Here is a 101,863-nt window from a genome sequence, read left to right as displayed (position 1 = left end):
CCAATATAATGCGCCCCACCCCACCCACCGACCCCATATGCTGTGTTATCGAGGACTTTTATCTAAGCCCATGGGGCAACCACCCCACCATTGCCCACCCAGCGCCTCATCCGTGGGGCAAAGTGGGGAATTTTGGCGCGGCACAAAAATGCCCCGGTTGACCCTCACTGGGCCAACCGGGGCGAACTAAATTAAAAAGCGCTAACGCTCCTCAAAGCGGCGACGGAAGTTTTCCTCCAACTTGCCGCTGACTCCACCACTGCGGGACGCGGACTTCTTTGCACGAGCGCTGGAATAATGCCCCTGGGCAGAATGCCCAGATCCATCTCCGCGCAGCATCCACACACCGGCGGCAAACATCACCAAAAAGCCCGCGATAGAAAGCACGATAAACCACAGGCTTTGCTGGGCGAGAGCAACTCCGCCGATAAGCATGCAAAGGCCAACGACAACGAGCGCTACGCCTCGGAGGGTTACCGCACCGCCAGATCCGCCGAACGACGTAGGCTCAGAAACGGAAGCGCCAAACTTAGGATCGTCAGCAAGTAACGATTCCTCAATTTCACGGAGCGTGCGCTGCTCCTGCTCGGAAAGAGACACTGTTCCTCCAACTAGGGATTGAGCTTCGGGCGGTGATAGTTCTATCTATACTAACGCCCAGAATAATCAGTATGTTCCCCAAAAGGTAGTGAGCGCCCCCACGGAGTGACTACGCAGCAAAAGTGCCGAAAGTAGTCCCTGCCTCACTTTCATCCAAAAATTGTGCAGCACGCTGCATGAGGCCATAAACATATTCCTCGCTCGGCGCTTCATCCAGCCCCGAAGACACGCGCGCACGAGTCCGCGAATACCCCTTAAAGGATTCAGCCCACCGCTTGTCTTCCACACCGACGAGCGCTAAACGATCCCATGCACTGGAGGGAAGGCGGCGGCGCCGAGCCACTACAGATGCAGCCACTCGTGCGCCAGCAGTACGTAGAGCCGATTGGTACGCCACCTCTAAGGCTTGATCAAATCGCCCCTCAGCCGCATAACCGCGCGCAGCGTCTAATAATTCTCGTGCCTGAAAGAGGAACCGTGCCCGCTTGCTACCTTCTCGCCCAAGAGAACGGGTACGCGTTGCCGAAATAATCTGTGCCATTGTCTTTGCCCCTAACTAAATAAATAACGTCGTTGAACTGCCCCCGACCCTAAGCAAGCCGCCAGACATTCCACCCTTGACAATAGTTCACGTGTTCGATTTGATCAACGTTAATTGCAGGCAACAACTTAACTGCAGCCCGCTTGTTCGATTCCCTATTGCGACTTTCGAAGAACGGAGTGAGCCTCGCTTTCCCTCCGCTACAGACATCTGGTGTCATAGGAAGTGTGAGCTTTGAAATTCGCCGCCTAACCCCGCCGGAATTCTCCCTGCTAGCCCCACAGTTGGTGGAAATCTATATCGAGGCAATGCACTACAATCCCGCGATCTTGCATAGCCGCATTTCAAGCTGGCGAAATGACCTAACCCGCCCCGGATTCAGCGCGCAGATTGCCACCCATGACAATGGCATCGTCGGCGTGGCCTATGGGTTCTTAGGTTCCCCAGATAGCTGGTGGGACGCTGAGCTACGCCGCGGACTCCGACTACAAGGCGGGCCCACCGAAGAGCAGTGGGACATTGTGCGCAACTACTTTGAGTTGGCAGAGATCCACGTCTTGCCGCAGTACCAGGGGCACGGCCTAGGCAGAAAACTATTAGAGGGATTGCTATGGAATGCCCCGGCGCGCTACGCCCTGTTGTCCACGCCCGAAGTACCAAACGAGGATAATGGCGCTTTCCGCCTTTATAGAGCCGCCGGCTTCTTCGATGTCCTCCGCTACCATCTCTACCCCGCCGATTCCCGCCCCTTTGCCATATTGGGCGCGAGCCTGCCGCTGTAAACCTCTGTTATTTCTTGCGCAGCCTAGCCGGTATCGTGTGGGGTGTGACTATGCAGAATATTCCTGAGCTTGCGGACATCCCCGGTGCGGTGCGCGAGGAACTCGCCACCTTTCTTGATCAACGCCGAGGGCAGGTGGCGGAAATTGGTGCCCCGGTAACCAAGGCCGTGAGCTTTTTGGAATCCTTCGTACTTGACGGCGGCAAGCGAGTGCGCCCTACCTATGCTTGGGCGGGCTACCTTGCTGCAGGTCGAGGAGAAGAAGAACCCGCGGCTATGCTCCGCGCGGCCGCCTCTTTGGAATTTATCCAAGCCTGCGCTCTTATCCACGATGACATTATCGATGCTTCAAATACCCGTCGCGGCAATCCTACGGTGCACCGGGGCGTCGAAAAGCTGCACCGCGAATCGGAATACTTGGGGGATCCAGAGTTCTTCGGCACCTCCGTGGCAATCTTGGTGGGTGATTTAGCGCTTGTGTATGCAGAAGACATGTTCCAAGATTCCGGCCTGAGTGCGGCCGCTTTGCACCGTGCCCGCAGCCCGTGGCGCGGCATGCGCACTGAGGTTATCGGTGGACAGCTCTTGGATATCTCTTTGGAGGCGGCAGGGTCCGAATCGGTAGAGCTTGCCAATTCCGTCAACCGCTATAAGACGGCCGCTTATACCATTGAACGCCCGCTGCACTTGGGCGCCGCCATCGCCGGTGCGAGCGAGGAACTTATCGCAGCCTTCCGCGGCTATGGGCACGATATAGGCATTGCCTACCAGTTGCGCGACGATCAGCTGGGTGTTTTTGGCGATCCCGCGGTGACCGGCAAACCTGCCGGTGATGATCTGCGCGAAGGAAAGCGAACCGAACTTTTAGCGCTAGCGCTCCAGCGCGCGGATGAGTCCGATCCACAAGCTGCTGCTACCCTGCGCAAGCTCATTGGCCACACCTCAGATCCCCAGGAGCTATCGCGCCTGGCCCAGATCATCGCTGATTCGGGCGCACCAGAAGAAATTGAGCGCCGCATCGATGCCCTAACGCGATCGGGACTGCAGCACCTGCACGCCGCGCAGGTGGATCCCGCGGTGACCGAAGCCCTAGAGCAGTTGGCGATCAAGGCCACTGCTCGCCGCAAGTAGGTTGTGCCGTGGCAAAAACGTACTCTTTCCCCATTCCACGCGCGCTGCCGCTGGGGCTATCTGCCTCCTGCATTTTATTGCTAGCGTCCTTTTCTGGCGGCGCCACCCGCAACCGCGGAGGACTCCTCGAAGCATTAAATATTGGCTTCTTGTCTTATGGGCACGGGCGCAATCTCGGCCTCGCGTTGTACTGGGTGGGCATTTTCCTCTTAGCCGCAGCGTGGGTGCTAGCTGGGCGCACTATCATTCGCCCACAGCTCAAAAATCCTCTCCCCGAGGGCGGCTTGCGCGACATCCAGCGCATCCTCATCGCCTGGGTAGCTCCCCTTTTATTAGCCGGGCCATTGGCCTCACGCGATGTGTATTCCTACCTCATGCAAGGTGCTATGGTTCGCGATGGCTTCGACCCGTATACCGAAGGTGCCGCCGTTAACCCCGGACCCTTCCTCCTTGAGGTATCACAAGATTGGCGCAATACCACCACACCTTATGGTCCCCTTCACCTGTGGATAGGAGAACTGGTCACCAGCCTGGTAGGAGATAACGTCACTGCAGGCGTGGTGATCTATAAGGTTCTTTCTCTGCTCGGGTTTATTGCCATCGCCTGGTCAATCCCCCGCATCGCCCGCAAACTCGGCGCGGATCCTGCGGTAGCACTGTGGCTTGGTGTAGCTAATCCAGTTATTATCGTGCACCTTATCGGCGGCATGCATAATGAGTCGCTCATGGTAGGGCTCGTGTCTATCGGCCTGCTAGCGGCATTGCATCAGCGCTTCCACGCCGCCCTCATCCTCGTGGGCACGGCCGTGGCTATGAAGGCAACTGCGGTTATTGCGGCACCGTTTATCGTATGGATGATGCTCCACCACTACGCTCCCAAGGGCTCCAGTAAGTGGCGACAACTTGCTGTCTTTGTGCTATCTGGCATCGCCGCAGTGGCAGAAAGCATCGCCGCAGTAGCCTTCATCACGTGGGTTTCCGGCACGTCATGGGGCTGGCTATCGCAGGTAAGCGGCAATTCCAAGGTGATTAACCCGCTGGCAGGTCCCACCTTGGCCACCGATATTATCTTCCCAGCGGTACAAATATTTATGCCGGATGCGTCCTATAACGCCATCCTGGCCGTCCTGCGCAGCATCGCCATGGCCTGCATGCTCATTGGGCTGGTGGCGGTGTGGTGGCTTTGCCGCAAGGACAACCGCGACGCCATTATGGGCACCGCGGCCGCGTACCAAGTTGCCTTTGTTTTCAATGCCGTGACCCTACCGTGGTACTACGCCTCTATCTTTACCCTGATGGGCACCTTCCGGCCGCCGCTCTGGCTCATCAAATTCACCACCGGCGTGGCCCTGTTTATTGGCGTCTCTTTCTCCGGCGATGGCAATCACCAGCTCTACAACTGGTTCTGGGTCATCGGCATGATTGTGGTGGCATGGTTTGCCACCCAGTGGATCTTTGAAGGCGTGCCTAAAAAGCGGCAGCCTGCGCGCGCCGAATAACCTCGCGGGCAAGGTGACCGTGCAGGGCATCGATCGGGCGGCCCGGCAGCGAGTCATCCTCGGTAAAGAGATGCTTGAAGATTTCGTCGTCCTTATAGCCGCCGTCTGTCAACACGGTAATTGCGGCGGTTACATGCTTGGCAATGACGCCCTTGTCGTTGAAGAAGGCCAACGGCACGCGCTTTCCTTCTGGGGAATCCCAGGCAATGAACTTTCGGTCCTGGAGCAGGTCATAAGCGCGCGTGATGGGTAGGTCTAGCTTTTCTGCCACCTGCTGCATGCTGAGCAGTTCTTCGTTAGCGAGCAAGGAATCGAGGGATTTTTCTTGGTTAGTCACGTTTTCTACTTTAACGCGGGCTAGATGATCGGCCATACTGGGAAGCATGACTAGGTTGGAAATTGGTGACGTTCTGGAGAATCGTTACCGGATCGATCGCCCCATTGCCCGCGGTGGCATGTCTACCGTCTATCGCTGCGTGGACATGCGGCTGGGGCGAGCGGTCGCGGCCAAGGTCATGGACGAGCGCTATTCCGATGACCCCGTCTTTATCAAGCGTTTTTCTCGCGAGGCTCGCGCCATGGCCCGCCTGCAGCATCCCAATCTCGTAGCTATTCACGATTTTTCCGCCGAAGGCGAGCCCATTTATCTCATCATGGAGCTCATCGACGGCGGTACGCTACGCGAGCTACTGGCCGAGGGCGGCCCCTTTCCGGTGCAGGCGGCCACCTCTACCCTTCGCAATGTTTTGCGCGGCTTGGAGGAAGTGCACTCCACTGGCCTTATCCACCGCGATATTAAGCCCGATAATGTGCTTATTACCTCGCACCACCGGGTAAAGGTGGGCGATTTTGGGCTGGTGCGTGCCACCAATGCCGAGGCTACCTCGGACATGATCGTGGGCACCGTGTCCTATCTCGCGCCGGAGCAGGTCACGGGCGAAGAAATTACACCGGCCTCGGATGTCTATTCAGCCGGCATCGTCCTCTTCGAGCTTCTTACCGGCACCGTTCCATTCTCGGGGGATACTCCCCTAGCGCATGCCACGGCCCGCTTGGATTCCGACGTCCCCGCGCCGTCCTCGCGGATTTCTGGGGTGCCCAAGCTTGTCGACGCCCTCGTGGCCACCGCCACCGCCCGCGATCCCCGCGAGCGCTTCGCCGACGCCGGAGAATTCCTCGAGGCGCTCGATGATGTTTGCCGAGAGCTCGATCTTCCGGACGTGACCATCCCAGTGCCAAGGAACGCTGCCGCGGCGCGCACGGCACAAGCACCCACGGATTTTTCGGGCACTGGAGCCACGGAAATTTTCGAACCCACCCGCAGCATTCCGCAGGGCGAAACGGAGCATCTCGACGGCGGCCCGACTGAAGTCATCCCGCCGCAGCGCCTTAGCTTTGAGACGAAACTGGATTTGCCACAGGCCGGGGCCGCTCCAGAACCGGAGCCGCAATCATTGTCACGCCCCCAGGCACAGCCGTATTCCGCGTCCGAGCCCCCACTCGAACCATTTGCGCCGGCAGCTGCCTCTGCGCCTGCACCGGTACCTGCTCCTGTCCCCGAGCAGCCGGTCCAAAGCGCACATGAAGAACCCGCCGAGCGTCCGCTGACCAACCGCAATCCGCTGTCACTAGTGCTGTACTTAGTAGTGGTCGCGATTGCGGTGGGCGCGGTGGCTATCGGCGGGTGGTGGTTCGGCTCCTCGCTCTACGGCATGACGCCGAACCTGTGGATTTAGTTACGTAGCATCTCCGCGATGAGGAAGGACAGCTCGAGCGACTGCTGCGTATTAAGGCGGGGATCCACGGCCGACTCGTAGCGGCCCGGCAGATCCACGTCGGTAATGTCCTCGGCGCCGCCCAAGCACTCGGTGACGTCTTCACCGGTGAACTCAAGGTGTACGCCACCCGGGTGGGTACCCAGTTCGCGGTGAACCTCGAAGAAGCCTTGGACCTCATCCACGATCTTGTCAAAGTGGCGAGTCTTGTAGCCATTAGAAGCGGTGAAGGTATTGCCGTGCATCGGGTCGGACTGCCATACCACCTTGTGGCCGGAGTCTTCCACTGCCTTGACAATGGCAGGCAGAACCGTGCGCACCTTATCGTGTCCCATGCGCGAAATCATGGTCAGGCGGCCTGGCTCGCGATTCGGGTCCAGCCTTTCCGCGTACTCCACGGCCTGCTCCGGGGTGACGCCCGGTCCCAGCTTGATGCCCACTGGGTTACCAATCATCGCCGCAAAGTTCACGTGGAAATCTTCGATGCCACGAGTGCGCTCACCAATCCACACCTGGTGTGCAGAGAGATCGTAAAGCTTGGTATCGCCGTTATTGTCCTGGCCCAAGCGCAGCATGGAGCGCTCGTAGTCCTTCAGCAATGCCTCGTGCGAGCAGTAGATATCGGCCGAGCGCAGGGTGTCATCGTGCACGCCACAGGCATTCATGAAGTTCAAGCCGTTTTCGATCTCCCGGGCCAAGTCCTGGTAGCGGGCACCAGCGCGGGAATTGCGCACGAACTCGCGGTTCCACTCATGCAGGCGGTAGAGATCCGCAGTGCCGGAAGAGGTCAAAGAACGCACGAGGTTCATTGCCGCCGAAGAGTTCGCGTAAGCGCGGATCATTCGGGCTGGGTCGTGGCGACGAGCCTCATCGGTCGGCTCCACGGCGTTGACAATGTCACCGCGGTAGTTCAGCAAACCATTGGAGTCCGTATCGGAAGAACGTGGCTTGGCGTACTGGCCAGCGATGCGGCCGAGTTTAACCACGGGAACGGATGCGCCATAGGTCAACACCACGGCCATCTGCAGCAGCGTTTTCACATTGCCACGGATATGCGGCTCAGTATTGGACTCAAAGGTCTCCGCGCAATCGCCACCCTGCAGCAAAAAGGCGTTACCCAAGGCAACGTCTGCCAGCTTCTTCTTGAGCGCCTCGATCTCGGGCGCAACCACGATGGGCGGCACGGACTCGAGAATCTTGCGCACGTTATCGGCCTGGGAAGTATCCCAGCTGGGCTGCTGCTTTGCGTCACGCTTGATGACGTCCTGGAAGACCTCGTCGATGCCGGCGGGCAATGGCGGAAGGTCTGGCAGAACGCCTTGCGGAATATCTACTGTCCAACTCACACTGCTATTTAACCATCAAGCGCCTATCGCGAGTTAGTTAAATTCTAGATATTAATTCTATTACCCTTAGACAGCGGAAGCACCTGGGCGCAGGCTCGGAACTTGGCGAGGTTATGGCGGGCGTCGACAAGCGCATCGTGATTGCCCTTAGGCACGGCCGGCAGGCTCGGTCGCCCTGCAAATTCCCAATACTGCTTCAGCTCGCGGGTATAGCGTGGCATGCGCTTTGGCAGTCCGGCCATATCGCCCCACAGCTGCGCCAAAACCACATGATCATAGGCGCCCACCCACGCCCACAGCTCTACCGGAGTTGAGCTCTGGGTCAGGAACTCGAAGACCTCCGCGCGAATGGTCTCCAGAGGCTTCCATACTGGGTCCCGCGGGCTGGGCAGCTTGGCCAGTACATTGTCTTTGACCCAAGAATTGGCCTTGGACGGATCGAAATCCGTAGACACGGCGTAGTACTCGCTGCCATTCTCACCGACGATGCCGATGGAGACCAATTCAATGGTTTGTCCATCTTCGATAAATTCGGTGTCATAGAAGTAGCGCACGTCTCCCAAGCCTAGTGCCGCCTAGTCTGCGGCGATAAATTGGCCCCTTAAAGAGACGGTTGTAGACTTCTGGCGTGAAGAAATCTTTGTGGTTTACTGCTTTGCCCTTGTGCCTCTCTGCCCTCGTGGCCCTTTGGTGGCTCATTGATATTCCGGAGCTTTTCTCCGGCCATTTTTCCACGTATTACCACATTGACCTGGACGTTTACCGCGAAGGCGGGGCCGGCTTTGGCAGCGACCTCTATTCCAAGGACTACCTCGTTGGCAGCAATCGCGATGTCTCTCTTCCCTTCACCTATCCGCCCTTTGCGGCGCTGCTCTTTGCCCCACTGAGCTGGATTCCCCTCACTGCTGCAAGCATCCTGGTTTCTATCGCCTCCTTTCTTGCGCTGTGGGGCTGCATAGCCTTGGTTCTGCGCGCCGTTGATTGCCCTGGCTGGGCAGGCTGGGCGCTGCTAGCGGCAATGCTTACGGAGCCGGTAACGGAGACCTTTAGCTTCGGGCAGGTCAACATCCTGCTCACCGCACTCGTCGTGGTCGATATCCTCTGGCTGCGCCCCGGACGCGGCAGGGGCGTGCTTACCGGCATCGCTATGGCGATCAAGCTCACCCCTGCGGTATTTCTCGCCGTATTTTTCGTCCGCCGCGAATGGCGCGCATTTTTCAGCGCCCTGGGTTCCTTTCTGGCAGCTGGGCTCATCGCCTTCGCCTGCAATCCGCATAGCTCCATCCAGTACTGGAGCGAAACGCTGCGCGATTCCAACCGCATAGGTGGACTTGCCTATAGCTCCAACCAATCCCTGCGCGGTTTCTTTAGCCGCCTAGTCCCCGAACACGCTGAAAAGCTGTGGCTTGTAGCCGTAGTCCTCGTCGTTGCCATCGTGTGGTTTGCTATGGAGCGCCTCTCCCACGAGAACCAGGCGGTACTCATGCTGCTGGCCGCTTCAGTATCGCTCCTGTGCTCGCCGGTGTCATGGTCACACCACTTCACCTGGCTAGTATTGGCGGGCGTGCTGCTAGTGGCGCGGCGCCACTGGGCGCTCGGGGCGCTGACGTGGCTGGCGCTTTTGGCCCGCGGCCATTGGCTCGTCCCCCATGCCAATGACCAAGAGCTGAACTGGGCATGGTGGCAGCACATTGTGGGCAATGACTACGCCATCGTTACCGCTCTGCTGGTTCTTTGCTCGCTACCATTGGCTCTACGACGGGCCGGCGCTTATCAATCCGCGGCGGAACCAGCGTCCAGCCAAGGATAGGGACCTTCCCGAGGACCCAGAGCGCTACCGACGCCGCAGCGGAGTAGAAGAAGCACATTCCGATCCAGAACCAGGTGTTTTCCATCGGCCACTGGCCAGCAAGGCTCACCACATAATCGCGGTGGGCCATGAAGAAGCCGTACCCCAGCGTCATGCCGATTGGGTGGGCCAAGTAGATGGGCAGGGTATGCCGGCCCACGAACTTTACAAAAGTGGACAGAGCCGGAACATGGCTAATAAGCACAGCACCAACGATGCCCGCTGGGGTTTCAAGTGTCTGCTCCGCAAAGCGGATCAACAGGTCTAGATCGCCTCGGCCAAGAATGTCCCCGCCTGGCAGAGGCCACTGCACCGCTACCTCGCCTTCGACGGCATTCCAGGTGTGCCGAATGGTAAGTCCCGCGATGTAGCTGATGATTGCCGCGCCATATGCCCACATAGAGCCCTTGCGGAAGGTGCCTTTAAAGGGTGCTTCGGCGGCGTCGGCAAACCGCGTAATAGGCCCGCGGAGATAGGCTGCACCGACGAAGATGGGCAAGAACATGATTGCCTTGCCAATAAAGTAATAATGATCCTGCCACGCTATAAACAGCAGCGGTGCAAAGCTCAGGCCAATGCCTGCCCACGCGGGCAACTTGCGTACGGCCCACAAAAATATATTGAAAAAGATAAGCGCGTGAATGAACCACGCCATGGTATGGCCCAGCAGCAGGTTATAGAGCAGATCCGTAAGCTGCAGATAAGGATCACCAAATACCCAGTGGTACTCGATGCGCTTAGTCCACAGCTCAACGGTCATCCACACCGTATAGGGCACGAGAAAAAACCAAAGGCGGCGGGTAAAAAGCTCGCTGAAAGAATAGCGAAAGATCTTGGTAGAGAAATAGCCGGATACGAGGAAAAACAAGGGCAGGCGGAGCGGGTCCAGCCACATGTTTAGGTCAGCCAACCACGTTAGCTCACCTTCCGGAACCACCAGCGTGACGTGCAAGAGCACCACGCCGATAAGGGATACGCCTTTAGCGGTATCTGGCCAAGCTAAGCGGGCCTTGGGAATAGTGATTACCTCCCCTTGTATTCGGCGCCGGCGGGGTAACCATGGCCGGCTTTAAGCGAAGCCTTCACATCGGAGGCGTACACATCAACATAAGGCTTATCGCTCAGCTCGGCCAAATCGCGCATCACAAAATCCGTGAAGGCGCGGATAGTCTCATGCTCGGCCGGATTCATCCCGCGCTCCTTGGCCCACTCATGCGGCCAAATGGGGTCTCCTACCCGCACGCCAACCTTAAATGGACGGGGAATCCACGAGCCAATGGGATTGGCCTTGCGCGAATTGATCATCGCAATGGGAAATACTGGCTGATTAGTCTCCATGGCGATGCGCGCCATGCCGGTACGGCCCTTGTACACACGGCCATCTGGGGAACGAGTTCCTTCCGGATAGATACCGAAGAGATCGCCGCGGGACAAAATACCCTCTGCGGTTTCCACGATGGCGTCGCCTGCGTCCTCGCTATCGCGCTCAATGGGGACCTGGCCTACCGAGGTAAAGAACCACTTTTGCAGGTTGCCGACAAGACCCGGAGTGGTGAAGTATTCCGACTTAGCCGGAAACGTGATCTGGCGCGGGCACACCAAAGGAAAGAAGAAGGAATCCATGACGGCCTGGTGATTCGACACCAAAATCGCAGGACCCTCAGCGGGGATTTTCTCGATGCCCTCGGTCCACGGGCGATTCCATACTCGCAGGGCGGGTCCGAAGAAGATGTGCTTAAAAGCCCAGTACCACTTGTTTTTCATCGCCAGGTCGTCCTTTGTTAGTTTTAACGGCCGCTGCGGGCCAAATCGGCTACGCCAATCATACCCGCTGCCGACCCTAATTCTGCGGTGGCAACACGTGCGAGGGGGCGATGCCCTGCCCCGACAATATCCTGCCCCATGGCTTGGGCAGCGCCCTCGAGATAGAGGTCCGCATCTTGGGATACGCCGCCGCCGAGCACGATGAGCTCCGGATCCAAAACATCAGCAACAATGGATAGGCCCTGGCCCAGCCACCGGCTGAAGTCTTCCATTACCGCTACGGCAAGCGGATCTCCACGGCGCGCCGCTTGGGTAATTTCCTTACCGGTGGGCTCAGCCGGCAGCGAGGTTTCATAGCTCCCACGCAAATCGGCGCAGGTATCCGGCAACGCGGTGCCGGAGGCATAGCGTTCCAAGCAGCCGCGCTTACCGCAGGAGCACTGCCGACCATTAGGGACTACCACGATATGCCCAAATTCTGGGGCGGTGCCAAACGCGCCGCGGTAGATGGTGTCATGCGTCATCAGAGTGGCACCGATACCTGTTCCTACCGCAAAGAAAACCCAATCCTCCGCTCCACGGCCGGCGCCAAAGCACCACTCACCCCACGCGGCGGAATTTGCATCATGCTCCAACCGCACGCGCATACCGAGCTTCTGCGAGAGTGATTCCCGCACATTGGCGTGCCGCCAGGGAAGGTGCGGGGCGAAGCGCACTACCTCGCACGTAGGATCCAAAAATCCCGCCAAGGCGAGGCCAACGGCGTCCACCTCATAGTCAGCGCGCAGCTCATTGACAATGCCCACAATATCCGCTTCCAGCTGCTCGGCGTCCATGGAAGTAGGAACCGTGCGGCTCGCGAGAATCTCACCCTCCCGAGTGATCACTCCGCCGCGCACGTTGGTGCCACCGACGTCGAAGCCGATAGTCAGATCGGCGGAGTTGTTCTTAAGCATGCATAACAGAATATACCGACAACCGGGTTAGGGTCACATCAAGACATCAGCTGCCGCAATCGCTGCCCCATTATCCGCCACGTCCAATTCTCTTCCACATGGCGACGCCCCGCCTGCCCCATGCGCAGCCTACGCTGCGGGTCGGCCAAGAGTGCTTTCAACGCTTCAGCTAGTTCCGGCACAGAGGCGCCCTTGACGACGATCCCCGTCTCCCCCGTCATCGTCTCCGGTGCTCCTCCGGAGTCTCCGGCGATAACTGGCAGGCCGCACGCTTGGGCCTCCAAATACACGATTCCCAAGCCCTCGACGTCTAACCCACCGCCACGGGTGCGTGCCGGCATGGCAAAAACATCCGCTGCGTGCAAAGCAGTCTCAATGCTTTCTGCTTCTTGGATCACTGCGTCCGGGCAGTACATTTCCGCCAGTTGCTCTAGGGCCGAGCGATAGCGTCCGCGGCCTATAAGCAGTAGCCGTGCATCCGGGAATTCTTCACGCACTAGAGGCATAGCGCGGAGCAGCTGGTCTTGACCCTTGCGCGGGACAAACCGCGAAATGCAGACGATGGTCGGCCCGCTGACCCCGAACTCTGCCTTCGCCGCTGCGCGTTGCTCCGGCGTGGCTGGAGAAAGGCCCTCCACGCTCACTCCGGAAGGCAGGTGCTCCCAGCGCGGATTCGGTCCAAATGGTCGACGCAACCGACGCAGGGTGTAGTCGGAAATATAGGTAATCACGTCAGCATGGTCACCAATGCGGCGCAGGCACTGCCGAGCCACGGGCACCATCGACCACCCCACTTCGTGTCCGTGCGTCGTAGCTACCACACGGGTGGCGCCCGCCTCTTTTGCGGCCTTGCCCATCAAAGCAAGGGGCGCGGCTGCACCAAACCAGACGATGTCAATATTTTCTGCGCGGATGATCTCCTGCATCCGACGCACCGTGGCGGGCGTCGGCAACATCACGCGGCGAGGCCAGCGAATGACCTTGTAGTCCACCCCAGCATCGAATTCCGCCGGCGATTCCTGGGTTGAGGCGAAGACCACGACGTCGCGCGGGTCTAAGGTTGCTACGAAATCGCGCAGGTAAGACTGAATGCCGCCAATCTTGGGCGGAAAGTCATTGGTTACCAGCAGAACGCGGGCCACTTAGTACCGCGCCGTTCCGGTAATCGGCATGGACTTTAGCGGTACCACCTGAACAGGCACGCCATAGGTAGAGGCATGGACTACCTGGCCATTACCGATGTACATGCCCACGTGAGTTACTCCCGGGTAATAGCCCACGATATCACCCGGCTGTAGGTCTTCCAGCGGTACCGATGTGCCACCGGCAATCTGAGCTTGGGACGTACGCGGAATGGACTTGCCGATCTGCTGATATGCCCAGAACATCAGGCCGGAGCAGTCAAACTGATCGGGGCCAGCCGCACCCCAGCCATATGGGGCGCCCAGCTTCGACAACGCTGCGGAAGCAGCGCCGTCTGCGACCTCGCCCAGATCCATATCCGGCTTATCAGATCCGCCGAACTGGCCTTCCCAAGCCTCGCGTTGCTGTTCATCGAGGGCGTCCACCTGCTTCTCGATGTCCTTTTGCTGCTTTTCCAGCTCCTCTTTCTCCTTGAGGAGCTCTTCACGCTGCTCTTCCAGCGCCTTCTTTTCCTCGCGCACCTTGGCAGCGGCGTCAGCAGCCTTATGCTTTTCCTCTTCCGCCATGGACGCAGCATTTGCCTTCGCATCAAGCGTGCGCTGGGCCTTGCGGGAAAGCGCGCCGAGGTAGCCCATGCGCTCTACGGCATCGGAAGGATCTTCCGCTGCCAAGGCCCCAGACACTGCCGAACGGGAATCACCGCGGTAGCGCGACTGTGCGATGCCGTTAACACGGTCCTGCTGGGTGGAAACATCGCCCTTCGCATCGTCCGCACGCGTTTGTGCCTCAGCGGCGGCCTGCTCAGATTCAGCAACCTCAGCCTGCTTTTCCTCGAGCTTGACCTCGAGCTCTTTTACTTCTTCATTCTTGGCAGAAACCTTGCGCGCAACTTCGCCAACGCGCTTTACCAAGGCGTCCACATCTTCGGTGGCGCTCTCCTGTTGTGGAGCCGCCTCCTGCGCAACAACCTGCGAAATCCCAGAAACCGACGAAACAGCAAGAGCCGCCACAAGTGCAGCTGCAGGAAGTACTCGTTTAGACACGTAAGGACCCTTAGACTAAGAAAATTTTAGAAATCGTATTAACTATAGCGGGTTTTACCCCCTAATGCACGACAAAGCCCTCCCCGCGAAGGGGAGGGCTAGATCCGCTGCTTCTTAGAAGCGAACTGCGGAGTGAATCGGCATGTAGTTCAGGTCGCGCTCCTGAACTGGGACGCCGGAGTTGAGGGCGTCGATGATGGTGCCGTGGCCGGTGTAGATACCAACGTGGGAAGCGCCACCGTAGTAAGCAATGATGTCACCCGGCTGCAGCTGATCCAGCGGTACCGGGGTACCGGCGGCAGCCTGTGCCTGAGAGGTACGCGGAATCTGCGTGCCAGCCTGAGCGTATGCCCAGCTGGTCAGACCGGAGCAGTCAAAGGCGTTCGGGCCGGCGGCGCCGTATACGTACGGGGAGCCGATGACGGAGCGTGCTGCAGCCAGTGCCTTCTGGCCAACGGTCTGCTGTGCCGGAGCGGCCTGCTTGTGGCCAGCTGCTGCGTAGTTGGTGTTCTGCTGGTTAGAAACCTTACCCAGGGACGGAACGTAGCGGTCGATGTTCGGAACCTGGTCAATGTTCGGGACGTTTTCCAGACCTGCTACCTCAAAGCGGTAGTCAGGATTAGGTACGACGACCTCTGCTGCCTGTGCGACGCCCGGTGCGACGACGGCGGCGGTTGCAGCCAGTGCTGCAGTAGATGCGATGCGACGGGTGTTCTTCATGCCCTGACGACGGTGCTGTGCCATGAGTAAAACTCCAAATCTTCCTGCGCGCCTACTCCCCTTGTAAAGGAAGCTCTGACCCTGGGGGACTAGCGTTCGTTGGGAATCCGTTCCTTTAGGATTTCCTCCGCTCGGCCCCTCAGTAGGAGGGGCCAGATGCGGCGCTGTAATTCTTCTGTTTAGATTGAGCACCTTTTCGGGCGGTAACTCAATGTCTCGAATAGGTTACGAAATCATCACAAGCAATGTCCATTCGCGACACCAAAATAACGTTTGTTATCGCTTCGTTACCTTCCGTTGACCTTGTCGAGATTTAACCTCCACACGGACGCTAGTTCCCACCAGAATTAGAGGCTTTAAGGTCACAAGCTGCACAAACGACAGAGGATGACAGACACCCGACCAAGAATTACCCTTACTAAGAAAACGCTTAACAATTAAGAGAATTCTAAATTGTGACTTTCAGCACTAAGACATTTTGGCAGCCCCTTCTTCCCCACCAATTGACTCCTCTACCGCACGCCTAGAGCCTAGTTTTCATCGCAACTGCGCCCCGCTTTGCCGCCTTTCCTTGCGGTGGTTCTAGCTAAACCGCTTTCCGACGCCCCCTAACGCGCTCAATCGACGAGCGAAACGTGCTTCCAGCAAACAAAGACTTCCGGCATCCACACCCATCTGAGCCCACGCACTAGGCTCCTAAAGCTACAAAGCATGAGAGAACCACTAACCACCGACAATTCGCGCACCAGAACACGTACTAAACCGACTACACAACAAGCTTCAGCAGCAGCCCTTCAAATGCTTCAAGATTCATAAAGACTCACAGAAGCGCAACAGCTCCCCCTTCAAAATCTCTTGTTGCAGCTAGAAGAATAAGGACTGGGTTCGGAATTGATCTTTACATACGCAAGACCCGCCCTTGCTCCTTTAATAGGAGCAAGGGCGGGTCTGTGAGCGTGTTTCGAGAAGTCCTCAGGAAAAGCGGTTAGATGCGGCCGTTTTCCTCGTCCTCACGGCGGTTAGCCTCGTTGAGGCGGCGGAACATCTCCGCTTCCTCGTCGTGGTTATCCGAGTGGATTTCGTGTACTCGGTGCATGAGGGCCGGATCATCAGGGCTGAAGGTGCCCTGAGTCTCGGAGTCCGCAAAGCCAAGCTGGTTGAGCTGCTTCGGCACCTGAGCGCCTGCGTACTCGAGCGGAACCGGGTGACCATCGGCGTCAACCGGGCCGAGTGGCTGGTGAACCTCAATGAAGGCACCATTCGGCATCTGCTTGATAACGCCGGTTTCAATACCGTGCTCCAGCACCTCACGGTCAGAGCGCTGCAGACCAACGCAAATGCGGTAGGTCATGAAGTACGCAATCGGTGGCAGCACGATGAGGCCGATACGACCAACCCAGGTCATTGCGTTCAGCGAAATCTGGAAGAAGTGTGCCACGTGGTCGTTACCACCGGACAGGGTAACCAGCAGGAAGAACACGATGGCAGCCGCACCAATAGCGGAGCGGGTAGGAACATCGCGCGGACGCTGCAGTAGGTTGTGGTGTGCATCGTCACCGGTGAACTTCTTCTCCAAGAACGGGTAAGACATAAGCAGGACGACCATGAGGCCACACAGCAGAGCTACCCAGAACGCGGAAGGAATGGTGTAGTTACCGAGGTAGAGCTCCCATGCCGGCATGACACGGGCAACACCGTCAGTCCACAGCATGTAAATATCCGGCTGAGAACCAGCGGAAACCTGGGATGGGTTATAAGGTCCAAGCGTCCAGATGGCGTTGATGGTCAGCAGACCAGACATCAGCGCCAGTACGCCAGCAACCATCATGCCCATACCAATAGCCTTGGTGGCGAAGACCGGCATAATGCGGACGCCAACCACGTTGTTCTCTGCACGACCCGGTCCAGGGAACTGGGTGTGCTTCTGGAACCAAACCATAATCAGGTGGGCTGCAATCAGGCCAAGGATGATGCCCGGAATAACCAGAACGTGCAGGATGTAGAAACGATCCAGCATCAGGTCAGACGGGAAGTCACCGCTGAAGATTGCCCAGTGCAGCCAGGTGCCGATAATCGGCAGGCCCAGGATGATGGCCGACATGATTCGCAGACCAACACCGGAAAGCAGGTCGTCCGGCAGGGAGTAACCAAGGAAGCCCTCGATCATGCCCAGCAGAATAAGTGCGCAACCGATGATCCAGTTTGCCTCACGCGGACGACGGAATGCGCCGGTGAAGAAGATGCGCAGCATGTGCGCAACCATGGACATCATGAACAGCAAAGCTGCCCAGTGGTGCATCTGGCGCACGAACAGGCCACCACGAACTTCGAAGGAAATATCCAGCGCGGTGGCATATGCGCGGGACATTTCTACACCGTTAAGCGGTGCATAGGTGCCGTCGTAAATGACCTTGGTGATGGAAGGGTCGAAGAACAGCGCCAGGTAGATACCGGTCAGTACAAGAATGATGAAGCTGTATAGCGCCATCTCACCGAGCATGAAGGACCAGTGGGTCGGAAAGACCTTGTTCAGCTGAGTCCTCAGCACGCCGGCGGCGCTATAGCGCTCATCCATGTTGTTGCCCATTTGGGCGAGTTTATTGCTCATTATGACTTACGCTCCCAGAATGCCGGGCCGACAGGCTCAATGAAGTTGCCCTGTGCAACGAGGTAGCCCTCGTCATCCACCGTGATAGGCAGCTGTGGCAGTGCACGGGCAGCCGGGCCGAAGACCGGCTTTCCGTAGTGCAAAGCGTCGAACTGCGACTGGTGGCACGGGCACAGGATTCGGTTGGTCTGAGCCTCATACAGAGAGGTCGGGCAACCGATGTGGGTACAGATCTTGGAGTAGGCGTAGTAATCGCCGTGGTGGAAGTCTTCCTGACCTTCGCGCTCGATTGCCTTCTGAGCGTCATTATGACGCAGGCGAATCAGCATGACCGCATTGCGGTTGCCGTGAATCGAGTGCATGTGGTGCTCGTAGACATCGCGCTCGGCATCGTACTTGTCGCCATCGTTAACGTCTTCTTCTGCCAGCGGGAAGACGGTCTCCATGCCGCCTGCCGCCAGATCCTCCGGGCGCACACGAACCAAGCGGGTAACACCCTTGGTGCTGTAGTGCTCACCGGTTTCGCCAGAGTGCTTCTCGGCGATAGTACCGGTGTCGCGCGCCAGGTAGAGCTTGACGCCTTCATTGTGCATGGTCCAACCGGAAGTCCACAGGGTGCCGTCACCGGCATAGTTCATATTGTGGCGAACCTTCCAAGGGTTCTTAATTGCGCCGCCCAGCGGAGCAATCACGGTAAGACCGAACAGAACGCCGGCGCCGCCCAACAGACCCTGAACGGTCTTGCGGCGACCCAGAGTGGAGGTCTTCCAAGAATCGTTCAGAAGAGCGGTCAGGGTACGGCGGTCAACTTCTTCGGAAGGACCGTCGTGACGACGCTGAACGGAAATCTCCTCAGGGAGAATCTTCTTAACGTACTGAACGATGGCGATGCCCAAGCCGCAAATTGCGAGGGCTGCAGTAATACCCAGCAGAGGGGTGTAGAGGGTGTGCCAAATGTGGCCCTCCTCCCCTAGCTGCTTGTACTGCCACGGCCAGAACAGGTAAACGCCGAGGAATCCGAGGCCGCCGATGACGGACAGGAACAACCAGATAGCAACGTTACGTCCAGCGCGCTTTTCAGCCGGGTCACCTTCGACTGGGAAGCGCTCCTTGCGGAACGCAACGGTGACGTCGTCGAGCTCGGTACCAAGAGCAGCGAGTTCATCGTTGCTCATCTTGTCGAGCTCAGCGTTAGTGTAATTCTTCTTCACATTGCTCATGAGCGCGATCCAATCCACATAGCGGCAGCGCACAGGGCGCTAATGCCGATAATCCACATTGCCAGGCCTTCCGCTACTGGGCCAAGACCGCCGAGGTCCCAACCTGCTGGGGAAGGAGTTTCCTTTGCAGACTTGAGGTAGGCAATGATGTCCTTCTTCTCATCTGCGGTGAGCTGGCGGTCGGAGAACTTAGGCATGTTCTGCGGACCAGTCAGCATTGCCTGGTAGATTTCCTGCTCGCTTGCCGGAGCCAGCTCCGGAGCGAACTTACCGGAGGACAGGGCGCCGCCCTGGCCGGTGAAGTTGTGGCAGGAAGCGCAGTTCATGCGGAAGAGCTCGGAGCCCTTCGCTACGTCTTCTGCCTGGATTTCGCCATTGTAGTTAGCACCACGCAGCGATTCCTGAGCAACGCTTCCGTCGTCGTCGTAGACAATGTCTGCGCCGCCGCCGTTGGCTGCAACATATGCAGCCAAGGCCAGAGTCTGCTGCTCGGTGTAGCGAGGAGCCTTACGCTCTGCCTGGGCGTCGTTAGACATCATCGGCATACGGCCGGAGTGCACCTGGAAGTACACGGAGCCAGCACCGATACCAACGAGGGACGGACCGCGACCTTCGATGCCCTGCAGATTGGCACCGTGGCAGGTGATACAAGCGGTGTCATAGATGTCCTTACCCTCTTGGACGAGGGCTTGGTCATCTTTTTCCGCCGTGGCGACCTGTGCGTCCGGGGTCAAGGCAGAAGCCAAGACGCCCGCACCGGACAGGCCAATCGCCAAAGCGAAGCCACCGGCAAGGGTACGCTTCGCCTTGCGGCGACGGCGGGTCTTCTTAGCCGCCGCAGTGGTCTGCTCCACTGCCACGGACTGCGAATTGTTATCCATCATTTTCCTTTAGATAACTCGAACACGGGAGGACTGTTTGGGGATCTTGGCCAGTGCTACTGGACCAAGTAAATAACGGTGAAGACGCCGATCCACACAACGTCAACGAAGTGCCAGTAGTAGGACACTGCCATTGCTGCGGTCGCCTGTGCCGGCGTGAACTTGGACTTAGCAACGCGCGCGAGGATGATTGCAAAAGAAATCAGACCCGCGGTCACGTGTGCAGCGTGGAAGCCGGTGATGATGTAGAACACCGAACCAAAGACGCTGGACTGCACAGTCACACCTGCGTGAATCAACTCGGTCCACTCAAACGCCATGATGCCCAGGAACACAACGCCCAGTACCAGCGTCACGGTGTACCAGAGTCGAAGCTTGTAAACGTCACCCCTTTCTGCGGCAAACACGCCGAACTGCGAGGTCACAGAAGAAGAAATCAGCACTGCCGTAATGAGGAAACCCATGGGCAGGTTGATATGAGCGGTGTGCTCCGCCCAATCGCCTTCCTGACCGTTAGCTCGCGAGGTAAACCACATCGCGAACAGTCCGGCAAAGAACATCAATTCCTGAGACAGGAACACGATGGTGCCCACGCTGACCATATTGGGTCGGTTCAGCGAGGCAGCACGTGGTGCTGTCATACCTTGGTTAGAAACTACGCTCGTCACAGTGGCTATTATGGCTGTTCTGGGCGCTAAAGTCACCTCGATTCCCCCCGCTTTCTCTATTCTTTTTTGATGCTTCGTCCAGCAAAAGGCCAGCAAGTCAGAGTCAAAAACTTCATTTTTCCAAACGGGAACTTTTCGCCCCGCTTTCCGACGCCCCATTGATGCAGGTGACACCACACGTCGGGCCCTACCCTGAAATTCCGAAGCACCCCGGCCACCCGACGCACCCACTTATCGATGCACCCGTCCGTGTACCCGAACCCCGCTGCCTGGAGAGATAAATCACACTCCACGAGCCCCCCAAACGCCCTGCTTTACAACTTTCGAACGACCCCCGCAAAAATCGGCTTTTACGTGCCAGAATGCAGAAGAAACGCTATCGCGAACATGCAGCAAGATCAGCCACGCCTCCCCCACCGGTAAAACTTTTTGAAACTCTCGGGAACTTTCTTGCGCCGCGAACGACGCTGGATCGCCAAAGCCCTCCTAGCCATGATAACTAGGAGGGCGGAGAAGTTTTAGGCAGGGATTCCCTTACATCAAGGAATTAGTGCTTTTCCTTCGGCAGGCCGTACTGCAGGGACAGGCCGGTGCAGGCTGCGATGAGGCAGACAGCGCCGAGGGCAATCAGCCAGAAGTAGAGGAAGATGATTCCCAAGCCAAGAAGGCCAATGGCGCCAGTCATAGCCAGCGGCCAGATGGAGCCTGGGGAGAAGAAGCCAAGGATGCCAGCGGCATCTTCAGTTTCTGCCTCTTCCCAATCCTCTGGCAGGACGTCACTGCGGTCATCAGTGAAGTGAAGGTAAGCACCCAGCATCATGCACAGCAGGAAGGCAAGGAACATGCCCACGATGCCAACCCACTCGGCACCGTAGAGGTAGCCATCGTCCTTAACGAAGGTGACGCCGAAGATGTAGACAATCAGCGAGACAAGAAGGTACGTCGCGATTGAGTAAAAGACTTTCGATGTTGCACGCATTGTGTTGTGTCCTTATCTCTTATGCCGCGGTGTTTACGTAGTTGTCGCCCTTAGCGGTGTCACGCTCGCCGGAGAACGGGTGGGTGGTTACCGCATATGGGTCCTGGCCGATTTCTTCCAGGGCTTCCGCGTTGGTGGCCTCTGGGTTGTCCTCACGGAACTTCAGGTAGGTGTTGAAGTCCTCCGGAGAGACAACGCGAATTTCGAAGTTCATCATCGAGTGGTAGGTACCGCACATCTCGGCACAACGGCCAACGAATGCGCCCTGCTTCTCAATCTTTTCCACCTGGAAGCTACGCTCCTGAGCGTTTGCCTCTGGGTGTGCGTAGACGTCGCGCTTAAACAAGAACTCCGGTACCCAGAATGCGTGGGACACGTCGCCGGAAGCGAGGCGGAACTCAATCGCAGTATCGGAAGGAAGAACCAGAACCGGAACCTCTTCGGTGGTACCGACGGTCTCAATCTTGTTGTAGTTCAAGTAGGAAAGGTCGCCCATGGACTTGCCGTGGATTGGGTTCGGGTTATCTACACCCTCAGGGTCGTGAGCGGTCTTCTCTGCCTCAGCCTGACGCTCCTTGTCGGCACCGTCGTAGTTCTCACCATTGACGTGATTCTCGGCGTAACCGAACTTCCAGTTCCACTGGAACGCAGTAACGTCAACGACAACCTTCGGATCCTTATCCAAGGCGGTGACCTTCTGCTGAGTCTGAACGGTAAAGAAGAACAGGCCCATAATGATGAGGATCGGGACGATGGTCAGAACCATCTCCAGCGGAACGTTGTACTGAATCTGGCGCGGGAACTCGCCCTTGCCATCCTTCTTTGCCTTCTTCGCGCTCCAGCGGAAGATTGCGGTGAGGAACAGGCCCCACATAATAAAACCAACGATCCATGCCGCAACCCAGACCCAAATCCAGAAGTTGTACATGGCCTCTGCCTCAGGGGTAATACCCTTCGGCCAACCGAATCCCAGGAGGTTCTCTACAGCAGTTGGCGCCTGAACGTCACAACCTGCCAGAGCGAGTCCACCCAGGGCAAGTGCGCCAGCTACGCCCGCCTTGCGGGCAAAGGTGCGCTTATTACGCTGTCCCACGTGTGTTCTGCCTTTCTGTCCACACAAAACTTCTCGAATACTCACAGAGCACTCTTACCCAATCAGAATAGAGGATAATTGCCAGATTCCCAGCCTGTTTAAAGGCATAAAAGGGCACCTAGTGCACTCATTTCATATTCCCTTTACGGTAGGTTACCGCCCCACCTGCACAATGTTCCAACCGCACCCCCAGCAGCCGCAGAATCCATGTGCGCCAATTCACAGGAATCGGACGGAACCATCATCCGAAAGTTCGCACCCCTATCGGGGAAGCTAATTCCAAGGCAGTCGGCAGGTTTCCTTAAGCCGTGGCGTGTTCTGGTTTCACGCTCTCTGGCCGTAAAGTGGGTGACTAGCAATAGACGCTTATTTATAAGGAGCAATCTTTTCATGTGCGGACTTCTTGGCATGCTCGCCGCCACAGGCAACGTAGATAAGTACGTTAACGCGCTGGAACGTTCCCTGCCCTGCATGCGCCACCGCGGCCCAGATGCGGCCGGCACGTGGCATGACGGCGATGCCGCCTTCGGCTTCAACCGCCTGTCCATTATTGACTTGGAGCACTCCCACCAGCCCCTCCGCTGGGGCCCAGAGGACCAGCCCGACCGCTACGCCATGACCTTTAATGGTGAAATCTACAACTACGTGGAGCTGCGCGAGGAGCTCAAGGGTCTCGGCTACACCTTCCACACCGAGGGCGATGGCGAGCCCATCGTGGTGGGCTACCACCACTGGGGCAAGGACGTAGTCAACCACCTGCGCGGCATGTTCGGCATCGTCATCTGGGATACCCACACCAAAACGATGTTTGCTGCTCGTGACCAATTTGGCATTAAGCCGCTGTATTACGCCACTACCGAGGCGGGCACCGTTTTCGCTTCGGAGATGAAGTGCATCCTTGAAATGGCGGACGAGATTGGTCTAGAGCTCAACCTTGACCGACGCGCCATTGAGCACTACGTCGACCTGCAGTACGTCCCGGAGCCAGAATCCCTCCACGCGAATATTCGCCGCGTTGAATCCGGCTGCACGGTTACCCTTCGCCCGGGCGAAGACGTTGTCGCCGAGCGCTACTTCAAGCCTCGCTTCCCTGTGCAGCAGGTAAAGCAAGGCGAAGAGCAGCAGCTATTTAACCGCATTGCAGAAGCGCTGGAAGATTCCGTCGCTAAGCACATGCGCGCCGACGTCACCGTGGGTTCCTTCCTATCTGGCGGCATTGACTCCACCGCTATTGCCACCCTGGCCAAGCGCCACAACCCGGATCTACTGACTTTTACTACCGGCTTTGAGCGCGAGGGCTATTCTGAGGTCGATGTCGCAGCGGAGTCCGCGGAAGCTATTGGTGTGGAGCACATCGTCAAGATTGTCTCCCCCGAAGAATATGCCGAGTCCATCCCGAAGATCATGTGGTACTTGGACAATCCGGTGGCTGACCCCTCGCTGGTGCCGCTGTACTTTGTGGCGCAGGAGGCCCGCAAACACGTCAAGGTAGTTCTTTCCGGCGAGGGCGCGGACGAGCTCTTTGGCGGCTACACCATCTACAAGGAACCACTGTCCCTCGCCCCGTTTGAGAAGATCCCTTCCCCACTGCGTCGCGGACTGGGCAAGCTCTCCCAGGTTCTGCCAGAGGGCATGAAGGGCAAGTCGCTGCTTAATCGCGGCTCGATGACGATGGAAGAGCGCTACTACGGCAACGCTCGTTCTTTCAACTTTGAGCAGATGCAGCGCGTTATCCCGTGGGCAAAGCACGAATGGGACCACCGCGAGGTTACCGCCCCCATCTACGCCCAGTCCGAGGACTTTGATCCGGTTGCCCGCATGCAGCATTTGGACCTATTCACCTGGATGCGCGGTGACATCCTGGTCAAGGCCGATAAGATCAATATGGCCAACTCGCTGGAGCTGCGCGTGCCATTCCTAGACAAGGAAGTCTTCAAGGTTGCCGAGTCCATCCCTTATGACCTGAAGATTTCTCACGGCACCACCAAGTACGCCCTGCGCAAGGCCATGGAGCAGATCGTCCCGGCGCATGTTCTGCATCGCAAGAAGCTAGGCTTCCCAGTGCCGATGCGTCACTGGCTGGCCGGCGATGAGCTATACGGTTGGGCCCAAGACACCATCAATGAGTCCCAGACCGAGGACATCTTTAATAAGAAGGAAGTTCTCGAGATGCTCAAGGAGCACCGAGATGGCGTTTCCGATCACTCCCGCCGTTTGTGGACCGTCCTGTCCTTTATGATCTGGCACGGCATCTTTGTGGAAAAGCGCATCGATCCGCAGATCGAGCAGCGCGACTACCCAGTCAAGCTCTAAGAGCCTTCCACACAAAAGGAGAGGGTGGGTGCCACTGGCACCCACCCTCTTTGTATTTCCTTCTCTTTAGTTGAAGGAATCGCCACAAGCGCAAGAGCCGGTGGCATTCGGGTTATCAATGGTGAAGCCCTGGGACTCGATGGTGTCAGCGAAGTCGATCTTGGCACCGGTCAGGTATGGAACGGACATCTTGTCCACAACGAGGTTTACGCCGCCTACCTGGTCAACCTTGTCACCGTCCAAGGTGCGGTCATCAAAGTAGAGCTGGTAGCGCAGGCCAGCGCAGCCACCAGGCTGGACGGCAATGCGCAGGGAGAGATCGTCGCGGCCTTCCTGATCAAGCAGCGCCTTTGCCTTTGCGGCTGCTGCTTCGGTCAGAATGACGCCGGTTGCGGAAGCTGGAGCGGTCATCACTTCTCCTCAATAAGTATTGGATTCGTTGCCACTACCCTACCCGGTTAGTTCAGGTGGGAAAAGGTAGCCCATACCTACAACACCATCTGGGCCGGGCCTATTCCCCTATTCACACCTAAACCTTGTAGTGTGAGGAACGTGAAACTCCCGTGGCAAAAAGATGACAAGACCTCCACTGAGCCTGCTCCTGTTCAAGCCAAGGCTCAGGCAGAAGTTCAGGAAGAGCCCCAGCGCAAGGGCTATACCCCACCGAAGGGTCGTCCTACGCCAAAGCGCTCAGAGCAAGAGATTGCGCGCGGCGTAAAGCGCGATCCCCATGGCATGTCCGATGCACAGCGTTACCAGCATCGCAAGGACATGAAGAAGTCCATGAGCAAGGACGAGTGGAAGGAATATAAGAAGAAGGAGCGCCAAGAGCGCCAGCAGGCCAACCGCGAGCAGCAGGCCCGCATGGCAGAAGGCGATCCGCGCTTCCTGCCCGCGCGCGACCAGGGTGAAGTGCGCGCCTATGTACGCGATTGGGTGGATGCCCGCCGCAGCCTGAGCAACTGGGTCATGCCGATGGCCCTGGTGCTCATCGTGGTCATGTTCTTGACCTACGCGGTACCCAGCATTGCGACGATAATCAATGCGGTAGCGATGGTTATCCTCGTAATCTTCGCCATCGAGGGCGTCATTTTGGCCCGCCGCTGCAATAATGCCGTGCGCGCCAAGTTCCCTGGCACGACCGAAGCCGGCTTTAGCCTTGGTTTTTATGCGTATTCTCGCGCCAGCCAGCCGCGCAAGTGGCGTATCCCGCGCCCCCGCGTGGAGCTCGGCGCTGACGTTTAGGGGGACTACTCATGGCCATTCCGCAGCCCGATAAGCAGGCACATACCGCACAGGACGCACAGCTCGCCCCTTGGGGGCGCCTGACCGACGCCGCTCAATGGCTGGCTGCTTGCCAAGACGCGGCACCTGCCCACGAGCCGCGGCGCGTGCGGGCCGTAATTTTCGCGGAACAGGAGACTCCCCTTCCGGCCGCTGAGACCGCTGCGCGTCGCGCCGAGGCCGGGCTGAATGTAGTCACCGTGACGGATTATTCCCAGGCCTACAGCCTTGGAGCCGCTACGGCAGATGCGGAAATTGATGCCGGGGCTGACCTCCTCATCCCCGGCGGCGAAGAGCTCGCCCGAGTACCGGCCGTAGTAATGGCAACTATGACGCAGACGGAGCCGGTAGTGGTCGTCGGCAAGCAGCGCAGCGTGGAAGACTGGAAGCGCGAGGTTTGCGCTATCCGGGACGCTATGTTCCGCGCCCGCAACCTCGAAGGCATGGAGCTGGTTGAATCGTGCCAGTCTGCGGTTCTAGCAGCCACGGTGGGGTTCATTGCCCGAGCCGCGGAACGCCGTACGCCCCTGCTTGTCGACGCCCCCTTGACCGCCACCGCCGCGCTCCTTGCCGAGCGCGATAATCCCGGTGTTAAGGAGTGGCTCTTCGCCACCACGCTGTCCACTGCCCCTGCGCATAAGTTGGCGCTGGAAAAGCTAGGGCTCCACCCCCTGATGGAACTGGGAATGGAGCCACAACCTGCGCTCGGCGCGCTCGCGGCGCTGCCGATGCTGCTCACCGGAGTGGAGATCGCCGCGGAGGCCTAAGCGGGTGACTACTTCACGAGAGTATGGAGCCAACCGTGGGTATCCTCCACTGCGCCGCGCTGGATTCCGGTGAGGTGCTCGCGCAGGGCCATGGTGATCTCCCCCGCTTCGTTGCCATTGACCTGGAAATCCGCAGAATCTCCCATTACGTGACCCACCGGAGTGATAACTGCGGCAGTGCCACAGGCAAAGGCCTCCGACATAGCGCCGGATTCGGCATCGCGCTGCCACTCTTCGGTGGTGATGCGGCGCTCGGTGACCTTGTAGCCCAAATCCTGCGCTACCTGCAACAGGGATTCGCGGGTAATGCCGGGTAGCAAAGAGCCCGATAGTTCTGGGGTTACAATCTCCGCGCTATCGCCAGAGCCATATACAAACATCAGGTTCATTCCGCCCATCTCCTCGATGTAACGGCGTTCAATGGCGTCCAACCAGACCACCTGGTCACAGCCCTTCTCATCTGCCTGGGCCTGCGCCAAGAGCGAGCCTGCGTAGTTGCCCGCAAACTTGGCCGCGCCGGTGCCGCCAGGGGCTGCGCGCACGTAGTCAGTGGACAGCCACACGGATACCGGCTTGATGCCGCCGCTGAAGTAAGAACCCGCTGGGGAGGCAATGAGCACGTAGCGGTAGGAATTGGCGGGGTGAACACCCAAGGAGACCTCGGTGGAGATCATAAACGGGCGCAGGTACAGTGCTGCTTCCCCGCCGGCTTCTGGTACCCAGTCCTGATCCACCTCCACCAATTGGCGCAGGGACTCAATGAAATCTTCCTGCGGAAGCTCGGGCATAGCCAAGCGCTCAGCAGAATTGATAAAGCGCTGCGCATTGTGGTCCGGCCGGAAGGTAGCGATAGAACCATCCGGCTGACGGTAGGCCTTGATGCCCTCAAAGATTGCCTGCCCATAATGGAAAACGTTGCTGGCAGGTTCCATGGTCATCGGTCCGTACGGGCGCACCTGAGCATCGTGCCAGCCCTTTTCTTCGGTCCAGTCAATGGTGACCATGTGGTCCGTAAAGTGCTTGCCAAAGCCGGGGTTGACGAGGATCTCGCTCAATTCTTCCGCGGACGTGGGGTTATCGGTACGAGTAATCGTGTAATCAAGCATGCCCACAATCTACCCCTTTATCTATAGCGAGGCAGGAATAAGTTCATCGCCGCGCGGTACAGTGGAGGGAAGATTGATAAGCCTTTCCATAAAGGAGGACACAATGGCACAGACCGATCTACCCGCACGCGGCCACTTTCCCCAGGTAAAGCTGGGAAAGAAGGTTCCTAAGAAAGCAGAAGCACTGCTGATCGCTGCATTCGAGGGCGAAGGCGGCCTCGAACTGCCAGGCACCGATCTACTTGGGGGCGCAGCGCTGCGCTCCACTTATGAAGCACTAGTGGCCGTAGGGGCCTCTGGCAAGGCCGGTGAGGTCACGCGCGTGCCGGCTCCGGCTAAGACCGGCGTGGCCTCCATTATCGCCGTTGGCTTGGGCGATGCTGAAGAGGTAGACGATGAGACGCTGCGCCGCGCTGCCGGGCAGGCCGCGCGTTCCATCACCAAGGTGGGGGCCGTAGCCACCTCGCTAGGCGATTTTGGTATCACCCCAGTGGTAGAAGGCCTCATCCTCGGCGGCTATAAGTACTCTGGCCTGCGCTCTGAATCGGCCGCGGAAACCACCACCTACACCGTGGTGGCGGAGAAGTCCGCACAAGAGGAATTCGACGGCGCCAAGATTACCGCCGAGTCCGTCCTCATCGCCCGCGACCTCGTCAATACCCCTTCCAACCTGCTCTACCCAGAAACCTACGCCGCGTTCCTGTCTGCCCAAGCGGCAGAAGCCGGCCTTGAGGTGGAGGTGTTGGATGAAAAGGCACTGGAAAAGCAGGGCTTTGGCGGCATCATGGCCGTCGGCCGTGGGTCCGCACGTCCGCCGCGCTTGGTCCGCTTGAGCTGGAAGCCGAAGAAGGCCAAGCGCCACGTCGCCCTAGTAGGCAAGGGAATCACTTTCGATACCGGCGGTATTTCCCTCAAGCCGGGCGCCAAGATGTGGGACATGATTTCTGACATGGGCGGTTCCGCTGCAATGGCCGCGGCCATCATCGCTGCGGCAAAGCTGAATCTGAAGGTGGGCATCACCGCTACCCTGCCGCTGGCAGAAAACATGCCGGGCAGCGATGCCACCCGCCCGGGTGACGTCATCACCCACTACGGCGGCATTACCTCCGAGGTTCTCAACACTGATGCGGAGGGCCGCCTCGTGCTTGCCGACGCCATTGCGCGCGCCAGCGAGGACAAGCCCGATTACCTCATCGAAACCGCGACCTTGACCGGTGCCCAGATGGTCGCCCTGGGTGAGCGCACCGCCGGCGTGATGGGCTCGGAAGAATTCCGCGATCGCATGGCCGAGATTGGCCGCGAGGTGGGCGAAAAGGCATGGGCCATGCCTTTGCTAGAGGAACACGAGGAATCCGTGAAGTCCGCCAGCGCCGATATCCGCAATATCAACGCCAAGCGTGAGGGCGGCATGGAATACGCCGGCACCTACCTCCAGCACTTCGTGGGCGAGGGAATCGAATGGGCTCATATCGACGTGGCAGGCCCTTCCTTCAACACCACGGGCGCTTATGGATACACCCCGAAGATGGGCACCGGCGTACCCACCCGCACGGTAATTGCCGCCCTGCGCGAGATTGCTGAATCAAAGTAGCACCACAACAGGCTTAGTGCGTTTAGAATCCTAGAGGCATGAAGCCTGCTTTAATCATCGTTGACGTACAACATGACTTCTGCCCCGGCGGCGCCTTAGGCACTGAGCGGGGCAATGAGGTTGCTGCAAAAATCGCCTCCCTGCAACAGGACTACGAAACCGTCGTAGCCACGCAGGATTGGCATATCGATCCGGGTTCTCACTTTTCAAAGGACCCGGATTTTGTCGATTCTTGGCCGGTGCACTGCGTAGCCGAGTCCCACGGGGCGGCCATGCATGAGGCCATCGGGCCGGCGCAAGCCTACTTCCGCAAGGGAGAATACACCGCCGCCTATTCCGGATTCGAAGGCGCTGCGAACGGCACCTTGCTCGCTGACTGGTTGCGCGAGCGCCACGTTGACGCCGTGGATATCGTGGGCATTGCCACCGATCACTGCGTGCGTGCCACGGCTGCCGACGCCCTTAAAGAAGGCTTTACCGTCCGCGTACTGCGTGAATATTGCTCCCCAGTGGACGAAGCCCGCGGCGAAGCCGCGTTGCAAGAGTTGGCCGCTGCCGGCGCCACCATCTGCTAAACACAGGAAAACGCCTACGGCCCTCGAACCGAATCTGGTCCGAGGGCCGCTGGCGTCTCTCTACAAGGTGTTTCCATGTATCAGCTAAAGTAGCCGCCCTCTGGAAACGGGAGGGGTTCTCTCTATCTCTCTCGCATGCGCTCTCTCAAACGCATGAATTAAGTATGGAATGCCGATATTGGATCCGGGTGTCAAGTACCTGAAAGTTTCCTGTTGAATTGTGCCACCAAGGCTCCTACTACCTCACCTCGGCAAATGCGTCTCCACCAAATTGGCGAAAGCTCTGCGCTACGCGAGACGATTGTTATAGGGTGATCTGCGTCCCCACGGGTGCCCGAGCACGGGCTGAGAGTGCGCTAAAGCTGCGCATAGACCGTTCGAACCTGTTTGGTTAATACCTACGAAGGAAGAGAGGAGCGCTTGCCATGACGGCTGCCCCAGAAAACCACCCTAAGCATTCCTATTCCCCCATTCACCACGACGGTCTAGAAGTTCCAGAGACCGAAATCCAACTGGATGATTCCCCACAAGGCCCCAATGAGCCCTTCCGCGTCTACCGCACACGTGGGCCAGAATGCGCACCTGAAGTGGGGCTACCGACCCTGCGCAGCGAGTGGATTAGCGAGCGCGGAGATACCAAAGAGTACGCCGGTCGCGGCCGCGAGCTGGCTGACGATGGACGTGCCGCACAGCGCCGCGGGGCGTCTTCCCAAGAGTGGAAAGGCTCTAAGCGCCCGCCGCTTAAGGCTCAGCCTGGGCGCCGCGTAACTCAAATGCACTACGCTCGCCAAGGAATCATCACCCGCGAAATGGAATTCGTAGCACTGCGTGAGCACTGCGATCCGGAATTCGTTCGCGCTGAGGTAGCTCGCGGCCGCGCCATTATCCCTAATAATGTCAACCACCCCGAGTCTGAGCCCATGATCATTGGGCGAAAATTTCTCACCAAAATCAACGCCAATATTGGTAACTCCGCGGTTACCTCCTCCATCGAGGAAGAAGTGTCCAAACTGCGCTGGGCTACCCAGTGGGGCGCGGACACCGTAATGGATCTTTCCACTGGTGACGATATCCACACCACCCGCGAGTGGATTTTGCGCAATTCCCCAGTTCCCATTGGCACCGTGCCCATTTACCAAGCATTGGAAAAGGTCAATGGCGTGGCAGAGGATCTGACCTGGGAAATCTTCCGCGATACCGTCATCGAGCAATGCGAACAGGGTGTGGACTATATGACCATTCACGCCGGTGTGCTCTTGGCGTATGTACCGCTAGCAAGCAATCGCGTGACCGGCATTGTCAGCCGCGGTGGCTCCATCATGGCGGGATGGTGCCTTGCTCACCACAAAGAGTCATTTCTGTACGAGCACTTCGATGAGCTGTGCGAGATTTTCGCTCAATACGATGTTGCATTTTCGCTTGGCGACGGCCTGCGCCCCGGCAGCCTTGCCGATGCTAACGACGCCGCCCAATTTGCAGAGCTAAAGACTATCGGCGAGCTTACCCGCCGCGCCTGGGAGTATGACGTCCAAGTCATGGTGGAAGGCCCCGGACACGTGCCGCTCAACATGATTCAAGAAAACAACGAGCTCGAACAGGACTGGGCTTCAGATGCCCCCTTTTATACCCTCGGCCCTCTAGTTACCGATATCGCCCCTGGCTATGATCACATCACTTCCGCCATCGGTGCCGCCCATATCGCAATGGGTGGTACAGCCATGTTGTGCTATGTCACGCCGAAGGAGCACTTGGGACTGCCCAACCGCGATGATGTAAAAACTGGCGTCATTACTTATAAGATTGCGGCGCATTCAGCGGACGTGGCCAAGGGACATCCAGGCGCCCGCGCTTGGGACGATGCCATGAGCAAGGCCCGCTTTGAATTTCGCTGGAATGACCAATTTGCGCTCTCCCTCGACCCAGAGACCGCGCAGGCCTATCACGATGAAACGTTGCCTGCTGAGCCAGCAAAGACCGCACACTTTTGTTCCATGTGTGGGCCGAAGTTCTGCTCCATGCGCATTAGCCAAGACATCCGCGAGATGTTCGGCGGGCAAATGGCCGAGCTGGGCATGCCGACGCTGGGCGAGCAGGTCCACGCGGCAGCCCACGGCCCAGCACCAGAGGAAGGTATGCAGGAAAAATCCGCCGAATTCCGCCGCAACGGGTCTCAAATTTATGTACGCGAGGATGCTGACCTAGCTTAGCTCTCGCCCTGTATCGGGATTTTCGCCGCGCTCAAATCGGGCGCGGCGTTGCCTTTGCTCTTCCCTTTTGCGCAAGATGCGCTGCCTTTCCATGCGATCGCGCATGCGCTGCGGATAGCCGGTTTCTTCTACATCATAAATATCGCAGCTCAATAGTTTGGCCACCGCATCGATGCCCTTTGGCCCGCCAATACGGCGCCGGATAAAATCGCCGTTTTCATCCACAACGACAACGGACATCTCATTGACTACCGTTTCCGGCTCCACAAAGGCTTCTATAAAAGCCTTTCCGGCGGCCCAATGTTGCAGATCCTGCGCGTCTTCCGGGCGGACGGTCTCCCCCGGTCCGCGGGGTGGTCGCAGCGACGATCTGGACTTATTGCGGCGGAAAGGGTTGAACATAATTGCCTAGCTTACCCGGAAGGAGGGTAGTTACTAACCCCACATCTGCACGAGGGTGAGCATCACGCTGTAAGATTGTCGGGTAGCGATAGAACACTTCCAACTTTCGAGGAGTCTTATAACTCATGGCGAACTCCGTTGAGATGCCCGAGCTGGGCGAATCCGTAACCGAAGGCACCATCACGCAGTGGCTCAAGTCCGTCGGCGATACCGTCGAGGTAGACGAACCATTGCTCGAGGTCTCCACCGACAAGGTCGATACCGAAATCCCCTCCCCCGTAGCCGGCACCATTATTGAAATTAAGGCTGACGAGGATGACACCATCGAGGTTGGCGAGGTCATCGCCATCATCGGTGACGAGGATGAGGCAGGCTCCGCATCCAACGACTCCTCCGCTGACAAGGGCGAGGAAGAAGCAGAAGAAAAGAAGGAAGAGCCGAAGGCTGACTCCTCCAACGGCGGCTCCGGCGACGCAGCCGACGTAGAAATGCCAGAACTCGGCGAGTCCGTCACCGAAGGCACCATCACCCAGTGGCTGAAGTCCGTTGGCGACACCGTCGAGGTAGACGAACCACTGCTCGAGGTCTCCACCGACAAGGTCGATACTGAAATTCCTTCCCCAGTAGCAGGCACCCTGGTAGAAATCCTCGCCGACGAGGACGACACCATCGAGGTCGGCGAAGTCATCGCCCGCATCGGCGACGAAAACGCCACCGCATCCTCCTCCGAGGCCAAGCCAGAGCCACAGGAAGAAAAGAAGGAAGAGCCCAAGGCCGAAGAAAAGGAAGAGCCGAAGGCTGACTCCTCCAACGGCGGCTCCGGCGACGCAGCCGACGTAGAAATGCCAGAACTCGGCGAATCCGTCACCGAAGGCACCATCACCCAGTGGCTCAAGTCCGTCGGCGACACCGTCGAGGTAGACGAACCACTGCTCGAGGTCTCCACCGACAAGGTCGACACCGAAATTCCTTCCCCAGTAGCAGGCACCCTGGTAGAAATCCTCGCCGACGAAGACGACACCATCGAGGTCGGCGAAGTCATCGCCCGCATCGGCGACGAAAACGCCACCGCATCCTCCTCCGAGGCCAAGCCAGAGCCACAGGAAGAAAAGAAGGAAGAGCCAAAGGCAGAAGAAAAGGAAGAGAAGAAGCCAGAACCAAAGGCTGAGGAAAAGAAGGAGTCCAAGCAGGATTCCTCCCTGAACACCTCTGCCAAGGTCAACAATGGCGATAACGTTCCTTATGTCACCCCACTGGTACGCAAGCTTGCTGAAAAGCACGGCGTAGACCTCAACACCGTTGAGGGCACCGGCGTGGGCGGCCGCATCCGTAAGCAGGACGTGCTCGCCGCTGCTGGCGAGGGCGATGCACCTGCCAAGTCTGGCGCACAGTCCGATAACTCCCCACGCGCTCGTTGGTCCACCAAGTCCGTGGACCCGGCCAAGCAGGAGCTCATCGGCACCACCCAGAAGGTCAACCGCATCCGCGAAATCACCGCCGCCAAGATGGTCGAGGCGCTGCAGATTTCTGCGCAGCTTACCCACGTTCAGGAAGTCGACATGACTGCCATCTGGGATATGCGCAAGAAGAACAAGCAGGCGTTCATCGACAAGCACGGTGCCAACCTGTCCTTCCTGCCATTCATCGTGAAGGCTACCGCCGAGGCTCTGGTCTCCCACCCGAACGTCAATGCGTCTTATAACCCAGAGACCAAGGAGATGACCTACCACTCGGACGTCAACATCGCTATCGCCGTTGACACCCCGAAGGGCCTGCTCACCCCGGTCATCCACAAGGCACAGGACATGACCCTGCCGCAGATCGCTCAGCAGATTGCAGAGCTGGCCGATAAGGCCCGCAATAACAAGCTGAAGCCGAACGATCTCACCGGTGCTACCTTCACCGTGACCAACATCGGTTCCGAGGGCGCCATGCTCGATACCCCGATCTTGGTTCCGCCACAGGCCGGCATCCTGGGCACCGCGGCTATTGAGAAGCGCCCGGTCGTTGTCAACGAGAACGGCCAGGACGCCATCGCCATCCGCCAGATGTGCTACCTGCCATTCACCTACGATCACCAGGTAGTTGACGGTGCGGACGCAGGCCGCTTCATCACCACCATCAAGGACCGCCTGCAGACCGCAGACTTCCAGGCAGACCTCGAAGTCTAAAGGTTCTATCGCCGCTTAAAGCCTCTTAGCCCCACCGCGGGGCTAAGAGGCTTTAGCTATGTCTGGGGTGCCAAGTGGGGGTGATGGATCCAAAAAGGCCGGACTAATCCATCCCTTTTTATTCGAGGTGTTGAGGGAGCTTTGCCCCTAAGCCCATGGTGAGCGCACTGGGTGCAGTTCTATACAGTGACGCGCTGCATAAAAGTTTCCAAAGCGGGATCGGCTCACCCATTGTTAAACATATAATTGGGGCGGTTACAGCCACTGTCCCCCTATTAAGGAGTCTCACTGACATGGAATTCATCTCCCGCCACCTAGGGCCGGATTCTGCGGAGCAGGCCACCATGCTTGCGAAGGTAGGCTACGACAGCGTGGACGCGCTGGTCGATGCCGCCATTCCGTCAAAGATCCGCGCCGCAGAACTGCCTCAGCTTCCTGAGGCGCTCTCGGAAGATGAAGCGCAGGCTACATTGCGGGAGTACGCCAACCAGAACACGGTGCTGAAGTCCTTCTACGGACAAGGATTTTCTGACACCCTCACCCCCGCGGTCATCCGCCGCGGTTTACTGGAGGATGCGGGATGGTACACCGCCTATACCCCGTATCAGCCAGAGATCTCCCAGGGTCGTCTTGAAGCGCTGTTGAACTTCCAGACCATGATTGAGTCCCTGTCCGGACTGCCCATCGCGAATGCTTCTTTGCTGGACGAGGCCTCTGCCACCGCGGAAGCCGTGGGGCTTATGTCCCGCGCGGTCAAGAAGGGTCGCCGCGTGGTGTTGGATTCTCGCCTGCACCCGCAGGTGCTTACCGTCGCCGCGGAGCGCGCCCGCGCGATTGACCTTGAGGTAGAAATCGTGGACCTGCGCGAAGGCCTCGTGGGCGAGGACCTCATCGGCGCGGTAATCGCCTACACCGGTACCGAGGGCGACATCTTTGACCCCTCCACCATCATCGAGGAGCTGCACACCCGCGGCGCTTTGGCCACCGTGGCCACCGACCCGCTTTCGCTGCTCCTGCTGGAGGCACCTGGCTCGCTGGGCGCCGATATTGTGCTCGGTTCTTCCCAGCGCTTTGGCGTTCCGCTCTTCTTCGGCGGCCCGCACGCTGCCTACATGGCGGTCACGGAAAAACTCAAGCGCCAGATGCCTGGCCGCATCGTGGGCGTGTCCAAGGACGCGGATGGTCGCCCCGCTTACCGCCTAGCACTGCAGACCCGCGAGCAGCACATTCGCCGTGAACGCGCTACCTCCAATATTTGTACTGCGCAGGCACTACTGGCTAATGTCGCCTCCATGTACGCCGTCTACCACGGCCCGCAAGGCCTCAAGGCCATTGCCCAGCGCGTCCACGCGCTCGCTTCCTCCTTTGCGCAGGCCGTCAAGGATGCCGGAAAGCAACTCGTGTCCGAGGACTTCTTCGATACCGTGACCGTCGCCGGCGTAGACGCCGCCACCATCAAGACTGACCTCCAAAAGGAGGGCTACCTCGTGCGCACCATCGGCGAGGACAAGGTATCGGTGTCCTTTGGTGAGTCGGCAACCAAGGAGGACGTCGCCAAGCTCGCCCACGCCTTTGGCGCCGACGCTGCTGAGGCGGACTTTGCTCTGCCGGAGAACCTGCAGCGCGGCGAGGAGCCGCTCCAGCACGAAATCTTCAACCGCATCCATTCCGAGACCCAGATGCTGCGCTACCTGCGCAAGCTGGCCGATAAGGACTTAGCGCTCGACCGCACCATGATCCCGCTGGGCTCCTGCACCATGAAGCTCAACCCCACGGCCGCCATGGAGCCGATTTCCTGGCCGGAGTTTGCAGGCATCCACCCCTACGCACCAGAGGAAACGACCGCCGGTTGGCGCGCATTGGTAGAAGAGATTGAGGGCTGGCTGGCCGAGGTCACCGGCTACGCCAAGGTCTCCATCCAGCCCAATGCCGGCTCCCAGGGCGAGCTGGCGGGTCTCTTGGCCATCCGCCGCTATCACGTAGCCAATGGCGATAACGAGCGCGATGTAGTGCTCATCCCAGCTTCCGCGCACGGTACCAATGCCGCCTCGGCAACGCTGGCTAACCTGCGCGTTGTCGTGGTGAAGACCGCCGAGGATGGCTCTATTGACCTGGCGGATTTGGATGAGAAGATTGCCAAGCACGGCAACCACATCGCCGGCATCATGGTGACCTACCCCTCCACCCACGGTGTCTTTGACCCCGAGGTCCGAGACGTATGCGATAAGGTCCACGCGGTGGGCGGCCAGGTCTACATCGACGGTGCGAATATGAACGCGCTGACCGGCTGGGCCCGCCCAGGCCAGTTCGGCGGCGATGTTTCCCACCTCAACTTGCACAAGACCTTTACCATTCCGCATGGCGGTGGCGGCCCGGGCGTGGGTCCGGTTGCAGTGGCCGAGCACCTCATCCCCTTCCTGCCCACCAACGCCGCGGATCCGCAGCTAGATGCCACCACCGCTACCCCGGTAGGTCAGGGCGTGCCAATTACCAATACCAAGTACGGCTCGGCGGGTGTGCTGCCGATTTCCTGGGCGTACCTCGCTATGACCGGTGCACAGGGACTGGCGCAGGCCTCCGCCCACGCCATTTTGGGCGCGAACTACTTGGCCAAGTCCTTGGAAGATTCTTTCCCTGTGCTCTACACCGGCAACGCTGGCTTGGTGGCGCACGAATGCATCCTGGATCTGCGCGCGCTTACCGACGCCTCCGGGGTCACCGCAGCCGACGTAGCCAAGCGCCTCGTGGACTTTGGTTTCCACGCACCGACCCTCGCCTTCCCGGTGGCCGGCACCCTCATGGTCGAGCCCACCGAGTCTGAAGACTTGGGTGAGCTGGACCGCTTCATTGAGGCCATGCGCACCATTCGCGCCGAGATCCAAGAGATCATCGACGGCGAGGTTTCCTACGAAGGCTCCGTTATCCACCACGCACCATTTACCGCGGAGTCCATCGGCTCCGATACGTGGGAGTTCTCCTTCAGCCGCGAAAAGGCCGCGTGGCCCGTGAAATCCCTACGCCACAGCTACAAGTACTTCCCGCCGGTGCGCCGCATCGACGAGGCCTACGGCGACCGCAACCTGGTCTGCAGCTGCCCACCACCAGAAGCTTTCGACATCGACGATTCTGAGGAGTAACCATGACCGAACTACTCACCTCCCCGCTTCATGCCGAGCACGAAAAACTCGGCGCCACTTTCACGGCCTTCGGCCCGTGGAACATGCCCTTGAAGTACCAGAACGAGCTGGACGAGCACCGCGCGGTGCGCAGCACCGCTGGCCTCTTTGACCTATCCCACATGGGCGAAATCTGGGTCAATGGCGCCGACGCCGGCAAGTTCTTGTCCTATGCCTTCATCTCCAACTTCGAGCCCCTCAAGGTGGGCAAGGCCAAGTACTCCATGATTACCGCTGAAGACGGCGGCATCATCGATGACCTGATTACCTACCGCTTTGAAGAGGACAAATTCCTCGTCGTCCCGAATGCCGGCAACGCCGATACCGTATGGGACGAGCTCAACAATCGCGCCGAGGGCTTCGATGTGACTCTGAAGAACGAGTCCCGGGACGTCGCCATGATCGCCGTCCAGGGCCCTAAGGCCGCAGAAATCCTCGTGCCGCTGGTAGAAGACAATAAGCAGGACGAGGTGTATAACCTCGGCTACTACGCTGCCACCATGGGCAAGGTAGCGCGCACCTTTGCCATTATCGCGCGCACCGGCTACACCGGTGAGGATGGCTTCGAGCTCATCGTGTATAACTCCGATGCCCCACAGCTGTGGGAGGAATTGCTCAAGGCCGGTGAAGAGTATGACATCAAGCCGTGTGGCCTTGCCGCCCGCGATTCCCTGCGCCTCGAGGCCGGCATGCCGCTCTACGGCAACGAGCTCTCTCGCGATATCACCCCGGTAGAGGCGGGCATGGCGCGTGCTTTTGCCAAGAAGGAGGCCGATTTCGTCGGCGCCGAGGTCATCCGCCAGCGCGCCGCCGAAGGCCCGCAGGTAGCTATCACGGGTCTTACCTCCACGCAGCGCCGCGCCGCGCGCGCCGGAGCCGAAGTATTCGTGGGAGACAAGAAGGTCGGAACCGTCACTTCCGGCCAGCCTTCCCCCACCCTGGGACACCCAGTGGCCATCGCGCTGCTGGAAACCAGCGCCGGACTCGAGCCCGGCGCCGAAGTCGAAGTAGAGATCCGCGGCAAGCGCTATCCTTTTGAAGTAACCGCGTTGCCGTTCTACAAGCGCGATAAGTAAACACTTTCTCAACGAGCCCGAAAGGACTACATCACCATGGCTACCCTTCCACAAGATTTCTCCTACTCCGAAGACCACGAGTGGGTCAACGCCACCGCTGACGCCGTCGCAGGCGCTACCGTGCGCATCGGCATTACCTCCGTCGCTGCCGATCGCTTGGGCGAGGTTGTCTTTGCTGAGCTACCGGAGGTGGGCGATACCGTCACCGCCGGCGAGTCCTGCGGCGAGGTGGAATCCACCAAGTCCGTCTCCGACCTCTACTCCCCTGTCACCGGCACCGTCAAGGACGTCAACGAGGCCGTGCACGATGACTACGCCGTCATCAACAACGATCCGTTCGGTGAGGGCTGGCTGTTCGAGGTCGAGGTAGATGAGGCAGGCGAGCTCATGGATGCCGCCGCCTACGCATCCGCTAACGGCTTGGACTAATTCGGCCCCACGCGGGAGGGTGTGCCACGCGCATCCTCCCGCTTTGCTTTGCCCGCCGCACCAGAGGAAACTTTGAGGCTATGACTGCACCACGCGATCCTTTCTTCCCCGCCGAGCGCTCCATTCGCGCCTCCGATAAGCCACTAGAGGTCCGTTTCTTAGGCCGGATGGACTACCAAGAGGCGTGGGACTACCAGGCCGAGGTAGCGGCCGCCCGCGCCAAGGGCGAGCAGGGCGACGTGGTGCTTGTGGTCGAGCACCCCAATATCTATACCGCCGGCAAGCGCACCCAGCCAGAGGATATGCCCGATAACGGCCTGCCCGTTATCACCGTGGACCGCGGCGGGCGCATTACCTGGCATGGCGAGGGCCAGCTGGTCATCTACCCCATTATCAAGCTGGCAGAGCCTGTCGACGTCGTCGACTATGTCCGCCGCTTGGAGGAAGCCACCATCCAGACGGTTCGCCAGATGGGGGTGACCACCGCTGGGCGCATCGACGGCCGATCGGGCGTATGGGTCCCCTCCACCACCCAGGCCAAGGATCCGGCTGCCCCGAAGCGCGACCGCAAGATTGCCGCCCTAGGCATCCGCATTACCCGCGGGGTGACCATGCACGGCTTGGCGCTCAATTGCTGCAATACGCTGGAGTACTACGACCACATCGTGGCCTGCGGCATCGATGACGCCGACGTGACCACCCTGTCCCTAGAACTGGGCCACCAAGTCACCCTCGAGGATGCCACCCAGCCGCTGTTGCAAGCGCTGGACGACGCCCTCTCGGGCCGCCTCATCGTTGCCGACCACACCTTCGGCTCAGCCCTGGATCCCACGAAGCTGGCTAATGAAAGGGCACGGGAGAGGCGTCGGCAAGCGCAGCAGTAGCCCTCGTTCGGGGCTGGCGCGGAATAGGATGTGACTGCGGCGACATATACCTAGAAGAGCTATTAGCCATCACCACCATCAACCGATAAAGTGAGTTTTTGTGACTGTAAAGCCTGAAGGACGCAAGATGCTCCGCATTGAAAAGAAGAATGCGGAGTCACCCATCGAACAAAAGCCACGCTGGATTCGCAACCAGGTCCGCACCGGCCCGGGCTACGAGGACATGAAGTCCCGCGTGGCCGGCGCCTCCCTGCACACCGTGTGCCAAGAGGCAGGCTGCCCGAATATCCACGAGTGCTGGGAATCCCGCGAGGCTACGTTCCTTATCGGTGGCGATAAGTGCACCCGCCGCTGCGACTTCTGCGATATTGCCACCGGCAAGCCGGAAGAACTCGACCGCGACGAGCCGCGCCGCGTGGCCGAAAATATCCGGGAAATGGACCTTAACTACACCACCATTACCGGCGTTACCCGCGACGATCTTCCGGATGAGGGCGCCTGGCTCTATGCCGAGGTCGTGCGCAAGATTCACGAGCTTAACCCGCACACCGGCGTGGAAAACCTCACCCCGGATTTCTCCGGAAAGCCGGACCTTTTGGAAGAAGTTTTTGAGGCCAAGCCAGAGGTCTTCGCCCACAACCTGGAAACCGTGCCGCGCATCTTTAAGCGCATCCGCCCGGCCTTCCGCTACGAGCGCTCCCTGGACGTTATCCGCCAGGCCCACGACTATGGCCTGATTACCAAGTCCAACCTGATTTTGGGCATGGGCGAGACCGAGGATGAGGTCGAGGAAGCATTGCGTGACCTGCGTTCTGCCGGCTGCGATATCATCACCATCACCCAGTACCTGCGCCCCGGCCCGCGCTTCCACCCGATTGAGCGCTGGGTGCGCCCAGAGGAATTCGTCGCCCACTCCAAGCTGGCCAAGGAGCTCGGCTTCGGCGGCGTCATGTCCGGCCCGCTGGTGCGCTCGTCCTACCGCGCCGGCCGCCTCTACGTGCAGGCCATGGAAAAGCGCGGCTTCGAGCTGCCGGAAAACCTCAAGCACCTGGCCGAGACCTCCCAGGGTGCCACCGCCCAAGAGGCCTCCACCCTGCTGGAGAAGTACGGCCCCTCGGAAGAGACTCCAGTGACCACCCGCATGGCCAAGACCCCGGCTAATGCAAATTCGGCGGCGGCCACCATCCGCTAAACCGAACGTTTTCATAACGGCCTGCGCTTTTCGCGTGGGCCGTTTTAACATTTATGCCCGTTGACCTTTAAAGTAGGAGCCATGGCGAAAGATGACAAGGCAGCACTAAAGGCTGCAAAGAAGCAAGAACGCGCGGCCAAGCGCCAGCAGCGTAAGCAAACCTGGTCCCAGATGTGGCAAGCATTCAATATGCAGCGCAAGCAGGATAAGGCGCTTATCCCCATCATGCTGGGTGCCTTCCTGGGCATGGGCTTGCTCTTCTTCCTCATTGGCATGCTTTTTGGCGGCGAATGGTTCATGCTCATCCTCGGTTTGGGCATCGGCGCGCTGCTCGCTATGTTCCTCTTCACCCGCCGCCTTGAGCGCGATATGTACAAGCGCGTGGAAGACCAGCCGGGCGCTGCCGGCTGGGCGCTGGAGCAGCAGCTCCGTAATACCGTGGGCATCGTGTGGTCCGTAAAGACCGGTGTGGCCGCCACCCGCCAGCAGGATCTTATCCACCGCGTCATCGGCAACGCCGGCGTCATCTTCGTTTGCGAGGGCAATAAGAATCGCGTACGCCCCACCTTGAACCAGCTTAAGAAGCGTGTAGACAAGATCGCCGGCGGCGTTCCCGTCTACGAGATCTTCGTAGGCAACGGCGAGGACGAGGTTCCCGTATCCAAGCTGCGCAATAAGGTCATGAAGCTGCCGCGCAACTTCAATAAGAACGAAACCTACGAAAACATCCGCCGCATCGAGGCCATGGACTCCATGCCGGGTACCACCCCGGGCATGCCTAAGGGCCCTATGCCCCACCAGGCGCAGAACATGGCCGGCATGAACCGCCGCATGCGCCGCGCCCAGCAGCGCAAGAAGAATAAATAAGCGCCTAAAGCTAATCCCTGCTACACCGTCGACGGCGTAGCAGGGATTTTCTTATACCCAGAAAAGTCGGGCACCTTAGGAGCGAATAACGATGGTGCCGGTGGCGCGGTCGTGCATTCCGCGTCCATCCGCATCAACCATGGCCGCCGGGAACAGCACACCGGTGAGCACCGTGCGCAGCGCCGCGCGCCATAGGCCCACGTGGGCACCGGGGACATCGAGTCGCGCCACGCCCATCCCCAGCAGCAGCATGCCGGGGGTGCGGGCAAAGAGCCACCCACACACAATGCCCATGATGACCCACAGGGCGTAGCCCAAGAAGGCCACACCGCCCAATTCCGTGGTGAACATGTGGATCAGGTTGGCAATGAGCATGCACACGATCCAGTCAATGGCCACGGCGCCGGCGCGGCGGCCAACGGGGGCCAGTGACCCCGGCCCGGACTCCGGAAGGCCGAGCTTTTCGCCCGGCCAGCGGCCGGGACCTTCCATGTCATCGTATTCGCCCGGAATATTCGGCCCGTCGAGCCACGTACGCTTATCTGCCATGCTCACCAATCTAGCGGGCACAAAGTGAGATGTGAAACGAGGGGAATCGCGATGCCTCGGGCGCGAACCTAGTAGGCTATAGAGAGACAATTCACCGGTCAACAACGAGGAGACAAACGTGTCTTTCGAGACAGTGCAGGACATCGTCCAATTTATTAAGGACGAGGACGTAAAGTTCGTCGATATCCGCTTTACGGACGTCCCAGGCACCGAGCACCACTTTTCCATCCCAGCAGAAGAGTTCACCGTAGAAGATGCCGAAAGCGGCCTCGCTTTCGACGGCTCCTCTATCCGCGGATTCACCACCATCGATGAGTCCGACATGACCCTGCTGCCGGATCCAGCCACCGCACATATCGATCCGTTCCGCACGGCCAAGACCCTGAACATCAAGTTCTTCGTCCACGACCCATTTACCTTTGAGCCTTTCTCCCGCGACCCACGCAACATCGCGCGCAAGGCAGAAGAGTACCTGCAGTCCACCGGCATTGCCGATACCTGCAACTTTGGCGCTGAGGCCGAGTTCTACCTCTTTGACTCCGTGCGCTTTGGCACCGACGTACAGCACGGCTTCTACGAGGTGGATTCCGATGAGGGTTGGTGGAACCGCGATAGCGAAACCAACTTCGACGGCACCCCGAACACCGGCTACAAGACCCGTATGAAGGGCGGCTACTTCCCCACCGCGCCGTATGACAAGCACGGTGAGGTGCGCGACGCCATGGTAGAGAACCTGCAGAAGGTTGGCTTCGATGTCGAGCGCTTCCACCACGAGGTCGGTGCCGGCCAGAATGAGATCAACTACCGCTTCAACTCCATGTTGCACGCGGGCGATGACATCCAGACCTTCAAGTACGTGGTCAAGCAGACCGCGGCACAGTGGGGCAAGACCGCAACCTTCATGCCTAAGCCGCTGGCTGGCGATAATGGTTCCGGCATGCACGCCCACATGTCCCTGTGGAAGGACGGCAAGCCTCTCTTCCACGATGAGGCTGGCTACGCAGGCCTTTCCGATATCGCCCGCTACTACATCGGCGGTATCCTCCACCACGCCGGTGCAGTTCTTGCGTTCACCAACCCGACGCTGAACTCCTACCACCGCCTGGTGCCAGGCTTCGAGGCTCCGATCAACCTGGTGTACTCCCAGCGCAACCGCTCGGCCGCTATCCGTATCCCGATTACCGGTTCCAACCCGAAGGCCAAGCGCATCGAGTTCCGCGCACCGGACCCATCCGGCAACCCGTACTTGGGCTTTGCCGCCATGATGATGGCCGGCATCGACGGCGTAAAGAACCGCATTGAGCCGCACGCTCCAGTTGATAAGGACCTCTACGAGCTGCCGCCGGCAGAGGCTGAGTCCATCCCGCAGGCACCGACCTCCCTCGAGGCTTCCTTGAAGGCCCTGCAGGAGGATATGGACTTCCTCACCGAAGGCGATGTCTTCACCGAGGATCTCATCGAGACCTACATCAACTACAAGTACGAGAACGAGATCAACCCGGTTCGCCTGCGTCCTACCCCGCAGGAATTTGAAATGTACTACGACTGCTAGAGCTACGCTTGCCGACGCCCCCTCTCGCCACCGGCTTTCCGCCTTCCTAGGCTCCCTAATTGCTGAGTGCCGATTGGGGGCCTTGCAGATCTATGTGCACTTTGGCTTCAGAAGTTTTGCACCCAACATTGACAAGCGCCCTCGGTTCTTGGCGGTGCCCCACTCCTTGTTGTTTGACTATCGCAGCGTTTTCAGATGCATGGCACTTGAGCAAAACCTTGCGCAAATGATTACTAAGATTGCGCATTTTGCGCTATACTTTAGTCAACCGATACCCCCTCCAAGCTTCCCATAGGAACAGCTCAATATGAGAGGGGGGCTTTGCTATTCTGAAGCAATGAACCGCAGGAAGAAGTTCCTTAGCATTGAAGAGCAAGTCAGTTTAATTCAACGCCGTGGGTTAATCCTTCCTTCCGAAAAATCTGCTAAAGATTTCCTTGAGCGCCAAAATTATTACCGCTTTTCGGGCTACATGCGGTACTTCCAAGAAAACTTAGCCGGTAACGAAGCCAAATTCTTTCCTGGTACCCAGTGGGATGAAATAGTTAATATCTACCGGTTGGACATCGAACTTCGTTCTCTTCTTCTCCGCGGGCTCCAAGAAGCAGAGCTTGCGGCCAGGACGGCCTTTGCTCTCAGCGAAGGTGAAATCCATTCTCCTTATGAGAAGTATCTTCAGCCCACTGCGTACCGGCGCCCACCAAATCCGGCCATGCCGCCCACACACGATCTAATTATCAGTGAGCTCAAGCGGTCTAAGGAACCATACCTCCATAAATACCAAAAGGACTCAGGGTCCGACACTGAAAGGTGGGTTTACGATGTCCCAATTTGGGTGGCCGTCGAGGCTCTGTCCTTTGGTACGCTGTCGAAAGCGATAAGCTTCCGAAACGACCACAACCAGGTTTACGCAAAGACTTGTTCCATTCTTGGCGTAAAGAAACAATATTTGGCGCGCCAATTGCGCTCTTTTACATTCGTGAGAAATAAGTGCGCTCACTCAGCTCGGTTATGGAACGGTTTCGTTTTGGACCAACCTGCAGTTTCCAATGCTACGAAGCGGCGTGCTGTGAAAGTTTTAGGTCAAAATTACGGCGAGAACTCGCTACTAGCAGTAATTGTAGCCCTTGATAACTTTCTCTTCCTTACTCATTCGTGGGTTGGATTTTTGGATGAGTATATGAAGCTGGTCGAACGAAATCCGGATTTCCACCAAGGTATAGCGAATCCTCATCATTCATAGCCTCCTTGCTGTATGAACACGCAATGGTATTCCAGCCCTTTTCTTGCGACCCCAGACACACATTCACGTGGGTTTGACCCCCGCCCCTAAATGCACGCTTAGCGAGAGTTCTCACCAGCAAAAACGACAGCAAAATTCTGATAACCCGACCGAAAGAAATTAACATGTGGGTGTGACTAATAGATTCCGCCAACTCCCAGCCCCTGGCCCCGCGTGGGGAGGCAGCCTCATGGGCACCTCCATCGTCTCGCGCCTGCTCGTGGAAGAAGGCATGATGATCCTGGCCGGCATTTTTGCCGCCATCGCGTGCGTCATCTTTGTCGTTCTCACCGCGGGCTTCTTGCGCTACCGCCACCCCAGCTTTGAGCGCACCACTATGGCGGAGTGGTCGATGTTTTTCATCGGAATCTTGGCGCTCGGTGCCGCGCTTTCGGGTCTGACGGATATCCCTACATTCCGTCTCGTGGGCTTTTGGATCGGTGGCCCGGTTACGGTTATTACGTGGGCTATCCAGCTCACGCGCTTTCATGGCGAGCCGAAGTTCACCTGGGGCCTGCCGCTGGTCGGCCCTATGATTTCGGCTTCCGTTTCCGGTTGGCTGGCTAATGATTACGGCCCGCTCTACCACGTGATGGGTACGGTATTTTTCTTCATGTCCCTGGTGACGGCGGTGCCCACCTTCGCCCGCGTGTACTGGGCGGCATGGCACGGCAAGGTGGATTTCACCGGCGCCAAATCAGCCACCGCATGGGTCCCGCTAGGCGTGGTGGGCCAGTCCACCACGGCAATGCAGATTCTCTTCCCCGGCACGGTGTCCATCTATTACGGCGTTACGGCCCTTATCATCGCCATTCCGCTGTCCATCTACGCGATGTTTACCTTCTATCCCAATGTGGCACGGTGGGTTCCGTACTCCCCGGCGTGGTGGTCCTGCACGTTCCCGCCAGGAACCGTGAGCATGGGCGGCCACCAGCTGGCATTGGTCAATGGCTCCGAGCTTATCGACGCCATTGCGCTCACCATCCCTGTCCTCCTCACCGCCCACTGGATGCTGTGCTCCACCCGCTTCCTCAGCTGGGTGTGGGAAGGAAAGAAGGAAACCGGCCCTGAAGAGCCACTTATTAAGTCTGGGCCCAACAGGTAGCAAGGAGGCGCAGCCACTATGCGAGACGCCAGCTTCAAACGAGGAAAGCGCCGCAAAGGCCGCCGCACGCGTGAGGCGCGACCGCGACGCGAGCACTGGAGCAGGGAATACGCAATCTATGCGGAAGATTCCTGGGGCATAGATGACTTGGGGCCCGAGGGCGGCGAGAATTCCGTGCGCGCCTACTCCGGCGGCCGCGCAGATGGCAATCGTCGCCGGCGCCGCTAATGCATAATAGCTCCCCTATCACCTTCATCGCCTGGGATCGCGCCAACCTGGCTGCGGTGAGAGACGTACTCGCCAGCCTGCAGCGAGACGGCATCTACCTGCGCCGCGGCCACCTGCTCTTGGAGGCGTCGTGGCTTGGCTCTGGCGCGCGGGACTTCTACGCCACGGCCTGGCGCTGGGGCGAAGAAGACTGCCCGCTCTTTTATGACCTAGCCCGGCGCGGAAAGCTTTTGCTTACTATCAGCGATACCGTGATTTCCTGCGGCAGCAAGGACGACATGGCCGATGCGCGCACTGGCATTGCACAACAGCTCATCGCCGCCCAGGATCCACAGCACTTGTGCGGGCTGCTTGCCGACGCCGCAGAAGTCTAGCCCTACAGTCCCGGTTGTTCGCTGCGCTTCATCCAGCCCATGCGCGGGGCAAAGCCGCGGGGATGTTTCATTTGGGCTACGGCGTCGGCAATCATGAGGCGGTGGCGGCGCGACACGCTATCGGGAAGCTTCGCCACGGAGAACCACCCCGCCTCGGTATTTTCTTCATCACTGATGACCGGCTCTGCGCCATCCGCTACTGATACGCGCAGCGCGGTTCCCATAAAGGTGCACTCATCGCCGTTGGGGTAGGTCACGGGGCCGGACTGCCCCACGCCCAATAGCGCTTCCACCTTGGCATCGAGACCGACTTCCTCTTTGATTTCTCGCAGCGCGGTGGTAGTAATTTCCTCGCCTGGCTCGCAGATTCCTTCCACCGGGGTCCACGTACCGTTATCGGAACGCTTTACTAGCAGTACGGAGGGGACTTCCCACAGCGCGGCGTCTGCCGGCACATCGCGAATGATGATGGCGCTGCAGGCTGGCACAAAGATCTGATCATGGCCAATCTTTTCGCGCAGCTGAACAATAAAATCTGGAGTCGGCATGCCACCTAGCGTAGACCAGTGCGGCGCACTTAGGCCATGGGTCCCAAGACCTCTTTAGCTAGAACCTGAATATCGGTGGCCAGCGTGAAAGACAGCTCCATGTCTGTCTGCGTGGTTTGGCAGGTGTGGCCTTCTTCGAGGCGCTGTGTCGTTCCGGAGACCACGCCCACGATGGTTTGTTTTCCTTCTACTTCGCCATACACCGGACCACCGGAGTCACCATTGGTACTGCATACGCGCGCCCTAGCGGCAATCGAATCCCGCTGGAGTCCCCCCGAGTTCAGCTGCGCCATCGCCGCACCATGGATAAGCGTGCCGCAGGTCTCATCGGTCACGCGGCCAAGCTTGCACACATGAAGCGGCAGGTGAGCCAAGGACGTGGCGACGCTATTGTCTACCGCTCCGGGGACGTAGTAGTCAGCGCTGCCGGTGATCTCGATAAAGGCCACGTCGAGGTCGTGGCTGTCTTCGGCATAAAAATCAGAGTAGATGACCTCGCCGATAGGCTCGGCGGGGTAGCTAAAGTCGCCGTCGGCAGTGCCGGCCCAGACCTTATCGCCGGGTTTGCCGCAATGGGAAGCGGTGACGGCGATCGTGCGGGCGTCGGCAAGCGTAAATGACCACGCCGCGGTGCAAGACTGGTAGTTGAAGTAGGCACCCGGCTGCGGTTCATCGCCGGAGAGATCCAAGGCGGTGCCCGGCGCGAGCGGCGCCGTGGCCGGGGAATAGGACTCATTGGGAATGAGGTTTTTAGAAGACAGGGCGGAGAAACTTGGCTCTTCCCCACCCCGCACCGGGCTGCAGGCCGCAAGGAACGCGGCCGTGCACGCTACAAAGACGCTAGTTGCTTTCCGCGTCCGCATCCCCGGCGTTTTCCTTATTATCTTCTTCCGCATCCATCTCCGCCTGGGCTTTGAGATCGCGGATGAACTTTTCCGGATCAAACTCGGTGTAGTGTTCCGGGCCGGCAAAATTTTCTAGGGCCATGGTCTAAACCTCCGTTTTCTGAATCGACGTGGTGATGTAATCCTTGACCGCCGAGGCATCATTAGGCAAGTCCTTGACGTGCCGCTCAGTATCGAGGATGCCGGCAAAGCGCTCGGGCGGCTCAGGGGCAGAGCCGATGGCTTCTGTGATGGTCTCGGCAAACTTCACCGGCAGCGCGGTCTCCAGACACACGATTGGCGTTTCTACGCCCTCGCGCTGTGCGCCACGAGCCACCTTGATGCCGTCGGCCGTGTGCGGATCCGCCAGGTAATCAAAGCGCTCGTGTACGTCCTTGATGGTGGCTAGGCGATCGGCATGGCTGGAGGAGCCGGACAGGAAACCATAGTCCTCGCGGGCGGCGGCGATCTTGTCGTGGTCGAGGCTAAAGCCGCCCTCTTTCACCTTGGTGCCGAACAGCTCCGCGGTTTCGGCTGCATCGCGGCCGAGCAAGTCAAACGCAAAGCGCTCAAAATTCGAGGCGCGCGAGATATCCATGGACGGCGAAGAGGTTGCCGTGGTCTCTGCGGCTGGGCGCGGCCGGTAGTTTCCGGTGCGGAAGAACTCATCCAGGACGTCATTCTCATTGGTGGCCACGATGAGGCGATCAATGGGAAGGCCCATCTGGCGGGCGATGTGGCCGGCACAGATATCGCCAAAGTTACCGGTGGGAACGCTAAAGGAAACCTTTTGATCGGCGGTTTCGGTGACCTTGAGCCAGCAGGAGATGTAGTAGACCACCTGGGCCATTAGCCGTGCCCAGTTAATGGAATTGACCGCGCCAATGCGGTAGGCGGCCTTAAAATCAGCATCTCCCGATACCGCCTTGACCACATCCTGGCAATCATCGAAGACGCCGTCGAGGGCGATGTTGAAGATATTCGGGTCATCCAGCCCAAACATCTGCGCCTGCTGGAAGGCCGTCATGCGGCCGGCTGGGGTGAGCATAAAGACGCGAATGCCGTGGCGCCCGCGCATCGCATACTCCGCAGAGGACCCCGTATCGCCGGAAGTAGCGCCCAGAATATTGAGGGTCTCGCCGCGGCGGGCGAGCTCATATTCAAAGAGCTCACCCAAAAGCTGCATGGCCATGTCCTTAAATGCTGCAGTTGGCCCTTCGGATAGATGGCCGATGAAAAGGCCCTCGCCTAATTCGGTGACGGGAACGATTTCCGGGTCCACGAACTTAGGGCTGGTATAGGCGCGCGCGGCGATGGCCTCGATGTCTTGCGCTGGAATATCGTCAATGAAAAGCTTAAGTACCTCGGCCGCAAGTGCCGCGTAGCCTTTGTCTGCTAAGAGCGTGCGCCATGAATTTAAAGTGGCGGTATCTAGCTGTGGGTAGCTCTCCGGCAGGTATAAACCGCCATCGGGGGCAAGCCCGCCGAGGAGAATATCTGTAAAAGATGCGGGCTGACGGGCGGTATCGCGGGTCGAAATGTACTTCACACAAAAGAATCTTAGTAGTTAAGGCGTAAGGTATCAGCCATGTCGCAGCCGAATCCCAGAGAAGTCATTACCACTCAGGCTTTAAGCATTTGGGTAGCCGCCATGGCGGTCTACCTCGTAGCGATTACCGGCCGTACCTCTTTTGGTGTGGCCGGTTTGGATGCCATTGAGCGCTTCGATGTCGATGCCGGCCGTATCGCGGTCTTTACCTCTGTGCAGTTGGGCGTGTATGCCCTAGCCCAAATCCCCACCGGCATCTTGATCGATAAATTTGGCCCACGCCTCCTCCTCGTGGTCGGCGCGGTCATTATGGGCATTGGCCAGGTCGTCCTGGGCTTTACCACCAGCTATGGCGTAGCCATTGCCGCGCGCGTGCTCATCGGCGCAGGCGATGCCACAGCGTTTCTCTCCGTGATGCGCATCCTGCCTTATTGGTTCCCACTGCACCGCACACCCATGTTCACCCAGGTGACGTCCTCGCTGGGGCAAATGGGTCAGTTCATTTCCGCGGTTCCCTTCCTGTGGTTGCTGGGTGCAGCCGGATGGACCGCTGCCTTCGTTACCCTTGGCGCGGTGGGCATCCTGGTAGCAATCGCCGCCATCGTGGCGGTGGCAGACTCACCAGAGAAGTTAGGGATTATCCCCACGGAGAAGGAACCACCCAACTCGCAGGCCACCAGCATCCCGGCCCGCTTGAAAACGGTATTCCGTTCCCCAGTGGCCTGGCAGGCTTACTTCATCCACTACATTGGCATGCTCCCGCTCATCGTCTTTGTCATGCTGTGGGGCATGCCCATGATGACCCAAGGCATGGAGATGTCCAAGGCCAAGTCCAGCCTGGTGCTCACCTTGCTGGCGGTATTTTTGGTCTTCGTTGGCCCCTTGCACGGCAAGATTTCCTCCCGCGCGCAGCATGTCCGCCCGTGGCTTAGCCTCGGGTTTGTCGCGGTTCACGCACTGACCTGGCTGATTTTCTTTGCCTTTGGCACCGACAGCGGTTTGGCCGCAATTTTGGTGGTGTCCTTCATTACTGCGCTCTGCACGCCAACGGCCAACTATGGCTTCGATATCGTGCGTGAGCGCATGGACCGCTCCGTGGTGGCCACCGCTACGGGCCTAGGCAATATGGGCGGGTTTACCTCCGGCATGTTGGGCGCGCAGCTCTTCGGCATGGTCTTGGACCACTCCTCCGACGCCCCTGATTACTCCATGCCGGATTTCACTGCCGCCGCGGCTGCGGTGCTAGCCGTCTGGGTAGTAGGCATGATTGGCGTGGTCATCACCCACTTCCTTCGCCGTCGCGTGGGCGAAGACGGGCCTTCTGTCACCATCGTGGAGGTTTCCTAAAAGCCCTCGGATGTTTACTCCGGGTTGAGGATGAAGCGAATGGTCCCCTCAGGGTCCGCCAAAAGCTCCCGGGTAGCCGCCACGGCTTCCGCTTCATCAAAGGCAATGCGTTCAAAGCCAGTATCGTTGAGCTCCACAATGTCCGCACCAGGGCAGGTTAGAAGAATCGGCGAGTGCGTGGCAATAATGACCTGTGCGCCGCGGTCAACTGCTAGGGCAATTTCCCCTACAAGGGCCAGTTGCCGGATAACGGACAGCCCAGACTCTGGCTCATCAAGGATGTACACGCCTTGGCCATTGATGTGCTCGTAAAGCAGGTCGAAGACGGATTGTCCGTGCGAGCGGCGGGACAAATCCACGTTTTGAGAAAGAGTCGAACGGCCGCCACGTTCGGCCGCTGAATCCCCACGTCCAATCAAGTACTCGTGCTTTTCGGCGCGCAAGAAGTAGGCACGCTGGATCACTTCCTCCGTATCGCAGCGAATGGGACTGCGAGGAACGATTTCATCTGGGTCGTCCATCCGGCCGCCCGCAGGTGAACAGCCCAAATCACTAGCTACGCCAGCGAGCAAGCTCGATTTGCCAATGCCATTTTCACCGACAAAGACGGTGACGGGGCTTCGCAGCTTGAAGCTGCCCAAATCAACTAAGTAGTCGAAGACGGGCAGCTCAGCGCGGTAGTCATCAGGCTTAAACTTCAGGCTTAGGGCATCAACCAGCATGGGCCCTAGGTTAATTCAGTTCATCGAGTACGCGCAGCGCATCTTCCTGCGCTGCCGCCGCGCCAAAGTTTTTCAGGTGGCCGCCCAAGTCGCCGGCCGGAACTGACTGGGCGATGGTATCGGCCGGCACGGTATTGACGGCATAAGCCACCCCTACCCCGCCGGTGATGGGGATGGCAATGGCGGCGAGTACTCCCGCCGCGGTCGACAGCGTGGTCTTGAAAGTCATAGTCTCCTCCAGAGGCTTCGGCACCGAGCACCCTGCCCGTTACCAATTTGTGATGTTTTACCTTAGGAAGAGTTACTGCCAAGGCCATGCCGCCTAGCTGCGGGTTGCCTGAATTTTCGCGCCCAGTTCGCGAGGAAATAAAGGGCTAGTTTGCTGGATAGCTCTCGGCCACGATGCCATCGCTGGCCGGCATCACAAGGCCTCGCTCAAATGCTACGAGGACTGCCTTTTCATCTGATTCGCTGATGTCACCAGACTCCACCGCACTGTTGAGCTCGCGCTCGAGGTAGACGCGCACATCGGATTTGCCGTTTTCCGTCTGGGTAATATCCCGCGGGACGGAATTGAGCGGGATGCCCAGCGCCTTCGCCAGGGAGGTCACGCGGTTGGCGTCGGTGGAATCATCGGCCTTGATGTCACCATTGACCTGTGCGGGCATGTCTTCCTGAACCACGCCACCAGCCACGGCCTCGCCCACCGTCTTCGTCCCCTTGGGGGGATTATCGCGATTGGTAGCCCACACCCCGACAGCGATAGCCACGATGACGGCCACGGCTACAAAGGCCCACAGGTAGATGAGCTTATGTCGATACACTCCGCTGATTTTAGCCATGGTAACCAGCGCCATCGCCGAAGGAACCGTAGTCATTGCCGCGAGGGTTCTCGCCGCGATCATTGAGGGCGTCGATGATGGAGCGGATGGTGGCCTCTCCTATGCGGTCGGCGCGCCCCCACGAGCGAGGTGCCTGGCGAGAATTGTGCGGTGTTGATTCTGGCCGCGGCGGCGCTGGCTTTTCCTCCCTCGGCGTGGAGACCTCGACGGTCAAGGTGGTGTCATCAAGGTGGAGGGCGTCACCGTCGCGCACGCCCGCGGCACGCGCTGCGGAAAGCAGCGCGGATAGTTCGCCCACCGTGGCATTGTCCACATCGAGTTGCAGCTTAAAAGACATAACTAGCCAGTCCTTTCCTATTCCCATCCCACTTTAGAGTCCGAAAGTGCAAAAAGTAAGGGCGCGGTGCGCACATCGGGGACTTTCAAGGCTAACTCTAAGAATGCTCGAAGGATTCCTCCTCGCCCCAGAAGACCTCATCGACAACCTTCCGGGCATGGCGGGTAAGTTTCAGATAGTTTTCTAGAAACTCTTGGTTCTCCTCCGGCGGCCAGCCAGCGGCACCGGCTACCTGGGCCAGCTGCGGGCCGGGGCCGGGCAACTGGTCGACGCGCTTGCCGCGCACGAGCACCAGTGCATTGCGGGCGTCGGTAGCCATAAGCCAGGCCTCGCGCAGGTCAGAGACCTGATCGGCAGACAGGATTGCGGTTTCTTCCAAGGCATCGAGCACGCGCAGTGTGGACGGATCGTGCAGTTGGGCATACTCGTGGGCATGCATCATGGTCAGGAGCTGCACAGTCCATTCAATATCTGAGAGCGCACCGCGCCCCAACTTGGTATGAGTATTACGGTCCGCACCGCGCGGCAGACGCTCATTGTCCACGCGCGCCTTCATGCGCCGGATATCGCGAATGGTCGAGGCGCTCGCGCCGCCTTCTGGGTAGCGGAAGCTATCGACCATGGATATAAATCGCTCGCCTACTTCCCTATCGCCAGCCACGAAGGCCGCGCGCAACAAAGCCTGCAGCTCCCACGACTCGCCCCACTCGCGGTAGTAGCGCTCATAGGAGGAGATGGTGCGTGCCACCGCACCAGAACGGCCCTCCGGGCGCAGGCCCAAATCGACGTCCAGTGGTGGGTCGCCTGAAGGCTTAGACAGGCGGCGCCGAAGCTTATCGACGATCCCGATGGCCCACTTCACGGCCTCCCCTTCCGCACCAGAGTCATCGGCCGGTTCGCTGGGTTCTGCCACCACAAGCACATCCGCATCTGAGCCAAATCCCAGCTCCATGCCTCCCAAGCGGCCCATGCCAATGACGGCGATGCGCGCTGGCGGCTCTGCATCTTCGTTGGCAAGGCGCCACGCGCGCACCTCGGCGCGAAGTGCAGCCTCAAGGACGGCATCCCAAATTGTGGATAGCTCATGACATACCTGCTTGACCGGCATGAAGCCCAGCAAATCCGCACTGGCGATGCGGGCCAGCTCCACTCGGCGCAACGAGCGCGCCACCGCCACCGCTTTATCCGGGTCGGCGTGGCGCTTGCTGGAATTAACTAGCGCCTTGGAAACCTGTTCGGGCTTGGTTTCTAGCAGTTTGGGGCCAGTGGCGCCGTCGGAAAGCTGCTTGACCGAATCCGGCGCGCTAATAATCAGATCAGAGGTAAACGGCGAGGTACCCAGGATATGCATGAGCCGCTGGCCCACAATTCCTTCATCGCGCAGCATGCGCAAGAACCACGACCTATCGTTCGCGGCCTCCGAGAGCTTGCGATAGTTCAACAGGCCCATATCGGGGTCTGCGGTATCGGCGAGCCATTCCATCAAGGTAGGCAGCAAGATTGCCTGAATGCGTGCCTTGCGGGAGGTTCCCGCCGCCAGGGAGGTCAGGTGCTCAAAAGCGCGGTTTGGGTGGTTATAGCCCAACGCGGCCAACTGCAGCTTGGCGGCCTCCGGCGAAAGCTTAAGCTCATCAGCGGACATGGTGACCACGGAATTAAGCAGCGGCCGGTAGAACAGGCGCGAGTGCAGCTCGGAGATCCGCAGGCGGATCCGGCGCAGGTGCGACAGCATGCGCTCGGCCGCCGACTTGGTGCCCTGCGGATAAAAGCCGGCGATGCGCGCGAGCCACTTCATCCCGTCTTCGTCGTCCTTATCCGGCAGCGTGTGCGTGCGGCGGAAGCGCTCTAATTGCAGGCGGTGCTCGAGCAGGCGCAAGAATTCATAGGCTTCAATGAGCTGGGTTCCGTCCTCGCGGCCGACGTACCCCGCTGAAATCAGCGCCTCCAGCGCCTCCACCGTGGAAAGCGCGCGCAGCGTCTCATCGGAGCGACCATGGACCAACTGCAGGAGCTGGACAGCAAATTCGATATCGCGCAGGCCGCCCACGCCTAGCTTCAGCTCGCGGTGTTTGAGCTCTGCGGGAACATTGGCCAGCACGCGGCGGCGCATGGCCTGTACGTCCTCAACAAAGGACTCGCGCTGCGATGCCGTCCACACCATCGGTCGGATCTGGTCCAAATAGTCCTGGCCTAGCGGGAGGTAGCCGGTCATAGCGCGCGCTTTAAGGAGCGCTTGGAATTCCCACGTCTCCGCCCACCGCTTGTAGTAGGCCACGTGGGATTCCAAGGTGCGCACCAATGCGCCCGACTTTCCCTCGGGGCGCAGGTTCGCATCCACCTCGAAGAAGGTGGTGGATCCAATGCGATTAAACTCCGCCGCCAGCCGCGTGGCTCGAGGGGTTGCCTCGCTGCCGACGAAAATGACGTCCACATCGGAAATATAGTTCAGCTCGCCTGCGCCGCACTTGCCCATCGCCATGACTGCCAGCTGTGCATCCAAGGGGTCATCGCCGTAAATGGTGCGCACGGCACAGGCAAGGGAGGCGGTCAAGGCGGCGTCGGCAAGCGCGGTGGTCAGCGCCGTAATCTGGCGAAATCCTACCTCCAGCTGCAGCTTGGTCTGGCCCTTGCGTGAATGGAAGGTACCCGCCACATCGCAGGCGGCAATGCGCATCATCAAAGTGCGGTACGTCGTGCGCAGCGCCTGCTTATGCTCCCCCTCGCCGGCGCGGTAGGTGCCCGGCGCGCTCAAGTCTTTGCGCGCCGGATCGGGACGGTCAATGTCCTCCGCAAAGTCCGCGGGCTCGGCATCGACGGCACCGAGCAAGCTTTGCAGCATCTCTTCAGACTTCGGAAGGGGTTTTTCTAGTTCTCGCCACAGTTCAGGGTGCGCCGCGAGGTGATCGCCGAAGGCGGTCGAGGCCCCCAGTAGTGCGAAGAGGCGCACGCGCAAAGTTTCATTGGAACGCACGGCATCATCGAGCTCTGGGGCTTGTTCATAGATGCGGATCAGATTATTGAGAGCCAGGTCTGGGTCGCCCACGGCAGCGAGGGTCCACAATAGATCCACTGATTCCGGATTCTTCCACCCCAGCTGCTCAATATCCTGGGCGGCGTGCGGGCGGGTTAGGCCTAGTGTGGCCGGTGAAGGCACAGCAGCAGGACGCATTATTCTCCTAGAAGTTCAAGTTATTGCGCAGCTCAAAGGTGGTGATTTGGCTCTGATAGTGATGCCACTCATCCCACTTGGAACGCAGGAAGAACTCAAAGACGTGCTCGCCCAGGACTTCCGCCATGAACTCGGATTTTTCAAATTCTCGCAGGGCCTGATCCAGGCTGGTGGGTAGATCTTTATAGCCCATTGCCCGGCGCTCGCGGCGGGTGAGCTGGTGGACATCGTCCTCGGCCGGATCATCGAGCTCGTAGCCCTCGCGGATGCCTCGCAGGCCTGCTGCCAATAGCACCGCATATCCCAGGTAGGGGTTCATCGAGGCATCAATGGAGCGGATTTCTACCCGGCGCGATTCTTCCTTGGTAAGCCGGTAGGTGGGAACGCGGACTAGCGCGGAGCGATTCGATACTCCCCAAGTAGCTGCGCCCGGCGCCTCGTTGCCGAACATTAGGCGCTTATAGGAATTGGTCCACTGATTCACAATCGCGGACATCTCCGTGGAGTGCTCCAAGATGCCGGCGATGAACTGGCGGCCGGTCTGGGACAAAGAGAATTCATCATCCGGATCGTGGAAAGCATTGGATTGGCCTTCAAAAAGGCTCAAGTGGGTGTGCATGCCAGAGCCCGGCAAATGTTCGAAGGGCTTAGGCATGAAGGTGGCGCGCACGTTGGAATTGGTGGCCACCTGCTTGATCACGTGCCGGAAGGTCATGATGTTATCGGCCATGGTGAGCACGTCCGCATGGCGCAGATCAATTTCTTGCTGGCCCGGCGCGGTTTCGTGGTGGCTAAACTCCGTGGCAATTCCCAGCGATTCCAGCGCTAGCATTGCCTTCCTGCGGAAAAGCGGGGCGGTATCGTGCGTTGCTTGGTCGAAGTAACCGCCGTTGTCCGTGGGTACCAAGTCGGTGAGTTCGCGACCGCGCTCGAAGAGATAGAACTCGATTTCTGGCGAGGCCATGCAGGTAAATCCATCGTTGGCGGCCTCGGTTACCTGGCGGCGCAGGATATGGCGCGGGTCCACCATGGAGGGCTGGCCGTCTGGCTGCGCGATATCGCAAAACATGCGGGCCGATTGCAGGTCCGGCTCATCCATATCAAAGGGCAGAATCTGGAAGGTGGAGGGATCTGGCAGCGCGATGGTGTCAGACTCAGAGATACGAGAAAAGCCCTCTACGGAAGAGCCATCGAAGCCAACACCTTCTTCAAAGGCCGATTCCAACTCGGACGGGCTCATGACCACGGATTTGAGGGCGCCCAAAATATCCGTAAACCACAGGCGGATAAAGCGGATATCGCGTTCCTCAACGGTGCGCAAGACAAATTCGTGTTGGCTATTCATGCTTTAGACCTTACCGGCTCTCCCCCGAAGGATGTGCAGTTCATGCGACAGTTTTTCCAGGGCGAAATGCGCAGGTCGCAAGAGTATCTAGGGGGTGGCCAGCGGGGGCTTTTCCGGCAGGAGCCAGCGTCAGCGCATGCTTTCCTAAGTGAGCAAGCGAACACACGTACACCTCTTAAAGGACGAATCTTTATGACCACCCACTGCGATGACCTTTCTGCTCACGTAATCGAACGCCTCATCACCGCCGCACAACAAGGCTGGGCGCCGACGGACCTAGAACACGTCTTAGGTCCGCACGCCTACCCCATTATTTACCGTGCAAGCCCCCATGTGCCGGCGCGAATTACCTCTCCTGCGCTGCGCAAAGCATGGCTCCAGATGGCCCCTCCGCAGGAGAATTTCATTCCGCGCGATAAGCTGCGCTCCATTATTAAAGAGCTCATTCACCTACCTAGGCTGCGCGATACCGAACTTTTAGCCTCCGGCGAATCCTTGCGGGAGGATGGGCTTAGCGATAAGCAACGCAAGATCCGCGAAAAGGTGCTAGGCCTTTTGCGAAAAGCGGAATCTACCAGCTTTGAGGATGAGGCCGAGGTTCTCATTTCTAAGGCGCAGTCTCTCCAGCAGAAGTATCGCATCGAGGACCTCCTTACTTCGGAGCTACCTGATCTTATTTCCCACCGCGTGCACATCCACCCGCCGTATATCAAGCACCAGGCTTCCCTGTTAAGCACCATCTCTGACGCCAATGGATGCACCACTCTCCTGATTCATGACAAGGGCTTGGCCTGCGTGATTGGCGCTCCTGCCGACGCCGCCCATTGCGCCGACCTTTTTGCCTCCCTCAACCGCCAATGCGATTGGTTCATGCGCAATGGCGACGGCGCAGAAATTGCCCGCGCTACGGGCTCTACCGCTGCCTATCGCCGTAGCTTCCGGCTTTCTTATGCCGCCCGCATCGGCGAATTGCTCACTCAAGCAAATGAGGATGGCATCGCAGATAACCTGCGGGAGTCCCAGTACTGCTCTCACCACGCAGAGACTGTAGCTACCCAAACCCTTCCGGCGTTGCAGGCGCGCACCGATCATGCCGTCGACACTCGCAATCGTCTCTTTCCCAACCTGACGGAAATGTCGCTTTCCATGAACAGCATGCACGGCATCAACGATGGTATTGCCGCTGCCGATAAATCTCACTTAGGCGGCGATTCCTCCGGAATCGGTCCGGTCCCCGAAATCACGCAGTAGTTATTCCCTGCTCAACGCCGCTCTTCTTTCCCGTTCCCTGCTAGCGAACGGGGGCGAGGAGTGGCACCGCATCGAGTGCTTAACGGGTAGGATCACCGGTGAGATTTATTTGGTCTAGAAAGTAAAAGGTACGTGAATGTCTACACAGTCTTTTCTCGAAGTTGAAGCGAAATTCTCCGTAGCCGAGTCCACTCAGCTCCCTGAACTGACCCGCCTCGAGGGAGTTGACCACGTTGCAGACACGCGCCACCACGCGCTTTCTGCCATCTACTACGACACCGAAGACCTCCGCCTCACCCACGCAAAGGTCACCCTCCGCCGCCGCACCGGTGGTAACGATGATGGCTGGCATATCAAGATTCCTAGCGAGGCTGGCCGCACCGAGATCCATGCCGAGCTAGGGGAGCCTGTCGATGGCCGCTACGAAGTACCTGAGGAGCTTCTCCACCAGGTTCGCTCCATTATCCGCCACAACGAACTCACCCCGATTGCGCAGGTAGACAACAAGCGCACCGAGATGGTCCTAGCGGATGCCGATAATAAGCCGGTAGCAGAATTCTGCGATGACCACGTCACCGCCTTTTCCTTCCTTCCAGGTGGCCAGCAGCAGTCGTGGCGCGAGTGGGAAGTAGAGCTCGCCGGTGAGCTTCCTGGCACTGAGGAAGGTACGCAATTCATTCGCCGTGCCACTTCCCTGCTTATCGGTGCCGGTGCGCGCGTTTCTTCCTCCCCATCCAAGCTGAAGTCCGCCCTGGGCGATTCCTACGCCAACGCACCGCTGCCTCCAGCCCTGGTATCGCCGGATGTGGACCCAGACTCCCCTGCCGCGGCCGTCATCACCGCTCTGCAAGCCAACCGCGACAAGCTAGTTGATTATGACCCTCGCGTGCGCCGCGATGAGTGGGATTCGGTTCACCAGATGCGCGTAGCCACCCGCGAACTGCGCAGCCACCTGCAGACCTTCCATGGCATCGTTGTCGGCCCAGAAATCGACAAGATTGAAGCCGATCTCAAGGAACTTGCCGGCATCTTGGGCGTTGCTCGCGATGCGGAAGTTGTGGAAGAGCGCTGGCAGAAACTGTTGGAGTCCGAGGATTCTGACACCTTGGATGACTCCACCCGCGAGCACATTGCACAGGATATGGGCAACGCCTACCGCCGCGCGCACCGCCGCGTTATCGCAGCCCTGGATTCCGAGCGTTACCTCGAATTGCTGGAATCCCTGGACCGTCTTCTCGCTGATCCACCAACGGCCGATAAGCAACAAGAGTCCACCCCGGTAGCTAGCGAAGCGGAGGAGACGGAGGAGCAGTCCTCTGTGGAAGGGGACGCCGCTACCCCTACCGATTCCAGCGAGGACAGCGCGCCTGCTGCGGACAAGGCCGAAAAGAAGCCAGAGAAAAAGAAGTCCAAGGACAAGTCCGCCGACATGGACACCGTGATGGCGCAGCACCTTGAAAAGGCCTATAACAAGTTGGTCAAGCGCCATAAGAAGGCCGTGGAGAACTGGGATAACCAGGAATTGTCTCTGCACGAGCGCGAGGATTATTTCCACGATATGCGCAAGGCAGCAAAGAAGCTGCGCTATGCAGCTGAAGCAGCTGGTTCTGCCACCAACCTCAAGACCAAGCGCCTCTACAAGGCCTGCAAGCAGATGCAGTCGGTGCTCGGTGACTTCCAGGATTCCGTGACCTCGCGCGATAAGCTGCTCGAGCTGGCGGAGTCCGCTCGCCGCCGTGGGGAGAATACCTTTGGCTATGGCCTGCTCTACCAGCGCGAGCGAACCATTGGCCTAAAGGCTCTTGATGATTACGCCGAGTCTTTCAAAGACATCAAGGCCGCGTTTAAACCGCTGCGCAAGAAACTAAAGTAGCCGCGCTCCCCGGGCAGGTGCTGGGAAACACGGCTTTAAAAGAGATGGCTGGGAGTTAGTTACTTCCAGTCATCTTCTTCGTCTGCGGCATCTGCCGCATCATTGCGGGCTTGGGCGATTTCGATGGCGTTTTCTGCCTCTTCGCGGGTGTCATACGGGCCCATCCGATTTTCCCAGCCAGAGGTCTTGCCTTGGCTGACTTCCTTAGTGGTGGGATCAAAGAACCACTTCTGGTCTGCATCGCTCATGAAACTATCCTCTCAGTCGTTGCATCAGCGGCACCGGCTAAGTGCTGCCGCTGATATGGTTTGTGCCCACACTACCCACGCTGTCCCATTGATGCCCGCTAGAATGTGGGGCAGCACAATTCTTTTATACGAATCCATGTCGTATTCCCCGCCACCGCGCACATAGGTGGCGGGCGTTCGTTGCTTTAAACGCACCGCCGCGTGTGTGGGGCAACGAAGACTACTGGTCCCAGAACCTGGAAAAGGAGCTTTAGCACCCATGCCACTGTGGTCAACGCCTGCAGAGCCCGTAGCCGAGCGCGCCGCCCGAGCACATACCGAACTCACGGGCAGCGCTCCAACGCATACCGCCAGCGCGCCGGCAACGTGGTCCCTCATTGGTGAACACATTGATCACTTCGGCGGCATTGTCGCCATGTGTGTGGGAAAGTTGCGCGCTGCAGCAGCGGTAAGCCCGCGCACCGACGGCGTGGTGGCCGTACATTTCCACCCAGCTCAGGGCGAGACTGCCCATGACTCGATTAGTCTGCAGGCGCTTGCAGAACTGGCAACGGCGCAACAGCCCACCACGGATGCGGAAGGCCAGCCAGTTATTCCGCCGGCACCACAAGGTGGGTTGGCGGCCCGTGTGGGTGGCATTGTCCACACGATGATTAATCGTCAATTGCTCTCCCGGGAGACGGCCGGTGCGGATATCACCATCGCCTCCGATATTCCGGAAGGTACGGGTTTGGGTGCGGATGCCGCTGCGGACGTCGCGGTGGCGCTCGCGCTCATGGGTGCGGATGCGGACCTTGATGCGCCGCTGAGGGCCCGAGTGGCGGATGTCTGCACCCAGGCCGTTTCCACCTTCGCAGCGCGGCCGCCACTGCGTGCACGCCACAGCGCAGCGCTGCGCAGCACGGGTGAGGGCGTGTGCATCATGGACTACGCCGATGGTTCTGTCACCCACGCCCCGCATGTGGTGGGCCGCGAGATGTCCGCCTTTGCGGTAGCAGTGCCGGAGGATTTCTCCGCGCAGGAGGAAACGGCCATCGCCGATATCCGCCAGCGCCAGCGCTTTATCGATGATGCCTGCCACTCCTTCGGCACCGATTCGCTACGCTTGCTTCCCGACGCCCAACAGCGCGTCCTCGACTGGCTCAAGGCCGTGCACAAGGTCTACGGCGAGGAGGGCCGCCCGAGCATCAGCGCCGCCACGGAGTGGATGGCCTTTTATGAGGAGGAAACTGAGCGCGTAGAAAAATTTGCGCGCTGCCTGCGATCGCACCGCGGCGCAGAGCTCTTCCCTATCCTGTTGCAGTCGCAGTCTTCCTTGGCAAATATCTACGGCTTGGATTCGGCAGAAAAACTCGCCGAGCTGGTCACGGTTCGCGGTGCTGTTGCGGGTCGCTCGGCGCATGCCGGTACCTCGAACGCGGTAATCGCTTATGTTCCGGCGAAAAGCGCGCACAATTTCGCAGCTGACTTGGCTGAAGATGGCCTGCTCGTCGTCGAGCTGCAGCCAGGCGAGGCCGCCCGCGGCGAAGGCTAGGAGCCCTGCCGGCTAGTCGGCCGGCCAGGCAAAGAGAACCTCGCGCGAGTCGGTATCTGCCGTCACCAGTGAGACAGTGGTTTCACTGCCGGTTTCCGGTGCGCCCACGCATTGGGCGAAGACGGGTGGCTCCGGAACGAAAATCCGTGCCTTGTCCCGCTTCGGATCGCCGCGGACCACAGTGGCTGGGAAATTGGTCCCGAGCCAGGGGCGCAGCACGGTCGCCTCCGTCAGGTTCAGGCAGGCCTTATCCACTTGGGAGGCGAGCTGCGACGTCGAACGCATCGCCCCGATGACCTCCGTAGCACTCGCGCGCACCCACTCGGGAACCTCATAACCGCCGCACAAGGCGAGGCATACTTCCGTGGCGAACCTATCGGAAAGGCGCCGCAGCGGCGCGGTGACGTGGGCATAGTAGCCACCAATACCGGCGTGTACCTGCGCCTCCTGCTCGCCTAGCCAGGCATAGTCGGCGCCCCTCAGCAGACTCTGAGCCTCGCGCATGACGGCCATGCCGCGCGGGGAATCGGCGTCGACGGTGAGCAGGAATTGGGGAATGGGGGCGTCGCCAAGCGCAAAGCCTAGGGCCTGCGCCTCGGCGCGAAATTGGCGCTTGTGCTCCGGTTCAGCCGCGGGCAGGGTGCGCAAGAAGCCCACGCCAGCTTCCTGCATGAGGCGCCCGGCGCACATGCCGGCCAACAGGGAAATTTCGGAGTTATAGTCCATGACCTCATAGCGTGGCTCGATGATGAGCTCAAAGGTGTCATCGTCATTTTCCACCACGCGCTGGGAGGGCAGGCGCAAGGAAATGGCCTCACGGCGCAGGGAAGATTCCTGGCGCAGCCGGCCGACCACCGGCAGCAGCGCAATGGAAGGGTGGAGGTTGCCGGCCGCGAGGTCCGCGTGCGCGCCTTCATAATCCAGGCGGGCCTGGGAGTAAATCAGCGCGCGCTCGACGTGGAAGGACTCCACCTCGCCGTTGCCATCCAAGTCAAACGTCCACAGCACGGCCGGCTTATCGGTGCCAGGCAGCAGCGAGGCTCGGTCCTCGGAAAGCTCTGGCGGGTGCAGGCGCGCGGGCTCATCGGGAAGATAGATGGTCTGGCCGCGTCGGAAGGATTCGCGCTCCAGCTCGCTGCCGGGCTCAATGAACGCAGCAACGTCTGCGATGGCATAAAAGACGCGGTAGCCACCCTCGCGTTCTTCGATGTAGACCGCCTGATCCAAGTCCATGGAGCCGGCGGGATCCAGGGTAACGAAGGGAATTTCGCGGGCGTCGCGGCGCGATGCGGCATATCGGTCCTGCGCGCGGGCGGCCTGGGCGGTGACGTCGGCCGGAAAATCGGTGGCCACCGAAAATTCTGTGGCAATGGCGCGGAAATCGAGCGGGGCGGCGTAGAGCTTCATGCCCACCACCATAAACGGAGTAGGGCGAATGAGTCGGCCTATAAGCCGGATTCTGTCTAACCGCGGCACTCCCTGAGAAGTACCGCGCGGTGAACATCCATCTAGACCAACCGTTGCCAGTTGGTTCCAGCAGCTACCTTCAGGCTCGAGCGAGCAGCCTTAAAACGCCTGATCGGGCCCCGCAACGTGGCGGGGCCGTGATGCCTTGCTCCCGGTGGGGTTTACCCAGCCACCGCCATCGCTGACGGTGCTGGTGCGCTCTTAACGCACCGTTTCACCCTTACCTTGTGGCTCCAACGTGGCCGAAACCAAGTGGAGGTACAAGGCGGTCTACTTTCTGTTGCACTTGCCCGCGGGTTTCCCCGGGTTGCCGTTAGCAACCACCGTGCTCTGTGGAGTCCGGACTTTCCTCGGCGCCCACGCGGCAGCACGTGGCTGCCCGTATGAAGCGACGCGATCACCCGGCCGGCTCATTCGCGTTCCTTATTCTAGCGCAGGCCCGCCAGGTGGCCCACATCGTTAAATCCGTGCACCATAGAGCCGCCGTCCCAGAATTCCACCCGCGAAATGGCAGCCAGGTCAAGGAAGAGATGCCCAAAGGTGGCTGGGCCGGCATCGAGTGCTTGGCGAATGAAGGACTTAATTGGATTGACGTGGCTGACCACCAGCACGGTCTTTCCTGCGAAGCGCTCTTGGAGCTCCTTGCGGGTGGTGCGCACGCGGCGGTTAACCGCTTGCAGCGATTCGCCGCCCGGACAGGCGACGCTCGCATCGTGCAGCCATTCCTCGTGGAGTTCCGGATCGCGCTGGTGGGCCTCGGCCGCGGTCTTGCCTTCCCACGCACCGAAGTCCACCTCGATGAGGCCGTCGACGGTCTCTACCTCGATATCGCGGCCATTGGCCACGGCCGCCGCGGTCTCTTGGCAGCGGCGCAGGGGTGAGCAGACGATGGCGTCAAAGTCGGCGTCGGCAAGCGCCTGCGCAGCGGCGAGCGCCTGCTTTTGGCCAAGCTCCGTAAGCCCCGGATTGGCGCGGCCGGAGTACTGCTTGGCGGCCGACATCTCCGTCTGCCCGTGGCGAAGCAAGATAAAGCGGGTGGTAGGTCCGCGGTCCCCCAGCCAATCGGTGGGGTGCGGCGCGGTGGTGTCCTGCTCCGCGGCTGGGGCTGACTCGGCGTCTTCTTCGCCGGCCACGATGCCTTCCGGGTGCCCGGCGGCCGCGGCATCCATGGCGTCATTGGACAGGGCGTCCGCCACCTTGTTTTTGGCGCGCGGCACCCAGTCCAGGCTGAAAGAGGAAAAGCCGTTGATGTATTCGCGGGCGCGCAGGGCCAGCTTTTGCATATCGGGGTGCTTAATCTTCCAGCGGCCGTTGATTTGTTCCACCACCAGCTTGGAATCCATGTGGAATTCCACCTCGGTAGCGCCCATCTCGGTGGCGGCTTCAAGGCCGCGCAGCAGGCCGTTGTACTCAGCGACGTTATTAGTGGACTTGGTACCTACCACGTAGACAATTTCGCGCAGGATGCGCTGCCCGCTGCCGTCATAGATAACGGTGCCGGAACCGGCTACTCCGGGGTTGCCGCGGGAGCCGCCATCGGCGTAGATGATGACCTTCATTAGACCAGGCGCACCAGGTAGGAGCCGCAATCGCCGCACTGCGGCAGCTCATCGGCCGGGGCATTGCGCACGGCGTTTTGCTCGGCCGGCGGCAAGACAATGAAGCAGCCGCCGCAGGCGCGATTGGCCTTGAACTGGGCGGCACCTACGCCATTTTCCTCGCGCTGGGTATCGTACTCGCTGAGCACTCCAGCGGGCAGCTGATCGCGCAGCTCGCCGATGCGCACGGCCGGATCCTCTTGATTGGCGGCCGCTTCCTTAGCCGCCTCGGCCGCACGGCGCAGCTTTTCCAGCTTGCGCTCGGAATCAGAAACGCGCGCGCCGTGGACGTCCAGGTTGGAACGCAGCGCGTGCACCTCGTTATGCGCCTCCTGCAGCTCGCTCATGAGGTCAGCGATGCGGGACTTGGCGGCGTAGAGATCGTGCTCTAGATCCTTGCGGGTTTCTGGGTCCACTGCGGCGCCAAGCTGGCGCTTGTCATCGCGCTCTCGCTGGCGCAGCTTGCGCTCATCGGCCTGGATGCGCAGGATTTCAGTCTCCATGTCATCGACGGCCATCTGCGCAGAACCGGAGGCATCGAGCAGGCGCTTGTGCTCCTCCTTGGCCTTGTCATATTCGGCTTGTTCCGGGATTTCCTTCTCAGCGCCATGGCCCTGCGAGCGTTCCAGGTTGGCCAGCTCCAGCAGTACCGGCTGTAGTTCTTGCGATAGTTTCACTTATGACTCCTTTGGGTGCGCAGAGATAGTCCACGGGTCGGTGCGCAGGCTAATAATTTCCGTATCCAGTTCTAAAGCATTCTCTACGATATCGCGCGCCTGGGCCGTCCACGGAAATTCGCTGGCCCAGTGGGCGGTATCGATGACGGCCGGGCCGCCGGCGCGCAGGTGCTCATCCACCGGGTGGTGGCGCAGATCCGAGGTAACGTACACGTCCACGCCTAGCTTCGCGGCCGCAGAAAGGAAAGAATCTCCCGAACCAGAAGACACGGCCACCGTGCGCACCTTCTGGTCCGGATCGCCGGCGGCGCGGATGCCCCAGGCGGTCTCCGGCAAGGCATTAGCCACCTGCTGGGTGAACTCGCGCAGGGTCATCTCCTGCGGCAGCTCTCCCACACGCCCTAGGCCGAGCGCCTTGTCCAGGTCCTGGTGGCCGGCGGTTTCCGTGATGTCATAGGCCGGCACCTCATAAGGGTGGGCGGTGTGCAGGGCCTTCAGCAAAGAGGAGCGAAGTGCGGCTGGGGCGACGAACTCGACGCGGATTTCCTCGCCGCGGTGGAGCGCGCCGATCTCGCCCTCGGTGGGGTCAGCGCCCTCCTCCGGCTGGAATTGGCCCGTGCCGGCGATATCAAAGGAGCAGTGAGAGTAGGCGCCGATGTGGCCCGCGCCGGCGTCGAAAAGCGCCTGCTTTACCTCCTCGGCCGCAACGACCGGCACGTGCACGCCCCACTTATCCACGCCCTGCGGCTCCGGCACGATGGGCCGGCCGGGATTGATGCCTACCAGCTCCGCGAGCTTGTCGTTGACGCCCGGCCGCGCCTTATCCGCGTTGGTATGGGCCGCAAAGAGTGCGACGCCATTGCTGACCAGCGTGTGTACTACCTTGCCCTTGGGCGTATCGGCCGCTACGGACTCCACCCCGCGCAGCAGCAGCGGGTGGTGGACCACGAGCATGTCCGCGCCGAGCTCCACCGCGCGCTCGGCCACCGCTTGGGTGCAGTCCAAAGCGAAGGCCACCCGCTTTACCTCCGCGGCCGGATCGCCGCAGATAAGCCCCACGGCGTCCCACTTCTCCGCCAGGTGCGGCGGGTAGGCCTCATCGAGTACGCGGCGGACATCGCCCACGCTCACAGCGGACATAGAGGTGCTCCTTTATGCTCGTTTCATGGAATAGTTAGTACTGCTATATCCTATCTTCCGCACCACAGTACTATTCGCGCGAAGGGGTTTTCCGCATGACCGAATCCGATACCCGCTCCGGCCTTTACCTCGTCTTTGTCTGCACCGGCAATATCTGCCGCTCCCCCATGGCAGAAATCATCGTGCGCGATGAAATGGAAAAGGACATGCTAGACCTCGTCGCCACCGTAGATTCCTGCGGTCTGGGCGGCTGGCATGTGGGCCAGGGCGCGGACGAGCGCGCGATTGCCGAGCTGCGCCGCGGCGGCCACGATGGCGGTTCCCACCGCGCGGCCAAGCTGGGCGCCGAGCACATGGACGCTGATCTCTTCATTGCCATGGACAAGGGCCACCGCGAGGCTCTCATTGAGCACGGCATCGACCCAGCCAAGATTCGCTTGATGCGCAGCTTCGACCGCGACTCCCCGGAGGACGCGGACGTGGCAGACCCCTATTACGGTTCCACAGCGGATTTCGAGACCACGCGCAAGAATATCGAGGCCGCCGTGCCTGGCCTGCTGGATTGGATTCGGGCTAACCACGACTAAACTAGGCCCCATGCTAAAGACGTTCCTTAAGCCAGGTTGGGTTCTACTGCTGCTGTTCGTCGTGGCTTTTTCCTACCTCGCTTTTACCGTCCTTGCCCCGTGGCAGCTGGGCAAGGACGATGACATTGTGGAACGCAACGAGCTCATCACCCACGCCTATGAGGCCGACCCCCAGCCGGTGGAAGACCTCGTGGATGGCAACGGCGCCATCAAGGACGATGAGTGGTCCCGCGCCACCCTGCACGGCAAGTATCTGCCACAGGATGAGGTGCTGCTGCGCCTGCGCCCGGTCGATTCCGGCCCGTCCTACCAATCCCTGGTTCCCTTCCGCACCGATTCCGGCCTGACCATCCTGGTTAACCGCGGCTGGGTCAAGGCCGGCGAGGCCAACGCCGTGCCGGATATCCCTGATGCTCCCTCGGGCGAGACCACGCTTACCGGCATGATTCGCGCCGATGAGGCCGAGCACCCGTCCGCACCCATTAAGCAGGAGGGCTACCAGCAGGTCTACTCCATCCATACGGAGCAGATTGCCTCGCTTATCGACGCCCCCTTGGCCCACGACTACATCCAACTCTCCGCCGACCAGCCCGGCGTGCTCAACGCCATGCCTATCCCGCAGCTCGACCGCGGCAACCACCTCTCCTACGGCTACCAATGGATTGCCTTCGGCATCATGGCCCCGCTGGGCTTGGGCTACTTCGTATGGTCCGAAATCCGTGAGCGTCGCCGCTTGCGCGAGGAGGAAGAGGCCCTCGCCGCCCTCGACGCCGATGCCTCTACCCCATCCGAGCCCGAGGACGCCTCCGCTGCAGGCTCCGCACCCGTGGAAGCCCCGTCCACCGCGACCTCCCGGCACGACGCCCACGCCGCCACTGACGACGCCACCGATACCGCCACGGCCGTTGCCGCCGCGTCCTCCTCGCACGCCGCTAGTCGCCGCAATCGCTCGCGCTACGGCGACTCCAAGCCGGATCACTACGCCAAGCTGAACAAGCGCCGCCGCGAGCGCTACTAGCTACTCTCTGCCTAGGCCGCCTAGCCCGCGTTGCCTGAACATCCGCCTAGGCCCCAAGGAATAGCCACGTTAATGCGTTATGCCCCTCCCCTCGGGGCATAACTTGGCCACAAGTTGGCCCAGGACAGCAGCTATGAAAAGTACAAACTAGTTAGTATCTCAGCCTTCTTGCCGTCGTATTAACCGCAGTCCCATTCGAAGATGACTCGACTAAAATCACGTGCGGCGAGGTCATCAGGATGGATATAGAAGTTGCCGACTCCGCAATCTCCCCACACGAAAGAACCGTCACCCTCTTCTACCGTGGCTAGCACAATGTGCTCATCGTCAGTCGGGATGCGGCTGGGGTTCCACAGCGTTGCAAAACCGCCTAGACGCGACTTTTTCACGGCATCTTTAAAGACCGCAGGTTCCACGTAATCCTCGGTCTGAGGGTCGACGCTAAATCCTTCGGCTTCTATCCGAGCTACTTCCGCCTCGAATAGTTCCTTTTGGCCACCCATTGTTGGCCCGGAGAGATTAATCTGCTTAATTGAAGTTTTTCCACGAACAACTCGCCGGATGATGAGCCACCATGAATATGTGTGTACCTCTACGAAATCTTCCCCGCGGCGAAGTATCGTGCGAAGATCGTCATCCCAGAAGGAGGTGCGGGAATATTCGTGAGCTGTAGGTGTGACGCTTACTTTCCCCAGAGTGCCATCAAGGACAGTGGCCACTGAAGGATTCTCAGCTGGGTGGTCTCCCTCGTCAATAACTTCTTCCGGAACGTCGCCTATATGGGGCGCGGTCAGATCAGCAATGTAACGAGCAAATGGGGTTGGGCTTTGGCTTCCTTCCTCGACAACCTGCTTCACGAAATGCACTCCCCAATCACCATCGTCCGGCAGGAAAAGTTGTAGTAGTCCTGCCGTAGGAAACCCTGGCAGCGGAGGGAGCTCAGCGAAATTGAACTGGGCGATAAACAGCAAAGGGTCACCGTCAAAACTGGGATACGGCGAATGTTCCGGGAGATACGGTGTTCCGCACAGTTTCGAGGTAGTGGGCGAATCGGGACGAGTACTTTCATCTAAGAATACGGTCGGGCGCGTCGGAACGGTATCAAAAATATATTTCCGCTCGTGAGATTCCACTTTTGCCTTCATGGCCACGACTATAGGCAAATTGCCCTCAAACATTCACAGGTTGTTTAGTCTGACCAGTAAAACTGCGCTCATAATGTGGCTCGAAAGAGCCGAGCTGCCAACACTTGTCCCTTGGCCTCTCCCTAGGCCATACATGTACATCAGAGAAACCAGCCCTACTGATGATTAACGAGCCTCGGTCAGTATCTTGCCCCAGTCATCGTCTGCCCCACCATTACGGAAAACTGCTCTTGCGATCCCCCATTTGGCTACGCTGCATTGTGAACGCCCCTATGCGAAAAAGACCGCCTCCCGGAACTGAATCCGAGAGGCGGTCTGCCTTGTGCGGCCTGAGGGGATCGAACCCCCGACCTATTGGGTGTAAACCAATTGCTCTTCCAGCTGAGCTAAAGCCGCATGCGCTCTTGCGCTGTTAGAAACAGTAGCGCAGGTTGCTAAAGCAACACAAATCGGCAGGTAAAGCCCTACTTCTTGGTGTAGCCGCGCTGCACCAAGCACGAGCCTTGCCACTCGCCTAGGCGCTCCGCCTTGGTCTGCACCAGGCCTGCCAGCTGAGCGGACTCAGAGATGAGCCCAGGCTCTACGGTTCCCGGCTTGCCGGCGCCCGGAGTAAGCAGCCAGACTGCGCCGTTATCGGCCAGCGGGCGGCTCGCATCCACCAGTCCATCCACAAGGTCGCCATCTTCTTCGCGCCACCAAAGAAGGACTACATCGCACAGCTCGTCATTTTCTTCTTCCAAGAAGTCGTCGCCGAGCACGGCCTCGATCGATTCAGAGATTGCGGTATCGCAATCCTCGTCCCAACCAAGCTCCAGGGCGATCTGCCCTTCCTTGATTCCGAGCTTGACTGCAGCGTCAGCCACTATGCATTTCCTTCCTAATTTAGTGAATGTCTGGTCCGCGTATCGCCCGCATCCTGCGGGTAAATCGCGGCTTAATAGAAGTATTTTAACGCCCACCGGCCCCTTTTACCCGCCTAAGGGCCGCAATTCCCCCATTTTGCAGGCCCTGCCGCCAGCGCAGCTGGCTCCACAGAGTTAGCAAACTACCCTCTTTTACCCCACCGAAATTTACAAAGATACTGGTTATGGCGATGTAACGTACCGCACGTCCCCTTAAGTCGGACTTCACAACGACTGTGGATCTGTGAGCGCGTATCCTAGTAAGCAAACTGTGCAGACCCTTAAATAGGAGGTTTAAATGGCCGAGAAGGACGCCCACCAGGGCGACTCCAACTTCCCCCTCATCCGCGACGGCGTTGCATCGTATCTTCACGATAATGATCCAGAAGAGACCCGCGAGTGGATGGACTCCCTCGATGGTCTGCTGGACCACTCCGATCCGGAGCGCGCCCGCTACCTGATGCTGCGCCTGCTCGAGCGCGCCACTGCGAAGCGCGTTGAGATGCCATCGTTGACGTCTACGGACTTCGTCAACACCATCCCCACCACCATGGAGCCGGAGTTCCCAGGTGATGAGGAGCTGGAAAAGCGCTACCGCCGCTGGATCCGCTGGAACGCAGCCATCATGGTGCACCGCGCACAGCGCCCGGGCATTGGTGTGGGCGGCCACATCTCCACCTACGCAGGCGCTGCCCCGCTGTATGAGGTCGGCCTGAACCACTTCTTCAAGGGCAAGGACGATCCTTCGGGCGGCGACCAGGTCTTCTTCCAGGGCCACGCTTCCCCAGGCATGTATGCGCGCGCATACATGGAAGGCCGCCTGACCGAAAAGGATCTGGATAGCTTCCGCCAAGAGGTCTCCCGCGGTGAGGGAGAGGGCCTGCCGTCCTACCCGCACCCGCGCCTGATGCCATGGTTCTGGGAATTCCCCACCGTGTCCATGGGCTTGGGCCCGATTAACGCTATCTACCAGGCACGCTTTAATAAGTACCTGGAGACCCGCGGCATCAAGGACACCTCCAACCAGCACGTCTGGGCTTTCTTGGGCGATGGCGAGATGGACGAGCCAGAATCCCGCGGTCTGCTGCAGATCGCATCCCTCTACGAGCTGGACAACCTCACCTTCGTGGTCAACTGCAACCTACAGCGCCTTGACGGCCCGGTTCGCGGCAATACCCAGATTATCCAGGAGCTGGAGTCCTTCTTCCGCGGCGCCGGCTGGGAGGTCATCAAGGTTATTTGGGGCCGCGGCTGGGATAAGCTGCTGGAAAAGGACACCGAGGGTGCCCTGGTCAACGTCATGAACACCACCTCCGATGGTGACTACCAGACCTTCAAGGCGAACGATGGCGCCTATGTGCGCGAGCACTTCTTCGGCCGCGATGAGCGCACGGCCAAGCTGGTAGAAGACATGTCCGATGATGAGATTTGGGCACTGCGCCGCGGCGGCCACGATTACCGCAAGGTCTACGCCGCCTACGCCCGCGCACTGGAGAACAAGGGCACCGGCAAGCCAACCGTCATCCTGGCGCACACCATTAAGGGCTACGGCCTGGGCCACAACTTCGAGGGCCGCAACGCTACCCACCAGATGAAGAAGCTGACCCTGGATGACCTGAAGCGCTTCCGCGATAAGCAGGAGATTCCGTTCTCCGATGCGGAGCTGGAGAAGGATCCGTACCTGCCGCCGTACTACCACCCGGGCAAGGATTCCCCGGAGATCAAGTACATGCTGGAGCGTCGTAAAGAGCTCGGCGGCTTCCTGCCGGAGCGCCGTGAGGACTTCACCCCGCTCGAGGCACCTGCACTGGATAAGCTGCGCTCCGTGCGTAAGGGTTCCGGCAAGCAGGAAGTAGCCACCACCATGGCCCTGGTGCGCACCTTCAAGGAGATCATGCGCAACAAGGAGCTGGGCAAGCGCGTTGTGCCGATCATCCCGGACGAGGCCCGCACCTTCGGCATGGACTCCTGGTTCCCCACCATGAAGATCTGGAACCCACGCGGCCAGAACTACGTGCCGGTGGACCATGACTTGATGCTTTCCTACCGCGAGGCCACCGACGGCCAGATCATGCACGAGGGCATTTCTGAGGCCGGCGCCGCCGCCTCCTTCACCGCGGCAGCAACGTCTTACGCCACCCAGGGCGAGGCCATGATTCCGCTGTACATCTTCTACTCGATGTTCGGCTTCCAGCGCACCGGCGATGCCTTCTGGGCGGCAGGTGACCAGATGGGCCGCGGCTTCATTATCGGCGCTACCGCCGGCCGCACCACCCTGACCGGTGAGGGCCTGCAGCACATGGACGGCCACTCCCCTGTCCTGGCCGCTACCAACCCGGCCGTGGTTTCTTATGACCCGGCCTTCGGCTACGAGGTTGCGCACCTGGTCTCCCGCGGTATTGAGCGCATGTACGGCGAGGACAACGAGGCCGTCATGTACTACCTCACCGTCTACAACGAGCCGGTACACCAGCCGGCCGAGCCGGAGGACTTGGACGTGGAGGGCCTGCACAAGGGCATCTACCACTTCAACACCGCTGAGGGCGGCTCCATTGCTGCCAATATCTTGGCTTCCGGCGTGGGCGTGCACGAGGCGCTGCGTGCACAGCAGCTGCTTGCCGACGACTTCGATGTCAAGGCCTCCATCTTCTCCGTCACCTCCTGGAACGAGCTGGCCCGCGACGGTGCCCGCCGCAACAAGGAGGCCCTGCGCAAGGGCGAGGAGCCGACCGAGGCATTTGCTACCTCCCAGCTCAAGGGCTACGAGGGTCCGTTCGTTGGTGTCTCTGACTTCACCACCGAGCTGCAGGAGCAGATCCGCCCGTACGTCCCGGGTACCTACATCACCTTGGGTGCGGATGGCTTCGGCTTCTCCGATACTCGCGAGGGCGCACGCCGCTACTTCAACATCGACGCCGAGTCCATCGTCGTCGCAGTGCTCGATGGCTTGGCTCGCGAGGGCAAGATTGAGCGCTCCGTTGTGGAGAAGGCAGCCAAGGATCTCAAGCTGGATGATCCGACCGCTACCACCCACATCGAGGACTAATCCCCGCATTGGTGCGAGCTAGAACCGCACCAATGCGTTACAAGTAAGGCGCCGCCGGCTTCCCGCCGCGGCGCCTTTTGTGTGCCTCGAGAGTGGCTCGCTCGAGCAGCCTGCCTATATCGCGTCGAGGACGCGTCCGAGCGCCGCGGAGATAGCCTCAGGGTCTTCGAGAATCACCATGTGTCCGGAGCCTTCTACCGTCTGCAGGCTCGCGGCGGGCCAATTCTCACAAAGCACTTCGGATTGCGAACGCGGGGTCACGATATCGGCGGTGCCCACCACTACCTCACCGTGGAGTTTTGCCAGCCGTTCTGCGGCACCATACTCGGCGTGATCCAAAAGGTCATCGAAGAAGCCGGAGTAGGAGGCCAAGGGGGTATCGAGAAGCATGGCAACGTGGAACTGCAGCTTCTCCATCTGGGGAAAGCCGGCTAGGGTCACGGCAAAAAGTGGGGCAATAAAGCGGGCAACTTCAAAGCGGGCACTATCGACGCGGCCAGGCAGGCGCAGGCACAGGCGGTAGAGCGCGTGCAGGGACTTGGACTGCAAAATCTGGGCCACGCCCTTGGCCGCAAAGCGGCGCATAGAGGTAGAAATCAGCAACGCGCCCTTGATGCGCTCATACACCTCGGCCGGCGCACGGCGGATGAGGTTTAAGGCAACCATGCCGCCCAGGGAATGGCCTACGATGACTAAGTTGCCGCGGGGAGCGCGCTCGCGGATGACGGCAAGGACGTCGTCGGCAGCCGCGTCAACGGTGCACTCTTCTGGGTCGACCGTGGAGGATTGCCCATGCCCACGCAGGTCCACCAACAGTGCGCGCGCGTTGCGGCCGCGCAGGTAATTGGCCTGGTCATAATAGGCCTCTGAAGACAGGCAATAGCCGTGGATGAAGACCACCGTCACCGGGGCATCCTCTTGGCCAACTTCGTACCAGGCGATGTCTAAGCCATCGTGGTCCACGGTGCCGGACGCGCTGATGTGGGTAAGCCCCGGCTCGGTGGAGGGATCATGCAATCCACCATAGAGCTTTTCTAGCTCGGCGCGGTGCGAGGGGCGCAGGCGCTTGAGCCAACTACGCGCCACAACGGAAGAACGTTTTCTCAATGCCATAACGGGATCAATACTAGACTGGTGGGCATGGCAAACGACCTCAGTGCCCAATTGCAGGCAAAGTTCAATGCGAGTGCGCCGGACAAGGAGCCGGAGCGAGATACTCTCGGCCAGCTCATCGCACTTATCCGCAAGGTCACCGGGACCGAGGAGGACCTGGGCCGCGAGACCCGCCTGAAGGATATCGGGGTGGAGTCGCTCGATCTGGTGGAGCTCACCGTGCGCGCGGAAGAGGCCTTCCAGGTGCGTTTTTCTGAGGAGACGATGCTCAACAGCGAAACCATCGGCGATATCGCCGAGTATGTGGAGGATCACCAATGATTTCTTATCTATCAGACATGGATGGCGTGCTCATCAAAGAAGGTGAGATGATCCCTGGCGCCGATAAATTTATCCAGGCACTCAAAGACAATGACATCGAGTACATGGTGCTGACCAATAACTCCATGTCTACCCCGCGGGACCTGTCAGCCCGCCTGCGCAATACTGGTCTGGATATCCCTGCAGAGCGCATCTGGACCTCCGCTACCGCTACCGCGAACTTCCTTTCCAGCCAGGTAAGCTCCAGCAAGGCCTACGTAGTGGGCGAATCCGGCCTGACCACCGCCATGCACGAGGCGGGCTGGATCCTCACCAACGATGACCCGGACTTCGTTGTACTTGGCGAGACCCGCACTTACTCCTTTGAGGCGATTACCACCGCCATTAACCTCATCCGCGATGGTGCGCGTTTTATTGCCACCAACCCGGATGTCACCGGCCCCGCCCCCACGGGCGTACTTCCAGCTACCGGCGCCGTAGCTGCGCTCATTACCGCCGCCACCAACCGCGAGCCTTATTACGTGGGCAAGCCAAATCCGGTCATGATGCGTTCTGCGCTGAATACTATCGGCGCCCACTCGGAACACACGGTTATGATTGGTGACCGCATGGATACAGACGTGAAGGCGGGCCTTGAAGCCGGTATGCGCACGGTGCTGGTGCGCTCCGGCATTTCCGATGACCACGAGATTTCTCGCTACCCGTACCGCCCATCGGCCGTGCTGAAATCCGTGGCGGAGCTGCCAGACAAGATCCTGGATCCTTTCGCAGAGGCGGAATAGTCCATAGCCGAGCGCACCACCCGGCGGCAGAAGCAAAGGGGTTGGCCAGCAGCAGCTGGTCCAACCCCTGTCGTGCCTTCTACGGCAGGCGCACGGCAGCACTAAAGCCGTGGCGCTGCGCGAGGTAGCGCACGACGCAATCAAGCGCGTCCAGCTCCTCGCGGGTGCCGGTAAGCACCTGGTGGCAGCCGATACCGCTGCCCGCGTTGGCGCAGGCGCTGCCGCCTTGGGCAAGCGCCGCTACGGAAAGCCCATCCCGGAACCAACGAGTACACCACTGAGCGGTCAGTGGATCATCGCCCGGAATGATAAATTCCGACTCGGTACGGATGCACCGATCCATGGCGTGTTCAATCTCCGAGCGCAGCTTGCGCGGCATCCCGGAAATCTTGAGCACACCGGTGACCACGGTGGCGCCGCCGTTGACGGAGGGCCACGTGGAGGTGGAGGCCGGCTGTTCAACCGGCGCAGGGTTAACGCACGTATTCATAGCCGATTCTCCCTCGACATAGATCACCACCGCACGAGGCCTGCCGGCCCGGCGCGATGCAAGACGAGCTTCGTCTTCCCCAACGAACTGTCCGATGCGTCTGCTCACAATTTTCCTGCGTCACACCCCTCCCTACAACCCTCAACTTTCACTTCAACCCCCATTCGCTAAACCTCAACCCTAGGTACAGACTGGGACTAAAGTTGCAGGTGAAACCAGTGTTACAAATGTGAAATTTGGAGTTTGCTGAGAAAATTCTTGCCCTCCTTGACGGCGGGCAACAGAAGCCCTGCTCACACGCGGGAATGCCCAACTAGGCCCACACGCAACCGCCGCCCGTATGCTCGCCCCGGTTTCCCGCGCAGGATGGCCCCATTTCGAACAAAATTCCCCGACTTCTCCCCGCCCCGCGGGGGAGCCTTCCACCACACGACTCCCCCAGTGGAAGGCGCTCGCTCCGCCACAGCGGACAGATTACAAAGAGTTCCAGATGGCGGTATTCGTATCGTGCCAGAGGGGCTTGCACCATTCGCCAAAGTCGCGGTTTGTGAGCGCGACCATGGCATAGTCGCCGGCGACCCAGAGGTAGGTGCCGGACATGCCGAAGTGGCCGACGGCGTCGGCAGGCAGGGCGCCCATCCAGTGATCCTTATCGCCGTGGATTTCAAAGCCTAGGCCCCATGTGCAGTCTTTGAAACTACCGTAGCCCGGAACGATGCCGCGCAGGCCGCCGAAGTGTACGCGGCGCATATCGGTCACGGTGGAGGGGTGCAGGATTTGTGGATTCTGGACTTCCGCGGCAAAGGCCGCGAGGTCCTCCACTGTGGAGACCAAACCGTGGCCGGCCGAGCCTTCGAGCCGGGTGGAATTCATGCCCAGCGGGGCCAAGATGCCTTCGCGCAGGTACTCGGCAAAGTCCATGCCCGTAGCTTCAGCCACGGTATCCGCGGCCCACTCATAACCGGCCGAGGAATAGATGCGGCGCTCGCCCACCGGCTTCTGTGGCTCCCGGGAATCAAAGGAAATGCCAGAGGCGTGCGCAAGGAGGTGCTCGAGCGTGGAGCCCTCCGGGCCGGCGGGCTGCTCAAGCTCTACGGCGCCTTCTTCCACGGCCAGCATCACGCCGTAGGCCGCGACCAGCTTGGTTACCGATGCCACCGGAAACTCGCGGGCGGTATCCCCCACCGTTTCTTGCACCTCGCCGCGGTGCAGCAAGGCTCCGGCCACCGTATCCGCGGGCCACTGGCTAATTTGGCTAAATTCACTCATACTCACCAGCCTACTGAGCCTCATTCGGAAGGACTGGACCGCTGTGGGCGCGCCTTTGAGCCGGTCACCCCTTTGGCCTACTGGGCCCGCACACCTTAGGTCCAAGGTGATCGGGCCGATCTGAGCGAATGGCCCCCTCAATTCAGCCCTAAAGTCCTCAAATCAGCCCGATCAGAATGGACCTAAGCCACAGAAGCCGGCGAAAGCCCCTCGAAACCGCCCAACCGCCAGACGCGTCAGGCCCACAGGAGGCCACCCAAGTAAACCACCGGTTAAAACAACAAGAACATTTTATGGAATCGGGCAGGAAACGGTTGCACACCCAATAGACATGAGAAAACTTTCAACCATGTCTAATAATTCTAAGAACACGGGCAACGCAGTTAACCGCCGCCGTTTCCTGCAATCCACCGGTACCGCCGGTGCCGCCATCGCTCTGTCCGGTGCAGCCGCCAACGCCCAAAGCAGCCTCTCGCCGCGCGTGGAGCAGCACATGGTGGAGCCGAAGCTGGGCGAGCGGCCCTTCCTCCACGGTGTGGCCTCGGGTGACCCGATTCCGGACTCGGTCATCTTGTGGACCCGCGTGACCCCGGATGCCGATGCCATGCCGGGATCCGGACTGGGCGAGGCCACCCGGGTGGAGTGGGAAATTGCCAAGGATGAGGGGTTCGGGGACGTCGTTAAGCGGGGCGAAGTGACCACCGACGCCAGCCAGGATCACACCGTACACGTGGATCCGCACGGCCTGGAGCCGGAGACCGTGTACTTCTTCCGCTTCAAGGCGCAGGAAAAGTACTCGCCCGTCGGCCGCACCAAGACCGCCCCGGCGCTGAGCGCCTCCCCGGAGGAGCTCACCTTTGGCGTGGCTAGCTGCGCCAACTGGGAGTCCGGCTTCTTCAATGCCTATGGCGATATTGCCCAGCGCGGCCGCGCGGACCAGCTGGATTACATGATTTTCTTGGGCGACTATATCTACGAGTATCCGCAGCGCGAATACGCCGGCTATGGCCCGGTGCGCCTGCACCACCCGGCGCACGAGATTATCTCGCTGGAGGATTACCGCATCCGCCTCGGCCGCTACCGCACCGATGAGAACCTGCAGGCCGCACACGCCGCGCTGCCGTGGGTTGTGGTGTGGGATGACCACGAGGTAGCCAACGATAACTGGCGCGAGGGCGCCGAGAACCACACCGAAGGCGAGGAAGGAGCCTTCCTGGACCGCCGCAAGGCCGCGATGCAGGCCTACTTCGAATGGATGCCGGTGCGCGCGACCAACCCATCCGAGCAGGGCCACCTCTACCGCAGCCTGACCTTCGGCGATCTGGTGGAGCTGACCATGATGGACCTGCGCACCTACCGCGATGAGCAGGTGCGCTTTGGCCCGCGCAAGATGGCCGCTGAAGGCCGCACGATGCTTGGCTCCGAGCAGTACAACTGGCTACTCAATAAGATTGAGACCTCTTCTGCCAAGTGGAATATGCTGGGCAATTCCGTCATGTTCTCCCCTATGAACCTGGCTACCCTGCAACAAGATGACAAGACCAAGCCGGTCTCTTCCTCGCTGTCCTCCAATATCACCGGCATTCCGGTCAACGGCGACCAGTGGGATGGTTACTCGGCAGAGCGCCGCTTGCTTATCGACGCCCTCTCAAAGCACGACTCCCACACCCTCTTTGTCACCGGCGATATCCACTCCGAGTGGGCGCACAATATCAGCAAGGATGGCCGCATCTTCGGCGCCGAGATGGTCTGCGCCTCCGTATCTGCACCCAACGTGAACGAGCAGCTGAAGCTGCCGGAGGGCAATGAGCTGTCCAAGCTGGCTGAGCGCTACTTGATGGGCGCCAACCCGCACACCCGCCACGTGGATCTGGACCACCACGGCTACAGCTTCGTCACCGTGCGCCCGGATTCGGCGGAAATGCACTGGTTGCGCGTAGATAACCTGCTCACTGCCAAGTCCCCGGTGCGCGAGGCCGTGACCATGACCTGGCGCCCGGGTGAGGGCTACAGCAAATAGTTGTAAGTTCTGTCACATGACAGGTACTCGGTGTTAACGAACGAGTAGTACACCTTCGATAGAGATAGTGAAAGACCCTCTCTGGGGAATTTCACTACCTATCACTCGCCCGCCTTTCGGGCCCCCTTTGGTGCCGCGGATTCTTCCCTAGTCCGCGGCATACTCATAGTCGATGTAGCCGCGCTCGCCGCCCAGGTAGAACGTATCCTGGTCCGGCTCGTTAAGCTCGAGGCCTTCGCGCCAGCGGCGCACCAGATCCGGGTTGGCGATGAGCTGGCGGCCCACTACTGCGGCATCCACGTAATCCAGCTCGATTTCGCGCTGGGCATCCTCCTTGGAGGTAATCGTGGGGAAGCCATCATTCATGAGCACCTTGGTCACGCCATTTGCGCGTGCCTTCTGTGCCAGCGTGGCGATGAGCTCGCTGTCCGGTTCGCCGTGCAGCAGGGATACATAGGCCAAGTTCAGCGGTGCCAGGGCGTCGAGAAGCCCGCCGTAGGTGGCCAGCATGTCTTCCTGGTCGTCTTCGATGACGCCCTGCACGTTGTGTGCCGGGGAGAAACGCACGCCCACGCGGTCGGCACCAATCTCCTCTACCACTGCGCGGATGACCATCTCTGGCAGGCGCCAGCGATTTTCCGGGCTGCCGCCAAATTCATCTTCGCGCTTATTGGCAGACGGCGCCATAAACTCATGCAGCAGGTAGCCGTTGGCGCCGTGGATCTCCACGCCGTCGACACCAGCATCAATAGCCCGGCGCGCGCCCTGGCGGAATTCGTCCACGATGCGCGGCAGCTCTTCCTTCTTCAGCTCGCGCGGCACCGGCGCATCCATCTTGCCAGCGAAGCCACGCACGGTTCCGCCCCAGTCAAAGGCGCTCGGCGCCTTCGGGTTCGCACCGTCAATCAGGTCTGGGTGGCTGGTGCGGCCGCCGTGCATGATCTGCATGAACAGGGTGCCGCCCTCCTCGTGCACGCGGTCTGCGACGGCGCGCCAGCCTTCTGCCTGCTCGTCGGTCGCAATGCCCGCCTGGCCCGGGAATGCGCGGTTGGTCCACGCCGGGAAGGTTCCCTCCGTAACCACCAGACCAGCCGTGGCGCGCTGCGAGTAGTACTTCTGGTGCAGTTCGGTAGGAATACCGCTTTCGCCTGCACGCTGGCGGGTCAGCGCCGCCATGGTGACGCGGTTATCTAGCTTGAATCGGCCAAGTTCCAGTGGTTCGAAAAGTGAAATCATGCCCAGTGCAACGCGCAGCCGGGCTGCACTATTTCACCACTGTCAAAAGGATAATGACACCAGCGTGTATGCCAGCTTTACCTCGCACAATAATGAGCGCTGGACGGACCGGCTCACTGTAGAAGCCTTACTAGCGCGGCTCTGCCGGGATCTCTTGGCCGGTGCTGCCGGCGGTTCCGGACGTTTGGGTGCCGTCACCAGCGTCGCTTCCGGCAGTGGGCGCAGTGCCGGCCTCGTTGCCGGAATCGGTTCCGCCGTTGGCGGCGCTCGGCGCGGGCGAGGCATTGCCAGTAGCGCCAGTTTCATGGCCCCGGCCGCCGGCAGGCGAATCGGTCCCGCCAACGCCATTAGAGCCTTGCGGGTTGGCGGTCTCTGTGGGAGCAGCGCTGTCTTCCGTCGGCTCGGACTGCGTGCCGGTCTCGGTGGTTTCGGGAGTGGGGTTGGTGGAGGGGGCGTCGGAAAGCTGCGAGGAAGAGGCCTCCGCGCCGCTATCGCGCCAATGCTCGGGCGAAAGCCAGCCGGCGTCGGCGTTTTCAGGATTGCTCGAGGCCAGGGCCAAGGCGCCGACGACAAGCAGAGCCAGAATGAGGCCCGTGGTAGAGGCGCGGACCCGGCCGCCAATGGTGGCAATCTTCTGGAACTTGGTATTAGTCTCCAGCGCGCGCCAGATGCCCTGGGTGGGCTCGGGCTCCTGGTCCTCCTCATCCGGCAGCGCGGGCTTTCCGGGGCCATCGCTATCCGGGCCATCTTTCTTGGGCGACTGGTTTTCCGGCTGGGAATCGGGGCGCGAGCCCTCCCCTGCTGCGGAGGCATCCTTGACGGACTCTTGGGCCGCGGCATTATCGCCCACCGGAAGAAGCGGGCGCTGGATTTCGTCCAAGTCAGTCACGTTGTAGTGATCCCAGAACTCGGAAAGTAGCGCGGAGCGAATGGCGCGCTCCACCGCCCACTGGCGGGCGGGGTTTACGGTAACCAACACGCGGTAGGTCACGTGCCAAGACTGTCCGGCGGCCTGCGGGGCAACCAACTGGGTGGCCGGTAGAACCTCGATCTCGCCATTGACGTCCACGGCGATGGACGGTTCCTGGATGGCCTGCTCGGAAATCGTGCGCACCCGGCGCGTGATTTCTGGGAGGGTCTCGCCTTCTTGCACCGGCACGTCAAAGTTAACCACGGCGCGCGACCACTCCTGGGAGTAGTTGGTGACCGCGCCGGCCGAGCTATTGGGCACGGTGACCAGCTCGCCGGTGGGTGTGCGCACCTTGGTAGTGCGCAGGGTCAGCATCACCACGGTGCCTTCCACGTCAGTCACGCCATCGAAGCTGACATAGTCGCCCACGCCAAATTGCTTTTCCGAAAGGATGAAGAAACCGGAGAGAAAATCCGCAATGATGGACTGGGCGCCAAAGCCCACGGCGGCCGAGACTATCGTCGCCGGCACCGCCGCACCTACCGCGGGCACACCGAGATTGGTCAGCGCGGCCCAGATGATGAGGAAGTACGCTGCTGCCTGCACGATGTAGACCAGCGCTCCGGTCAGCGCCAGGCGCGCCTTGGTGGCTTCTTCCTCTTCATCGAGGCGGCGCTCCATAATGCGGATGGCCAGCCTGCCGATGCGCGGGATCAAAATGCCTATCAGCAATAGCGCGATAAGCGGTAAGCCATGGTCAACAAAGAGGCTCCACAGCTCGTAGAAGTAATACTTCAGATTCATGCCTCTAGATTAGGGCGAGTGCCTGAAAACTGGGTGCCAGTTGGCTGCCAGCAACCGTGCAAGGCTCACCCCTTCCGGCACGCACCCCCCTATGCCCTGCGCAAACTCCTGCGAGCCTCGCCCGGCTTGGCTACCCTGTGGGGCATGAAGAAATCATTCCTTATCCCCTTCTTTTCCCTTGCTCTCTTTACCACCGGCTGTGGCGGCAGCGATGACACCGCCACCACCATTTCCACGGTGAAGGAGACCGTGACAGAGACCGCCTCTGAGACCAGCACTACCGAAACCAGCACCGAGGAATCAACCACGGAAGAAACCACGACCACAACTCCACAGGAGCGCGAGCCACGCACGCAGACCCCGGAGCCGGCAACGAATAATCAGCAGCAGACCAACACCGCGGGGTATCAGTGCGCGGACGGCACCTGGGTGGAGTTTGCCGGGCTGTGCAAGGAATCCAATAATCAGCCACCGGTCCAGCCGGCGCCGCAGCAACAAGCTCCGCAGCAGGGCCAGGCCAATAGCGGCGGCCCGAGCAAGGATTGCCCAGCCTACCTGTGCGGCTATGGCAACGATGCCAATGGCAACCGGAATAAGACCTCGGGCGAGTCGCAAGCACAGTGGGGCTGCGAGCAGGGCTACATCACGGACCCACAGGTCTGCGGCGCGGTTGGGCGCTAAGCCGTCCCCCGCGAGTCTTCCACGAGCGAGGCCACCGCGCTAAACCACCGTGCCGAGCCCACAGCCCTAGTCGCGGGAGTTGTAGCGCTTCATCAGGCGGTCAATGAGTTCATCAGTAAGCTTGTCATCTTCCAAGATGGTATCCAACAGACGCTGGGATTCCTCGTGGGAGGCCTGCTCTTCCGCCTCGTAGGAGTCACCGCTAAAGTCCACGCCGAAGTCCGTGTCCTCGTTTTCTGGCACCACTACGCTGAGCTGATTCACATCGGATTCGAAGGACTCCATAAACTCACTGGCCTCCGCGGCCGCTTCCTTGCGCCGCTTACCGGAGCGAACCTCCTTTTCAATGCGGCGCTGCAAAGCGGCCTCCATCTGGCGGTGGCGCCAGGACCGCACGCGGTGCGGCTCCAGGCGACGCCCCACTGCACGGCTTTTATTTTCGGCTTTCTTAGCCAACACTTTGACCTGGGCGGCGGTGTGATTAATCGGCGCCCATTCCTGATACGCCGGCACGCGCCAGCCGGCCCAAATGCCCAGCAGCGCCAAGAAGATGGAAACCAACGGCCCGATAATCATGCCCACGGCCATCATGTCATAGTGGTGGCCCACCAAGACGATGATTGCGCAGGCCACGGCCGGGATGACCGTCGGCTGGTTATCGCCAAAGACGCTAGGCTCGCGCCCCATGACGATGTCACGAATCATGGACCCGCCCGTGGCGGTGAACACGCCCATCATGATGCACGGGATAAGCGGCAGACCATAAGTAATGGCCTTCACGGCGCCGGTAGCGGCCCAGAGGCCGGATACGACGGCGTCGCCATGCGCTTGCAGATAATCCCAGGTCTTGCCCTTGAAGTAGACAAAGCGGGCAATGAGCGCACCGGCAAAGGCCAGATAAAGGTACTCCGGCTGGCTCATGGCCGCCACGGTGCCGCGGTTGATGAGCACGTCGCGCACCATGCCGCCGCCCAGGGAAGAAAACATCGCGATGAAGAAAAAGCCGATGATGTCATAGCCGCGCTTGCGCGCCATGGTGCCGCCGATGATTCCCATCAGCAGCACGCCGCTGATATCGGACCAGCGGTAGAGAGATTCAATGAGCGGATCCACTTCAACCATATGGTTATTAGACTTCACCGCCCGCCACCGCGCAATTAACACACCCATATGCGCAGCCAGGCACGAGAAAAGACGCCGGCATTGCTTGCCGACGCCTCCCTCTCACCGTGGGGCCACCGGGGCTCGAACCCGGGACCAACGGATTATGAGTCCGTAGCTCTAACCGACTGAGCTATAGCCCCACGCGGATCACACACCACTTGGGCGAAGATCCGCTCCCAAAAGAGTAGCCAATGCGGGGCTAAAGACCAATTTGCCCAGCGCAGTGCAGCCCCATCCGGTATAAGTAAATTATGCGCCACATCACAGCATCTATCCTTATCGCCGCTGCCCTAACCCTCTCCGCCTGCTCCGCCGATTCGAACGACGCCCCTTCAAACGGCTCCGACGAGAACTCCTCAAGTAGCCAAGACTCCAATGCCAGCTCCAGCAAAGAAGCCAAGGAGGTTATTGGCACCTGGGAGCAAGAGCAAGGCGAAGGTGAACACAAATCCACTTTCACTGCCAGCGTGACCGAAGATGTAATCACCGTGGAGTGGGATTTCGGCCCTAGCAGCGAGGAGCCTCTGTGGGTTGGCACTTTTGATGCTGCCAAGGCTGCCAAGGGCGAGACGGTGACATCCAAGAAAGACGCCGGTGGCATTGACCCTGCATCTGACCTCATGATGCCCGATACCTTGGACGTTAAGATCGAAGATGACCAGCTCAAATTCACCATCGATACGGACGGCTACCCCCTAGACGCCGCGTTGAAGAAGGTTGACGACGAGCCCAAGATCACGAGTGAGCTCCAAAACACCGATTCCACCCGTTCTTTCAAAGACAACGTCCTAGAACTACCCACCGCCACGGTCACGATCACCGGACACCACGTCATCGACCCGGGCTCTACAGGCAACAGGTTTGGCGATAAGCCCATAGTCCTTTTTGACTTCGAGATGACCAATAAGACCGATAAGGACCTAAAACCCTCTGATTTCTCGATTTTCTTCACTGCTATTCAGGACAATAACGAGAACTCTATAAACGAGCTTGAGCCTGGGTTCAGCGAAAGTACGGATCTAGAAAACATGACGGACAGCATCAAAAAGGGCGGAACCGTCAAAGGCTCATCCGCCTTCGAACTCGATGACCTCACCACACCGGTGGAGCTTGTAGCCAAGGATAATTTCGGCGAGACCGAGGTTGGCTCACAAACGTACAAGCTGGAGGAATCCACACCGATGGATCCGGCACCGAAGGACGAAGGCTCCAGCCCAGAGCTGCCGAAGAAAAAAGAAAAAGACACTCATTCCGTCTAGATCCGCGGTGGACGCGGTTACTCAGGCTTAATCCCACTCAACTCGAGGCGGTTCGGGATTAAGTCTATGCAAACGTTACCCCTGCTTTTACCTCCGGTTTCTCCACGGCATAGAATCATCAGTGACATTCACCCCGATGTCACTATTTCTGTGATGGGAGATACATATGGCGACACTAGATTCTTTTTTGGTGCCCGGCGCGGTGGAGCTCCACGGCGCCGCGGATAACTGGAGGCAGGCCATCCGGTTGGCGGGCTCGCTGCTGGAAGAAGCAGGCACGATCACCGCAGACTACACGGACGCGATGGTGCATTCTGTGGAAGAAACGGGCCCCTACATAGTGGTTGCCCCGGGCTTCGCATTCGCGCACGCGCGGCCGTCGGAGGCGGTGAAGGAAACCTCCCTGTCGTGGGTGCGGCTGGATAGGCCAGTGGAATTCGGCCATGACTCTAACGATCCCGTCGACCTGGTCGTAGCGTTTGCCGCACGCAGCGATTCCGAACACCTGCAAGCGATGAAGCAGCTGGCAAAGCTGCTTGCCACCAAGCGTGACGAGCTCAATCGGGCGGAATCCGAAGAGGAACTGCGCGCAATTCTCGCCTCGTCGGCCTCGAGCAAGAAGCAGCCAGCAGCCGAGCCGAAAGCGGCGCCCGCGTCCCAGGAAACAAAGCACACGGCCGCAGATTCTGTCGCGTCCAAGGGAAAGATCCTCACGGTGTGCGGCAACGGCCTAGGAACGTCGTTGTTCCTTAAGAACACGCTAGAGCAGGTCCTCGATGAATGGGGCTGGGGACCGTACCTGAATGTAGAAGCCACGGACACCATCTCCGCCAAGGGTCGTGCGAGCGAGGCAGATTTCCTGCTCACCTCCGGCGAAATCGCAGCAACGCTTGGCGACGTCGGCGTTCCCGTCTACGTCATTCAAGACTTCACCTCTATGTCTGAAATCGATGGGGCTCTGCGCGAGCTCTATGACATCTAAGGAGCATCCTCATGGATTTTCTTCTTGCTATAGCAAACTTCCTCGTCAATGAGATCCTCTCCGTCCCGGCATTCCTCATCGGTATCATCACCTCGGTCGGCTTGGCCGCGATGGGACGCGGCACCGGCAAAACCATTGGCGGCGCCATCAAGGCCACGCTCGGCTTCTTGCTCATTGGTGCCGGCGCCGGTCTCGTTACCGATTCGCTGGAACCGCTCGGCGCCATGATTACGGGCGCTACCGGCGCGCAAGGCGTGGTCCCAACGAATGAGGCCATCGTCGGCATTGCCCAAGACCAGTTCGGCAGCCAGGTCGCCTGGATAATGATCCTCGGCTTTGTGGTCTCCCTGCTCCTCGCCCGCTTCACACCCATGAGTTACGTGTTCCTCACCGGCCACCACGTCCTTTTCATGGCCACGCTTCTCACCATGGTGCTCGCCCCCGCCGGGTACTCGTCTTGGGTCGTCATTGCCTTTGGCGCGGCTCTACTCGGCATCCTCATGGTCTCGCTGCCGGCTATCGCACACCCGTTTACCCGCCGGATTACCGGCGATGACTCCGTTGCCATCGGACATTTCGGCACTGTGGGGTACTTGGCTGCGGGCGGCGTCGGCAAGCTGGTGGGCGGCAAAGGAAAGAAGATGTCGCCCTCTACTGAAGACCTGAAGCTTCCGGAAGGCCTGCGTTTCCTGCGCGATTCTATGGTGGCAACCGCGCTCTCCATGGCGTTGATGTACGTGGTGCTCGCCGTGCTATTCATCGCCCGCGCCGGTTCGGAGGAAGCCTTCACCGCCTTCCCTGATGGCGCCACCAATGTGGGCAATTTCTTGATGCAGTCCGTCACCCAAGGCCTCCAGTTCGGCGTGGCCGTGGCCGTTATCCTCTTTGGCGTGCGCACCATTTTGGGCGAGCTCGTGCCCGCATTCCAGGGCATCGCGGCCAAGGTCGTGCCCGGCGCGATTCCCGCGCTGGATGCGCCCATCGTCTTCCCCTATGCCCAGAATGCAGTCCTCATCGGATTCATTTCTTCCTTTGTTGGCGGCCTGGTGGGCCTAGCCGTGCTTTCCACCTGGCTCAACCCGGCCTTTGGCGTTGCCCTGATTCTGCCGGGCCTCGTGCCGCACTTCTTTACCGGTGGCGCGGCCGGCGTTTACGGCAATGCCACCGGTGGCCGCCGCGGCGCGGCACTCGGCGCCTTTGTCAACGGCCTCATTATTACCTTCCTGCCGGCATTCCTCCTCAGTGTCCTGGGTTCCTTCGGCTCCGCGAATACCACTTTCGGCGACGCCGACTTTGGCTGGCTCGGCCTGCTGCTGGGCTGGTCCATCCACGCCGATGGCGCTCTGGGGCTTTTCTTCATTGCCCTTATCGCGCTGGCCATCTTGGCCTTGGGTTGGGTATGCCAGCGCACGCTTGTCGACGCCCACTGGGACCCCTCCCCTCACCGCCCTGCCCCCACCAGCGCTGCCGACACCGCCTCCGCGGGCGCGACCGCGGCCGCCACTTCTTCTGGCACCGCCAAGAAGTATCCCAAGGTGCTACCGCCTGAGGGCGCGCCGGTTCCACCGGCCCGCATCGAGCAGTAACCCCGCACCACTCCCCAAAGGGCGCTACAGTATCCCCTATGCAGCGCCCTTCCTTATTTCCCGTAGCGTCCATCCTTCTCGCCGCTGGCCTCACCGTAAGCGCCTGCGGCTCCGGCTCCGATTCCGATAGCAACTCCGCGCCGGCGAATGAGCCGGCCTTTTCCACCGCACAGGACAATAACTCCGCCGCGGACGAAGCCGAAGAAGAATCCGGCCCGGAGAAGGACACGAAGCAACCCCGCACCGAAACGGTCACCAAACAGGCCGAACCGGAGCAGCCCGCACCGCCGGCCGGCGGCAACCACAACATCAACGCGGGCCAGATTGGCGGCTACTGCGGGACGTCCTCGTCAGGCGATTCCATCGACGCCGGCGATGCGACCTCCTGCGAATTCGCCGCCGCGGTCTTCGACGCCGCGATGCAGGCTAGCTACACCATGCGATCGAAAGATCCCACGGTAACGGCGGTATACCACGCAGATATCACCGCCAGCAGCCCGGTGACCAAACAGTCCTATAACCTGGATTGCCACATAGGCAGCGACCAGCGGGATCTCACCTGCGAAAAGCCCGGCGATAGAACGGTGAGTGCCTCATTCCAAACCGCGGACAAAAGCGTGTGGACCAAGCGCGTGGCCACTACCAATTAACCGCTAGCCCTCAAAGTCATCCCCAGAAGGCCACGGCAGCTCCACGTCCACGGGCACGCCGGCCAGGATGTCCAGCGATTTCTTGAACTCGGCAAGGTCGAGGCCTACCTCCTTATAGGCCTTGGCCATGGCTTCGGGGATGCATTCGGCGCGGGTGCGGAGGGAGGCGCCGTCGGCAGTCAGGGCAGCGCGGGTGCGGAGGGAGGCGCCGTCGGCAGTCAGGGCAGCGAGGGTGCGACGCTCATCATCGGGGTCGCGCCAGCGCTCCACATAGCCCTGCTTTTCCAGGCGCTTGAGCAGCGGCGTGAGCGTGCCGCTATCTAGGCCCAGGCGGGAGTCGATGAATTTCAGCGGCACCGGCTCGTCCGCCTCCCACAGCACCAACATGACCAGGTACTGCGGATAGGTCAAGCCGAGCTCCGCCAACAGCGGGCGGTAGGAGCGCACCACTGCCCTATTGGCGCGGTAGAGCGCAAAGCACAGCTGACTATCTAGGGCGAGGCGATCTGTGGGCGCGTCATTCATGGCAAAAAGTATAGACGTCAGCAAAACATTGCATCCGATTTAATTGTGTACAATCAAAACCGTTTCGAGCACCTACTGAAAGGAGCAATCATGGACGCCATGTACACCGCCGAGGCCCTCGCCACCGGAGCAGGCCGCAACGGCCACGCCGCCGTTAAGGGCTCGGACCTGGACTTTGCCCTGGCCATCCCCAAGGAGATGGGCGGCAGCGGCGAGGGTGCTAACCCGGAGCAGCTCTTTGCCGCCGGCTATGCCGCGTGCTTCCACTCCGCGCTGCAGGCCGTGGCGCGCAGCCAGAAGGTCGAGCTGGGAGATTCGGCCGTGGGGGCACGAGTGGGCATCGATAAGCAGGGCGAAGGCTTCCAGCTGGCAGTAGAGCTGGAGGTATCCATCCCCGCCCAGGACCGCGCCACTGCGCAGCAGCTTGCCGACGCCGCCCACCAAGTCTGCCCCTACTCCAACGCCACCCGCGGCAATATCGAGGTCACCGTCAGCGTCGTCGAAGACTAGCGTTCTTGCGTACAATCGGCGGACGTACAAAGACCCAATAGAAAAGGAGTCATCATGGACGCCGTTTACACCACCGAAGCACTCTCCACCGGCGCGGGCCGCGACGGCCGCTCTGTAGTCAAGGATTCCGATCTGGACTTCACCATGACCGCCCCGAAGGAGATGGGCGGCAGCGGTGAGGGTGCTAACCCGGAGCAGCTCTTCGCTGCCGGTTACGCCGCTTGCTACCACTCCGCACTGAAGGCAGTGGCCAAGGACAAGGGCGTAGACGTGGAGAACTCCACCGTCGGTGCCCGCGTTTCCCTGGGCAAGAACGACGAGGGCTTCTACCTCGGCGTAGACCTCGAGGTCACCATCCCAGGCGTTGAGGACGACAAGGCACAAGAGCTTGCCGACGCCGCCCACCAGATGTGCCCTTACTCCAAAGCCACCCGCGGCAACATCGAAGTCAACGTTGGTGTTGCACAGGACTAATTCCTAGTCCTCTCCCCCAGCCCACGCCGCGCTACTTTCAGCGCTGCGTGGGTCTTTTTATGCCTTACGCGACCTCTCAGATTGGTCTTCTGCTCTGGAAGACGGCTCGGCGCGGCGGCCAGTCCAGAACTTTATTGATAAAAACGCGCCGTTTCATCAATAAGCCCGCCGTAGGGTGGAGCTAAATTATAAAAAGGCGCGTTTTTAACAAATAGAAGGAACCTCGATGGCACACTCTTATCACTCTTTAAAGTCTATTTTCCATCAGTCTTCACACGGACAATCCTCCGTCGACGAGGCTCACGCTCTTAGGCTGCAGAGTCCGAGTACAATCCGTTGGGACTATCAGGTGCGCGGAAAAGACCTCTTTGTTGTTGTTACCACTCGGCTCCACTCCTTGTGTGAACAGGTATGGCGCCGAGAAGTTATTATTTCCCGGTTATGGTCCCTGTTACCTAAAGCTGCGACGCGCCACTACATTTTTCAACTCTTGATTGAAGAAATTCAATCTTCGAACGAGATTGAAGGCGTTCATTCCACAAAGAAAGAAATCGCGGAAGCTTTATCCAAGGCGGATTCTACTTCCACCAAGCGCTTCGAGGAAATGTCAGCGCTATATTCTTCGCTTACCGGACTCGATGGAAGTGAGGTCAGCTTTCCCACTCAGCTTGAAGATATTCGCGCGCTCTACGATTCTCTCCTCAAAGGAGAAATCGATGCTGAGAATGGTATCGACGGTGAGCTGTTTCGAAATGGCGTTGTCCACATCTTTGGCGGCAGCACCCAATTCACGTCCGAGGCTCACAACGAGCAAGATATTCGAACCAGGCTCCAACAGTTCCTGGCGTGTCAAGCGTCTACTTCAAACGGCCTCATTAATGCCCTAGCAGGGCATTTTATGTTCGAGCACACGCATCCATTTTATGATGGCAATGGCCGTCTCGGCCGGTTTCTCATGGGCTTGAAGCTGCGAGAAATACTTTCTGTACCCACCGCGATGTCTCTTTCTCGAGAGCTCTCGAAAGACCGGCAAAAATACTACAAGTCCTTCACGGTCACCGAAGAGCCTCTCAATCGTGGCGAGGCAACGTTTTTTGTCATTGCGCTCCTAGAGATGTTGAGCTCGGCGCAAGAATCTCTATTAAACTCGCTTGAGCGAAAAAAGTTCGCCCTCGAGAAACTCGAAGGCCGAATTCAAGAACTGCGAAATGGGCCTGGAACTTCCAAAGAGGATCGCCGACTTAATATCCTCTTCATAATGGGACAAGCCGCGCTTTTTGGCCCTCTCTTAGGACTCGATCTCGACACTCTAGCGACCTACTTGGATAAAAGTAAGCAAACCGTCCGTGCCGATACGAAACGTCTAGTTAAGGAAGGGCTCTTGGAAGAGCGGTCACACAAGCCGCTCTCTTTTGCACTCACGGAAGAAGCCCGTGAGTTTCTAGACATTGAATAGCAACACTCGTAGTTAGAGATACTGCCCTTCTTGTCGAGTTCTCAATGCTGATAATGAGAAGGGGGCCAACCTAGCAGTCGTAGTACATCTAATCCTTAACAACTGGTACCCAACACGCCGTGCCCCTTCGCGCTGCTGTGCATTCCACTCCTGTAGTCACCGCTGCGGATCCTTATTGATAAAAACGCGGGTTTTTAGCAATAAGATCCCCAGAGTGGATGGCTATTTTATAAAATCGTCGATTTTTAATAAATAGGGTTTCTCTGTCCATATCTTAGCCCCGCTAATTCTTCCTAGTACTCTCCCCAGCGAGAAACGTGGCTATTCAGGTTCAGGTGGCATAGAGGGCGAGTGCCACGCCGCGCTTCGCGGCGGATTCCCAAGCACAGTGGACGAAATCGGCGGAGCTAGCGTCGCGGAAGAAATACGTTGCCTACAAAGCTAAGGCGCTGCTCTCCTGCGATTTATGACTCGCTAAGGTCAACCACCCTCCGCATCCCCTCCCCTGCCGAACGGTGAAATGCCTCGGGAACTTGGGAGAGGGTGATAGGGCCATCGGTGACAGATTGCCAGTCAATGCGGGAGCCGGCAAGTAAGTCGACGGCCTGCTCAAGGTGATGCGGCTCGTAGTTATACACGCCGGTAACAGTGCGCCAGCCGCGGACAATCCATTCGGGGTAAGTCGATAGCAGGGCTGTCCGCAACGGAACCGGCGAGTACGGCCACGCCATTAATGTCGAGAGGCTTCAAACAGGTGATAACACCTTGGGGCGAGCCGGAGAATTCCAGCGCGACGTCGAAGTTCTCAACAATATCTAAAGCGGGATCGAAGTCACTAAAACCGGAGATGCAGGCACCCAGCTGAGCAGCGTACCTGCGCCGATGAGAGTTGGGATCCGTCGCGGTGACGGCAGCGCCCGCGCGCAAAGCGGCCTCCACCGCAAGGAGACCGAGCATGCCTAAGCCCACGACTAGTTCCCGCTTTTCCTTCAACGAGTCCATGGAGGGACAGGCCGTATCGAGGGCAGCCATAACGGTGGCTCCGGCACAGGAGACGATTGAGGCGGGGACATCGCCAAGCGCGGCCTTCGCCCCTGTTAGGCAACGAACCCGCAGTGCTCCCGCCAAAACACTCTCCATCGGAGCAGACCGAGGCGAGCGCGTAATAGTCAAGAATTCCGATCCAGATTTCACTATGACCAACCAAAGGACGTAAGCAGCTGCAGTGAGGGCTTCTACCTCTGCGTCAATCTCGAGGTCACCAATCCAAGCATTGGGGACGACAAGGCACAAGAGCTTGCCGACGCCGCCCACCAGATGTGCCCTTACTCCAAAGCCACCCGCGGCAACATCGAGGTCAACGTTGGTGTTGCACAGGACTAATCCTGGCGTCTAGCCTCTAGCCCCTCGCTACAGCATTGCTGTGGTGAGGGGTGTCTTTTCACAATTTACTGCCAACCTTGAAATAACGGAGTCTTGAATACAGCCGACACTATCTGCGGGAAATTCAAAATCATTGGGCTTGCTTAGATAAATTAATCCGCACTTTGAGAGAGCGGAAGTATGACTGGTTTCATCATCTTTTACAAACGAAAATCAGGCGAATCCTATATCACGCAATACCCTGACTCTGCTCAAGCTGTGAACTATAGATTCCTCCGTGAAGCTGAAAGCAGCGATCCCGATACAGAGGTCGCCCACAACTCTGCTCCGTCTTTGGCGTCGGTGAAAAATCCAATTCCCGGTACTTCATTGGAGTTGTCCACATCGTCGACGGTTCGGACGGGCTAAATGACCTGTCACCGGCACGGCGAATACTGCCACATGTCGTGCACGGATCCTCTTTACACCCCTACTCGAAAACCCAAAAATCGAATAAATGAACCAGACACCACTGCACATGTCCGCCACAGCTGTCAAAATCGAGTCATGTCTGTTGAAGCTAGGGCCCTCTCACTGCGACGGTTAATGCACAATTCTGCGGCGGTACGACTGCTTGCGGCTGATAACGCGCCGGTAATTTTGGCGCTGATCGCAGAGTACTTCCCCCGCGGTACCCGAGCACGGCCAGCGGCGGAGGTATACGAGTTGATGGTCACTGATTTTGAGGTTATTGCCAACGATTTTGCCATGCCCCGTACGCCCCAGAGTTATTGCACTGACTGGGTAAAAGCAGGATGGTTGGTGAGAAAATCAGGTAAAAGTTCACACGGCGAAACGTTGGAACCAAGCGAAGACGCGCTTTCTGCTCTAGAGGCCATCGAGCGGTGGGAGTCACCGGTATCTGCCGTCACAGCATCACGGGTGGAATCCATTAGCTCGGCCCTGCAACGGTTAGCAAGGGACACGAATAAGGATATCGCCAGTCGCGTTGCCAGTCTCGAGGCAGAACGGAACCGCATTGACCAGGAGATTGAAAAGGCACGTTTAGGACAGTTCGAATCCTTAACCTCAGCAGAGACAGAAGAACGTGTACAAGACGTGCTGAATATGGCAACGGCGGTACCGAGTGATTTCGCCCGAGTGCGCCACGAACTTGAGGCCCTCAATCATCAACTACGCCGGCAGTTATTAGACCCAGAGGGATACCGCGGCGATGTGCTCGAAGAGATCTTCACCGGCGTGGACCATATTGCTGAATCTGAGGCTGGACGCAGTTTCCGCGGATTCTATTCCCTTCTTATGGATAGGGAACGCAGTGCATGGTTGGACCAGTGGATAAAAGAAGTTTTAGAAAGCGATACCGGCCAGGAGCTGGCGCCAGAAATGCGGCAGCACCTGCGAAATCTTTTCCGTGATATGGAAGACACGAGTTTCGATGTCAACCAGACGATGACTGGCTTGGCGCGTAGCTTGCGCAACTACGTTTCCTCAGAGCAATTCGCAGAAGACAGGCGCATGATTGAGCTCCTAAGAGAGGCGCGCGGTATGGCCATTGATGCTGCGCAGAACTCTGAGCTCAAGGCCTTTCACCGAATGGAGACGCCGCTGCAGCGCATCGGTATGTCCATCCACTCCGTTTCACGCATTCGCTTAGCCAACCCAGGTCGAGAGGTAGTAGAGGAATCACCTGAGGCGTTCCAGCCAGGCGAGGAAAACGCAGAAGCATTACTCGAGCTAGTGCGCGAATCAGAGATTGACTTTGAAGAGTTGCACGAGATGATTCGAAAGGCCGTCGATAAGGCGGGCCCGTGCACCATTGGCCAAGTATTGCAGGCCTACCCTGCCACGCAAGGCTTAGCTAGTGTAGTGGGCTTGGTGCACATTGCGGATCAGCACCCCCTGCCTGACTTGAGAAATTCCACGGAGAAGGTCTTTTGGACCGAAGAAAACGGCACAACACGCGCCGCCTTGATTCCCACTATGTATTTCGACCGCACCACCATTGAGGAGCTATCGTGACCGCTGCACTTAATCACCGCGTCGATTCCGAGCATGAACCGCCGCTTTGGAATAGCGATAAAGGGACGCTGACGTATAACTCACGCCGCGCGTTGGTACAGCTGCTAAAAGGACCACTTATTCGAGCACAGAAGGAACCTGTCTTGTGGGCTGCGATTATTTCAGACGAAGAAAACTTGCGGGCTAGACTGCACGAGTTATTTCTCGAGCTCGTTATCGATGAAGCAGAAGGATTCGCCTTCACCCGAATGGTGGAAGAAGAAACGTTAGCTATTCCGCAGGTGCTGCGCACGGATAAGCTCAAGCACATCGACACAGCCATCTTGTTAAACCTGCGCCAAGAACTGGGGCTGGCGCTACCTGGCGAACGTGTAATCGTGGACGTGGAAGACCTGCGAGAGGGAATCGGGTACGTCCGCGCGGTTGATAACCGAGACGAGGCCGGATTCAATAATCGCTTCAATGCAGCAATCAAACGCATCCGCAATGAATATTCACTGTTAAGCGCTACTGAGACTGAAGGCCGGTTTGAGGTTTCACCCGTATTGCGCCAGCTTTTCGATTCCGCCACAGTTACCGCCATCCGGGACGAGTACGCCCGCCTAGCGGAGACAGGAAATGGCCAAGAGGATGATTCCAATGACTAATATTTACCAAGGCCAATACCGGATAAGCCGCATCCAATTAATTAACTGGGGCACATTTCACGGATACTTTTCCATCCCCGTAGCTAGAAAGGGTTTCCTAATTACCGGCGGATCCGGTTCCGGCAAATCTACCTTATTGGATGCAATGTCGGCGGTGTTAGTACCGCAGAAAGATCTGAAATTTAACGCGGCATCGCAACAGGACCTTGGGCGGCATGATGGTCGCAATCTCGTATCCTATGTGCGTGGTGCATGGCGGCAACAGGAAAATACACAGACGGGTGAGATTGCTCCCGAGTACCTGCGAACGGGCGCAACGAATTCAATTGTGGCGCTGACCTACGATAACGGAGCTGGAAAGCAGCATACCCTCATTGCTATTTTCCGCCTCAATGGCGGTGAAAATTCCGTGAGCCAGGTTAAGAAACTCTACGGAGTGGTGCAAGGAGATGAGGACATCGATAAGCTGAGTTCCCTGCTCACGCGGAGCCTAGATACCCGCAAGATTAAAGCTTTATATAAGGGACCAGGGGCATCTTTCACACAGACGTATAGTACGTTCGCAGATCGCTTTCGTAAGCGCCTTGGGATCAAAAGCGAACTAGGCCAGGTGCTCCTGCACCGCACTCAATCCGCTAAGTCCCTATCCAGCCTGGATCAGCTCTTCCGAGGCTACATGCTGGACAAGCCCTCTACTTTCGAGCGAGCCGATGAAGCTGTGGAGCAATTCGAGGATCTCCGCCAAGCTTACCTGCGGGTGGAGGATGTCAAAGCACAGATTGACACACTCGCTCCCCTTCCCCGTCTGCATGCACAGCGAGATGTTGCAGAATCTGCCAAGCACAAGGCCGAGGCCATGAGTGAAGCGCTACCAGCGGTCCGAGCTCGCATGGTGGCAGAGGAATTGGACTATCAAATCAGAGCGCTAAACGCACAATTGGCTGAGGCTCAATCAGATGCCGAGTCTCTCGAGGACGAGGTCAAACACCTCGACGAGACGGAGCGGTTAGCAGCAGTGGCTGTGTCTCAACTTAGTGCCGGCGAGCTCGATGCCCTAAGCGCAAAAATGGAGACTGCTGAAAAAGAAATCGAGCACCGCTCCAAAGAATTCCGGCGCTTGGCCGCTGCCGCCGGCCGGTGGACCGACAATTATGAGTTCAATCCGCATGGCTTTGCGGAACTTCAGGCTAATGCGAAGCTGCGCATCGCGGACTTCGAAGCTGACTATGCCAAGCTCATCAATCAGCAGCAAGAGGCTGGAGTAGCTGCTCGCGACGCCGCGACAACGTTTGCCACTCTGAAAAGCGAACTCGCTTCTTTCGGTTCGCGAAACACCAACATAGATAGAGCATTGGTAGAGCTACGGTCCCAGCTCGCTCACGATACGGGGTACGCCGAGTCAGAACTTCCCTTTGCTGGTGAGCTCATGGATATTAGTCCACAACAGAAGGAATGGGAGCCGGTCCTCCAAAAGCTTCTTCACGGGTTTGCTGCTACCCTGCTGGTTCCGGAAAGCGCACGGAAAGCGATTAATCAATGGGTCAATTCCCGGAGCGTAGGGACCCGGCTCGAATACCGCACCATCCCTGAGTTTGCACCCGCACCAGCAACTGCGCGTAGCCCACAACAACTCATTCACAAGCTGGATTTCCAAGACCACCCTATGGCACCGTGGGTCCGCCATCATATTTCACGCCGATTTAACTATGAATGTGTCAGTTCAGTCGCGGCGCTCGAACAGGTAACTAAGACCCCAGCGGTTACTCGCGATGGCTTAGAAAGCCGCCCTAAGGATAAAGATGGGTCTACCCGCTTTATTAAAGACGACCGCAGGCGTTTTTCCGGCACCAGCTGGTACCGGGTGGGCTCTACCAATGACGCCAAGATTGAGCTGCTGCGCACGCAACTCGATAAAGCAAAAGCCCATGCCAGTGCCACCGCCAAGCTAGTTCAAGACTTAAACCGAAAAATGGATATCCTGCGCACTCAACGTGATAAAGCGAAACTGGTGTTAGAGACTAAGTTTCAGGATATTGATACCGCATCTGCAGAAACTCGCAAACGAGATCTGCAACGGCAATATGATTCTCTTGCCTCGTCACCCGAGGCGAAAGCCCTACATGCCGCGCATAATCGAGCAAAGGATAGGCTAGCTGCAGCCCGTGCCCGCCTTAAGCAATCTCAAAAGCACCTTGGAAGCATTGAGGGCGATCTCCAGCGCTCCACACAGCGTCGCCAGAACATTGGCACCGTACCGACCATCGCTGACGAAGCTATTGCCAAGGAGGTCAAAGAGGCCCTCCACAACGGAAGGCGCAAGCTTTCCATCGATGACATCGATTCCCGGCGCGATGCAGTACAAAACAGCCTGCACGATACATCCCGCGCGGCTGCACGAAACATCGAGGAGATAAATGCCAAGATTGTCTCCGTTCTCCACAAATACTTGTCTCAGTGGCCAGCGGAATCTGCGGATTTACAGCCACAGGCAAACTTTGCCGGTGAGGGCATTGAAAAGTTGAAGTTCCTTCGGGCCGATCGCCTTGCCGATTTCCGTGCTCAGTTCTTGGAACTACTCAACGGAACAACGGTGCAAAATCTGTCTCACCTTGCTTCTTCGTTGCGCCACGCTCGCAGCGATATCGAGCTGCGTATGGAATTTATCAATAAGTCGCTGGAGCGCTCGCCCTTTAATGGCGACCGTATCTTGCGAATTGATGTGAAAGACGCTCGCGGCCAGGTAGTACAGGATTTCCAGCGAGATCTAGATTCCGCGACTTCGCATAGCCTGGCCGAGATCAGCGCAGATGAGCCGGAAGCGGCGTTGCGGCGCTACCATGCTTTGGATAAAATTCTCAGCCGCTTGGGTTCAACCCAACCGGAAGATATTCGTTGGCGCAACCTGGTTCTTGATACCCGAAAACACGTAAGCTTCATCGGCCGCGAATGCTACCCCGATGGAACAACCGCCAATACGTATCAGGATTCTGCTTCCCTCTCTGGTGGCCAGGCACAAAAGTTAGTTTTCTTCTGCCTGGCTGCGGCCCTGCGTTTCCGGCTAGCGGAGCCGGATCAGGATGTTCCCACCTATGGTTCCATCATTTTGGACGAAGCTTTTGACCGCGCAGATCCAGCCTTTACCCGCACGGCAATGTCTGTGTTTGAATCGTTTGGTTTCCACATGATTTTGGCAACGCCATTCAAGCTAATTCAAACATTATCTCCCTACATCGACGGCACCATCGTGGTCAACTACGACGAGCCCATCATTCATGGCCGTCCGCAGGCACGCACAGGCTATTCACTTATCGACGCCGCCTCGTATCCCCAGGAGGACCCCAATGCGGATTCCTGAAGACCTACAGGCACATGCGGCAAAGCACCTGCGCAACCACTTTGCGGAGGCACTATCTTCCCCGGATTCCCTCCGCCTAGACTGGCCGCTACATCCACCGACGGCAGCCACCGCCAAACGCAATTTACCAATGACCCAAGATTTCATCCGCGCCTGGCAACGCTGGCCGTACCAAGAAGAGGTTGTCTATGAGACCCGCAATTGGTCGCGCACTGGGCTGGGCACCAATTCCGTGCCTGTACGCGTGGTAATTGATGGTGCAGAACGCATCGCTTCCGCAGCAGGCATGGCCACAACGTACTCGCATGCGGTTCAAAAAGCCCAGAAGATCGCCTCGATCTTCCCCGAGCACCCTGACTTCGCTCACACCGTTCACCGTGCTTATAAGCAGTGGAAGGACTTAAGCACCTACGACCTGCACTGCTTGGAACCGTGTTTGAACTGGTTACTCACCCATCCCGATTCCGGCGAGTGGGAACGCGCCGTCCCAGTAGAAGGCGTTGATGGCAAGTGGATCGGATCCCACCGGCGCCTGCTGCTAACCCTGCTTTCTCCTTTCGAAATCACGGAACTAGGACTGCGCCGCAGCGACGCCCGTGTTCGCTTGCGCTATCTGAACCACGTCCCAGCAGTATCCGACCTCGAGGTTCCGCTCTCCCAAGCCGCATCCCTCTTCCCCGCCAGGCCGCCGCGAGTGCTCATCGTGGAAAATAAACAAACCTTTCTGGCTTTGCCTGCGCTTTCTGACGTCGCCCCACCCACCATTGCCGTCTTGGGCTCCGGCACCGCAGCGCATCAGCTCCACGCCATCGACTGGCTCCACCAATCCGAAATCACCTACTGGGGTGATCTCGACGCTGCGGGCTTTAGCATCCTCAACGCCGTGCGCGCTCACTTTCCCCACACCACATCTCTGCTCATGGATACTGCTACCGTAACTGCGTTTAGGCACCTCGCTGTCCCTGACCCAGGCGACGGTTCGGCCACGCTTACTCACCTCACCACCGAAGAGCAGGAGGCCTACCGTCTACTCTTTACCGAGGGCAGACTGCGCATTGAGCAAGAGCGAATCCCTTTCACACACGCGAGCGATGCTGTCCACCACAAGCTAAATTGATCTAACTTCCAAAGTTGCGCCCGGGCAACCGAATTGTCAGATGCGAGTTTTTGGTACCGGTGTTCTGGGGACTCGGTACTGTCGTGTTCCGGGTAGTTGGTACCGGGCCGAGGGGTACGTCGGCCCGGGCCGTTAGTCTTAGTCGTCTGGGGTG

At 59.2% G+C, this 101,863-nt stretch carries 91 protein-coding genes, 2 tRNA genes, 1 other RNA gene, 1 pseudogene and 1 riboswitch; of the genes and pseudogenes, 46 read left to right on the top strand and 49 right to left on the bottom strand.

Translation table 11 applies throughout. The features are described 5' to 3' along the window. Positions 1-201: 201 nt before the first annotated feature. The gene (locus MHK09_RS06225) at positions 202-600 is read right to left on the bottom strand and encodes a DUF3040 domain-containing protein (protein ID WP_005328929.1); all 399 of its coding nucleotides are present in this window, start codon (positions 598-600) and stop codon (positions 202-204) included. Positions 601-709: 109 nt separating this feature from the next. Next, positions 710-1,141, bottom strand: a complete 432-nt coding sequence (locus MHK09_RS06220; RefSeq protein WP_250413005.1) for an SAV_6107 family HEPN domain-containing protein — start codon at positions 1,139-1,141, stop codon at positions 710-712. 227 nt (positions 1,142-1,368) lie between these two features. On the opposite strand from MHK09_RS06220, the gene MHK09_RS06215 reads away from it, so the two are divergent. From MHK09_RS06215 to MHK09_RS06205, 3 genes are read left to right on the top strand one after another with little or no spacing between them, the layout of a single operon-like run. Further along, on the top strand, positions 1,369-1,923 hold the full coding sequence (locus MHK09_RS06215; RefSeq protein ID WP_250413004.1) for a GNAT family N-acetyltransferase: 555 nt from the start codon (positions 1,369-1,371) through the stop codon (positions 1,921-1,923). Positions 1,924-1,973: 50 nt separating this feature from the next. Beyond that, positions 1,974-3,053, top strand: coding sequence for a polyprenyl synthetase family protein (locus MHK09_RS06210; protein WP_250413006.1), 1,080 nt, complete (start codon positions 1,974-1,976; stop codon positions 3,051-3,053). Between the two features lie 8 nt (positions 3,054-3,061). Then, positions 3,062-4,552, top strand: coding sequence for an alpha-(1->6)-mannopyranosyltransferase A (locus MHK09_RS06205; RefSeq protein ID WP_250413003.1), 1,491 nt, complete (start codon positions 3,062-3,064; stop codon positions 4,550-4,552). Here the strand turns inward: MHK09_RS06205 and MHK09_RS06200 are convergent. Continuing rightward, a complete protein-coding gene (locus tag MHK09_RS06200; protein ID WP_080970387.1) occupies positions 4,521-4,925 on the bottom strand; it encodes an Rv2175c family DNA-binding protein in 405 nt (134 codons plus the stop codon). The genes MHK09_RS06205 and MHK09_RS06200 overlap by 32 nt on opposite strands. A gap of 10 nt (positions 4,926-4,935) precedes the next feature. Here MHK09_RS06200 and MHK09_RS06195 point away from each other — a divergent pair, with 10 nt between their 5' ends. Beyond that, entirely contained in the window at positions 4,936-6,288 is a 1,353-nt protein-coding gene (locus MHK09_RS06195) for a protein kinase domain-containing protein (protein WP_250413002.1), read from the top strand. Here the strand turns inward: MHK09_RS06195 and MHK09_RS06190 are convergent. Together MHK09_RS06190 and MHK09_RS06185 are read right to left on the bottom strand one after the other, a co-directional pair. Continuing rightward, on the bottom strand, positions 6,285-7,673 hold the full coding sequence (locus MHK09_RS06190; protein WP_250408646.1) for a class II 3-deoxy-7-phosphoheptulonate synthase: 1,389 nt from the start codon (positions 7,671-7,673) through the stop codon (positions 6,285-6,287). The genes MHK09_RS06195 and MHK09_RS06190 overlap by 4 nt on opposite strands. Before the next feature lie 44 nt (positions 7,674-7,717). Continuing rightward, positions 7,718-8,227 (bottom strand): polyadenylate-specific 3'-exoribonuclease AS, encoded by a 510-nt coding sequence (locus MHK09_RS06185; RefSeq protein WP_204611416.1) that lies wholly within the window; start codon positions 8,225-8,227, stop codon positions 7,718-7,720. Positions 8,228-8,301: 74 nt separating this feature from the next. Here MHK09_RS06185 and MHK09_RS06180 point away from each other — a divergent pair, with 74 nt between their 5' ends. After that, positions 8,302-9,483, top strand: coding sequence for a glycosyltransferase 87 family protein (locus tag MHK09_RS06180; protein WP_049377665.1), 1,182 nt, complete (start codon positions 8,302-8,304; stop codon positions 9,481-9,483). Here the strand turns inward: MHK09_RS06180 and MHK09_RS06175 are convergent. The 12 genes from MHK09_RS06175 to ctaC form a co-directional block, all read right to left on the bottom strand. Further along, entirely contained in the window at positions 9,389-10,483 is a 1,095-nt protein-coding gene (locus MHK09_RS06175) for a hypothetical protein (protein ID WP_053087544.1), read from the bottom strand. The two genes, MHK09_RS06180 and MHK09_RS06175, sit on opposite strands and share 95 nt — an antisense overlap. A 62-nt stretch (positions 10,484-10,545) precedes the next feature. After that, positions 10,546-11,286, bottom strand: a complete 741-nt coding sequence (locus tag MHK09_RS06170) for a lysophospholipid acyltransferase family protein (protein ID WP_005328940.1) — start codon at positions 11,284-11,286, stop codon at positions 10,546-10,548. A 23-nt stretch (positions 11,287-11,309) separates the two neighbouring features. Continuing rightward, a complete protein-coding gene (locus tag MHK09_RS06165) occupies positions 11,310-12,242 on the bottom strand; it encodes an ROK family protein (RefSeq protein WP_250408643.1) in 933 nt (310 codons plus the stop codon). Between the two features lie 38 nt (positions 12,243-12,280). Next, positions 12,281-13,384, bottom strand: a complete 1,104-nt coding sequence (locus tag MHK09_RS06160) for a glycosyltransferase family 4 protein (protein ID WP_250413001.1) — start codon at positions 13,382-13,384, stop codon at positions 12,281-12,283. Continuing rightward, positions 13,385-14,428 (bottom strand): C40 family peptidase, encoded by a 1,044-nt coding sequence (locus tag MHK09_RS06155; RefSeq protein WP_005328943.1) that lies wholly within the window; start codon positions 14,426-14,428, stop codon positions 13,385-13,387. A gap of 114 nt (positions 14,429-14,542) precedes the next feature. Continuing rightward, positions 14,543-15,172: a C40 family peptidase gene (locus MHK09_RS06150; protein ID WP_250413000.1), complete on the bottom strand. Its 630-nt coding sequence runs from the start codon at positions 15,170-15,172 to the stop codon at positions 14,543-14,545. Positions 15,173-16,133: 961 nt separating this feature from the next. Further along, positions 16,134-17,756, bottom strand: a complete 1,623-nt coding sequence (gene qcrB, locus MHK09_RS06145) for a cytochrome bc1 complex cytochrome b subunit (protein WP_179386733.1) — start codon at positions 17,754-17,756, stop codon at positions 16,134-16,136. After that, on the bottom strand, positions 17,756-18,976 hold the full coding sequence (qcrA, locus tag MHK09_RS06140; protein ID WP_005324466.1) for a cytochrome bc1 complex Rieske iron-sulfur subunit: 1,221 nt from the start codon (positions 18,974-18,976) through the stop codon (positions 17,756-17,758). The genes qcrB and qcrA overlap by 1 nt, the downstream gene beginning before the upstream one ends. Then, a complete protein-coding gene (gene qcrC / locus MHK09_RS06135) occupies positions 18,973-19,860 on the bottom strand; it encodes a cytochrome bc1 complex diheme cytochrome c subunit (protein ID WP_250412999.1) in 888 nt (295 codons plus the stop codon). The genes qcrA and qcrC overlap by 4 nt, the downstream gene beginning before the upstream one ends. Before the next feature lie 53 nt (positions 19,861-19,913). Continuing rightward, positions 19,914-20,525 (bottom strand): aa3-type cytochrome oxidase subunit III, encoded by a 612-nt coding sequence (gene ctaE, locus MHK09_RS06130; protein WP_430516378.1) that lies wholly within the window; start codon positions 20,523-20,525, stop codon positions 19,914-19,916. 547 nt (positions 20,526-21,072) lie between these two features. Next, positions 21,073-21,504, bottom strand: a complete 432-nt coding sequence (gene ctaF / locus MHK09_RS06125; RefSeq protein ID WP_005328946.1) for an aa3-type cytochrome oxidase subunit IV — start codon at positions 21,502-21,504, stop codon at positions 21,073-21,075. Positions 21,505-21,523: 19 nt separating this feature from the next. Next, positions 21,524-22,597: an aa3-type cytochrome oxidase subunit II gene (gene ctaC, locus MHK09_RS06120; protein WP_005324460.1), complete on the bottom strand. Its 1,074-nt coding sequence runs from the start codon at positions 22,595-22,597 to the stop codon at positions 21,524-21,526. A gap of 390 nt (positions 22,598-22,987) precedes the next feature. On the opposite strand from ctaC, the gene asnB reads away from it, so the two are divergent. Next, positions 22,988-24,910 (top strand): asparagine synthase (glutamine-hydrolyzing), encoded by a 1,923-nt coding sequence (gene asnB, locus MHK09_RS06115; RefSeq protein WP_250412998.1) that lies wholly within the window; start codon positions 22,988-22,990, stop codon positions 24,908-24,910. Between the two features lie 66 nt (positions 24,911-24,976). On the opposite strand, the gene MHK09_RS06110 is transcribed toward asnB, so the two are convergent. Then, the gene (locus MHK09_RS06110; protein WP_005324455.1) at positions 24,977-25,321 is read right to left on the bottom strand and encodes a HesB/IscA family protein; all 345 of its coding nucleotides are present in this window, start codon (positions 25,319-25,321) and stop codon (positions 24,977-24,979) included. A gap of 141 nt (positions 25,322-25,462) precedes the next feature. Between MHK09_RS06110 and MHK09_RS06105 the strand changes: the two genes are divergently transcribed. After that, a complete protein-coding gene (locus MHK09_RS06105; protein WP_250412997.1) occupies positions 25,463-26,155 on the top strand; it encodes a DUF3043 domain-containing protein in 693 nt (230 codons plus the stop codon). An 11-nt stretch (positions 26,156-26,166) separates the two neighbouring features. Beyond that, on the top strand, positions 26,167-26,961 hold the full coding sequence (locus MHK09_RS06100; protein WP_250408633.1) for a nicotinate-nucleotide--dimethylbenzimidazole phosphoribosyltransferase: 795 nt from the start codon (positions 26,167-26,169) through the stop codon (positions 26,959-26,961). A gap of 8 nt (positions 26,962-26,969) precedes the next feature. Here MHK09_RS06100 and MHK09_RS06095 read toward each other — a convergent pair whose 3' ends face one another. Continuing rightward, positions 26,970-28,067 (bottom strand): branched-chain amino acid aminotransferase, encoded by a 1,098-nt coding sequence (locus MHK09_RS06095; RefSeq protein WP_150851647.1) that lies wholly within the window; start codon positions 28,065-28,067, stop codon positions 26,970-26,972. 103 nt (positions 28,068-28,170) lie between these two features. Between MHK09_RS06095 and MHK09_RS06090 the strand changes: the two genes are divergently transcribed. The 3 genes from MHK09_RS06090 to thiC all read left to right on the top strand — a co-directional run bounded on the left by MHK09_RS06090 (position 28,171) and on the right by thiC (position 32,440). Then, positions 28,171-29,658: a leucyl aminopeptidase gene (locus MHK09_RS06090; RefSeq protein WP_179386738.1), complete on the top strand. Its 1,488-nt coding sequence runs from the start codon at positions 28,171-28,173 to the stop codon at positions 29,656-29,658. Between the two features lie 38 nt (positions 29,659-29,696). Beyond that, positions 29,697-30,233, top strand: coding sequence for an isochorismatase family protein (locus MHK09_RS06085; RefSeq protein ID WP_250412996.1), 537 nt, complete (start codon positions 29,697-29,699; stop codon positions 30,231-30,233). 316 nt (positions 30,234-30,549) lie between these two features. Continuing rightward, positions 30,550-30,660: riboswitch (TPP riboswitch) on the top strand. Beyond that, positions 30,659-32,440 carry a phosphomethylpyrimidine synthase ThiC gene (thiC, locus tag MHK09_RS06080; protein WP_250412995.1) on the top strand — a complete coding sequence of 594 codons (1,782 nt, stop codon included), beginning with the start codon at positions 30,659-30,661 and terminating at the stop codon, positions 32,438-32,440. It overlaps the preceding riboswitch by 2 nt. Here thiC and MHK09_RS06075 read toward each other — a convergent pair. Further along, on the bottom strand, positions 32,432-32,842 hold the full coding sequence (locus MHK09_RS06075) for a hypothetical protein (RefSeq protein ID WP_005324442.1): 411 nt from the start codon (positions 32,840-32,842) through the stop codon (positions 32,432-32,434). The two genes, thiC and MHK09_RS06075, sit on opposite strands and share 9 nt — an antisense overlap. 125 nt (positions 32,843-32,967) lie before the next feature. Here MHK09_RS06075 and sucB point away from each other — a divergent pair, with 125 nt between their 5' ends. The 7 genes from sucB to MHK09_RS06040 all read left to right on the top strand — a co-directional run bounded on the left by sucB (position 32,968) and on the right by MHK09_RS06040 (position 42,637). After that, positions 32,968-35,013 carry a 2-oxoglutarate dehydrogenase, E2 component, dihydrolipoamide succinyltransferase gene (gene sucB, locus MHK09_RS06070; RefSeq protein ID WP_225746691.1) on the top strand — a complete coding sequence of 682 codons (2,046 nt, stop codon included), beginning with the start codon at positions 32,968-32,970 and terminating at the stop codon, positions 35,011-35,013. Between the two features lie 293 nt (positions 35,014-35,306). After that, on the top strand, positions 35,307-38,150 hold the full coding sequence (gene gcvP / locus MHK09_RS06065) for an aminomethyl-transferring glycine dehydrogenase (protein ID WP_250412994.1): 2,844 nt from the start codon (positions 35,307-35,309) through the stop codon (positions 38,148-38,150). A gap of 2 nt (positions 38,151-38,152) precedes the next feature. Continuing rightward, positions 38,153-39,265, top strand: coding sequence for a glycine cleavage system aminomethyltransferase GcvT (gene gcvT, locus MHK09_RS06060; protein WP_250412993.1), 1,113 nt, complete (start codon positions 38,153-38,155; stop codon positions 39,263-39,265). Between the two features lie 36 nt (positions 39,266-39,301). Next, the gene (gene gcvH / locus MHK09_RS06055; protein ID WP_250408626.1) at positions 39,302-39,694 is read left to right on the top strand and encodes a glycine cleavage system protein GcvH; all 393 of its coding nucleotides are present in this window, start codon (positions 39,302-39,304) and stop codon (positions 39,692-39,694) included. Positions 39,695-39,774: 80 nt separating this feature from the next. Then, the gene (lipB, locus tag MHK09_RS06050) at positions 39,775-40,578 is read left to right on the top strand and encodes a lipoyl(octanoyl) transferase LipB (RefSeq protein ID WP_250412992.1); all 804 of its coding nucleotides are present in this window, start codon (positions 39,775-39,777) and stop codon (positions 40,576-40,578) included. A gap of 127 nt (positions 40,579-40,705) precedes the next feature. After that, positions 40,706-41,770 carry a lipoyl synthase gene (gene lipA, locus MHK09_RS06045; protein WP_005327094.1) on the top strand — a complete coding sequence of 355 codons (1,065 nt, stop codon included), beginning with the start codon at positions 40,706-40,708 and terminating at the stop codon, positions 41,768-41,770. Positions 41,771-41,851: 81 nt separating this feature from the next. Further along, the gene (locus MHK09_RS06040; protein WP_250408625.1) at positions 41,852-42,637 is read left to right on the top strand and encodes a DUF4191 domain-containing protein; all 786 of its coding nucleotides are present in this window, start codon (positions 41,852-41,854) and stop codon (positions 42,635-42,637) included. 75 nt (positions 42,638-42,712) lie between these two features. Here MHK09_RS06040 and MHK09_RS06035 read toward each other — a convergent pair whose 3' ends face one another. Next, positions 42,713-43,186, bottom strand: coding sequence for an RDD family protein (locus MHK09_RS06035; protein ID WP_005328129.1), 474 nt, complete (start codon positions 43,184-43,186; stop codon positions 42,713-42,715). A gap of 118 nt (positions 43,187-43,304) precedes the next feature. Between MHK09_RS06035 and glnA the strand changes: the two genes are divergently transcribed. The 5 genes from glnA to MHK09_RS06010 all read left to right on the top strand — a co-directional run bounded on the left by glnA (position 43,305) and on the right by MHK09_RS06010 (position 47,727). Beyond that, the gene (gene glnA / locus MHK09_RS06030; protein ID WP_005324424.1) at positions 43,305-44,738 is read left to right on the top strand and encodes a type I glutamate--ammonia ligase; all 1,434 of its coding nucleotides are present in this window, start codon (positions 43,305-43,307) and stop codon (positions 44,736-44,738) included. Positions 44,739-45,075: 337 nt separating this feature from the next. Further along, positions 45,076-45,981, top strand: a complete 906-nt coding sequence (locus MHK09_RS06025) for an Abi family protein (protein WP_250412991.1) — start codon at positions 45,076-45,078, stop codon at positions 45,979-45,981. 172 nt (positions 45,982-46,153) lie between these two features. Further along, positions 46,154-47,125, top strand: coding sequence for a TDT family transporter (locus MHK09_RS06020; protein WP_179386750.1), 972 nt, complete (start codon positions 46,154-46,156; stop codon positions 47,123-47,125). An 18-nt stretch (positions 47,126-47,143) separates the two neighbouring features. Then, positions 47,144-47,353 carry a hypothetical protein gene (locus tag MHK09_RS06015; protein WP_005328133.1) on the top strand — a complete coding sequence of 70 codons (210 nt, stop codon included), beginning with the start codon at positions 47,144-47,146 and terminating at the stop codon, positions 47,351-47,353. Continuing rightward, complete coding sequence (locus tag MHK09_RS06010) at positions 47,353-47,727, top strand: hypothetical protein (protein ID WP_250412990.1); 375 nt, start codon at positions 47,353-47,355, stop codon at positions 47,725-47,727. Before MHK09_RS06015 ends, MHK09_RS06010 begins: the two co-directional genes overlap by 1 nt. A gap of 2 nt (positions 47,728-47,729) precedes the next feature. Here the strand turns inward: MHK09_RS06010 and MHK09_RS06005 are convergent, their stop codons facing one another. From MHK09_RS06005 to thrC, 4 genes are read right to left on the bottom strand one after another with little or no spacing between them, the layout of a single operon-like run. Further along, positions 47,730-48,275 carry an NUDIX hydrolase gene (locus MHK09_RS06005; protein ID WP_250412989.1) on the bottom strand — a complete coding sequence of 182 codons (546 nt, stop codon included), beginning with the start codon at positions 48,273-48,275 and terminating at the stop codon, positions 47,730-47,732. Positions 48,276-48,304: 29 nt separating this feature from the next. Further along, on the bottom strand, positions 48,305-49,138 hold the full coding sequence (locus MHK09_RS06000) for a trypsin-like serine protease (RefSeq protein ID WP_250412988.1): 834 nt from the start codon (positions 49,136-49,138) through the stop codon (positions 48,305-48,307). Further along, positions 49,116-49,262: a hypothetical protein gene (locus MHK09_RS05995; protein ID WP_005324410.1), complete on the bottom strand. Its 147-nt coding sequence runs from the start codon at positions 49,260-49,262 to the stop codon at positions 49,116-49,118. The genes MHK09_RS06000 and MHK09_RS05995 overlap by 23 nt, the downstream gene beginning before the upstream one ends. 3 nt (positions 49,263-49,265) lie before the next feature. Next, a complete protein-coding gene (gene thrC / locus MHK09_RS05990; protein WP_005324408.1) occupies positions 49,266-50,708 on the bottom strand; it encodes a threonine synthase in 1,443 nt (480 codons plus the stop codon). A gap of 39 nt (positions 50,709-50,747) precedes the next feature. On the opposite strand from thrC, the gene MHK09_RS05985 reads away from it, so the two are divergent. Then, positions 50,748-52,055 (top strand): MFS transporter, encoded by a 1,308-nt coding sequence (locus tag MHK09_RS05985; protein WP_005324406.1) that lies wholly within the window; start codon positions 50,748-50,750, stop codon positions 52,053-52,055. A 14-nt stretch (positions 52,056-52,069) separates the two neighbouring features. On the opposite strand, the gene MHK09_RS05980 is transcribed toward MHK09_RS05985, so the two are convergent. From MHK09_RS05980 to MHK09_RS05955, 6 genes are all read right to left on the bottom strand, one after another. Then, complete coding sequence (locus MHK09_RS05980) at positions 52,070-52,777, bottom strand: AAA family ATPase (protein ID WP_250412987.1); 708 nt, start codon at positions 52,775-52,777, stop codon at positions 52,070-52,072. Positions 52,778-52,787: 10 nt separating this feature from the next. Continuing rightward, complete coding sequence (locus tag MHK09_RS05975; RefSeq protein WP_040425194.1) at positions 52,788-53,006, bottom strand: hypothetical protein; 219 nt, start codon at positions 53,004-53,006, stop codon at positions 52,788-52,790. A gap of 145 nt (positions 53,007-53,151) precedes the next feature. Then, on the bottom strand, positions 53,152-53,601 hold the full coding sequence (locus tag MHK09_RS05970) for a hypothetical protein (RefSeq protein ID WP_236587100.1): 450 nt from the start codon (positions 53,599-53,601) through the stop codon (positions 53,152-53,154). A gap of 10 nt (positions 53,602-53,611) precedes the next feature. Then, complete coding sequence (locus tag MHK09_RS05965; protein ID WP_250412986.1) at positions 53,612-53,956, bottom strand: Cgl2226 family protein; 345 nt, start codon at positions 53,954-53,956, stop codon at positions 53,612-53,614. A 97-nt stretch (positions 53,957-54,053) separates the two neighbouring features. Next, positions 54,054-57,125, bottom strand: a complete 3,072-nt coding sequence (locus tag MHK09_RS05960; RefSeq protein WP_250412985.1) for a bifunctional [glutamine synthetase] adenylyltransferase/[glutamine synthetase]-adenylyl-L-tyrosine phosphorylase — start codon at positions 57,123-57,125, stop codon at positions 54,054-54,056. Positions 57,126-57,132: 7 nt separating this feature from the next. Beyond that, entirely contained in the window at positions 57,133-58,470 is a 1,338-nt protein-coding gene (locus MHK09_RS05955; protein ID WP_150850861.1) for a glutamine synthetase family protein, read from the bottom strand. Between the two features lie 192 nt (positions 58,471-58,662). Between MHK09_RS05955 and MHK09_RS05950 the strand changes: the two genes are divergently transcribed. Then, positions 58,663-59,721: a DUF2786 domain-containing protein gene (locus MHK09_RS05950; RefSeq protein WP_250412984.1), complete on the top strand. Its 1,059-nt coding sequence runs from the start codon at positions 58,663-58,665 to the stop codon at positions 59,719-59,721. 136 nt (positions 59,722-59,857) lie between these two features. Next, complete coding sequence (locus MHK09_RS05945; RefSeq protein WP_150851717.1) at positions 59,858-61,594, top strand: CYTH and CHAD domain-containing protein; 1,737 nt, start codon at positions 59,858-59,860, stop codon at positions 61,592-61,594. 59 nt (positions 61,595-61,653) lie between these two features. Here MHK09_RS05945 and MHK09_RS05940 read toward each other — a convergent pair whose 3' ends face one another. Further along, positions 61,654-61,842: a hypothetical protein gene (locus MHK09_RS05940; protein ID WP_250410194.1), complete on the bottom strand. Its 189-nt coding sequence runs from the start codon at positions 61,840-61,842 to the stop codon at positions 61,654-61,656. Between the two features lie 259 nt (positions 61,843-62,101). Here MHK09_RS05940 and MHK09_RS05935 point away from each other — a divergent pair, with 259 nt between their 5' ends. Next, positions 62,102-63,376: a galactokinase family protein gene (locus tag MHK09_RS05935; RefSeq protein ID WP_250412983.1), complete on the top strand. Its 1,275-nt coding sequence runs from the start codon at positions 62,102-62,104 to the stop codon at positions 63,374-63,376. Between the two features lie 12 nt (positions 63,377-63,388). Here MHK09_RS05935 and MHK09_RS05930 read toward each other — a convergent pair whose 3' ends face one another. The 5 genes from MHK09_RS05930 to MHK09_RS05910 form a co-directional block, all read right to left on the bottom strand. Beyond that, positions 63,389-64,783, bottom strand: a complete 1,395-nt coding sequence (locus MHK09_RS05930) for an RNB domain-containing ribonuclease (RefSeq protein WP_250412982.1) — start codon at positions 64,781-64,783, stop codon at positions 63,389-63,391. A gap of 25 nt (positions 64,784-64,808) precedes the next feature. Continuing rightward, positions 64,809-65,256: RNase P RNA component class A (gene rnpB, locus MHK09_RS05925), an RNA gene on the bottom strand. Positions 65,257-65,271: 15 nt separating this feature from the next. Further along, a complete protein-coding gene (locus MHK09_RS05920; RefSeq protein WP_250408615.1) occupies positions 65,272-66,402 on the bottom strand; it encodes a bifunctional RNase H/acid phosphatase in 1,131 nt (376 codons plus the stop codon). Beyond that, positions 66,402-67,118 carry a zinc ribbon domain-containing protein gene (locus MHK09_RS05915; RefSeq protein ID WP_005324390.1) on the bottom strand — a complete coding sequence of 239 codons (717 nt, stop codon included), beginning with the start codon at positions 67,116-67,118 and terminating at the stop codon, positions 66,402-66,404. Before MHK09_RS05915 ends, MHK09_RS05920 begins: the two co-directional genes overlap by 1 nt. Beyond that, entirely contained in the window at positions 67,119-68,258 is a 1,140-nt protein-coding gene (locus tag MHK09_RS05910; RefSeq protein ID WP_250412981.1) for a Nif3-like dinuclear metal center hexameric protein, read from the bottom strand. 95 nt (positions 68,259-68,353) lie between these two features. Between MHK09_RS05910 and MHK09_RS05905 the strand changes: the two genes are divergently transcribed. After that, on the top strand, positions 68,354-68,845 hold the full coding sequence (locus tag MHK09_RS05905; RefSeq protein ID WP_250412980.1) for a low molecular weight protein-tyrosine-phosphatase: 492 nt from the start codon (positions 68,354-68,356) through the stop codon (positions 68,843-68,845). Between the two features lie 10 nt (positions 68,846-68,855). Then, a complete protein-coding gene (locus MHK09_RS05900; protein WP_250412979.1) occupies positions 68,856-69,863 on the top strand; it encodes an SURF1 family cytochrome oxidase biogenesis protein in 1,008 nt (335 codons plus the stop codon). A 179-nt stretch (positions 69,864-70,042) separates the two neighbouring features. Here the strand turns inward: MHK09_RS05900 and MHK09_RS05895 are convergent, their stop codons facing one another. The 3 genes from MHK09_RS05895 to MHK09_RS05885 all read right to left on the bottom strand — a co-directional run bounded on the left by MHK09_RS05895 (position 70,043) and on the right by MHK09_RS05885 (position 71,871). Further along, positions 70,043-71,008 carry a DUF1963 domain-containing protein gene (locus MHK09_RS05895; RefSeq protein ID WP_250412978.1) on the bottom strand — a complete coding sequence of 322 codons (966 nt, stop codon included), beginning with the start codon at positions 71,006-71,008 and terminating at the stop codon, positions 70,043-70,045. Positions 71,009-71,331: 323 nt separating this feature from the next. Further along, positions 71,332-71,404 (bottom strand) — tRNA-Val (locus tag MHK09_RS05890). 68 nt (positions 71,405-71,472) lie between these two features. Continuing rightward, complete coding sequence (locus tag MHK09_RS05885; protein ID WP_005324380.1) at positions 71,473-71,871, bottom strand: DUF3052 domain-containing protein; 399 nt, start codon at positions 71,869-71,871, stop codon at positions 71,473-71,475. Positions 71,872-72,208: 337 nt separating this feature from the next. On the opposite strand from MHK09_RS05885, the gene aceE reads away from it, so the two are divergent. Beyond that, entirely contained in the window at positions 72,209-74,956 is a 2,748-nt protein-coding gene (gene aceE, locus MHK09_RS05880) for a pyruvate dehydrogenase (acetyl-transferring), homodimeric type (protein WP_250412977.1), read from the top strand. Between the two features lie 114 nt (positions 74,957-75,070). Here aceE and MHK09_RS05875 read toward each other — a convergent pair whose 3' ends face one another. Then, positions 75,071-76,069, bottom strand: a complete 999-nt coding sequence (locus tag MHK09_RS05875) for an alpha/beta fold hydrolase (RefSeq protein WP_250412976.1) — start codon at positions 76,067-76,069, stop codon at positions 75,071-75,073. Positions 76,070-76,096: 27 nt separating this feature from the next. Here MHK09_RS05875 and MHK09_RS05870 point away from each other — a divergent pair, with 27 nt between their 5' ends. Together MHK09_RS05870 and MHK09_RS05865 are read left to right on the top strand one after the other, a co-directional pair. Further along, on the top strand, positions 76,097-76,390 hold the full coding sequence (locus MHK09_RS05870; RefSeq protein ID WP_005324371.1) for an acyl carrier protein: 294 nt from the start codon (positions 76,097-76,099) through the stop codon (positions 76,388-76,390). Beyond that, a complete protein-coding gene (locus tag MHK09_RS05865) occupies positions 76,387-77,172 on the top strand; it encodes an HAD-IIA family hydrolase (RefSeq protein WP_200435399.1) in 786 nt (261 codons plus the stop codon). The genes MHK09_RS05870 and MHK09_RS05865 overlap by 4 nt, the downstream gene beginning before the upstream one ends. 79 nt (positions 77,173-77,251) lie before the next feature. On the opposite strand, the gene MHK09_RS05860 is transcribed toward MHK09_RS05865, so the two are convergent. Together MHK09_RS05860 and MHK09_RS05855 are read right to left on the bottom strand one after the other, a co-directional pair. Continuing rightward, a complete protein-coding gene (locus MHK09_RS05860; protein WP_200435398.1) occupies positions 77,252-77,662 on the bottom strand; it encodes a hypothetical protein in 411 nt (136 codons plus the stop codon). Between the two features lie 474 nt (positions 77,663-78,136). Then, positions 78,137-78,931 carry a serine hydrolase domain-containing protein gene (locus MHK09_RS05855; RefSeq protein ID WP_250412975.1) on the bottom strand — a complete coding sequence of 265 codons (795 nt, stop codon included), beginning with the start codon at positions 78,929-78,931 and terminating at the stop codon, positions 78,137-78,139. Between the two features lie 349 nt (positions 78,932-79,280). Here MHK09_RS05855 and MHK09_RS05850 point away from each other — a divergent pair, with 349 nt between their 5' ends. Then, on the top strand, positions 79,281-80,951 hold the full coding sequence (locus MHK09_RS05850) for an alkaline phosphatase D family protein (RefSeq protein WP_250412974.1): 1,671 nt from the start codon (positions 79,281-79,283) through the stop codon (positions 80,949-80,951). A 147-nt stretch (positions 80,952-81,098) separates the two neighbouring features. Here MHK09_RS05850 and MHK09_RS05845 read toward each other — a convergent pair whose 3' ends face one another. After that, complete coding sequence (locus MHK09_RS05845) at positions 81,099-82,187, bottom strand: alkene reductase (protein WP_250412973.1); 1,089 nt, start codon at positions 82,185-82,187, stop codon at positions 81,099-81,101. Between the two features lie 130 nt (positions 82,188-82,317). Further along, on the bottom strand, positions 82,318-83,901 hold the full coding sequence (locus MHK09_RS05840; protein WP_250412972.1) for a mechanosensitive ion channel domain-containing protein: 1,584 nt from the start codon (positions 83,899-83,901) through the stop codon (positions 82,318-82,320). Positions 83,902-84,045: 144 nt separating this feature from the next. Between MHK09_RS05840 and MHK09_RS05835 the strand changes: the two genes are divergently transcribed. Next, the gene (locus MHK09_RS05835; RefSeq protein ID WP_250412971.1) at positions 84,046-84,582 is read left to right on the top strand and encodes a hypothetical protein; all 537 of its coding nucleotides are present in this window, start codon (positions 84,046-84,048) and stop codon (positions 84,580-84,582) included. A 66-nt stretch (positions 84,583-84,648) separates the two neighbouring features. Here the strand turns inward: MHK09_RS05835 and MHK09_RS05830 are convergent, their stop codons facing one another. Both MHK09_RS05830 and MHK09_RS05825 read right to left on the bottom strand, forming a co-directional pair. Further along, positions 84,649-85,704, bottom strand: coding sequence for a trimeric intracellular cation channel family protein (locus MHK09_RS05830; protein ID WP_250412970.1), 1,056 nt, complete (start codon positions 85,702-85,704; stop codon positions 84,649-84,651). Positions 85,705-85,812: 108 nt separating this feature from the next. Next, a tRNA-Ile gene (locus tag MHK09_RS05825) sits at positions 85,813-85,886 on the bottom strand. 111 nt (positions 85,887-85,997) lie between these two features. Between MHK09_RS05825 and MHK09_RS05820 the strand changes: the two genes are divergently transcribed. From MHK09_RS05820 to MHK09_RS05805, 4 genes are all read left to right on the top strand, one after another. Next, positions 85,998-87,005 carry a DUF5067 domain-containing protein gene (locus MHK09_RS05820; RefSeq protein ID WP_200435391.1) on the top strand — a complete coding sequence of 336 codons (1,008 nt, stop codon included), beginning with the start codon at positions 85,998-86,000 and terminating at the stop codon, positions 87,003-87,005. A 166-nt stretch (positions 87,006-87,171) separates the two neighbouring features. After that, the gene (locus MHK09_RS05815; protein WP_250412969.1) at positions 87,172-87,987 is read left to right on the top strand and encodes a PTS sugar transporter subunit IIAB; all 816 of its coding nucleotides are present in this window, start codon (positions 87,172-87,174) and stop codon (positions 87,985-87,987) included. Between the two features lie 11 nt (positions 87,988-87,998). Further along, positions 87,999-89,573 carry a PTS ascorbate transporter subunit IIC gene (gene ulaA / locus MHK09_RS05810; protein ID WP_250412968.1) on the top strand — a complete coding sequence of 525 codons (1,575 nt, stop codon included), beginning with the start codon at positions 87,999-88,001 and terminating at the stop codon, positions 89,571-89,573. A 38-nt stretch (positions 89,574-89,611) separates the two neighbouring features. After that, the gene (locus MHK09_RS05805; RefSeq protein WP_250412967.1) at positions 89,612-90,223 is read left to right on the top strand and encodes a hypothetical protein; all 612 of its coding nucleotides are present in this window, start codon (positions 89,612-89,614) and stop codon (positions 90,221-90,223) included. 3 nt (positions 90,224-90,226) lie between these two features. On the opposite strand, the gene MHK09_RS05800 is transcribed toward MHK09_RS05805, so the two are convergent. Continuing rightward, complete coding sequence (locus MHK09_RS05800; RefSeq protein ID WP_250412966.1) at positions 90,227-90,748, bottom strand: MarR family winged helix-turn-helix transcriptional regulator; 522 nt, start codon at positions 90,746-90,748, stop codon at positions 90,227-90,229. A 90-nt stretch (positions 90,749-90,838) separates the two neighbouring features. On the opposite strand from MHK09_RS05800, the gene MHK09_RS05795 reads away from it, so the two are divergent. The 3 genes from MHK09_RS05795 to MHK09_RS05785 all read left to right on the top strand — a co-directional run bounded on the left by MHK09_RS05795 (position 90,839) and on the right by MHK09_RS05785 (position 93,188). After that, positions 90,839-91,258: an organic hydroperoxide resistance protein gene (locus tag MHK09_RS05795; RefSeq protein ID WP_250410175.1), complete on the top strand. Its 420-nt coding sequence runs from the start codon at positions 90,839-90,841 to the stop codon at positions 91,256-91,258. Positions 91,259-91,312: 54 nt separating this feature from the next. Then, positions 91,313-91,732, top strand: a complete 420-nt coding sequence (locus MHK09_RS05790) for an organic hydroperoxide resistance protein (RefSeq protein ID WP_005328206.1) — start codon at positions 91,313-91,315, stop codon at positions 91,730-91,732. Positions 91,733-92,222: 490 nt separating this feature from the next. Further along, on the top strand, positions 92,223-93,188 hold the full coding sequence (locus MHK09_RS05785) for a Fic family protein (protein WP_179386785.1): 966 nt from the start codon (positions 92,223-92,225) through the stop codon (positions 93,186-93,188). A 630-nt stretch (positions 93,189-93,818) separates the two neighbouring features. Here the strand turns inward: MHK09_RS05785 and MHK09_RS05780 are convergent. After that, complete coding sequence (locus MHK09_RS05780; protein ID WP_250412965.1) at positions 93,819-94,220, bottom strand: zinc-binding dehydrogenase; 402 nt, start codon at positions 94,218-94,220, stop codon at positions 93,819-93,821. Between the two features lie 195 nt (positions 94,221-94,415). On the opposite strand from MHK09_RS05780, the pseudogene MHK09_RS05775 reads away from it, so the two are divergent. The 5 genes and pseudogenes from MHK09_RS05775 to MHK09_RS05755 all read left to right on the top strand — a co-directional run. Continuing rightward, positions 94,416-94,571: pseudogene (locus MHK09_RS05775) on the top strand (OsmC family protein); the annotation flags it as partial. Between the two features lie 546 nt (positions 94,572-95,117). Then, positions 95,118-96,590 carry a DUF3375 domain-containing protein gene (locus MHK09_RS05770; protein ID WP_250412964.1) on the top strand — a complete coding sequence of 491 codons (1,473 nt, stop codon included), beginning with the start codon at positions 95,118-95,120 and terminating at the stop codon, positions 96,588-96,590. Next, positions 96,587-97,237, top strand: coding sequence for a DUF4194 domain-containing protein (locus MHK09_RS05765; RefSeq protein ID WP_150850728.1), 651 nt, complete (start codon positions 96,587-96,589; stop codon positions 97,235-97,237). Before MHK09_RS05770 ends, MHK09_RS05765 begins: the two co-directional genes overlap by 4 nt. Beyond that, on the top strand, positions 97,230-100,592 hold the full coding sequence (locus MHK09_RS05760; RefSeq protein WP_250412963.1) for an ATP-binding protein: 3,363 nt from the start codon (positions 97,230-97,232) through the stop codon (positions 100,590-100,592). Before MHK09_RS05765 ends, MHK09_RS05760 begins: the two co-directional genes overlap by 8 nt. Continuing rightward, positions 100,579-101,709, top strand: coding sequence for a Wadjet anti-phage system protein JetD domain-containing protein (locus MHK09_RS05755; RefSeq protein ID WP_250412962.1), 1,131 nt, complete (start codon positions 100,579-100,581; stop codon positions 101,707-101,709). The genes MHK09_RS05760 and MHK09_RS05755 overlap by 14 nt, the downstream gene beginning before the upstream one ends. The last annotated feature ends 154 nt before the right edge of the window (positions 101,710-101,863 follow it).

Source organism: Corynebacterium tuberculostearicum (assembly GCF_022347235.1).
Taxonomy (GTDB): domain Bacteria; phylum Actinomycetota; class Actinomycetes; order Mycobacteriales; family Mycobacteriaceae; genus Corynebacterium; species Corynebacterium tuberculostearicum_F.
The sequence above is the reverse complement of the archived record's forward strand: the minus strand, read 5'-3'. Positions and strand labels throughout refer to the sequence as shown.

Coding starts and splice junctions, on each gene's coding strand:
- MHK09_RS05895 (WP_250412978.1), bottom strand. CDS start 71,008: ATGAAGGCAAAAGTGGAATCTCACGAGCGGAAATATATTTTTGATACC.
- MHK09_RS05935 (WP_250412983.1), top strand. CDS start 62,102: ATGCCACTGTGGTCAACGCCTGCAGAGCCCGTAGCCGAGCGCGCCGCC.
- MHK09_RS05955 (WP_150850861.1), bottom strand. CDS start 58,470: ATGAATAGCCAACACGAATTTGTCTTGCGCACCGTTGAGGAACGCGAT.
- MHK09_RS05945 (WP_150851717.1), top strand. CDS start 59,858: ATGTCTACACAGTCTTTTCTCGAAGTTGAAGCGAAATTCTCCGTAGCC.
- MHK09_RS06035 (WP_005328129.1), bottom strand. CDS start 43,186: ATGGCAGATAAGCGTACGTGGCTCGACGGGCCGAATATTCCGGGCGAA.
- MHK09_RS05830 (WP_250412970.1), bottom strand. CDS start 85,704: ATGGTTGAAGTGGATCCGCTCATTGAATCTCTCTACCGCTGGTCCGAT.
- qcrA (WP_005324466.1), bottom strand. CDS start 18,976: ATGAGCAATGTGAAGAAGAATTACACTAACGCTGAGCTCGACAAGATG.
- gcvT (WP_250412993.1), top strand. CDS start 38,153: ATGACCGAACTACTCACCTCCCCGCTTCATGCCGAGCACGAAAAACTC.
- MHK09_RS06170 (WP_005328940.1), bottom strand. CDS start 11,286: ATGAAAAACAAGTGGTACTGGGCTTTTAAGCACATCTTCTTCGGACCC.
- gcvP (WP_250412994.1), top strand. CDS start 35,307: ATGGAATTCATCTCCCGCCACCTAGGGCCGGATTCTGCGGAGCAGGCC.
- MHK09_RS05940 (WP_250410194.1), bottom strand. CDS start 61,842: ATGAGCGATGCAGACCAGAAGTGGTTCTTTGATCCCACCACTAAGGAA.
- lipA (WP_005327094.1), top strand. CDS start 40,706: ATGCTCCGCATTGAAAAGAAGAATGCGGAGTCACCCATCGAACAAAAG.
- qcrB (WP_179386733.1), bottom strand. CDS start 17,756: ATGAGCAATAAACTCGCCCAAATGGGCAACAACATGGATGAGCGCTAT.
- MHK09_RS05870 (WP_005324371.1), top strand. CDS start 76,097: ATGGCAAACGACCTCAGTGCCCAATTGCAGGCAAAGTTCAATGCGAGT.
- MHK09_RS05980 (WP_250412987.1), bottom strand. CDS start 52,777: ATGCTGGTTGATGCCCTAAGCCTGAAGTTTAAGCCTGATGACTACCGC.
- MHK09_RS05770 (WP_250412964.1), top strand. CDS start 95,118: ATGTCTGTTGAAGCTAGGGCCCTCTCACTGCGACGGTTAATGCACAAT.
- MHK09_RS05875 (WP_250412976.1), bottom strand. CDS start 76,069: ATGGCATTGAGAAAACGTTCTTCCGTTGTGGCGCGTAGTTGGCTCAAG.
- MHK09_RS06025 (WP_250412991.1), top strand. CDS start 45,076: ATGAACCGCAGGAAGAAGTTCCTTAGCATTGAAGAGCAAGTCAGTTTA.
- MHK09_RS05795 (WP_250410175.1), top strand. CDS start 90,839: ATGGACGCCATGTACACCGCCGAGGCCCTCGCCACCGGAGCAGGCCGC.
- asnB (WP_250412998.1), top strand. CDS start 22,988: ATGTGCGGACTTCTTGGCATGCTCGCCGCCACAGGCAACGTAGATAAG.
- MHK09_RS05805 (WP_250412967.1), top strand. CDS start 89,612: ATGCAGCGCCCTTCCTTATTTCCCGTAGCGTCCATCCTTCTCGCCGCT.
- MHK09_RS05905 (WP_250412980.1), top strand. CDS start 68,354: ATGACCGAATCCGATACCCGCTCCGGCCTTTACCTCGTCTTTGTCTGC.
- MHK09_RS05910 (WP_250412981.1), bottom strand. CDS start 68,258: ATGTCCGCTGTGAGCGTGGGCGATGTCCGCCGCGTACTCGATGAGGCC.
- MHK09_RS05995 (WP_005324410.1), bottom strand. CDS start 49,262: ATGGCCCTAGAAAATTTTGCCGGCCCGGAACACTACACCGAGTTTGAT.
- MHK09_RS05950 (WP_250412984.1), top strand. CDS start 58,663: ATGACCACCCACTGCGATGACCTTTCTGCTCACGTAATCGAACGCCTC.
- MHK09_RS06200 (WP_080970387.1), bottom strand. CDS start 4,925: ATGGCCGATCATCTAGCCCGCGTTAAAGTAGAAAACGTGACTAACCAA.
- MHK09_RS06195 (WP_250413002.1), top strand. CDS start 4,936: ATGACTAGGTTGGAAATTGGTGACGTTCTGGAGAATCGTTACCGGATC.
- MHK09_RS06040 (WP_250408625.1), top strand. CDS start 41,852: ATGGCGAAAGATGACAAGGCAGCACTAAAGGCTGCAAAGAAGCAAGAA.
- MHK09_RS06015 (WP_005328133.1), top strand. CDS start 47,144: ATGCGAGACGCCAGCTTCAAACGAGGAAAGCGCCGCAAAGGCCGCCGC.
- MHK09_RS05900 (WP_250412979.1), top strand. CDS start 68,856: ATGCTAAAGACGTTCCTTAAGCCAGGTTGGGTTCTACTGCTGCTGTTC.
- sucB (WP_225746691.1), top strand. CDS start 32,968: ATGGCGAACTCCGTTGAGATGCCCGAGCTGGGCGAATCCGTAACCGAA.
- ctaF (WP_005328946.1), bottom strand. CDS start 21,504: ATGCGTGCAACATCGAAAGTCTTTTACTCAATCGCGACGTACCTTCTT.
- thiC (WP_250412995.1), top strand. CDS start 30,659: ATGACGGCTGCCCCAGAAAACCACCCTAAGCATTCCTATTCCCCCATT.
- aceE (WP_250412977.1), top strand. CDS start 72,209: ATGGCCGAGAAGGACGCCCACCAGGGCGACTCCAACTTCCCCCTCATC.
- qcrC (WP_250412999.1), bottom strand. CDS start 19,860: ATGATGGATAACAATTCGCAGTCCGTGGCAGTGGAGCAGACCACTGCG.
- MHK09_RS05965 (WP_250412986.1), bottom strand. CDS start 53,956: ATGTCTTTTAAGCTGCAACTCGATGTGGACAATGCCACGGTGGGCGAA.
- MHK09_RS05930 (WP_250412982.1), bottom strand. CDS start 64,783: ATGAAGCTCTACGCCGCCCCGCTCGATTTCCGCGCCATTGCCACAGAA.
- MHK09_RS05820 (WP_200435391.1), top strand. CDS start 85,998: ATGCGCCACATCACAGCATCTATCCTTATCGCCGCTGCCCTAACCCTC.
- MHK09_RS06150 (WP_250413000.1), bottom strand. CDS start 15,172: ATGGCACAGCACCGTCGTCAGGGCATGAAGAACACCCGTCGCATCGCA.
- MHK09_RS05960 (WP_250412985.1), bottom strand. CDS start 57,125: ATGCGTCCTGCTGCTGTGCCTTCACCGGCCACACTAGGCCTAACCCGC.
- MHK09_RS05850 (WP_250412974.1), top strand. CDS start 79,281: ATGTCTAATAATTCTAAGAACACGGGCAACGCAGTTAACCGCCGCCGT.
- MHK09_RS06010 (WP_250412990.1), top strand. CDS start 47,353: ATGCATAATAGCTCCCCTATCACCTTCATCGCCTGGGATCGCGCCAAC.
- lipB (WP_250412992.1), top strand. CDS start 39,775: ATGACTGCACCACGCGATCCTTTCTTCCCCGCCGAGCGCTCCATTCGC.
- MHK09_RS06090 (WP_179386738.1), top strand. CDS start 28,171: ATGGCACAGACCGATCTACCCGCACGCGGCCACTTTCCCCAGGTAAAG.
- gcvH (WP_250408626.1), top strand. CDS start 39,302: ATGGCTACCCTTCCACAAGATTTCTCCTACTCCGAAGACCACGAGTGG.
- MHK09_RS05985 (WP_005324406.1), top strand. CDS start 50,748: ATGTCGCAGCCGAATCCCAGAGAAGTCATTACCACTCAGGCTTTAAGC.
- MHK09_RS06000 (WP_250412988.1), bottom strand. CDS start 49,138: ATGCGGACGCGGAAAGCAACTAGCGTCTTTGTAGCGTGCACGGCCGCG.
- MHK09_RS06085 (WP_250412996.1), top strand. CDS start 29,697: ATGAAGCCTGCTTTAATCATCGTTGACGTACAACATGACTTCTGCCCC.
- MHK09_RS05760 (WP_250412963.1), top strand. CDS start 97,230: ATGACTAATATTTACCAAGGCCAATACCGGATAAGCCGCATCCAATTA.
- MHK09_RS06005 (WP_250412989.1), bottom strand. CDS start 48,275: ATGCCGACTCCAGATTTTATTGTTCAGCTGCGCGAAAAGATTGGCCAT.
- MHK09_RS05815 (WP_250412969.1), top strand. CDS start 87,172: ATGGCGACACTAGATTCTTTTTTGGTGCCCGGCGCGGTGGAGCTCCAC.
- MHK09_RS05800 (WP_250412966.1), bottom strand. CDS start 90,748: ATGAATGACGCGCCCACAGATCGCCTCGCCCTAGATAGTCAGCTGTGC.
- MHK09_RS05860 (WP_200435398.1), bottom strand. CDS start 77,662: ATGAATACGTGCGTTAACCCTGCGCCGGTTGAACAGCCGGCCTCCACC.
- MHK09_RS06110 (WP_005324455.1), bottom strand. CDS start 25,321: ATGACCGCTCCAGCTTCCGCAACCGGCGTCATTCTGACCGAAGCAGCA.
- MHK09_RS05840 (WP_250412972.1), bottom strand. CDS start 83,901: ATGAATCTGAAGTATTACTTCTACGAGCTGTGGAGCCTCTTTGTTGAC.
- MHK09_RS05920 (WP_250408615.1), bottom strand. CDS start 66,402: ATGAAGGTCATCATCTACGCCGATGGCGGCTCCCGCGGCAACCCCGGA.
- MHK09_RS05855 (WP_250412975.1), bottom strand. CDS start 78,931: ATGAGTGAATTTAGCCAAATTAGCCAGTGGCCCGCGGATACGGTGGCC.
- ulaA (WP_250412968.1), top strand. CDS start 87,999: ATGGATTTTCTTCTTGCTATAGCAAACTTCCTCGTCAATGAGATCCTC.
- MHK09_RS05755 (WP_250412962.1), top strand. CDS start 100,579: ATGCGGATTCCTGAAGACCTACAGGCACATGCGGCAAAGCACCTGCGC.
- MHK09_RS06210 (WP_250413006.1), top strand. CDS start 1,974: ATGCAGAATATTCCTGAGCTTGCGGACATCCCCGGTGCGGTGCGCGAG.
- MHK09_RS06165 (WP_250408643.1), bottom strand. CDS start 12,242: ATGCTTAAGAACAACTCCGCCGATCTGACTATCGGCTTCGACGTCGGT.
- MHK09_RS05865 (WP_200435399.1), top strand. CDS start 76,387: ATGATTTCTTATCTATCAGACATGGATGGCGTGCTCATCAAAGAAGGT.
- MHK09_RS06095 (WP_150851647.1), bottom strand. CDS start 28,067: ATGCTTGATTACACGATTACTCGTACCGATAACCCCACGTCCGCGGAA.
- MHK09_RS06075 (WP_005324442.1), bottom strand. CDS start 32,842: ATGTTCAACCCTTTCCGCCGCAATAAGTCCAGATCGTCGCTGCGACCA.
- MHK09_RS05780 (WP_250412965.1), bottom strand. CDS start 94,220: ATGGCTGCCCTCGATACGGCCTGTCCCTCCATGGACTCGTTGAAGGAA.
- MHK09_RS05845 (WP_250412973.1), bottom strand. CDS start 82,187: ATGATTTCACTTTTCGAACCACTGGAACTTGGCCGATTCAAGCTAGAT.
- MHK09_RS06220 (WP_250413005.1), bottom strand. CDS start 1,141: ATGGCACAGATTATTTCGGCAACGCGTACCCGTTCTCTTGGGCGAGAA.
- MHK09_RS06100 (WP_250408633.1), top strand. CDS start 26,167: ATGGCCATTCCGCAGCCCGATAAGCAGGCACATACCGCACAGGACGCA.
- MHK09_RS05835 (WP_250412971.1), top strand. CDS start 84,046: ATGAAGAAATCATTCCTTATCCCCTTCTTTTCCCTTGCTCTCTTTACC.
- MHK09_RS05790 (WP_005328206.1), top strand. CDS start 91,313: ATGGACGCCGTTTACACCACCGAAGCACTCTCCACCGGCGCGGGCCGC.
- MHK09_RS05975 (WP_040425194.1), bottom strand. CDS start 53,006: ATGACTTTCAAGACCACGCTGTCGACCGCGGCGGGAGTACTCGCCGCC.